Source organism: Cyanobium sp. L1E-Cus, assembly GCF_024345755.1.
GTDB classification, from domain to species: Bacteria; Cyanobacteriota; Cyanobacteriia; order PCC-6307; family Cyanobiaceae; genus Cyanobium_A; species Cyanobium_A usitatum.
This window is the reverse complement of sequence record NZ_JAGQBS010000003.1, coordinates 111018-223011: the sequence shown is the minus strand read 5'-3', so window position 1 is coordinate 223011 and position 111994 is coordinate 111018. Positions and strand designations below refer to the sequence as shown.

Below are 111994 nucleotides of genomic sequence, written 5' to 3'. Positions count from 1 at the left end.
CCGAATTTGCTGCAACTGCTGCTCAACCTGGTCAAAGCCCGTGCCCCCCTCGCTGCGCCGGGCCGCCACCACCTGCTGGGGAGTAATGGCCTCATAAATGTCGGCTTCAAAGGCAGGGTGCAGCAGCTGCCAGCGCCCCAGGGGCAGGTCGCGCAGCAGGATTCCCTCAGCCAGGCAGCCCTTCACCAGGCCGCCCACCAACTGGTAAGCCTCGCGGAAGGGCACCCCCTTAGCCACCAGGTAGTCGGCCACATCAGTGGCGTTGGAGAAATCCGCCGCCACTGCCGCCTCCAGGCGCTGGGGCCGAAACTCGAGCCCCTCTTCAAACAGAATCGCCATCGCCTCCAGGCAATCGAGGCAGGTACGCACCCCGTCAAACAGGGCCTCCTTGTCTTCTTGGAAGTCCTTGTTGTAGGCGAGGGGCAGGCCCTTGATCATGGTCAGCAAACCCATCAGGTGGCCAAACACCCGGCCGCTCTTGCCCCGCACCAGCTCGGGCACATCAGGGTTCTTTTTCTGGGGCATCAAGCTGCTGCCAGTCGCACAGCGGTCGGTGAGGCCAATAAAGCCAAACTCTTCGCTGGCCCAGAGAATCACCTCCTCACTGAGCCGGCTTAGGTGCACCAGCACCAAGCTGGCGGCAGCCATGAACTCGACCGCAAAGTCCCGATCACTGACCGCATCGAGACTATTGGCGTAGATGGTGTCAAAGCCCAACTCGGCGGCGGTCTGGCGCCGATCGATGGGCACCGGCGTGCCCGCCAGGGCCGCGGCCCCCAGGGGACAGATATTCACCCGGCCGCGCACGTCTGCCAAACGGGCCCTGTCCCGCTCGGCCATCTCGATGTAAGCCAGTAGGTGGTGGGCCAGACACACCGGCTGGGCCCGCTGCAGGTGGGTGTAGCCGGGGATTAAGACCGTGCTATGCAGCTCAGCCTGAGCCAGCAGGGCCCGCTCAAAGCGCAACAAGCCCCCGTCAATGGCATCAATTTGGCCGCGTAGCCACAGACGCAGGTCGGTGCCCACCTGGTCGTTGCGACTGCGGCCGGTGTGCAGTTTCTTGCCCAGGGGGCCTAGTAACTCAATCAGACGCCGCTCAACGGCGAAGTGCACATCTTCAGCCTCCAGGCCGGGGTTGAACTCGCCCCTGGCTGCCTCAGCTCTCACATTCTCCAGGCCCTCGATCAACTGGGCCGCCTCGCTCTCGCTGATCACAGCGCAACTACCCAACATGCGGGCATGGGCGATGGAGCCGTCCAGGTCTTGCTGCAACAGGGTGATGTCAAAACCGATCGAAGCGTTGAAGCGCTCGATCGCCGGATGCAGGCCCTGCTCGAAACGCTGGCTCCAGGTAGACGCGGTGGAATCAACAGCCATTCGGGGCTCGGCGGGCGGCGCTAGGCAGGTAATCAGCTTGGCAGGGAGGGCAGCATCAGCTCCTCCTTCACCTTGAGCACCACCATCGAAGCGTCATCGTCGAGCTGCCGGTCTGCCCCCACGAAGCGATCGAGCCGGGCAAACAGCTGGTCGAGAATCCCCTGAGCGCCGATGCCGGAGCGGCAGGCCGCCTGCAGCTGAAACACCAACCGCTCCTCGTCGAAGCGCTCGCCGCTGAAGCCGGTGGCCTCGGTCACCCCGTCTGTGTAATAGAGCAGCACATCGCCTGGATCCAACACGATCTGCTCAAGACCGTAATCGGCTTCGCTCTGCAAACCAATCAGCAGACCTGGGGCATCAAGGCGCTCCACCTGGTTGCGCTGGCGCCGCCAGATCAAGGGCGGATTGTGGGCCGCATTGGCGTAGCGCAGCAAGTGGGTGCGGGGGTCGTAATCGGAATAAAAGAGGGTCACAAACCGGTGCGACTGGGCCAGGTCTTCCTGGGCCAGCTGGTTGAGGTCGTGAAGGATGCGCTCGGGGGAGTGGCCGCTCAGCACCTCGGCCCGCAACATGCCGCGCAGCATGGTCATCAGCAGACTTGCCGGCACGCCTTTGCCCATCACATCGCCCATCACCAGCGCCCAGCGGGCCTGTTCGCGGCGGCGGCCCAGCAGCTGGGGCCGGGTGGGGATGAAGTCGTAATAGTCACCGCCCACCTGGAAGGCGGGGCGGCAGCGGGCGGCCAGCTCAACGCCATCGATCACCGGACAGCGGTCCGGCAGCAGCTGGGCCTGGATTTCAGCACCGATGCTGAGCTGGCGATCGAGCCGCTCATGGCGCCGCATGGTCTGGAGCAGGGCCTCGTTTTCCAGCGCCACGGCGGCAAGGTCGGCCACCAGCTGCAGGTGGCGGCGATGCACCTCGCTCCAGGCAAAGCCCTGCCGATTGCTGAAGATATATAGGCGGCCTCGCTGGAGGCTGCGGGAAACCACCGATGTAGCAACCACCTGAGCTCCGCCCAGCAACCGGCCCACCCGCTGATCAAGCAAGGCCGCCACAGCCGCATCACCGCTGAGAGCTGCCAAATCCCCATCCGCCAACGCCGCCAGCTGGCGCACCAGCTCGGCGCAGGGCTCAGCAGGCGTGGCCTGCAGATACTCGCGCCAAAGGCGGCCATCCTCGTGGAACACCACCAGCACTGCCCCCTCGGCTTCCACCAGCCGGGCCGCCACCAGCGGCACCAGCTCCAGAAAGCGACCCAGATTAGTGAAACTGCGCAGGGCAAAAGCCAAGGAAGCCAGCAGCTCCTGGTTGCGCCGCTGCTCCCGGCTGAGGCTGTCGAGCAGTTGCCGCAGCGAGGCTGCAGCCGACAACAGGGCCGGACCCTGGGGAGAAACCGGATGGGGGGGCGGCTTATTGCTCACCGATTGGGCACGGTGCGGCCGCGGCGGTTTCGCAAGATAGCGGCGACACGGGCAAGTGCCCTACCGGCCAAGGCAAGCAGGACCTCAGCGAGCCAGCAAGGCCTCAACAAACTCAAAGCTGTTGAAGGGCCGCAGGTCGCGAATACCCTCACCAGCACCAATGAAACGGATTGGCAGCCCGGCTTCAGAGGCGACGGCTAGGGCCACACCACCACGGGCGCTGCCATCGAGCTTGGTGAGCACCACGCCAGTTAGTCCGGCGGCCTTGGCAAAAGCCATGGCCTGACGCAGGCCATTCTGACCCTGGCTGGCATCCAGCACCAAAAGCGACTCCACCACCGCCTCCGGCGCCAGCTTGTCGACAATCCTGCGCACCTTGCTGAGCTCTTCCATCAAGTTGTGCTTGGTCTGCAGCCGGCCAGCCGTGTCCACCAACACCAGCTCAGTGCCCTTGGCCTGGGCAGCACCGATGGCGTCATAGACGACGGCCGCTGGATCGGCATTGGCGCTGGGATTGGAAATCACCGGCACCTTGCTGCGCTCTCCCCACACCTGCACCTGCTGCACCGCCGCGGCCCGGAAAGTATCAGCAGCAGCAATCAGGCAGCTGTAGCCGCTGCGCACCGCCAAGTTGGCCAGCTTGCCGAGCGTGGTCGTCTTGCCCACGCCGTTTACCCCCACCAACAGCCATACGTTGAGCTGCTCGCGGCGGGGGGCTAGCAGGGGCTGGCCACTGGCCTCGATCGGTTGGTCGAGGATGGCGCGCAGCTGCTCCTTAAGGAAGCGCAGGCCCTCGGCGGGATCCACCACCTCCTGATTTAGCCGCTGGCGCAGGGCACCAAGGGCCCGGTCGGTGGCCTCCACCCCAACATCGGCCCGCAGCAGGGTGGTTTCCAGACCATCAACCACCTCTGGCGTGAGCGGATCATCACCGAGGTTGTCGAGCAGCTGGGTGACCAATCCCTGGCGGGTTTTCTCGAGGCCCTGGCGCAAACGAGTGAGCCAGTCGATCTCCTCAAGCGAAACCTGATCAACCCGCTTGCCCTGGGCCGCGAGTACCTCAGCCGACCAGGTGAAGGTGGCGTCGAAATCGCCCAAGCTGGGCTCAGCTAGTTCGGGCGCTGCAGGGGATTCAAGGGCGGGAGCCCCTGGAGCCGTGATCGCCTGTTGGCGTTCGGCCCGCTGGGCCGCTGCCTGCTCCAGCAGGGAAAGGGTTGCGGCCACTGGAGTGGCCGCCGGTTGGGCAACCTGCTGAAGATCCTGCTCAAGACCCTGTTCGCTCTGCTGGGTATTGATCTGTACAGGCTGTACAGAATCTGGGAAAGGGGGCTCAGCGGCAGATTCGGTCTCAAGCTGCCGCCGCTTTTGCTCCTCCTGCTGGGCCTTGAGGCGGGCGTAGGCCTGGCGGGCCCATTCCAGCGCCTCAGCGTTGGGATCGGAGGAACCCTCAACAGGCTGTTCTTGAGCCTGTTCTGGACCCTGACCCGAAACCTGTTCAGAAGCTGGCGGCGGGGTTGCTGATGGGTCAGCTGGGGATGGGCCGGTGCGATTAAACCAGTCGTAAACCATGACTTGCTCAGGCCTCCGCCGCGGAACGAGCTGCCGTAAAGCGCCGCAGCACCCCGTTGATCATGCGGCGGCCCTGCTCATCGCTATAGCGATTGGCTAACTCCACAGCTTCGTTACAGGCCACAGCAGGGGGGGTGCGGAAGCTTTCGAGGTCTACGGCTGCCAGCCGCAGGATGTCCCGATCGATGCGGGGCAGGCGAGTAAGACGCCAACCCTCCATTACCCGATCCAGTCGCTCATCGATCGCCTGACGGTCTCGCAGCACGGCCTCGACCCGGGCGATGGCACCGAGGCGCACCTCTTCTTGGTCGGCCAGCATAAGCAGCCGGGGCAACTCCAGGCTTGCAGAAAGGCGGTTAAGAGCCTGTTCAGCCGCGACCAGGCCGGCGTTGAGGTGCTGGCGCACCCGGGGCAACTGCTGCTCACCCTGCTCCTGCAACTCGCTATCAAGCAGTTGCTGCTGGGCGGCCTGCAAGTCTTCGGCGGAGCGATCCAGGGACTCACGCACGTCCTGGCTGAGGGTGGCGAGCACCTGCTGCAACAGGCCCTCCATGCCAGTTGGCAAGGCCGGGGCAGACGAGCCGCGATCACTGGTCTGACCAAGCATCAGCAGGGCCAGTTCACGGGAGAGGGTGCGGCTCTGCATCAGGTGGGTTCTGCCTCAGGAAAGTTGGGGGGTGCGCAGCTGGGCCAGCAGGCTGGAGAAGCTGCGATTGGGGGTGGAGCGCTCGTCGGGGTTAACGATGCCGGCGGAAATGATTGTGCGGAAAGCATCCTCCACCGAGATCTCGAGATCCTTAACAGAACCCTCTGGCACAACGGTGTACCAGCCGGTGGTTGGATTCGGGGCAGTGGGAATGAACACACTCAGCATGGGCTCAGTGAAGCCTGCCTGCAGGGCAGAGCCGATCGCGCCAGTCACAAAACCCAGGGCGTAGAGACCCTCGCGGGGATACTCCACCAGCACGACCCGACGAAACTTGCTGGAGTTGCCCTGGAGGAATGTTTCCAGCAGCTGCTTGAGGGTTTTGTAAACCGAGCCAGCTAGGGGGATGCGCAGCAGGGTCCCTTCGCCAAACTCAAGCAGCCAGCGACCAACAATGTTACGGGCCATCAGGCCGATCAACAGGATGCCGAGCAGGGGCACCAGTAGACCAACGCCCAGGTTGATCAGCTCCTGCAACACCGGATTGAGGGTATTGAAGGGATTGAACTGCTTAGGGATAGAAGTGAGAAACGCCAGCACGAAACGGCTCACCGTGGTGCCCAACCAGATCGTGGTTGCCAGTGGAATCACCACAAGCAAACCAGCGATCAAATCGTTCTTGAGATCGGATTGAAGCCGATCCCCTAGGGGCTGATCCGATCTGGGGCTGGATTGAACCAAGTGACAATCCGGAGATCCGGCCTGCAGCAATCTGCTTTCAACTTAGCCAGCCGTCCTCACAGCAGGGCCACTAAGGCCAAAAGCACGAAGCTGATGGCCAGCACCACTGCCGTGCCGGTACCCACGAAGCGACGCTGCTGAATGGCCAGATCACGACCCAAACGGGCCTGGCCAAGTTGCTGCTCAGCACGCTGAAGCTGGGGTTTGATCTGAGTGTCGATGACCCTGCGAGCCTTCTGCTTTTTAATCTCGGAACTATCGGTGGCAGGGAGCTGGCCGCTCTGCTCGCCCTGGGCAACCAACTGATCGATGAAGGCGGGGTCTTGAAGCTGCTGCTTCTGGCGCTCTAGCTCGCTGGTCTGCTGGGCGAGGGCGGCATCGGCCTGCATGGCCTGCTGCTCAAGGTTCTGGGTGGATGTGATCGACAGAGGAACAGCCACCAACATCGCCAACGCCAGCAAGCCGGAGAGCACCACCACGCTCCAGCGGAGCGGGGTACGCCCGGCGGCGGGATGATCGAGGCGACTACCGAACAACATCAGGAGCAGGCCCACCAGGGCGATCGGCGCCTCGCCAACTAGGCGATCGGCGAACATGGCTCGGAACGGCTCCAGAGCCCAGTTCCAGCTGGCCAACATGGCTAAAAGGTGCAACCCGAAGATCACGACCAGGGTGAGACCGAGCCAGCGCAACAGGTGGCCCAGGCGGCCGAAGGAAGCAGTGCTCACAGAAGGGTCTCGCGACAGATTTAGACAACGGCGCAACTGTACGGGCGATGACGCTGCACGCCCACCACGACCTTGTACTCCGTCTAAAACAGCAAGCCCAGCAGCTTGGGTTTGACCCGGTCGGCCTCGCCGCCGTGCCATCCGGAGAGCGCCTAGGCCTGCGGACGGCGGCCCTGGAGCGCTGGCTTGCAGCGGGCTATCAAGCCGACATGGCCTGGATGGCCGACCCGCGCCGGCGCGCGGTGGAACAGCTACTGCCCGGGGTGCGCAGCCTGCTGGCGGTGGGCCTCAACTACTACGTGGAGGCCGATCGGGCACCGGGGGCACTCAAGGTGGCCCGCTATGGCTGGGGGCGGGACTACCACCGGGTGATCGATGGCCGCCTGCGCCAGCTGGGTCGCTGGTTGGAGCAGCAGGTGCCTGGGGTGGGTTGGCGGGCCTGCGTCGACAGTGCACCGCTGATGGATAAGGCCTGGGCCGAGCAGGCCGGCCTGGGCTGGATTGGCAAAAACGGCAACCTGATCAATCGCGAGCGTGGCTCCTGGCTACTGCTGGGCCACCTGCTCACCACCTTGGAGCTGCCTGCCGATGCTGCCGCCACAACCCTTTGCGGCAGCTGCAGCCGCTGCCTGCCGGCCTGTCCCACCGGCGCCATCACCGAGCCCTTCGTGGTGGACAGCCGCCGCTGCCTGGCCTTTCACACCATCGAAAACCGCGATCCCGAACTGCCGCAAGCGATCACCAGCAAATTGGAGGGCTGGGTCGCCGGCTGCGACATCTGCCAGGACGTGTGTCCCTGGAATCAACAGCCGCTGCAAAGCAGTGAAGATGCGGATCTACAACCCCGGCCCTGGCTGCTGAACCTGCAGGCCGAGGAAGCCCTGGGGTGGAGCGACGCCGACTGGGATACCAAGCTGCGAGCCTCGGCCCTGCGCCGACTCAAACCCTGGATGTGGCGGCGCAACCTGCGGGCCAGCCGGAGCGGCACTGCCTAGGCTGGCCAAACCCGTCTCCCCGTAATGGCTCCGCGCTGGTCGCGCCCTGATTTCAGAACTGCCCTGCTGCCCGCTGCCCTCGGGCTGCTGCTGACAGCGGGGCTGCCCGCCCGGGCGTTGGTGCCCTACGTGTACGTGCCCCAACGTCAGGAACTCGAAGCTGCCGGTCTGGGCATCGCCCAGGCGGCGGCCCGGCTGCTGCGACTTGGTCAAGCCAGGGACGCCGCCAGGCTGGCTGCCCTGACGGTGCAGCTGCTACCAGAAGATCCCCGCGGCTGGGTGTTGCTGGCTGAGGCCCAGCTGCGCAGCAACCAGCTGGAACAGGCCGGTATATCACTGGCCAAGGCCAAGAAACTCGATCCAAGCAACCCTGGGATCTGGTTTGCCGAGGGTTCCCTAGCCCTACGGGCCGGCAAACCCAATGAGGCCATCGGCCTGTTGGAACAGGGCCTGAAACTGGACAAGCGCAACGCCGGCGCCTATTTCGACCTGGGCAACGCCCACATCCTGCTAGGCCAGAGCGGCCAAGCCTTGGCTGCCTTTGAGCGGGCCTCTTCCCTGCGCAAAGGCTTCTGGGAAGCCCTCAACAACCAGGGGCTGGTGTTGTTCGAGCAGGGCAATAAAAAGGCGGCCATCAGCCGCTGGCGCGAGGTGTTGAAGATCAAGCCAGATGCGGCTGAACCAACCCTGGCCCTGGCCGCCAGTCTGTTTGCCAATGGTCCGGAAAATCGCAGCGAAGCTGTCGAATTGGTTGGCAAGGCCCTCGACACCGAACCCAACTACGTGCTCGACAGCCACCAGAAGGACCAGCTCTGGGGACCGAAGCTGCGCAGCACCACCGCCGAACTCTTCAAGCTGGCCGAACTCAAACCCGTGGTGGATCGGGCCCTTGCCAATGCCAGCCCGGAGGGCGAAAGCAGCGACGAGGAGTAGTTGGGGAGCCCTGGACATCATCTGTAGGCTGAGCCCCAGCTTGCTGCCCCAGACCCCAACACCGGATGGCCGAGGAGCGATCAGGCGAATCCATCGGACCGGGCAACGACGCCCGCATCGAACCGATTGCGCTGCACCTGGAGATGCAGCGGTCCTACCTCGAATACGCCATGAGCGTGATCGTTGGCAGGGCCCTGCCGGATGCACGCGACGGGCTCAAGCCAGTGCAGCGCCGAATCCTGTTTGCGATGCACGAGCTGGGGCTCACCCCGGATCGCCCATACCGGAAATGCGCCCGGGTCGTCGGCGACGTACTCGGCAAGTACCACCCCCATGGTGATCAGGCCGTCTACGACGCCCTGGTGCGCCAGGTGCAAACCTTCGCCAGCCGCCATCCCCTGCTGGATGGCCACGGCAACTTCGGCTCCGTGGACGACGACCCCCCGGCGGCGATGCGCTACACCGAAACCCGCCTGGCTCCGATCGCCAACGAAGCGCTGCTGGATGAAATCGGCGCCGACACCGTTGACTTCGCGGCCAACTTCGATGGCTCGCAGCAGGAGCCGACGGTGCTGCCAGCCCAGCTGCCCTTCCTGCTGCTAAATGGCTGCACCGGTATCGCCGTGGGCATGGCCACCAACATCCCGCCCCACAACCTGGGCGAGGTGGTGGATGCCCTAATCGCCTTGGTGCACAAACCGGAGCTAAGCGACGAAAAGCTGCTGGAGCTAGTGCCCGGCCCAGACTTTCCCACCGGCGGCGAGGTGCTGGTGGGGCAAGGGGTCCGCGATACCTACCTCGTGGGCCGCGGCAGCATCCCGATGCGGGGCGTCGCCCACATCGAGGAGGTACAGCCCGGAAAGGGACGCCATCGCCGCGGCGCCGTGGTGATCACCGAGCTGCCCTACCAGCTCAGCAAAGCCGGCTGGATCGAGAAACTGGCTGAGCAGGTAAACGACGGCAAGATTGGCGGCATCGCCGATATCCGCGACGAAAGCGACCGTGAAGGCATGCGGGTGGTAGTTGAACTCCGCCGCGACGCCAACGCCGAAACCGTGCTGGCCGACCTGCAGCGCCGTACCGCCCTGCAAAGCAACTTTGGCGCCATCATGCTGGCCCTGGTAAACGGCCAGCCGGTGCAGTTGAACCTGCGGCGCCTGCTGCAGGAATTCCTGGACTACCGGGAACTGACCCTGATCCGCCGCACACGCCACGCCCTCAAGCGCTGCGAAGACCGCCTGGAGGTGGTGGAGGGCCTAATAAAGGCGCTCCATGCCCTGCAGCAGGTGATCGCCCTGATCACCGCGGCCCCCGATGCCGCCAGTGCCCGGGCGGCCCTGCAGGTGCAACTCGACCTGAGCGAGCGTCAGGCCGATGCGGTGTTGTCGATGCCGCTGCGGCGCCTCACGGGCCTTGAACAGGAAAGCCTGCTCAAGGAAGCTGCCGAATTGGCCGTGGAACGCGAGCGGCTGCGCCACCTGCTGGACGACCGCACCGTGCTGCTCGACACCCTGGTGGCCGAACTCAAAGCCCTGCGCAAGCGCTTTGCCACGCCCCGGCGCACCCGGCTGGTGGAGGGCGGCGATGCCCTGGTGGCCCAGCGAGCTGCAGCCATCCGCCCCAACGCCGAACTGCAGCGCCAGCAAGCCTTTGGCGCCCTGGCCCCGGAAAGCCGGCTACTGATCCAGGCCGATGGAGCTGTGAAAATCCTCAGCGCCCAGATGCTGGGGCGCCTGCACCTGGATGAACCCATCCAACTAGGAGAGCATCCGGCACCAGCCCGGCTGATCCTGCCGATCAGCGAGCAACCGCTGCTGCTGGCCTTCACGGGTAGTGGCCGGGTGGCCTTGCTGCGCTGGGAATTCGCTGGCCAGCAGCCGGGGAAGCTGGAGCGCTTCCTACCCGACAGCATCGAAGGCGAAGCGGTAGTGCAGGTGCTTCCCCTACCCCGCCAAGGCAGCCTGGGACTCCTAAGCAGCGACGGGCGTTTCAAACGTCTGCCAATTGAGGAGTTTCAGGAACTGTCTGGCCGGGCCACCACCGTGCTCAAGCTCAAGGAGGGCGTTACCCTGCAGCGGGTGGTGGCCGGCCAGGAAGGAGACACCTTGATAGTGGCTACCAGCACTGGCCGCGTGCTGCGGCTAAGCCTGGACGAAACCCAGCTGCCCCTGATGGGGCGCGCTGCCCAAGGCCCCCTACTAATGCGCCTGTTGCCAGGTGAGCAGCTGGTGGGTGCCGCCTGCCTGACTGCAGCGGAAACGGAAACCACCGGCGCAAACCAAAGCACAGTGGTGGTGGCCACCGCCAGTGGGCAACTGAAGCGGCTGCTGGTGTCGAGCCTGCGGCCTTGTCAGCGAGGCGACATGGGGCAGATCGGCCTGCGGCTGCAGGAGCGGGGCGATTACCTGGTCGACCTGCAAAGCCCAACCAGTGCTGCGGTTGGAAGCGCCGTGCTGGGACTACTGACTGATAAGGGCTGGAGCTGCCGCATCGACTTAAACGAGCTGGAGAGCGAAGACACCAGCGGCACTGGCATCAACCTGAAGCTGCCCCAAGGACAGCAAATTCAAGAACTGATTCCTCTTATCAACTAACTGCCAATCAATTAACTGACTATCAACTAACTGCCTATCAATTAACTGCCAGGGCAACCAAGCAGCCCTTAGAGCTTTTGCAGCACCTTGGCAGCGATGCCAGCCGGCTCGAGCATCAGCTTGCTGGAGCTCACCTGCTCATCCATTTCGATGGGATAGGCACCGTCAAAGCAGGCGGTGCAGAAGTGGGCGGAATTGGCATGGGCCGCATCCACCATGCCCTGCTTGCTCAGGTAAGCGAGTGAATCGACGCCAAGGTGGGCGGCGATTTCTTCCAGGGTGAGGCGAGCAGCAATCAACTGGTCCTGGGTGTCGGTATCGATGCCGTAGAAGCAGGGATGGGTTACTGGCGGCGAACTAATTCGCATGTGCACCTCGGTGGCGCCGGCATCCCGCAGGGCTTGCACCAACTTGCGACTGGTGGTGCCCCGCACGATTGAATCGTCGATCACCACGACGCGCTTGCCGGCGAGCACATCTGGCAGGGGGTTGAGCTTCACCCTGATGCCGGCCTCCCGCATCGCCTGGGTGGGCTGGATGAAGGTGCGGCCCACATAGCGGTTCTTGATCAGGCCGTCAGCAAACGGGATACCGCTGAGCTGGGAGTAGCCAATCGCCGCCGGAATACCAGAATCGGGAACGCCGATGACTATGTCGGCTTCTACCGGTGTTTCACGGGCCAGGGCCTCGCCAATTCGCACCCTGTAGCTGTAGAGGGATTCGCCGAAAAAGCGGCTATCTGGCCGGGCGAAATAGATCATCTCGAAGACGCACAGCTTGGTGGGCTGCTCGCACCAACGGCTGCGGCTGGGTTCGGCTTGGCCTGGACGGAAATGGATGATTTCGCCGGGCTCCACATCGCCATCAAAGGCGGCTCCAATGATGTCTAGCCCGCACGACTCACTGCTCACCACCCACTGGGCTTGCTGCGTTTCACCGATATGACCAAACACCAAAGGCCTAATACCATGGCCATCCCGGAGAGCGAAAAGGCCATCAGTGGTGCCGATCACCAGGCTGAAGGCACCGCGACAGCACTCGGCAGCGGCCCTAATCGCCCCATCCCAATCCAGGCCCCGGTTCACGGCCTGCTGAATCGCAAAAGCGATCAGTTCGGAGTCGGTGGTGGAGGTGAGCTCACTGGCAATGGACGCCAGGTCGTGGCGGAGCTCGGCTGCGTTGACCAAATTGCCGTTATGGGCAAGGGCGAAAGGACCAATGCGGGTGTTGAGCACCACCGGCTGGGCGTTGCAAACCTTGCTGCTGCCGGTGGTGGAATAGCGGTTGTGGCCGATAGCTAGATCGCCAGTGAGGCGCTCCAGCACGGCCTGATCAAACACCTGGCTCACCAGGCCCATGTCCTTGTGCAGGCGCACCTTGCGCTCTGCATCAAACACGGCGATACCGGCTGATTCCTGGCCCCGATGCTGCAGGGCGTATAGACCGAAGTAGGTGAGGTTGGCCACCGGTTGCCCCGGCGCCAGCACGGCATAGACGCCGCAGGCTTCCTCGGGCTTGTCCGGACGCATCACCAGCACAGGCCCATCAACAGTCACGGTGAAATTTCATTCTGCACGAGCGCCCTCGCCCATTCGCCGCGGGATGGCCTGCTCGTAGCAGGCCTCCAATGCCGCCAGGCTCTGCTCAAGCAAAGGTTGGCCTGCTTGGCGAATTACCAGGCTGGTAGCAGCTGTAACCGCGCCAAGCCGCTCTGCCGGCACTGCAGCCAACGCCAGAGCCTGCTGCCAGGCGGCATCCTGATCGGCGGGCACGCTCACCAGAATGCGGGCACCACCCTCGGCAAACAGCAGCCGATCCAGTCGGGCGCTGCTGGCCGTGATCTCCAGCTCAGCCCCCAGAGGTATTAATGCCATGGTGGCGATGCAGCACTCGGCCGCAGCCACCGCCAGGCCGCCATCGCTGAGGTCGTGGGCGGAGGCCACCAAGCCCTGGCCAATCGCTTGGCGCAGGAAGACCTGAACCGAACGCTCCAGAACCAAATCAATCTCGGGCGGCCGCCCCGTGACGGCTCCATGCAGCAGCTCCAGATAGCTGCTGCCGGCCAGGCTCAAGCGGGGATCGGCGGGAGCCTCACCTGTTTCCAAAGGCACCCCCAGCAGCCAGATGGCGTCGCCGGCCTGGCGCCAGGCCTGGCCGCGCACGTGCTCAAGGTTGTGCACCAGGCCCACCATGCCCACCACGGGGGTGGGGTGGATCGGCTGCATGCGGCCATCGGGCAGGCGGGTCTCGTTGTAGAGGGAGACGTTGCCGCCGGTGACAGGGGTATCCAGGGCGCTGCAGGCGGCCGAAAGGCCGCGGCAGGCCATCGCCAGCTGCCAGTAGCCGGTGGGGGTTTCCGGCGAGGGGAAATTGAGGTTGTCCGTCACGGCCAAGGGCTCGGCGCCGACGCAGCTGAGGTTGCGGGCCGCCTCGGCCACCGCCGCCATGGCGCCGCGCTCGGGATCGAGGGATACCCAGCGGTTGGGGCAGTCCACCACCGCCGCCACGCCACGGCTGGCTGCCGCCATGGCGCCCTCGCCCTGCTGGGGCCGCAGCCGCACCACGGCCGCATCGGCGCCGCCGGGGGGCACCACGGTGTTGGCCTGCACCTGGTGGTCGTACTGGCGGTATACCCAGCGCTTGGAGGCGATGGTGGGGTCATCAAGCAGGGCCAGCAGGGCCCCATCCCAGCTGAAAGGCAACTCAGCTGGTAACTGGGTCTCGCTCCAGCGCCAGTGGGCCTGGATCTCAGCAGGCGGCTCGCTCAGCAATGTGTGGTGGTTGATCGGCGTGTCGTCCGCCAGGGCGCTGGCGGGCACCTCGGCCGCCACCTGGCCGTGCTGCAGCACCCGCACGATGTTGTCTTCCAGCACCCGGCCCACCACTGCTGCCTGCAGCCCCCAGCGCGTAAAGCGCGCCATCAGCGCCTGCTCCGTGCCGGGCTTGACCACAAACAACATCCGCTCCTGGGATTCGCTCAGCAAAAACTCGTAGGCGGTCATGCCGGCCTCGCGGGCGGGCACGCGGTCGAGATCCAGCTCAATGCCCAGCCCCCCCTTGGCAGCCATCTCCGAGCAGCTGCAGGTGAGGCCGGCGGCGCCCATATCTTGAGCCGCCACCACATCACCGCTCTGGAAGGCCTCCAGGCAGGCCTCGATCAGTCCCTTCTCAAGGAAGGGATCGCCAACCTGCACGGCGGGGCGATCATCCAGGGAGGCCTCGGTGAGCTCAGCGGAGGCAAAGCTGGCGCCGCCCATGCCGTCGCGGCCGGTGGTGCTGCCCACATAGACCACGGGGTAACCCACTCCTTCAGCACCGGAGCAGACGATCTCCTCGGTTTCCATCAGCCCCAGGGCCATGGCGTTCACCAAGGGGTTGCCGGAATAGCTGGGGTCAAACGCCACCTCCCCACCCACGGTGGGCACGCCCACGCAGTTGCCGTAGTGGGCGATGCCTGCCACCACGCCCTCCATCAGACCCACGTTGCGCTCGTCCTCCAAGGGACCGAAGCGCAGGGCATTGAGCAGGGCGATCGGCCGGGCGCCCATGGTGAAGATGTCGCGCAGAATGCCGCCCACGCCGGTGGCCGCGCCCTGGAACGGCTCCACGGCCGAGGGGTGGTTGTGGCTCTCGATCTTGAAGGCCAGGCGCTGGCCTTCACCCAGATCAACCACGCCTGCATTCTCGCCAGGGCCCACCAGGATGCGCGGGCCGGTGGTCGGGAAGCCCTGCAGCAGCGGCCGCGAGTTGCGGTAGCAGCAGTGCTCCGACCACATCACCCCAAACATGCCCAACTCAGCGCGGTTGGGAGCGCGGCCGAGCCGACGACAGATCTCGTCGTAGTCGGCCTGGCTGAGGTTCTCCTTCTTGAGGGCATCGGGAACCGAATAGGCCGGTGCTTCGAAAGAGGCGGCAACCACGTGCAGCTGGGCAAGATCACTGCAGTCTCGCCGAGCGGGCCTCACAGCAACTGGAACTGGTCTACGCGAGGTTCAAATCCAGGGATCTTCATCATCAGCAGGCGGTCCAGAACGGCGGCGGCGAGGGGGTGCATCGGTTTCGTAGGGCTGATCTAACCCCTCCGGCTCCTGCCAGGGCGGCTCCTCAAGCCAGCCCTCCAGCCTCTCCTCAAATCGGTTGCCCGCCTCCTGCACCTGATCGCGCCACCGCCTTGAACGACGCAAAAACTCTTGCCGCACACTTGCCCGGGCTAGGGGCAGGTCGTCGATGCTCTCCAGCGCGGTGAGCACCTGGCCGGGCTGTTGATCCAGCAGGCGATCCAAGCTCAATCGCCAACGGCTACTGCCCGGCAGGCGTGGATCACTGCGACTCACCAAATAGTGGCGAATACGGCCACTACGCAACTCGATGGCGGCATCAGCCAAGGTGCCGATCGGTTGCTGGCGGCGATCCAGCACAGCCGCATCGATCAAGGTCGGCAGCTTCTCCAACACACCAAGGTCGGTTTCAGCTGGTTCACCTTGCACAAGTGCTTCCAGCTCAGAAATGCCTCGCAACTGGTTGAGACGCCACACCTGGCGGCGATTGCCAAAAGCCGACGGTTTTGAAACCCAACCCAACACCCGATGCACAGGGGGATGCATCCACACCTGCACGCCCGCACCGTGATCGAGCCCCTGATCGCAGCGGACATGCCGGCGCAGCAAATCACTCAGCAGCACCTGCTCCGGAAGGGGAGCCACCGTCAGCTGCGGATCTGAACGGGCATCACCAAGTAGGTGAATTGATCCCCTTCCGCAGGAGTCAAAATCGCCGGCGTGGTGGGGGCGTTGCACTGCAACAGCACCCGATCACAGGCCATGGCCTTGAGACCATCGAGCAAGTAGCGCACGTTGAAGGCAATCTGAATCGCTTCACCCTCAATGGTGGCAGCGAGTCCTTCAGAACCACTGCCCACGTCCTGGGCATCAGCCTGAATCAATATTTGACCGGTGGCGGGCTCGGCACTGAGCTTGACGACATTGTTGTGCTGGTCAGCAAGCACAGCCACTCGCTCAAGGGCCGAAACCAGAGCGCGGCGCTCGAGGTTGATCGTGCGCGTGAAGCTCTCTGGAATCAGCTGGCGGTAGTTGGGGTAGGTGCCATCAAGGCTGCGGCTGGTGAGCACCTGGTCAGACCAAAGGAACACCACCTGGCCGCGATCACAAAACAGGCTCAAGGGCTCTTCAGATTGACGTCCTGAGAGCAGACGCTCCAACTCCCGCAACGAGCGAGCTGGCACGGTGACGGCAAAAGGCTCCTCGGCTTCGTTTTGCCCAGAGGCGGTCGCATGGGCAAGCCGGAGCACGGCCAGGCGATGGCCATCGGTTGCCGCACATTCCAGCCCGGCCGGATCAAGGCCCAGGTGCACGCCAGTGAGCAGTTGCTTGGCTTCATCGCCACTGCTGGCAAAAAGGGTGGCGCGCAGACCCTTAACCAGGGCTTCCGCTTCCAGGCGAATCGGTGTACCGCTCTGCACTAGGGGCAGGTCAGGAAAATCATCTGCAGGCATGCCCCGCATCTGGTAGCTGCCCGAAAGGCTGGTGAGCTCCACCTGCTCGGAACCCTCAGCGCAATTCAGCGTGATCGGGCTATCACTCGAGAGGCGCGAAACAATTTCGCCAAACAACCGGGCGGGCAGGGTGATGGCGCCGCTGGTTTCAACGCTGGCGCTGATGCTCGTCTGGATACCCAGGCTGAGGTCAAAACCGGTGAGGCTGAGTCGACCCGTGCCCGCATCAGCGGTGAGCAGCACGTTTGCTAGCACCGGATGGGTGGGGCGACTGGCCACGGCCCGGCTGACCAGCTGCAGGCTGGAGCTGAGTTCAGACTGGGAGCAGACCAGCTTCATGGCGTTTGTGCTGGGAAGCCTGACGGCTTGATCAAGGGTGACACCACGCTTCCACAGGGCGGCTGATTGCGCAACGCCGGTGATCCGTCTTGCTCCGCTCTTCTAAGGGTTTGATTGATCAAGCTCAAGAAAGAAATTAAAACCGTTTTAGTAGGGGTTGAGGAAACCGGGGAAAACCGAAAAACTCTCCGCTGCAGCTGGGTTTGATCTGGATCAGCCCTGGGGTTTGGCCTGGGCCAGCTGGGGTAAAAATCAGCTTTTCCGCCGTTTCCAGCAGGTGTGGAAAACATTGGTATTGGGGAGCTTGGCCAAGCCGAGAGCTTCTCCGCGGTTTCTAGTGCCTTTTCCCCAGCTGTTCAGCAGACGCTTTGCTGATTGGTTGAAGGTTTTGGCTAGGCCCGGGCTTGGGTGAGGTCTGGGCTTGCTTAAAAACCCATCACTTCGGCCACCTTGGCGGTGTCCGCCTCCAGACCGGTATGGAAACGGGCGTCATTGTTTTCGATGGCGGTAGTTGGATCCTTGAGGCCGTTGCCGGTGAGCACACAAACCACCGTGGCTCCCTGGGGCACCTCCTGGTGGTGCTTGAGCAGGCCTGCGACCGAGGCGGCACTAGCTGGCTCGCAGAACACGCCCTCGCCGCTTCCCAGCAGCTTGTAGGCATCGATGATTTCAGCGTCGGTGACGGCCATGAAGTTGCCACCGCTTTCGCTGCGCACGTTTAGGGCTTTTTCGCGATTCACCGGGTTGCCGATGCGGATCGCCGTGGCGATGGTGTCTGGCTGCTCAACCGTGTGGCCCAGCACCAAAGGAGCAGAACCCGCCGCTTGAAAGCCCATCATTCGGGGCAGCTTGCGGCAATGGCCCTCTTTTAGGTACTCGTTGAATCCCATCCAGTAGGCGCTGATGTTGCCGGCGTTGCCAACCGGGATGCATAGCCAGTCCGGCGCTTCACCAAGGGCATCAACCACCTCGAAGGCGGCGGTTTTTTGCCCCTGCAATCGGTAGGGGTTCACCGAATTAACCAGGGTGACCGGGTATTTGTTGGCAACTTCCTGCACGATCGCCAGGGCTTTGTCGAAGTTGCCCTGGATGGCGATCACCTCGGCGCCGTAGAGGAGGGCTTGGGCCAGTTTTCCCTGGGCCACATAGCCATCTGGGATCAGCACGAAGGCCCGCATACCGCCGCGGCGGGCGTAGGCGGCCGCGGCGGCCGAGGTGTTGCCCGTGCTGGCGCAAATCACTGCTTCAGAACCGGCCTCCTTGGCTTTGGAAATCGCCATGGTCATGCCCCGGTCTTTAAAAGAGCCGGTGGGGTTGAGGCCGTCGTATTTCAGATAGACCTTGACGCCGCGGCCGATTCGTTCGGCGATCACCGGGGCTGGGATTAGGGGTGTGGAGCCCTCCCGCAGGGTGATTACGGGTGTGCGCTCTGAAACTGGCAGCCAGCGCCGATAGGCCTCGATCAGTCCAGGCCAGTCCTGCATGGTGGGACGGGCAGCAAAGGGGCCCTTGCTCAAACGCTGCAGAGAACGGAGCAAGGACACGATTTGGACAGTGACTTCAGTGAATCTACGGCGCAGCAGCTGGCGCGTCGCCCCGCAACCCATCCAGGGGTGATTCGGAGAAGAAGCGCACCAGCTCGGTGATCGAGCTGGTTTTGCTGATCAGGTTCATCAAGGCGGGGATGCTCACTTCCATCTGCTGGGCGGGATAAGCGCGCAAGAAAGAAATTGCGGATATCGAACCGTTGCCTTCAACGACCCCCAGCACCATGGCCGAGCGCATGGCTGGAATCCCGGCCTGGGATGCCTTGAGCGGAAACACGATTACAGACAGGCGCTGCAGGATTGCCTCGCCGATTCGGGTGTTGAGCAGCCTGCTCACCAGGCTTACCGGCAGGCTCACCGACTGATTCAGCAGCTTGGCGATTTCCTGGGGATTTTGGCGGCTGAAGCTCAAAACATCTGCTAGCAGGCCTCGGGCTTGGCCGGTCTTAGCCAGATGCTCCAGGTCTGCAACGGCGATGGAGCGGCGAAAGGCACCGCTCACAAACACCAGGTTTTCAGCAGCACTAGCTGGCGGCAGGCTGACCGCAGGCCAGGGAACGACCAGGCTCAGGCCCAGGGCGATGGCAACAAGGGCCTGACGTTTACGGCCTAACGACGCTATTTGCATGGCGATAAGCCTACGGCGATTGCTTTCAAATTCAGGCGGCGACGAGCACATCTCGCACTAGGCGAACCATGCTGCGCTCGGCCAGACCCTTGGCTAGTTGAACTCCCATCTGGCGTAGTTCCGGTTCTCCCACAAGGCGTGGCAGGCGGCGCAGCAGCATCTGGGGTTCGAAGCCAGGCAGGGCTTTGAGTATGCCCATTAACTGGCGCACCGGCTCGAGGTCGAGCAGCGGTTCAGCCGCCTCGCTTAGCCGGTGACGGCGCAAACCTGGAGGTTGGAACCGTTCTGGCAGGCGCTTGCCGATGCGCAGGGTGGTTTGCCAGGCCATGGCGTCCATGCGGCCCACCATGGCGTCTACCAGCTGTTGGCGTAGCAGCCCGCCGTTGGCTGAGAAAAGAAAGCTCAGCACCTGATCGAGCAGCCCCTCGAGATCGAGCTGGGCTCCTTGGGAGGCGCTAGCGATCAGGTTGTCGAGCCGTTGCCAGCGGAAGATTTCGCCGTCGAAGAGCATCTCCTTGAGGCTCTGGCGCAGGGTGGGATCGGGGTCTTCCATCAGCCGCCGGGCGAAGTAGGGGTAGGCGGCGCCAAGGATCTTGAACTCGGGATCAACGCTGAGGGCGATTCCCTCCAGGGTCACCAGCGAGCGGATGATTAGGGCGTAGTAGGGCGGTACCTGGAAGGGGAAGCGATACATCACGCCGGAAAGGTCATCCGTGACCGCCTTGAAATCCATGCGGCTTACTCCCTGCTCGATCGCTTGACCGAACACCTTTTCAAAAGCCGGCACTATCGGCTCGAGATTTACGTCTTCGGCCAGGAAGCCCAGGCTGACGAAATCCTTACTCAGCTTGCCGAAACTGCGATTTACCAGGTGCACAACCGCCTGAATCAGGCCGGTGCGCGATTCGCGGCTCACCTCGCTCATCATGCCGAAGTCGAGGTAGGCGAGCCGGCCATCCGCCATCGCCAACAGGTTGCCGGGGTGGGGGTCGGCGTGGAAAAAGCCGTGCTCCAGTAATTGCTGCAGGCTGCAGTTAACACCGACGTTCACCATGTCGTCGGGGTCTACGCCGATGCCGCGCACCGCTTCGAGATTGGTGAGCTTCACCCCCTCCATCCATTCCATCGTGAGCACCCGGCGGCTAGTGGCCTGGTGGTAGATGCGGGGAACGGTGATACGGGGATTGTGGGCGTGTAATTCGGCGAAGCGCTCGGCGTTGGCGGCTTCGTTGAAGTAGTCCATCTCCTCAAACACCCGCTTGCCCAGTTCATCGATCAGGGCCACCAGGTCGGAGCGGATCAGGCCGACGTTTTGGTTAAGCCAGGAAGCGATGTTGCGCACGATGTAGAGGTCGAGCGTGATTTGCTCCCGCAGGCCCGGGCGCTGCACCTTTACGGCCACCGCCTGACCCCCCTTGAGCACGCCCTTATGCACCTGGCCCAGCGAAGCGGCCGAGATCGGCTCGGCGTCAAGTTGCTCGTAGATGTCGAGTACTGCAGCGCCCAGGTCCTCTTCGATGCAGGCCATCGCCAGGGCGGAGTCGAAGCCCGGCAGCTGGTCTTGCAGCTGGGCAAGTTCCTCCAGCAGCAGCGGTGGCACGATGTCGGGCCGGGTGGAGAGGGCCTGGCCGGCTTTGATGAAAGCGGGGCCTAGCGAAGCCACTAGATCCGCTGCCTCCTTGGCGCGGGACCTGGCTACCTCCGTCGCCTTGAGCCGCCCGGTGAGCCAGTCAAAGCCCACCCCAAGTAGATAGAGCCCGATTGGCACCAGGGTTTGCCACAGGCGCCGGAATAGCCGTTGCGGGTGGCCGGTGTAAATCCGGGTGATGGCGGCCGGGTCGTAGCTCAGCAGGCCAGCGGCCTCCAGAAAATCACCCAACTCGGCTTGGTTGTTGTCGGGATCCATGGGAGTTGGGCGGGCAAAGCACCGCTAAGGCGCACCAAACCCCTTCTAAACGAATCCCACTGCCGCTACGGTCTGGCCGGTACACCAGTCCGGTTAGCGGAGGCCGACGTGCTCACGGGACTGCGCCTCAGCAATATCGCCCTGATCGAGCGGCTGGAGCTCAGCTTCAGCGAGGGCTTCACGGTGCTGACCGGTGAGACGGGAGCAGGTAAATCGATCCTGCTTGATGCCCTCGATGCCCTTTTGGGTGGGGCCCAGGGCAGCGCCGGCGCCCGGCTGCTGCGCCGCGGCGCTGAGCGCGGCACGATCGAGGCCAGCTTCAGCCTTTCGCCCCCTTTGCAGGCCTGGTTGCAGCAGCAGGAGCTGGAGGTTGAGGAGGGCGAACTGCTGCTATCGCGCGAGTGGCGCCTCACAGAAGAGCGCCTCAGCAGCCGCAATCGGCTTAATGGCGTGGTGGTGAGCCGGGCCCAGATCCAGGAGTTGCGGCCCTTGCTGCTCGATCTCACCGTTCAGGGCCAAACCCAGCAGCTGGCGCGGCCCGGTCAGCAGCGCCGCTGGCTGGATCGCTTTGGTGGTGAAGGCCTTTCGCTTTTGCTGACGCCGGTGGCGGCGGCCTGGCGCCAGTGGAAACAGGCGGCGGCGGCGTTGGAGCAGGCCCGCAGCGACTGGGACCAGCTACAGCAGCAGCGTGCGGCCCAGGAGCAACTGCTGGCCGACCTGGAGGCGGCCCAGCTGCAAGATCCCCAGGAGCGTCAGCAGCTCCAAAACGAGGAAAACCGCCTCGCCCATGGGGTGCGGCTGCAGGAGGGGGTGATGGTTTTGCTGGGCCGCTTGCAGGAGGGGGCAGAGCAGGCGCCATCGGTGCTGGATCACCTGGCCGCCTGCGAACAGGAGCTGCTGCAGATGGAGGCCTTAGATGGCGGCGTCAGTGAGCTGCGCAGTTGCTGTAGCGATGGTTTGGCGGCTTTGCAGGATCTGGCCCGCGAACTGGATCGCTACGGATCTGGTCTTGATAGTGACCCAGAAAGCTTGGCGGAGCTGCAGGAGCGCATGGCCCAGCTCAAGGCCCTGGAGCGGCGCCATGGTCAGGAGTTGGCTGGCTTGATCGCCCTGCGCGATCGCCTGCGCCAGCAACTGGCCCCCGGCGGTGGTGAAGCTTCCCTGGAGGCCCTGGAGCTGGCGGAGCAGCGAGCCCGCCAGCTTCGCGATCAGGCCAATGCCTCGCTCAGCGCTGCCCGCCGCCAGGCCGCCGCTGCCCTGGAGCAGCAACTGATGCAGGCGCTGCGGCCGATGGGATTGGCCAATGTGCGCTTCGCGGTGGCGATTGCACCAGCGCCAGCCGGGGAGGAGGGAGCCGATGCGGTGCAGTTTCAGTTTTCCGCCAACCCGGGTGTGCCCCTGGCGCCCCTGGCTGAGGTGGCTTCAGGCGGTGAGATGTCGCGCTTTCTGCTGGCTCTGAAAACCTGTCTGGCTGCGACAGACCAGCACGTCACCCTGCTTTTCGATGAGATCGATACGGGCGTGAGTGGCCGGGTGAGCGGAGCCATGGCCGAGCTGCTGGCCCGCCTGGCTAAGCAGCGCCAGGTGTTTTGCGTCACCCACCAACCCCTGGTGGCCGCGGCGGCAGACCACCACTTCCGCGTCTCCAAGCAGGTGTTGGAGGGTGTCACCCATACGCGGGTGTCCCAGCTGCGGGACACCCAGGACCGTCAGGCGGAGCTGGCCGAACTGGCGGGTGGCGATTCGGGTGAGGCCAGCAGCTATGCGGCCAGCCTGCTGGATCAATACGGTCGCTAGAACCCCTCCAGCACTGGTCTGTGCCCAGGGCAAGGGGGAGCATCCGTAGACTTGCTAGTCCATGAGCCGTCTGGATGCCCCGCGCCAAGAGCTCTGCTGTCCCTAGCTCTGCCACCAACGGTGCAGCCGCTAGCAGAACCCTCGCCCAGACCGTTCACGAAAAGGCCCTTGACCCGAGCCGTGTGCTCAGCGGCGGCTCCTTTGAGGATGTGATCCGGGTGCGGGGCGCCCGTCAGCACAATCTCAAAAACGTAGACCTCACCATCCCGCGCAATCGCCTGGTGGTGTTCACCGGTGTGAGCGGCAGCGGTAAGAGCTCGCTGGCTTTTGACACGATCTTTGCCGAGGGCCAGCGCCGCTACGTCGAGAGCCTGTCGGCCTATGCGCGCCAGTTTCTGGGCCAGGTGGATAAGCCCGATGTGGATGCGATCGAGGGGCTCTCACCGGCCATTTCGATCGATCAGAAATCCACCAGCCACAATCCCCGCTCCACCGTTGGCACGGTGACGGAGATCCAGGACTACCTGCGCCTGCTATTCGGCCGGGCTGGAGAACCCCATTGTCCTCAGTGCGATCGCTCGATTCGGCCCCAGACCATCGACGAGATGGTGGATCAGATCCTGGCCTTGCCCGAGGGCACCCGCTACCAGTTGCTGGCGCCGGTGGTGCGCGGCAAGAAAGGTAGCCACGTCAAGCTGCTGGGCGGTCTGGTGGCCGAGGGCTTTGCGCGGGTGCGCATCAATGGCGAAGTGCGCGAGCTCGCCGACAACATCGAGCTAGATAAAAACCACGCCCACAACATTGAGGTGGTGGTGGACCGGCTTGTGGCCCGCGAGGGGGTGCAGGAGCGACTCACCGATTCGCTGCGCACAGCCCTTAAAAGGGGCGATGGTCTGGCGCTGGTGGAGGTGGTGCCCAAGGCCGATGAGGAGCTGCCCGATGGGGTTGAGCGGGAGCGGCTCTATTCGGAAAATTTCGCCTGCCCGGTGCACGGCGCTGTGATGGAAGAGCTGTCGCCTCGGCTGTTCTCTTTCAACAGCCCCTACGGCGCCTGCCCCGACTGCCACGGCATCGGCCACCTGCGCAAGTTCACCGCCGAGCGGGTGTTGCCCGATCCCTCCCTGCCCGTTTATGCGGCGATTGCGCCTTGGGCGGATAAGGACAATTCCTATTACTTCTCCCTGCTTTATTCGGTTGGGGAGGCCTACAAGTTTGAGATCAAGACGCCTTGGAATCAGCTCAGCGCTGAGCAGCAGGAGGTGCTGCTGCATGGCAGCCAGGAGCCGATCAGCATTCAGGCCGACAGCCGCTATCGCAAGAGCGCCGGCTACGAGCGTCCGTTTGAGGGCATCTTGCCGATCCTGGAGCGTCAATTGCGCGACGCCAGCGGCGAATCTGTGCGCCAAAAGCTGGAGAAGTTTCTCGAGCTGGTGCCCTGCGCCACCTGCCACGGCCTGCGATTACGGCCGGAAGCGCTGGCGGTGCGGGTGGGCCCCTATGCCATCCACGAACTCACGGCGGTGAGCGTGGGCGAAACCCTGCGCCGGATCGAGTCGCTGATGGGGGTGGGTGACAGCGAGGGTGCTGATCCTTTGCTCAGTCCACGCCAGATCCAGATCGGTGATCTGGTGTTGCGGGAGATCAGGCTGCGCCTGAAGTTTCTTCTGGATGTGGGGCTCGATTATCTGAGCCTGGATCGGCCCGCCATGACCCTCAGCGGTGGCGAAGCCCAGCGGATTCGGTTGGCGACCCAGATCGGCGCGGGCCTCACCGGAGTGCTCTACGTGCTGGATGAGCCCAGCATTGGTTTGCACCAGCGTGATAACGACCGGCTGCTTAATACCCTGCTGAAGTTGCGGGATCTAGGCAACACCTTGATCGTGGTGGAGCACGACGAAGACACGATTCGTGCGGCCGACTACGTGGTGGATATTGGCCCGGGGGCGGGGGTGCATGGCGGCCACATTGTGGCTGAGGGCAGCTTTGAGGATCTACTTGCCGCAGAGGATTCCCTTACCGGGGCCTACCTCAGTGGCCGCCGCTCGATTCCAACTCCAGCTGAGCGGCGCAGTACCGGTAGCCGCCGGCTCACGATGGTGGACTGCGAGCGCAACAACCTGGCCGGCTTCGATGTGGAGATTCCACTGGGGCGGCTGGTGTGCGTCACCGGGGTGAGTGGCAGTGGCAAGAGCACCCTGGTGAATGAGCTGCTGCATCCGGCCCTGGAGCACCAGCTGGGCCTGAAGGTGCCATTTCCACCTGGCTTAGGTGAGCTGCGCGGTATCAAGGCGATCGACAAGGTGATCGTGATCGACCAATCACCGATTGGTCGTACGCCCCGCTCCAACCCCGCCACCTATACGGGCGCTTTTGACCCGATCCGTCAGGTGTTTGCGGCCACGGTGGAGGCCAAGGCTCGCGGCTATCAGGTGGGTCAGTTCAGTTTCAATGTGAAGGGTGGCCGCTGTGAGGCCTGCAGTGGCCAGGGCGTCAATGTGATCGAGATGAACTTCCTGCCGGATGTATATGTGCAGTGTGATGTATGTAAGGGAGCCCGCTACAACCGCGAAACGTTGCAGGTGACCTACAAGGGTCACACGATTGCTGATGTGCTGGAGATGACGGTGGAGCAGGCCGCCGATGTGTTTTCAGCTATCCCGCAGGCTGCCGATCGGTTGCGCACCTTGGTGGATGTGGGCTTGGGCTACGTGAAGCTCGGCCAGCCGGCGCCCACCCTCTCAGGCGGTGAGGCCCAGCGGGTGAAGCTGGCCACCGAGCTCTCTAAACGGGCCACCGGTAAAACCCTTTATCTGATCGACGAACCCACCACCGGACTCAGCTTCTTTGATGTGCATAAGTTGATGGATGTGATGCAACGCCTGGTGGACAAGGCCAACTCAATCCTGGTGATTGAGCACAACTTGGATGTGATCCGCTGTGCCGACTGGATCATTGATCTGGGACCCGATGGGGGAGATAAGGGTGGTGAGATTGTGGTGGTGGGAACCCCTGAAACGGTGGCAGAGCATCCCACCAGTCATACGGGCAGATACCTCAAGCAAGTGCTGGAGCAGCATCCGCCAGAGGTCTTGGCAGGTTGAGTGGTGGCTTAGTGGTGGTTTTGGAGGGTTAGTGGAAGGGCTGGGAGTGGCTTGGGTGGTGGCTTGATTCGGAAGGGAAATGCCTATAGTTGGGTAAAGAAGGTAGTGCGGTGTGGGCAAACCCAAGCGGAGTGGCAGTGGGTTCTCAGCTGCTAAGCAAACAGCAGCCCCCAAGCAGCAGGTGACCAGGAGTTCTGCTGATCACACCGCTATGGAGCAACAAGCTATTGAACTGATCAATCAAGGGAAACTTGAAGAAGCAGAGACGATTTATAGAAAACTAATTGAAGAAGGGACGAAAAATCACATTGTCTATGGAAATCTAGCGGCTATCTGCGGAACGCAGGATAGATTTGACGAACTCATAGAACTTCTCAGGAAAACGCTTCACCTCAAGCCCAACTACCCAGGCGCTCACTACAACCTTGGCAATGCTCTCAAGGCGCAGGGGGACCTAACTGCTGCCATTGGCTCTTACAACACTGCTCTGCAACTCAATCCCAACCACCAGGATGCTCACATCAACCTTGGCAATGCTCTCAAGGCGCAGGGGGACCTAACTGCTGCCATTGGCTCTTACAACACTGCTCTGCAACTCAATCCCAACCACCCCAATGTTCACAACAACCTTGGCAATGCTCTCAAGGCGCAGGGGGACCTAACTGCTGCCATTGCCTCTTACAACACTGCTCTGCAACTCAAACCAAACTACCCCGATGCTCACTACAACCTAGGCATTGCTCTCAATGAGCAGGGCGACCTAACTGCTGCCATTGTCTCCTACAACAACGCTCTGCAACTCAAACCAAACTACCCTAGTGCTCACAACAACCTGGGTAATGCTCTCAAGGAGCAGGGCGACCTAGACGCTGCTATTGCCTCCTACAACACCGCTCTGCAACTCAAACCAAACTACCCTAGTGCTCACAACAACCTGGGTAATGCTTTCAAGGAGCAGGGCGACCTAGACGCTGCTATTGCCTCCTACAACACCGCTCTGCATCTCAAACCCAACTACCCAGATGCTCACGGGAACTTGTCGCTGACAATGCTACTTGGCGGCGATTACAAGAACGGCTGGGAGAAATACGAATGGCGAACAAAGATAGAGAAAAACACCTTAAAGCCCCACGCCCTACCTAAATGCATCCGCTGGAGCGGCGAGACTGCTCTCAACCAAATAAACCATCTGCTGTTGGTTACAGAACAAGGTCTTGGCGATACGCTTCAGTTTATGCGATACGCAACTGCCCTGCGAAATCAAGGTATATCCGTTTCATTTTGTGCTCAGCCAAAGCTTCACAGACTCATCAAGATCTCGGGCATTGACCCATCACCACTCACTCCACAGGAAGCAAATGAAATTAGCGAGGGGCAGTGGATACCCCTTCTATCAGTGCCTAGACATTTAGGGGTCAGCCCAGACAATCCAGTCGTAACCGAGCCCTACATCAAGACAACTGATGAACTCAATGCAAAGTGGGCTGGGATCCTTTCAGCTGAGCAGCTCCCCATTGTCGGCATCAACTGGCAAGGCAATCCAGAAACAGAGAAAACAGGGCTTGGGGGTCGTTCATTAGCGCTAGAAACTTTTGCTCCAATCACAGGTTGTAGTCAAATATCATTTCTCTCCCTTCAAAAGGGATTTGGCAGCGAACAGGTGGAAACCTGTTCCTTCAAGGATCGGTTTATCAGCTGTCAAGATCAGGTCAATGACACCTGGGATTTCCTGGAGACCGCAGCCATCATTGCCAACTGCGATCTGGTCATCACCAGCGACACCTCTGTGGCTCACCTGGCAGGAGGAATGGGCAGGACAACTTGGCTGCTGCTCCATAAAGTTCCTGATTGGCGATGGGGGATAGAAGGAGATACCACCTTCTGGTATCCCTCTATGCGGCTGTTCCGCCAGAGAGAGCGTGGCAACTGGAATGAGGTAATGATTCGAGTTGCCTCAGAGCTTGATAAATTTTTGTCTGAAAAATATCGTTTAGTCATTCAAGATGGTTAACAATGACACTTGTTTCAATACCTGTCTCCACAGGAGAGCTTTATGACAAGATATCAATACTTGAGATCAAGAAGCAAAAACTTGAAGGGAAAAGTCTGCTCAATGTTGAAAAAGAACTTGAGCTGCTCTTTGGGATCCTTCAGAACTTAGATATCCGAATAGATAATGAACTCTTTGATCAACTGCGATTAGCCAATAGTATACTCTGGGACATTGAAGATCAGATAAGGGAGCGCGAACATAACAATGACCTTGGAGACGAATTTATAGAGTTGGCGAGATCTGTTTATAAGCAGAATGATCTCAGAGCCTCGATCAAGCGCACAATAAATCAGCTTACATCTTCAGATATAGTCGAGGAGAAAATCTATAAAACTTATCGTGATTACCCATGGGCCTCCGCAAGCCCGAGATCGCGCTCCGTGCAAGGCGTGCAGCAGCAGACTGCATTGGCGATCCGTTCCGTCATCGCAATCATTGAGAAACGCCGGTTGAAGCGGAAGCAGAAGCCGCCCAGGTAGCGCCGGGCGTATTTGTCATCGACGCAGGCCCGAGCAGCGGTAGTTGAAGGCATGAAAGGTGCCGCAGAAGCTGGACTTGAGGTTGCCCAGCAACGTGTTGATCCAGCGGAACTGCGGCAGGTCGTTGGGGTGCTTGCCACCGGTGACAACAGACTCGTGGTGGCAGTTGGCTGTCGTCACGGCTCGGAAGCAGGCCAAGCCATCGGAGAGCACCTGGCTGCCGGGCATCAGATGGCGTTTGGCCCATTCAGCGATCGCCTATGAGCAGAAGCCACTCTCGGCTGTGATCCTGGTGTGAATTGGATGGCCAGCCTCGTTCAAGGAGACGGCCGCAACGATTGGGATCTTGTTCTCTGAACCCCGAACTGGCTTGCCACCCGGGAGTTCTCCGCCGAGGTAGGAATCATCCATCTGAATCTTTCCCCGCAGCAGGTAGGCCTCCTCTCTGCACGACGACAATTAGGTAGGCGCGCCCGCCTATGTAGTTGACACCGAGCAGGCCGCATCTCCACCCGCAAAGTCGACGCCCTGGTGGAGGCGCTGGGCGGGGCCAGCGGCATTTCCAAATCGGAGGTGAGCCGCATCTGCCAAGGCCTCGATGATGCCGACTTGGGTTCGTGAGGATACAAAATTTTCAAAACCATTGAGAACTGACTTGTCCTCTGGCTTTCTGGACAAATCTGGGCATCAAACCCAGGCTGAACCTTATAATTTGAAGGGCTTTACCGACTGATGGATGTGATGCAACGCCTGGTGGACAAGGCCAACTCAATCCTGGTGATTGAGCACAACCTCGATGTGATCCGCTGTGCTGACTGGATTATTGATCTCGGACCTGATGGTGGTGATAAGGGCGGTGAGATCGTGGTGGTGTGAACCCCCGAAACGGTGGCAGAGCATTCCATCAGCCATACGGGCAGATACCTCAAGCAAGTGCTGGCGCAGCATCCGCCAGAGGCAGTGGTGGTTTGAGGGTGGTGTTGGAGGGGCAGGGAAGGACTGGGAGTGGCTTGGGTGGTGGCTTGCCTATGGGGTTCAAATGTGACATGGCTAGATTTTGTGCTAATTTATATTCACATATACGAGCAGTAAAATGAGGGTTTTGCTCCCCAAGCGCCTTGCCTCCTCGGCTTTGTTTGTTGGTATGTTGATTGAGGGTTCTCTTTTCCCCATTTCGCATGCTGGGGAGTCAACAGTAAAAGAACAGTTTTTTATCCAGGAGGCTATGCCTCTTAAAAAAGCACAAGCCTGTGAAAAGGTCACTTATGAATTTAATAACCAACAGCTTGATAGATTCACCTCTAATGGTTCTCGATTCATCGGTGTTGACCTTCATGGAAAGATCTGGGAGGTCAAGCAGAAGCGTGCCGGTATCTGTGTTATTGAAAATATTGCCAGAATTGGAATTGCTGCCCATCAAAAAAATGCAACTGGAGAAACCGAGAAAGCAGCATTTTATTATGAGCCTCCCTCCATCTGTGCATATATTCAAAGTGCTAACGATTTGCGACGTGTCAGGCGCCTGTGTTATCAGCCCATTGGGATCGTCAATAAATATGCTCCTTATAAAAGTCCTTAGGCAGCAATTATGCTTCGACAAAAATCCTTTCGATATTCTCGGATTTTTTTCACTTCTTGCTGTCAACAGTGATAATGGCGGCGAGATCGTGGTGGTGGGCACCCCCGAAACGGTGGCAGAGCATCCCACTAGCCATAAGGCAGATACCTCAAGCAGGTGCTGGAGCAGCATCCGCCAGAGGTGGTTGGGGGTTGAGGGGTACTTTTGGAGGGTTAGGGGTAGGTCTTGGAGTGGCTTTGGTGGTGGCTTGATTTGGAAGGGGTGGGGAATTGGAAGTGGTTGGAGGTCTTGCCTTCTTGAGGCAGCAGTCTGATGTGCAGATTGCGCAGCGGGTTGTCCAGATGGCCAACTACGACTGAGCAAGCCTTCGGGTTTGGGGATGTAGACGTGGGGTTAACGAATCTGGTAGGGGATCAATAACACCAAGCCAGGTCAGCGCAAGGCAGTGGATGTTTAATCAGAAAATGCATAAAGCAAGGTGACTACTCAATCAGTGTGCGCATAAGCAACCGATCCAAGTCCGAAGACCCACTCCCGGGCCGCAGGCAAGGGTTGCGATAATTTGGAAAAAATATGAAGAGATTCGGGATTATTCCTTGGTCTCTTGCCCAATCCACTGAAGGAGCAGGACCGAATGGCACCCGCTGATTCAGAAGCGATCTGCTAGTGGTCGCCTAACTGGGGTCTCCTGAAAAAGCCAGATCGACTGCAGCGCAGCTTGTTTCAGCGCACAAAACCCGATAAACTGGCTTTGATCAGGCCAATCAACGATTGCTACAACTGCCGAGCGCTGCAGCTTTACTGGAAACTCCATAACGGCCAGCTCTCAATCAAGGATTTTCATGTGCCTTTTGGCGGTACGTTGGACACAGACAAGCGCTGGGTGATTTTCTCCTCCTTGATGCCATGGGAAGAGTTGGAAGATACATATGCCCCTCATTCAATCCAACCACCGGCGCCCCAGCAAAGCCTGTAAGGCTGGTGTTTGGTGCATTGTTTATCACGCAGAGGCTTGGCTTGAGCGACGAGGAGACCGTCTAGCAGATCAGAGAAAATGCCTATATGCAGTTTTTACTTGGCTTTGATAGCTATTCCAGCAAAACCCCATTTGACCCATCAAAGATGGTTCATTTTCGCAAACGATTCTCGGAGGAGGAGCTCAATCGGATTAATGAACTCATTGCCGCACGGGGAAAAGCCATGGTGATCGAGGCTGTGGCGTCACTCCTAGATGAAGACGACTCTGGCGATCCAGATTCCGATGCTGGCAACCAGCTCGCAATAGACGACCTCGTGAAACCTGCAGATTGGCCAGAGGATAAGAACTGGGGAACGCTCAGTATCAATGCCTCTTGCACGCCAGCCGACATCACCTATCCGACTGATCTCAAGTTGCTTAATGAGGCGAGGGCCTCAACCGAGCAGATCATTGATGATCTGTACAGCCAACACTCAAAACTTCACATACACAAGCCCAGATATGATCGTGGTAGGGCACGTGCTGCTTTTCTGAATGTAGCCAAATCGAAAAAGCCACGGCGACGCAAAATAAAAGCCGCCATTCGCCGTCAGCTTGACTATCTGCAGCGGAATCTTGATGCCATCGACGCCCTGATCACATCTGGTGCAATGCTTTCGGGCTTGAAGACCCATTGGTGGTACAAGCTTCTTGTGATCAGCGAGCTGCACCGCCAGCAAAGCATCCTGTTGCACTCCAAGACGCGCAGCATGCCCGATCGCATTGTGAACTTGGTTCGGAGACACGTACGGCCCATTGTTCGAGGCAAGGCGAGAGCTGCTGTTGAGTTTGGCACCAAGATTAGTGTGTCTGTGCGAAACGGCTTTGCTTTCCTGCACAGGATTAGCTGGGATCCATACAATGAGGCTGAAGACTTAATCCCACAAGCCAAGAAATATAAGCAAGAGTATGGATGCTACCCCGAGCGAATCTGCTCAGATCGCATCTACATCAATACCAAGAGCCGAACTTCTGCACGCGGAACGATATGCGGCTATCTGGTAAGCGATTGGGGAGGCCGCCGAAGAATGCAGAGATCAGTGCTGCACAAAAGCAGCAGCTAAGCGCAGACCAGCGAAGGCGAAACGAAGTGGAAGGATGCTTTGGATCAGGAATGAGAAAGTATTCACTAGATTTGATTATGGCTCGGCTGAGCAAAGGTGCAGAAAACTCGATTTCCATGGCCTTTGTGGTGATGTGCGCAGAGAAGATCCGGAGGCTCCTCCGCCTCTTTTTATCACTATTTTTGCCTGGTTATGCAACTGGAAATGGCCAGGTTGTCTCTGGATGGGACTCAGGAACATTTGGCAGTTTGAAACACACAAATCACTGGCCACTGGATAACCGTGAGTTTGGGCTGCCTACACCCTGCTATTTGGCTGCAATCGAATCCAGCGTGCGGTTCGCCTTTTCAGGAGTCCCCAATTAGCAGGAGCCCAGTACCGACGCAAAGCAAGCGATTTAGCGTGATTGCGATGGCCATGCCCAGACCAGGTCCAACACCAACCTATGGGCTGATTTGGTCGCTGCCAACCCCGGCGTAGTGGCTATTGCCGTTGGGCATCCAGTAACTGAGGTCGTTGTGCCAGAACAGGCGGCCAGGAAGCTGCTGGGTGCTCAGTTTGGTGCTGGCCATCGCAGAGATCAGCTGGCCCATCTCCACTGGCGAAAGATCGGTTTTGATGTCTTCGCCGGCGACTTTCAGCAGTTCCGGTAGCTGGGCTAGGGTGGAGGGATGGGCTAGTTTGGAAAAAACCTTTGCCAGCACTAGTTTCTGGCGCTCCATCCGGCCTAGATCGCCCATTTCGTCATGGCGGAAGCGCAGGAAGCCCTCCAATTGCTCCCCTTTCAGCACCTGCACTCCTGGATAGAGGTCGATGTATAGGTTCTGGGCATTATCTACGTAATACATCCGCTTAGGCACATCAACTTCCACGCCGCCAATGGCATCGGCTAGGTGCTCCACAGCGCGCATATTCACCCGCACATAGCGATCCACTGGAGCATTCAGCAGGCTGGTGAGCTCCTGTTTAAGGGCACCCATGCCGCCAAATGCATAGAGGGCATTGGCTTTAATTACGCCGAACTCGGCCGATTCCACGAAGGTGTCGCGCGGCACCTGGGTGAGCTTGGTGACACCGTCTTTGAGCTGCACCGTGAACATCACATCGGTGTTTTCGCCCACCTTGTCTGTGCCAATCACAAGAACGCGCCGGTTGCTGCCCCCGAATGGGTTGATCAGGCTGCTGAGCTGGCTGGGTCCGTGCAACATGGCTGCCCAAACCCCTGAGGCCATTTGCGGCAGGGGCCCGGCAAGTCCATAGCCCAGGCCGATACCTAGTAAGAAGGCCAGAACTGGCGGTTTGCGTCGTCGAGGATTTGGAGCTGTTTGGGGTTTGATGTTGGTGGTTGGCGCTGCTTGACGCAGCTCGCGACGGTTGCGCAGGTCGGTGACCACAGCCCCGCGGCTGCTTTCGCGTCGGCTGCGACGCGGGCGGGGCTGGGCCTGGCTCATATCGGCTCCTATTCAGCGCACCTTAAGGGCCGGATCCCTGCTGCACCAGGGGGTGAGCGCCGCTTGTTCAGCTGGAGGCCCGCACCTGGATGTGGGCTGCGGCCGTGTCTGCTTTGCGGCGGGCCTCCTCCTCACTGCTGCCGCGGGCCAGGGCTACGCCCATGCGCCGCTGGGGCCGGGCGTGTTGCTTGCCGAAAAGCAGCACCTCCGTATCGGTTTCGCTGAGGGCCTGCGCTACGCCGCTATAGGAGACCTCGGCTCCGTCGCTGTTGGCCAGAATTACCCGGCTGGCAGCTGCTCCCAGGCTTTGGATCGACGGGATCGGCAGGCCCAGCACCGCCCGCAGGTGTAGTTCGAATTCGCTCAGGTTCTGGCCAACCATCGTCACCAGGCCGGTGTCATGGGGGCGCGGTGAGAGCTCGGAGAAAACCACCTCAAGTTCATCTGGCTGACCGGCGCTGCTGCTGGACTTTTTGCATAGGAAAAATTCAACGCCAAACAGGCCGGCGCCGCCCAGGTTGTCGGTGAGGCCGCGGGCCATGACCTGGGCTGCCTCTAGAGCGGCGGCTGGCATCTGGGCTGGCTGCCAGCTGCACTGGTAGTCGCCCCGCTCCTGGATGTGGCCGATCGGCGGGCAGAAGAGCGTTGGCCCTTGCCATTGCTTCACGGTGAGCAGGGTTATTTCGAGCTCGAAGTGCAGGAACTCCTCCACGATCACCAGCTCCCCGGCACCTCGGGCACCCGCCATCGCGTTCTCCCAGGCGGCGGCAATTTCTTCTGGACCCCGCACCACGCTTTGGCCCTTACCCGAGGAGCTCATCACCGGTTTGACCACCACGGGCCAGCCCAGGCCGGCAGCGGCGCTTGCCAGATCACTGGCGTTGCCGGCGTAGGCAAAGCGGGCTGTGCGCAGCCCCAGCTCAGTGGTTGCCAGGTCGCGGATGCGGTCGCGATTCATGGTCACGGCCGTGGCCCGGGCTGTGGGAATCACGCAGATGCCTTCCGCCTCCAGCTGCGCGAGGGCATCAACCGCAAGAGCTTCTATCTCTGGAATCACCAGATCGGGCCGGTGCTGGCGCACCACCGCCTTGAGGGCTTCTGGGTCGGTCATGGCGACCACCTCAGCGACATCAGCCACCTGCATGGCCGGGGCGTTGGCGTAGCGATCCACTGCGATCACCCGGCAGCCAAGCCGCTGGGCTGCGATGGCCACCTCCTTACCAAGCTCACCGCTGCCGAGCAGCATCAAGGTGGCCGGAAGAGTGGCAGGGGTGGGAAAGGTCATGGTGGTCGCCCGGATCGCGGGCAGGACAGCAAGATGGAACTGATCTTTTTGCACACCGGGGCGCGTTGATGGCTTGGCTGTTGGGATTGCCCTTGGGTTTCAGTACGGCTGGGGACGCTGCCAACGGCCTGTTATTTGGCTGGGACATCGCCACCTTGCAGAAATGGGCCCTGATCTACCTAGGTCTTTCATCCCTGGCTTTTGTGGTGGTGTGGCTGGTGGGCTATTTGCGTCGAAACTGATTAGTTCAGCAACGTCAGCTGTCGCACCGGCGATTCCTCGTTGATGAAGCCATAGGCCTCAAATACGTTTGGATCGGGGTGGGTGATGTGCTGGCCATCGCTGTGGCGCTCCAGCTGAAAGCCCTCGCTGGCCATGCGGCGCATCAGGGCAGCGGCCTCCTCGAAGCGGGCAGCCATGGCGGCCAGGCTGGCGCAGTCGGAGCTGAGGCCGGTTTCCTTCCAGGTGAAGTAAGCCATGGGTGATAAGCGAGGGCAGGGCTTAGGGCAACAGCACTAAACCCAATCCCACCAGTAGCAGGCTGGCGAGCCAAAAGCGGATTACGACCACTTGTTCGTTGAGCCCACCAAGCTCGAAGTGGTGGTGCAGCGGCGCCATCTTGAACAGGCGCCGGCCCTGGCCCGTGGCTGGGTCTTTGGTGGCCTTGAACACCCACACCTGCAGGATCACCGACAGCGATTCCGCTAGGAAGACGCCGCCCATCAGCAGCAGGGGCCAGAGGCTATTGGAGAGCAAGGCGACGGCGCTGAGGGCTGCGCCCATGGCCAGCGAGCCGGTGTCGCCCATGAACACTCGAGCCGGGTGGCGGTTGTGGACGAGAAAGCCCAGCCAGCAGCCAGCCAGCGCGGCGCAGAAACCGGCCATAGCCGCATCGCCTTCATGGCCGCGCAGCATCAGCTGCAGCCCCATGCCTGTGAACACCACGGCGCCGCAGCCTGCGGCCAGGCCGTCGAGGCCATCGGTGAGGTTGGTGGCGTTGCTTTCGGCCATAAACACAAACAACCCCAGCGGCCAGATCAGCAAACCGATCGGCAGCACCCAGCCCAGGGGCAGGGCGATGTCGCCGGGAGAGGCCCCACCCAGCCACTGGCCCGCTGCGGCCCAGATCAGAAACAACAGGGCCGCGCCGGCCTGGAGCAGCAATTTTCCCCGGGGCGTGAGGCCCGTGTTGGTGCGGCGGGTGAGGCTGCGCCAGTCATCGATGGCCCCGATCGCCATGTAGGCCAGGGTTACGGCGGCAACAGCAAGCAGGCGGGGATCGCTTGGGCTCAGCAGGCCGCCCACCAGCACCCCCACGGGCACCGCCAGCAGTCCGCCCATGGTGGGTGTGCCTGCCTTGCTGAGGTGGCCCTGGGGCCCCTCTGCGCGAATCACCTGACCGAGCTTGAGCTGCCGCAGTCGCGGCACCCCCCAACCGGTGACTCCAGCGCTGATCAGGCCGGCAACTAGCAGCGGCAAGGTGAGCTGGGGCGCGCCGCTAAGCCAGTCGCACAGCAGACAGGCCAGCAACAACAAACTGCTGAGTAGGGCAGCCGGGGTCGAAACAACCAAGGGAAAGGGACGGCGACCGCCCCAGTTTCCCCTGCGGAACTCAGTCTTCCCAGTCTTCGTCCTGTTGTTCGTCGTCCTTGTTGTAGTCCTCCTTCTCGCCCATCAGGGCGGAAAGCTCCTCCTCTTCCACCGTGCTCACTTCGGTGCTGGCGGTTTCTTCATCCGCCACCAGGCGGCCACTGCTCTCAAGCCAGCTCAGCAGATCGGGCTCATCGCGCAGGGGCAGCACCGGAGCTGGATCGCTGCGCCGGTAGCGGGTCAGCGAGGGATTGATTGTGTCGAGTCGACTGCTGTCACTGGTCGCGAGTGTGCTCATGCGTGCGCCTACCGGTAGCTAGGTCTGGGGCTAGGCCCATACAGACCAATCAGTCACCATAGCTGCAAAGCAAATGCAGCCCTCGAGCCCATGCCCACCAGCAGCCAAAAGGCCAGCCCCCTTGCCGGGGTGCTGAGGGTCTGGGCCCTGGCCCTGGCCATCAGTGCCGCGCTGGCCGCAGCGGGCGAGCGTTGGCCCCAGCCGTTGCCCCTGCAGCAGGGGGTGGTGTGGTTGCTGGTGGGCCTGCCGCCCCTGCTAGTGGGGTTGTGGTTGCTGACCCACTGGTCCCTGCCACACCCCGACAGGGGAGAATCGAGCAACTAAACGCATGGAGAGGCGTTGATGGGTCGGGCGAAGAAGGCGGTGCTGGCCTATTCCGGCGGCGTAGACACCAGTGTCTGCATTCCCTACCTGAAGCAGGAGTGGGGCGTGGAGGAGGTGATCACCTTCGCCGCCGACCTGGGCCAGGGCGACGAGCTGGAGCCGATTCGCCAGAAGGCGCTCGATTCAGGGGCCAGCCAGTCGATCGTGGGTGACCTGATCGAGCCCTTCATCACCGAATTCGCCTTCCCGGCTATTCGGGCTAACGCCCTTTATGAAGGCCGCTATCCCCTCTCCACAGCCCTGGCCCGGCCCCTGATCGCCCGGCGACTGGTGGAGATTGCCCGCGAGGTGGGCGCCGATGCGGTGGCCCACGGCTGCACGGGCAAGGGCAACGATCAGGTGCGCTTCGATGTGGCCATCGGCGCCCTCGCCCCCGACCTCAAGGTGCTCACCCCGGCGCGGGAGTGGGGCATGAGCCGCGAGCAAACCATCGCCTACGGCGAGCGCTGTGGCATTCCCTCGCCGGTGAGCAAGAAATCGCCCTATTCGATCGACCTCAACCTGCTGGGCCGCTCGATCGAAGCCGGCCCCCTCGAGGATCCCAACGTGGAGCCGCCCGAGGAGATCTACGCCATGACCGTGTCAGTGGCTGCGGCGCCGGATCAGGCCCAGACCATTGAGATCGGCTTTGAGCAGGGCAACCCGGTGAGCATCGACGGCCTGCGCCTCGATCCGGTGAGCATGATCCGCCAGGCAAATGCCCTGGCCGGCAGCCACGGCTTCGGCCGCCTCGACATGGTCGAAAACCGGGTGGTAGGTATCAAAAGCAGGGAGATCTATGAAACCCCTGGCCTGCTGCTGTTGATTAAGGCCCACCAGGAGCTGGAGAGCCTCACCCTGGCGGCCGATGTGCTGCGCACTAAGCGCCAGCTTGAGCAGCAGTGGGCGGATCTGGTGTATCAGGGCCTTTGGTATGGCCCGCTCAAGGATGCGCTTGATGGCTTCATGGAGCGCACCCAGCAAACCGTGAACGGCACGGTGCGGCTGAAGTTGCACAAGGGCAATGCCACCGTGGTTGGCCGTAGCAGTGCCAGCCACAGCCTCTATGATCCCGATATGGCCACCTACGGCGCCGAAGATCAATTCGACCACAAGGCTGCCGAGGGCTTTATCTACGTGTGGGGTCTGCCCACCCGCCTCTGGGCGGCCAATCAGCGCCGGCGCTAGGGCTCCTGGTTCGGGCTGAAGCCGAAGGCATGGAGTAGGGCTTGGCGCAGTCGTGGTCTGGCAGGCTTCTGCTGGGGCAGCAGCAGACGCTGGGTACTCGTATCGCTGCCAGGCTGTAACTGCAGCAGGTGCTGGCTCAGGTTGGCGTTGTCGCTGAGCAGCCGCTGTTGCTGGTCGAGCATCGGCTGCAATCGCTGCTGAAATTTGTCTTCAAAGAGGCCGGGTAGGTCTTCGAGCAGGGCCTGCATGGCCAGAAGCTCTTCCCGAGTTTTGGCAAGTTCCTGTTCCAGCTCGTTTTGGCGCTCTTGCTGCTGCTGCCACGAAAAAACCGAAGTGACAGACGGCTGCCACTTCGGTGCTGGTGGTATGGCGTCAGGCTCCATCGGCGGAGATTACGAGCGGGCCCAATTTTTTACAAGCCAGGCCTGTATTAGCTCCGCACCTATCTGGATTCCCAAAGTTAAACTGAATACTCAGGTCAAACTGGGTCCCGGTCAGACGGTGGCTGGTTCCATGGGAGCGGCTTCAGTGCTGGCGCCGGGCAGGGTGCGTGGTGCCGGCATCGGGCCGTCTTGCTTGACGGTGAGATAGCGAATCACATCTTCCGAAAGACGCATGGCCCGCTCCAGCGGACCTACCTGCTGGCCGTCGCCGTTGTGGTTGAGCTGCACATAGATGCCCTCGCGGTGCTTGGCGATGGAATAGGCCAGGCGGCGCTTGCCGCGCATCTGGCAATCCAGCACTTCACCACCGGATTCGGTGACCAGATCGCGGTACTTGGCGACATGGGTTTCCACCTCTTCCTCCGGAATATCCGGACGAAGGATGTACATGGTCTCGTAGTAGGGCTGCGTCATGGTCGCTTCGGGGTTGTCGCCTCAGGAATTGGGGCAGCGGCCGGCGGGCTGATGCCCACCAGCGACGGATCAAACACCTTACAGCTGCATCCGAACGGCTTCCGAGAGGCTGGGAATATCGGCTTCCTTACCCCGCAGGTTTTGCACTACAGCAAACAGCACCAGCACCAAAATGCCGATAAACACTGTGTTGCTAAGGGTTTTGCCGACGAAGCCCAGGGCGCCGAGCTGCAGCACCTGGAAGGCCAGGCTCACCAGCACCACCACGATGTCGATCAGGATCGCCTGCAGCACGTTGAAGCGGATCACGTAGGGCACCTTGTTGTTGCGCACCACCGCCAGGAACAGCACTAGGAAAAGCACCAGCCCGCCAAAGGGCACCGCCTGCTCCAGCAGGGCGATCGGCAGGATCGGCACCCCAAGCCACTGCAGCGCCGGGAACAGGCCGAACAGCCCCCGACCGAAGGAGAAGGCGTCGCTCCAGGGCAACAGGTAGGCCAGGGCCGCCAGCACTCGCTGCCAGATCGGGGGATCCTGCATGGATGGAGAAACTTCCAGGGCCTTCAGGCTAGGGGCCCAGCTGGGCCAGGGCTGCCGCGCGCATCGCTGCCACCGGCACTTGCTCAAGTCCGCTCCAGCGCCGCAGGGAGGCGGCCCCCTGCTGCACCAGCATCTCCAGGCCATCTAGGCCCCGGCAGCCCCGCTGGCTCGCCGCCAGCAGCAGGGCCGTGGGTCTGGGTGTGTAGATCAGGTCGTACACGGTGGAGCCCGGTTGCAGGGCTTCCAGTTCGCCGGGGCTGAGGGGGCAGTGCCGGGCCGCATCTGGATTGCCGGCAGCAGCCATGCCCACGGGTGTGGTGTTGACCACTAGGTCTGCCAGGGCCAGGGCCTCGGCTAGGGCCGCGCTGCCCTCAGCCCATTCCAGCCCCCGCAGTTGGGGCGCCCAGCTGTGGCAGGTGGCCAGCAGGGCCGCGAGGCGATCGCTGCTGCGGCCTGCCATGGCGATCGAGCTGCAGCCCAGTTCCACCAGGGCTGCCACCACAGCCCGGGCACTGCCGCCACAGCCCAGCACCACCGCTCGCCGCCCCTGCCAGTTCTGCTCAGTGCTGCGTAGGGGAGCCAAGAAGCCCTCCACATCTGTGTTTTCCCCCAGCCAGCCCCCCTGCTGGTGCCGCACCAAGGTGTTCACCGCACCCACCCGTTGCGCCAGGGGCGAGAGGCTGCGGCAGAGGCCAGCCACGGCCTGCTTGTGGGGCAGGGTCACGTTGAGACCGCGGCAGTCAATGGCCTCCAGCCCTTGCACCACCACCGCCAGCTGGTCTGCCCTGGTGGGCATGGCCAAGTACACCCAGTTGAGCCCCAGCTCCGCCAGGGCGGCGTTGTGCATTGCCGGCGATAGGGAGTGGCGCACCGGATCCCCGAGAACCCCAGCAAGGGCAGTGCTTCCGGAGATCGGCTGGGGCATGAAGGTGGGCTGGCTGGCTGGACCTGTTCGGGAACCACCCCTCGCCTGGGATGGCCCCAGCTGCTGAAGATGCTCCCAGTCAGATCCACTCACCGTAAGGAGTTAGTAACCCATGGGCAAGGTTGTTGGCATTGATTTAGGCACCACAAACAGCTGTGTCGCCGTTATGGAGGGCGGCAAGCCCACCGTGATTGCCAACGCTGAAGGGTTTCGCACCACACCCTCCGTGGTGGCATACACCAAAAACCAGGATCAGCTGGTGGGCCAAATCGCTAAGCGTCAGGCGGTGATGAACCCGGAGAATACCTTCTATTCGGTGAAGCGCTTCATCGGACGTCGCGTTGATGAAGTCAACGAAGAATCGAAGGAAGTGAGCTATGGCGTTGAAAAGGCCGGCGCCAATGTGAAGGTGAAGTGCCCCGTTCTCAATAAGCAGTTCGCCCCCGAGGAGGTGAGCGCCCAGGTGTTGCGCAAGCTCGCCGAAGACGCTGGCAAGTATCTCGGAGAGACGGTGACCCAAGCGGTGATCACCGTTCCCGCCTATTTCAATGACTCCCAGCGCCAAGCCACCAAGGACGCCGGCAAAATCGCTGGCCTTGAGGTGCTGCGCATCATCAACGAGCCGACTGCGGCTGCCTTGGCCTACGGCCTCGATCGCAAGAGCAATGAGCGCATCTTGGTGTTTGACCTGGGCGGCGGCACCTTCGACGTCTCCGTGCTCGAGGTGGGCGACGGTGTGTTCGAGGTGCTCTCCACTTCCGGTGACACCCACCTGGGCGGCGATGACTTTGACAAGGTGATCGTTGATTACCTGGCCGCCAGCTTTAAAGCCAATGAGGGCATTGATCTGCGCCAGGACAAGCAGGCGCTGCAGCGTCTCACCGAAGCGGCAGAGAAGGCCAAAATCGAGCTTTCAAGCGCTACCCAGAGCGAAATCAACCTGCCGTTCATTACGGCCACCCCAGAGGGTCCTAAGCACCTCGACCTCACCCTCACCCGGGCCAAGTTTGAGGAGTTGGCTTCCAAACTGATCGACCGTTGCCGCGTGCCGGTGGAGCAGGCCCTTAAGGACGCCAAGCTCTCTTCTGCTGAACTCGATGAAATCGTGATGGTGGGTGGCTCCACCCGCATCCCGGCGGTGCTTGAGCTGGTCAAGCGGGTTACCGGCAAGGACCCCAACCAAACCGTCAACCCAGATGAAGTGGTGGCCGTTGGTGCCGCGATTCAGGGCGGTGTGTTGGCCGGTGAGGTCAAGGACATCCTGCTGTTGGACGTCACCCCCCTGTCCCTTGGCGTTGAGACTCTTGGCGGCGTGATGACCAAGATGATCACCCGCAACACCACCATCCCCACCAAGAAAACCGAGGTGTATTCCACGGCGGTGGATGGTCAGACCAACGTGGAGATCCACGTGCTCCAAGGTGAGCGCGAGATGGCCAGCGACAACAAGTCGCTCGGCACCTTCCGCCTCGACGGCATTCCTCCTTCACCCCGCGGCGTGCCCCAGATCGAGGTCACCTTCGATATCGATGCCAATGGCATCCTCAGCGTCACCGCTAAGGACAAGGGCAGCGGCAAGGAGCAGAGCATCTCGATCACCGGAGCCTCCACCCTCAGCGACAACGAGGTGGAGAAGATGGTCAAGGATGCCGAGACCAACGCTGCTACCGATAAGGAGAAGCGCGAGAAGATCGACCTGAAGAACCAGGCCGAAACCCTCGTTTATCAGTCGGAGAAGCAGCTCGGCGAGCTCGGCGACAAGGTGGGCGCTGAGGACAAGGCCAAGGTGGATTCCTCCTCCGTCAAGCTCAAGGAGGCGATCGCTAAGGAAGACTTCGACACCATGAAGTCTGAGCTCGAGATCCTGCAGCAGGCCCTTTATGCCGCTGGTGCCGCCGTGTACCAGCAGGCTGCAGGAGCTGAGGCAGGCGGCGCGGCCCCTGGGGGCAATGGTGCTGGTGCCGATGCGGCTAGCTCTGCCTCCAGCGACGACGTGATCGACGCTGAATTCACCGAGAGCAAGTGATCAGAATCACTGAGCGCATTTAGGTGATCTTTATTTAGCCCTCCGTAAGGGGGGCTTTTTGCTGGACTCAGGGGCCTGGCTGGTTTGTCAGCCTTGCTCCAGCTGGTCGGCCACCCATTCCGCTGTTGCCGGTGCCAGCAGCACGCCATTGCGGTAGTGGCCGCTGGCCAGCACCAGGCCTGGCTCCAGTTGCTCGAGCAGGGGCGCAGGGCGGCCGATCGGATGGGGCCTGTGGCCCTGCCACTGGCGCACCACTTTGGCCTGTTGCAGCCACTCTGGCGCGGCACCACCTAGCTGTTGCAGGTTGGCGAGGGCGGCCGGATCGGCTTGATCGCCAGGCTCCAGGGTGGCCCCAAGCCAAAGCCTGCCGCTGGCACGGGGCACCAGGTTGAGCCCCTGCCACACCACTGCCCCAGGCCAGGAGAGTGCCCCAGGCCAGGAGAGCTCTCCTGGCCTGGGGCTGGCGCTGCTCCAGTTTGTGGGGAGTGGCAACTCCAGTTCCAGGGCCTGGCCTAACACCGGCTCCATGGGCACCTGGTGGCCTATGTCCGCCAGCAAAGCGGCACTGGCCACCCCGGCGCTCAGCGCCAAAGCATCCACCTTCAGAAGCTCGCCGCTGCGAGTGTGCACGCTCCAGCCACCGGGGCGTTGCTCGAGGCGCTCAACCCGATCGCAGCAGGTCTGCAGACCCAGCCGCAGGCCATCGGCTAGCAGGGCTGCGAGGGCGGGCCCGGGATCCAGCTGCCCGTCGGCCGGGGAGCAGAGCCCGCCCAGGGCTCCGATCGGCAGGGCTGGAGCCAGGGCGTCAAGCCGGGGCTGGTCCCAGAGCTCCAAGGCAAATCCCTGCTGCCGCCGGCTTGTCACCAACTGCCGCTGGCGCTCCAGTTCCTCAGGCGTGCTGGCCAGCAGTAGCAAGCCCGGCTGCCAGGGCAGCGCCCAGCCCTGGGCCTGCAACTGCTGACGCCATTGGCCCCAGAGCTCCAGGCTGCGTTGACGCAACCGCCAGGCCCGGCCGCTGTTGCGGTGAAACACCTGGGCCATCAGCACCCCCAGGGCCGCCTCGCTGCCTGAGCTGGGGTCGTGCTGTCCGTCCAGGCCTGGATCGATCAGCAAAACTCGGTGGCCACGCTGCAGCAGTAGCCAGGCGCAGGCGCGGCCAACCAAGCCGGCGCCGATTACAGCGATCGAAAGGCGCCTAACGGCTGATCCGGCGGGATGGGTCTGCTTAATCAGATTTGCTTGAGGTCTTCCTGCACTTGGGTTGGCAACACCTGGGCATAGAGACCAAAACCGCTCGCCACCTTGATGTAACCCTTACGCAGCTTGTCGCCGTCTTGAAGGCGGGACGCTTCATCGAGCTGGGCTAGGGCCGTTTTCAGGGCGGTGGCACGCTTCTCGGCCTCGGGGCGGTCGGCGGGCAGCAGCCTTTGGTTGATGTAGCTCATTTCCCGGCCCACTTCCTGCATGGGGCCGTGGATCAAGTTGGCAGTGAATACCCAGTTGCGCTCATTTACGAGGGCGGCCAACTCGGGCAGGCGGTTGCGGGCGGCTAGGAAGCCCTCGGCTTGGCGCTCGATCAGGGCCATGTCCTCTGGGCTGATGGTCGGCGGCTTCTTGCCCTGGCTGCCGTCACAGGCGCTCAGGCCGAGGCAGAGCACGGTGGCAAGGCAGAGCACCAGTAAACGGCGCAGCTGCTGGCCGAAAGCGGTTTGGGTGAAAGCAGTTTTACTGAAAGCAGTTTGGCTGAAAGCGGCTTGGCCGAAATCAGTGAAAACCGCAGGAATCCGCGCAGAAGCCATCAGCAGGTACCAACACCTTTTCGTGGGGGTGAGTTTATCGGGGCGGGCTGGCTCTTCCGGCCTGTCTGTTGCCCCTCGCAACCTGGCCCTAAATGCCGCCGAGGTGCTACGTCTGAACTGACGTTGACCATGGCCATGACTACCGCCACTGCCATCCTGCAGATGATCTGCCCGGATCAACCCGGACTAGTGCGGGAATTGTCTGGCTGGGTGGCAGCTAACGGCGGCAACATCGTGCACGCCGACCACCACAGCGATCAGGGCGCCGGCTTGTTTTTGAGCCGGATCGAGTGGCAGCTTGAGGGTTTCGGACTGCCGCGGGAGGCGATCTGTCCTACGGCCAGCGCCCTGGCGGAGCGCCTGGGTGGCCAATACACGGTGAACTTCTCAGATGTGCGCCCGCCGGTGGCGATCTTCGTGAGCAAGCAGGACCACTGCCTGCTGGATTTGCTGTGGCGCACGCGCACGGGGGAGTTGCCGATGCAGGTGCCGCTGGTGATCTCCAACCATCCCGACCTTGGCGCCCTGGCTGAGGAATTTGGGGCCCGCTTTGCCCATGTGCCCATCTCAGCCGCCAACCGGGAGGAGGCTGAAGCACGGCACTTGGAGCTGCTTGCCGAGCACGGCATCGAGCTGGTGATCCTGGCCAAGTACATGCAGGTGCTGACGCCGGCATTTTTGGAGAGCTTTGATCCACCGGATGCTTTCCATCGAGTGATCAACATCCACCACTCTTTCCTGCCTGCCTTCCAGGGCGCCCAGCCCTATCACCGGGCCTGGGAGCGGGGCGTGAAGCTGATCGGTGCCACCGGTCACTACGTGACCGAGCAGCTGGATGGGGGGCCGATCATTGCCCAATCCACCGTGCCCGTGGGCCACCGCGATGAGGTCCCTGACCTGATCCGCCTCGGCCGCGACTGCGAACGCCTGGCCCTAGCCCGGGCCGTGCGCTTGCACCTCAAGCGCCAGGTGATGGTTTATCGGGGGCGGACGGCGGTGTTTGCTTGAGGTTCAGGCAGCTTCGCCTAGCGCATCAAGCCTGTGTTTGGCGAGAGTTGCCGCAGGCAGCGGTCCCTCCAGGTGCGCCCAGGGCAGCACCCGCTCGCTGTTCCAGGTGGCGTGGATTACTTCCTCCCAGGCTGGTGGGCTCTCGGGGCCTGAGGTTTGCTCCCGCACCGCCCGATATGCCTGCTTCCAGCCCCCCAGGCTCTCGTGTTTGCCGCGGGCGGCGGCGATCACCGGTGCTAGGCGCCGGTCGCTGCGCGACAGCAGGGCCTGGATCACGCTCCAGCCATAGCTTTCGGGGCGCAGCTCGATGCCCTTGGGCTTGAGCCGCTTGGCCAGCAGCTTGAGTCGCTTGTCGGCTTCGGGCCGCACCCCCTGCCACTGGAACGGGGTGTGGGCCTTGGGCACGAAGCTGCTCACTCCCAGGGTGAGCCTCAGGCCGGGAGTGGCTTTTTTCAGAGCTAGCAGCAGCTCGGCGGTGGCTTCCACATCGGTGTCTTCTTCCGTAGGCAGGCCCACCATTCCGTAGAGCTTCAGGCCCGTGAGCCCGCCCTCCTTGGCGTAGCGGGCGGCGGCGTAAATCTCTTCGGTGGCGAGTTTCTTGTTCACCACCTGGCGCATGCGCTCGCTGCCGCTCTCGATGGCGATCGTGAGCGATTTGCTGCCCCGTTTGGCCAGAATTCGGCCCAGCTCGGCGGTCACGGTGGCGGCCCGCACCGAGCTGACGCTCACCCGCGTGCCTTCAAAGCGGTCCTGGTCGAGCCAGGTCAGCAGGTCGGCGAATTGGGGGTGCTGGGTTACTGAGGCCCCCAGCAATCCCAGGCGTTGGGTGGCGACCAAACCCTTCTCTACCGCTGGGATCAGGCCGTCTTCCAGGCTGGGGGTGCGAAACGGCAGGGTGAGGTAGCTGGCCAGACAGAAGCGGCACAGCTCCGGACAGCTGCGCACCACTTCCACCATGTGGATCGAGGGCCAGGCCGCCTCCGGGGTGATCACAGCCGAATGGCTCAAGGTGTTGCCGCGCCAGGTCTGCTTGGCCACCGTGGCCGGGATACCCGCTTCTATTGGCTCCACCGCGAGCAGATCGCCTTCGGGGCTGTACCGGGGGGTATAGAGGCTGGGCACATAGACGCCGGGTACGGCCGCCAGCTGCCTGAGCCGTTCGGCCCGGGGAGCGTCCCGGCCGGCCTGCAGGGCATCGATGAAGGCTGGCAGCAACAGTTCGCCATCGCCCAGCAACACCACATCAAAAAATGGTGCCAGCGGCTCGGGGTTGGCGGTGAGCACCGGCCCGCCGCCGAACACGATCGGATCGTCGTCGCCGCGCTCGGCCGCCCAGATCGGGATGCGCTGCTGCTCCAGCAGATCCAGCAGAACCGGCCCATCCAGCTCCCAGCTCAGCGACAGGCCAAACAGGTCGCAGTGGCGGTGCGCTGAATCTCCCTGGTCGGTGAATAGGCGGCGTACATCCACATCGGCCCGTTGGGCCAGGGTGGCCCACACCACCTGGTACCCCAGGCTGGTGATGCCCACCGTGTAAGTGCTGGGAAAGGCCAGCACGGCACGCAGGGCACCAGCCTCAGCTGGGGCGGGTTCGAACAGCAGGATTTCCTGGTTCAGATGAGACGACGGCTGTAGGCATCCAGCGTCTCACCACGGCAGGCACGACTTACTTACCGGCCAGGGCGGAAAGGGGGCCAAGCAGGCCACTGATTGCGGTGTTGGCATCGGCAGCTGATGGAGTGCCCTTGCTGAAGGTGCCGCTTAAGCCTTGGGCAGCGCTTTCGATGGAGGTCCACTTATCCCCTGCCAGGGGCTTGACCACTGGTGCGGCCTTCTCCCAGATGGCCTGGAAGCCGCCCATGGAGGCTGCGGCACCGGCTAGATCGCCGGAGGCCACCTTGCTTTGGCCCTGCTTGAGCAGGTCGAGCACCGGGGTCACGGCCGGCCCTAGGGCCGTCTGGGCGGCGCCCGTGGCAGCGGAGGTGGCGGCGTCCTTGGCGCTCTGGGTGACCTGGTTACAGCCGGTGAGGCTTAGGCCACCCGCGAGGGCTAGGGCGATGCCGCCGGCGAGCAGAGAAATGCGACGCATGGAGATGCTGTTCAGCAAGCCCCTGGACCTTAGGGACTTCAGTTAGGCCAGCTGATTTCTTCGGTTTGTTGTAAGGATTGATACCAAACTGCGCCAGGTTGTGCAGTGGACGCAGCCCTATTCCCTCACGCCCCCGCCAGCACCTTCGCCTCGTCCTCGGCGCTAAGCACGCGGCCGCTGTCTTCGAAGCCTTCGATCTGGTCGAAGTTGAGGTAGCGGTAGAGCTCAGCGCCGAAGGGATCGATGCGCTCAGCAGCGATCTGCAGGTATTCGTTTTTGGAGGGAATGCGGCCCAGCTGGGCGCACACCGCCGCTAGTTCGGCGCTGCCCAGGTACACCTGGGCTCCGTTGCCGAGGCGGTTGTTGAAGTTGCGGGTGCTGGTGGAAAACACCGTGGTGTTGTCGTCGACGCGGGCCTGGTTGCCCATGCACAACGAGCAGCCCGGCATCTCCATGCGGGAGCCGGCCGCTTCGAAGGTGGCGTAGTAGCCCTCCTGCTTCAGCGTCTCCTCGTCCATGCGGGTGGGGGGGCACACCCAGAGGCGGGCGGAGTTCTGCCCCTGGCCTTCGAGCACGTTGGCCGCGGCGCGGTAGTGGCCGATGTTGGTCATGCAGCTGCCGATAAACACCTCATCGATAGGTGCGCCGGCTACTTCGGAGAGGGTTTTGATGTTGTCGGGGTCGTTGGGGCAGGCCAGGATCGGCTCTGTGATCTGATCGAGATCGATCTCGATCACGGCGGCGTAATCCGCATCGGCATCGGCCTCCAGCAGCTCCGGGTTGGCCAGCCAGGCCTCCATCGCCTTGATGCGGCGGGCCAGGGTGCGGGCATCGCCGTAGCCGCGGGCGATCATGTTTTTCAGCAGTGCCACGTTGCTGCTTAGGTATTCGCTCACCGTTTCGGCGCTGAGCTTGATTGTGCTGCCGGCACAAGAGCGTTCGGCAGTGGCGTCCGTGAGTTCAAAGGCCTGCTCAAGCTTGAGATCGGGCAGCCCTTCAATCTCCATGATTCGGCCGTTGAATACGTTTTTTTTGCCTTCTTTAGCCACCGTGAGCAGGCCCTGCTGGATCGCTACGTAGGGAATCGCATTCACTACATCTCGGAGGGTCACGCCTGGCTGCAGGGAGCCTGAAAATTTCACCAGCACCGATTCGGGCATGTCGAGCGGCATGGCGCCGATGGCGGCAGCGAAGGCCACCAGGCCCGAGCCGGCCGGGAAGGAGATGCCTAGCGGGAAGCGGGTGTGGCTGTCGCCACCGGTGCCCACGGTGTCGGGCAGGAGCATGCGGTTGAGCCAGCTGTGGATGATGCCGTCGCCGGGGCGCAGGGCCACGCCGCCGCGCGACGCCATGAAATCCGGCAGCTCGGCGTGGGTTTTGAGATCCACCGGCTTCGGATAGGCGGCGGTGTGGCAGAAGCTCTGCATCACCAGATCGGCGCTGAAGCCCAGGCAGGCCAGCTCCTTCATCTCATCGCGGGTCATGGGCCCGGTGGTGTCCTGGGAGCCCACGGTGGTCATCAGCGGCTCGCAGCTGCTGCCGGGGCGCACGCCCGCCAGGCCGCAGGCCTTGCCCACCATCTTCTGGGCCAGGGTGTAGCCCTTGCCGGTATCGGCCGGGGCCACCGGGCGGATGAACAGCTCGCTGGCGGCCAGCCCCAGCTGGGCGCGCAACTTATCGGTGAGTGAGCGGCCAATCAACAGGGGGATGCGGCCGCCGGCGCGCACCTCATCGGTGATCGTGCTGGGCTTGAGCTCGAAGCGAGCCACGATCTCGCCGGCATTCGCTTCGCCGCTGGCCCGCTCGATCGTGCCGGCGTAGGGGCGGATCGTGATCACATCGCCGGAGTTGAGCGCGGACACGTCGCATTCGATCGGCAGGGCGCCGGAATCCTCGGCGGTGTTGAAGAAGATTGGCGCGATCTTGCCGCCCAGGATTACACCGCCGCCGCGCTTGTTGGGCACGTGGGGGATGTCGCTGCCGGTGTGCCAGAGCACGGAGTTGATCGCGGATTTGCGCGAGCTGCCGGTGCCCACCACATCACCTACGTAGGCCACCGGGTGACCTTTGGTTTTGAGCTGGGTGATCAGCTCCAGGCCACCAGGCATGCGGGTTTCCAGCATCGCCATGGCGTGCAGGGGGATGTCGGGACGGGTGGTGGCGTGGGTGGCGGGGGAGAGATCGTCGGTGTTGGTTTCACCCTCCACCTTGAACACGGTCACGGTGATCTCGGCGGGCAGCTCGGCTTTGGCGGTGAACCACTCGGCGGCGGTCCAGCTGTCGATCACCTGCTGGGCATAGGGGTTGCTGGAGGCCAGCTCCAGCACCTCGTTGTATGAGTCGTAGACGAGCAGGGTGGTGCTCAGCCCTTCGGCGGCGGCACTGGCGATGGCCGGATCGGAGTTGCTGAGCAGCTCGATCAAGGCGCTGACGTTGTAGCCGCCGATCATCGTGGCCAGCAGCTTCACTGCCGCCACTGGGTTCACCAGGGGGCTAGTAGCCGTGCCCTGGGCCACAGCCGCGAGCCAGTCGGCCTTCACGTAGGCCGCCTCGTCCACTCCCGGCGGGATGCGCTCACTAAGCAGGTGCAGCAGGAAGTCTTCCTCGCCGGCGGGCGGTGCGCTCAGCAGCTCCGTGAGTGCACTGGCTTGTGTGGCGCTCAGGGGCAGGGCCGGGACCCCCAGGGCTTCGCGCTCGGCCGCAGCGGCGCGGTAGCTGGGGAGGAAGGTGGCTGCAGACATGCCCGGTCGCGTCGATCTACACCCCATTGTTCTTGGCAGCCGGCCCCTTGGTGGTCGCAATCGCTGCTGACTAGGGTGGAAGGCGACTCCACGGCGCCGTTCTGACGGCCTCAGGCCCATGACCACCACCACCTCCGATTTGCATGTGGTGGAAACCCGGCCGCTGGTGCCTCCGGCGCTGTTGCACCGCGAACTGCCGATCAGCGATCGTTCAACGGCAACGGTCCAGCAAGCCAGAGAACGTATTAAGGCGATCCTGCATGGCAGTGATTCCCGCCTGCTGGTGATCGTGGGGCCCTGCTCGGTGCACGATGTGGCCGCGGCCCACGAATACGCCGCGGCAATCGCCCAGGCCCATGAGCGCTATAAAGACTCGCTCGAGATCGTGATGCGGGTTTATTTCGAGAAGCCCCGCACCACCGTGGGCTGGAAGGGCCTGATCAATGACCCCCACCTCGATGGCAGCTACGACATCAATACGGGACTGCGGGTGGCTCGCGGCCTGCTGCTGCACCTAGCCGAGATGGGCCTGCCGGCGGCTACCGAGCTGCTCGATCCGGTGGTGCCCCAATACATCGCCGATCTGATCAGCTGGACGGCCATCGGCGCCCGCACCACCGAAAGCCAGACCCACCGGGAGATGGCCTCGGGTTTGTCGATGCCGATCGGCTTCAAAAATGGCACCGACGGCAGTGCCATCACCGCCATCAATGCCATGGAGGCGGCGGCGAAGACCCACCATTTCCTGGGCATCAACCACGACGGTCAAGCCGCCATTGTGACCACCACGGGCAACCCCGATGGCCATCTGGTCTTGCGGGGTGGCAAGCGTGGCACCAACTACCACCCGGAGGCGGTGCAGGAAGCCGCTGCTGAGCTAGCCAAAGCCGGCTTGCCGCCTCGGGTGATGGTGGATTGCAGCCATGGCAACTCCAACAAGGACTATCGCCGCCAGGGCGAGGTGGCAGCCCAGGTGGCCGCCCAGCTGCGCGCCGGCTCTGGTCACGTGATGGGCGTGATGCTGGAGAGCCATCTAGTGGCTGGTAGCCAGAAGATTCCGTCAGACCTAAGCCAGCTCACCTACGGCCAGAGCATCACCGATGCCTGCATCGATCTGGCCACCACCGCGGAGGTGCTCGAAACTCTGGCTGAGGCGGTGCGCTAGCTGAGCCGTTGCCAGAGCCAGCCGGCCGCCAGCGGCACGGTGAAGTTGTCGAGGCCCCCCACCGCCACCTGCTCCAGCACCACTGCAGTGGCGCTAATGGCCAGCAGGGCGGGCAGCTCCGGGTGGGGCAGGCCAGCCGCGATCGCCAGCTGGCGAACCAGCAGCAGCATGGACAGGCTGCCAGCGGCCATGGCGCCGGTGCCAACTACGGATTTGCGCTGGCCCCACACCAGCCAGCAAGGGGAGCTCACCAGGGGACCCAGCAGTCCGGCGAGGCCATCACCCACGGCCATCACCAGCACGCCAGCGGCTACGGCAGCGGGTTGTTGCGGCCAAAACTGCAGCAGCAGCAGGGTGATTGAGGCCCCATAGGCGATGGTGCCGTAGCTGGCCCTACCCACATCTTCTATGGCTGGCAGCAGGCGGAAGCGATGGTTCATTGCCGCCAGCAGCGTGATCAGGCCGGCGGCGGGGATGGCGATCAGGCGATCGATGCCGGTGGCCCAGGCGATCGGCACCACGGCGCCGGTGCCGATGTGCACCAACTTGCGACTCCATTCCCGTTGACCATTCCAGCGTCCCCGCACCTGCAGCGCCGCTAGCGCCAACAGGGCTAGCCAGCCAGCAACGGCCGCCACTCCCAGCAGCTGCTGCGACCATCCAGCGGCCATGGGCTCAAGCGGCCTGCTGGTAGTTGCTCATCAGGCGCAGCTTCATGATCGCTTTTGCCTCCAGCTGCCGGACTCGCTCCCGAGACACATTGATCAGCCGGCCAATCTCCGCGAGGGTGAGAGGCTCGGCCCCTTCCAGGCCGAAGCGCAGCTTGAGGATTTGCTGTTCCCGGTCGTTTAGCTGGGAGAGCCAGGTGCCCAGGTGCTCCTTTTGGATGTGCCGGTCCATCGAGTCCAGGTGCTCGTTGCTGGCCGGATCGGCGATCAGTTCGCCCAGGGTGCTGCGATCTTCTTCGCCGCGGGCGTGGGCATCGAGGGAGGCGCAGGGAGCGCTTTGGGCCATCAGCTCTTCGAGGTCCCGCGGGGCTATGTCCATGGCATGGGCAAGCTCGAGGCGATTCGGCTGGCGGCCGAGGCGATGGGAAAGCTCCCGGCTGATCCGCCGCATCTTCGACAGCTTTTCGCTGATGTGAATCGGCAGACGAATCGTGCGGGCGCTGTTGTCGATGGCCCGGGTCATCCCCTGACGGATCCACCAATAGGCGTAGGTCGAAAATTTGTAGCCCATTGCTGGGTCGAACTTGTCAACGGCTCGCTCTAGTCCGATCGCCCCTTCTTGCACCAGATCCAGCAGCTCAAGCCCCTGGTTTTGATACTTTTTGGCCACGCTCACCACCAGCCGCAGGTTGGCGGCCATCATGCGATCACGGGCCCGCTGGGCCATGCGCAGCTGGCGCTTGTGCTTGGGGGTGTGCTCCCCTGCAGGCAGCTCCAGCAAGCGTTTACCAGCCTGCACGTGGTGGGCCAGCTCAATTTCTTCGGCGGCCGTGAGCAGGGGCACCCGGCCAATGGTGCCTAGATACCAGCCGATTGAGTCGGCACTAAGCCGGCCCCCGGCTTTTGGGCCTGTGGCGGCGCGTACCTTTGCCGAGGCAGATTTGCTAGCTGCAGCGTTTGGCGCCATCAATGATGGCGACTGCTTCGAGACGCTGCTGTCAACAGCGTCTGAAGCGGATTGCAAAGGCGTCCCCACACCCAAGCCTCCGTATTGAATTTGGCCGAAATGTAGCACTGTTGCGTTGGTTGTGTCTCCTTGATTTGGAAGATTTCCTGTATGGAATGCTGCAGATCAAGCCATCAAACCGCCGCGCCAGCGACGAATCATCTCCCGCTGAACCAGATGTTGTTCGCCTTCGAGCTGTCGTTGACTGAACTTTCCTTGATTGTCCATGTGCCAGGCACTGGTGTCATTCAGGTAGAGATCGATGGCCTGCTCAAGCTGATGGCGCAGTTTTGGATCTTCGATCGGGGCTACCGCTTCAACTCTTCTGTCCAGGTTGCGAGGCATCCAGTCGGCGCTGCCGAAGAAAAGTTCGGGTTCGCCGCCATTACCAAACCAAAACAGCCGCGAGTGTTCCAGGAAGCGACCGATCACACTCACAACTTGGATGTTGTCGCTGATGCCCTCTAGTTGGGGCCGCAGGCTGCACATGCCACGCACCACCAGCTCGATCATGACGCCTGCCTGAGAGGCCTCGTAGAGCAGGGCGATGATCGACGGATCCACTAGGGAATTCATCTTTGCCCGGATATGGCCGCCCCTGCCGGCCTGGGCATGCTCGATTTCGCGGCGGATCAAGCCTTCCATGCGGCTGCGCAGCGTCACTGGAGCCACCAGTAAGCGGCGGAAGCTTTGCTGTTTTGAGAAACCGGTGAGGTAGTTGAACAACTCCACTAAGTCTGCACCGAATTCCGGCCTGGCCGTGAGTAGGCCGATATCGGTGTAGAGGCTGGATGTTTTGGAGTTGTAGTTGCCCGTACCTATATGTACGTAGCTGTTGAGGCGCTCCTTCTCCTTGCGAACTACCAGCAAGATTTTCGTGTGGGTCTTCAGGCCCAGCACGCCGTAGACGACGTGCACCCCAGATGCCTCCAACTGCTTGGCCCACTGGATGTTGTTGTCTTCATCGAAGCGGGCTTTTAATTCAACAAGGGCCATCACCTGCTTGCCGTTTTCGGCGGCCCGGATCAGCGCTGCCACCACCGCTGAATCCTTAGAGGTGCGGTAGAGGGTCATTTTGATGGCCAATACCGAGGGGTCATCGGCGGCCTGGTTGAGGAATTCCTCTACCGATGTGGAAAACAGGTCGTAGGGGTGATGTAGCAGCACATCTCCCCGGCGGATCACCGAGAAGATGCTTTCAAACTCCTCCGCCTTGATCGAGCCGTCTTCCAGCTGGCTCTTCTGGGTGCGGGCTAGGGCTGGTGTGGTGCGGCCCTTGTGGGGCTTCTCCTTTAACTGGGGCAAGGGAATGGCCAGCAGGCTCATCAGATCGTCGAGACCCAGTGGTCCGTTGACCCGGTAGACGTCTTCCGCCTCGACGGCGGTGCCTTCCATCAGCAGCTGCACCACCGCTTCCGGCATCTCATCGGCCACCTCCAGCCGCACCACCTCACCGCCGCGGCGGCGTTTGCGTAGGCCCTCCTCAAGAGCCTCCATAAGATCATCGGCCTCTAGGTCGCGCAATTCCAGGTCGGCGTCACGGGTGACGCGGAAGAAGTAGTGACCCTCCACGTGCATGCCTGGGAACAGCAGGCCGAGGTTGAAGGCCACCACCTGCTCCAGAGGCACGGCCGTGTACACGGCTTCGGGTTGCTTGCCGCTCAGATGGGGCGGGATCTGGACGAAGCGGGGCAGGTTTTTCTGCGGCACCTTCACCCGGGCGAATTCCTGTTGACCCGTATCGGGGTCGCGCACCAGGGCGGCCACGTTGAGGCTCAGGTTGCTGATGAAGGGAAAGGGGTGGGAGGGATCCACCGCCAGGGGAGTGAGAACCGGGAAAATGGCGCTCTGGAAGTAGGCGTTGAGCCAATCCCGTTGGGCTGCGTTGAGGTTGGAGTAGTCGGTGAGGTGAACGCCGTAGTCGCAGAGATGGCTCTTAAGGGAGTGGCGGTAGTGCTGCTGCTGCATCTCCAGCAGGGGGCGCAGCTTGGTGCGGATCGCCTGAAGCTGTTGCTGAGCTGTGAGTCCGTCATCGCTGAGACTGCTCACCCCGGCATCGATCTGGGACTTCAGTGAGGCCACCCTCACCATGAAGAACTCATCGAGGTTGTTGCTGAAGATGGCGCTGAACTTCGCCTGCTCAAGTAGCGGTGTGTGCTCGTCTAGGGCTTGTGCCAGCACCCGGTAGTTGAATTCCAGCCAGCTAAGTTCACGATTTAAATAAAGCTCGGGAGCTAGCTGGGTTTCAGCCGTTGATTCCGCCATGCCGCATCCTGACTGTGATTAACGGCAAGGTAGCAATCTCAACTGTCCGATCTGTGTAGTCCTGCTGTCATCGCTGAATTTCGGCCAGGTAGGCCACCGGCCACCAGCAGGGCCACGCCCACAAGCAAGGCGATGCCAAGCCAGAAGGGGCTCTGGCGCCCGGTGGTTTCGTAGGCCAGGCCCGCCAGCGGTGGCCCTAGAAAACTGCCCAGGCTCTGCAGCCCCTGGAGGCTGCCCAGGGCGGCGCCCTGGCCTTCGCTGTCGAGTCGGCGGGACACCAGGCTGCGCAGGCAGGGGGTGACCAGGCCTGTGCCGAGGGCCAGGATCGCCACGGCGGTGAATACCACCGGCTGGGCGTTGGCCCGGGTGGCCAGGGGAATCAGCAGGCAGCCGGCGATCACAAAGCCCAGGCCGGCCAGGGTGAGGCGCCATTCGCCGAAGCGCTTCACCAGCGGGCCGATCAGGCCGCCCTGCACCACCGTGGCCACCACGCCCACCACCAGAAAAGCTGAGGCCGCCAGGCCGGGCCCCCAGTTGAAGGCCTGCTTGAAATAGAGCACCAGCACGGCCGTGAAGCCGTTGAAGGCCAGGAAGAAAAGGAAGAAGGCCACGCAAAGCCGCCGCACCTGGGGGTTGGTGAACACCCGTTGCAAGGCGGCCAATGGGTTGAGATCCCGTTTGCGCGGCATGGCCCGGCGTGCTTCTGGCGGGTGGGTTTCTGGCAGCACGGTGAGCACCAGCACCAGGTTGAGCATGGCTATGGCTACGGCAACGAGCAGCGGCAGGGTGACGTTGATCTGGCCGAGCAGCCCGCCCAGGGCGGGGCCAAGAATGAAGCCAAGGCCAAAGGCCACCCCGATCAGGCCGAAGGCCTTAGCCCGTTTTTCCGGCGGCGAGATGTCGGCCAGCACGGCGCTGGCTGTGGCGGCTGTGCCGCCGCTCACCCCATCGATCAACCGAGCCCCGAACAGCAGGGCCAGGGGCAACCCGGCGGCCTGGGCGGCGGGCCAGAGACTGGCCCAGGGCAAGCTGATCGTGAGAGCAAACAGGGCCAGGCCCAGCACCGAGCCCGCCACGCAGACGCTGATTACCGGTTTGCGGCCGTAGTGGTCGCTGAGGGCGCCGATCAGGGGCGTGAAGGCGAACTGAGCCACCGCGTAACTACCCGCCAGTAGCCCCAGCACCCGGCCATCGCTGGTGAAGCCCGCCAGCAAAAAGGGCAGCAGCGGAAACACAATGCTTTCCCCCAGCCGGTCGTTTAGCAGGGTGAGGAAGGCGCAGAAGAAGGTGGAGGGGCGGGGTAATGGCAAGGGGGGCGCTCAGGGCTTGGGCAAGTTGGGGCAGGGGTTGGGGCCGAACATGCCGCTCAGTTTCTGGCTGCCCATCGCATAGATCTGCTGGGCCTGGGCCGGGTTGCCCTGGGCGCCCTGCAGCTTGCTCGCAAACTCCTGGCAGGCCTGAGCCTGCTGGGGATTGGCGGGCTTCGCGGTGACTGGTGCGGTGACTGTTGAGGTGACTGGTGCAGGTGCCGGGGCAGCTGGAGCAGCTGCGGTGGGTGCAGGGATGTCGCCACAGGGGTTTTCGCCGAAGGTTTCAACCAGCTTCAGCACTCCCTGCTGGTACACCAGTTGGGCCTGCTGGGGATTGGCGGATGCGGCCTGGAGCTTGACGGCGAATTCCTGGCAGGCCTTGCGTTCCTGGGCGCGGCGCAGCAGCGGGCCGGCCTGGGCGTTGGGTGGCGCCAGGGGTGCGAGGCCGGCGGCCAGGAGCAGCAGGACCGGAATGGTGCGGCGAGCGGTCATCGCGAGGGGGAAGCGACCCTCACGTTATGGGGGAAGGTGAGGGCGTTTGGCGCCGGGCAATCCATGCTTGGGCCTGGCGCTCGCTATCAGGACGAGGAGATGTAGGCACCCCAGTTGAGCCACCTCTGCCCGTGAGGCCGAGGGCTTTATCAGCATGGAACCGGCCACCCTGGCCCCAACCACTCAGCTGGCAGGCAGCACGGAGTAGTGATCCACCACCAGCCCCTTGCGTTGTTCCGGGCGACCTTCCATGCCCCCTGGAAGATCGATCTGGGGCAACAGCGTGGCCTCAGCCCAGCTGTCGTATTGGGCTTGCCCTTCCCAAAGGGACACGATCATCAGACCCCCTTCCACCTCCGCCACCGTGCGCAGCAGCTGGGCTTGAGGTTGCTCCTTGCCCTCCAGCTGCGCCAGTTCCACCTGGAATTGCTCCAGCGTCGCCCCGGGCCAAAAATTCGCAACCATATGCACGGCCGATTCTCCAAGTTTTTATGCCCATGAATGTGGCAAAGACAGCTGGGGTCTGCTGAGTTGCGGACTTCTGCCTGGGCCCGAGCTTCATAGAGGCGTATTGCTCGTGATCCATCTACCCACCCCCTGGCTCAATGCCTTTATGTGTCAGACAAGACGGGTGCTTTTACTCATCTCTGGACTGAATAAGGCTTCTTAGCCTGGGTACAGATAGTTGAGGTAAGAGAGATGACTACCTGCCAAACGCAATCCACCGCTGCTCTGCACGATCTCAAAGAGCTGGCCCGGCGCGATCCTGCATTCACTACCGCTCTACTGGCTACCCGGTCGACCCAGGAGGCCGTTGAGCTGGCAGCCACCAACCACATCTCCGTCACTCCCGAAGCGCTATGGCGCCATCGGGGCACCTTGATGGCTGGAGGTATGCCCACTTGGCGAGGTTGATCTTTGGGTTCGATATTTCATGAGAGCCCCCTAGGTAGGCCATCTCGGCGTGTGCGCTCTTCGCTAGAGCGGTCGCTTCGTTGATTCCAGGGGGCACAAGGTCGACGGGGGTAGCGTTTCAGCATGGTCGCCACCGCTGCCGAGCGTTTTACGCCGCCCACCATCCCCTGGCGCCATGCCCTGCTGCTGGTGGTGCATGGCCGCGCGGGCGGCCAGCTGCCTGCCGAGTTGGTGGCGCTGGCCGCCGAGCTGGAGTGCCGCCGGGGTACGCCCGTGCGGCTACAGGCCCTATCGGCTGCGGCGCCGCCGGCGGCGAGCGAGCTATTGCAGCCGGGCCAGGTCCTCGGCTTGGTGCCGCTGCTGCTGCTGCCCGGCGGCCATGTGCGCCACGATTTGCCGGCGATTGTGCGCCATTGGTCGGCTTTCGCCCGCGTGCAGCGCTGGCCCTTCCTGGGGGCCTGGCCCTGCTGGCAGGCTGCCCTCGCTAAGGAGCTAGCCGGACTGGCTACGCAGGATTCCCAGCCAGCGGCCCGGCCCCTACTGCTGCATCACCCCCTGGAGGGCCCCCTGGCCGCCCGCTACCTCACCACTTTGGAGCGGCGCACCGGCGCCCACTGCGTCGCCACTCCATACAGTGCAGAGCACCTCGCGGAGCTGAAGCTGACCCTTGCTGCTCCAGCCCTGGCCGCTCCAGCCTTGGCCCTTGCTCTGGCCGCCAACCGGCTCACCGACCAGCTAGCCGAGCAGGTGGGTCCGCCGTTGCTGCAGCGGCCTGGCCTGCGCCAGCTGCTGCTGGCTGAACTCGAGGCCCTGCCATGAATGCCCCAGCCCAGCTCGGCACGGTTTACCTGGTGGGGGCGGGTCCCGGTGATCCGGAGCTGCTCACCCTCAAGGCCCACCGGCTGCTGCGGCACTGCGACGCCCTCGTCTACGACTCCCTGGTGCCGCAGGCCCTGCTGAATCTGGTGCCCCAGGGCTGCGAGCTCCACTTTGTCGGTAAGCGCCGCGGTCACCATTCCGTGCCGCAGCCAAGCACCAATGCGGTGCTTGTGGAACTGGCCAGCCGCCATCGCCTGATCGTGCGGCTTAAGGGCGGTGATCCCTTTTTGTTTGGCCGCGGCGGTGAGGAGGCCGCCCACTTAGCTGCCAAGGGCGTGCCGGTGCAGGTGGTGCCAGGCGTAACCGCTGGCATCGCGGCTCCTGCCTATGCGGGCATTCCCGTTACCCACCGCCGCGCCGGCTCCAGCGTCACTTTTGTGACGGGCCACGAGGAAATCGATAAGGGCCGCCCAGGGGTGAACTGGCGCGGCCTGGCCCAGACCAGTGATGGCTTGGTGATCTACATGGGCCTGCATAACCTGCGCCGCATCGCCGAGGAGCTGATGGCAGGTGGCCTGGCGGCTGACACCCCTGCGGCCGTGATTCAGCAGGGCACGGTGCGCGGTCAGCGCCAGTTGTTCAGCGTGCTGGGTGAGCTGGCTGATCGGGCTGAGGAGCAGGATTTTGCTTCGCCCTCAATCGTGGTGCTGGGCGAAGTGGTGGCCCAGCGGGTGCCGGTATGTGCCCCCGAGCCCGCTGATGTGGAGATGCCAATCCCCTTCTGATCCAAGCAAGTTTCCTTGATAGGTAGTGGTTGCGACGGCTGGCTCCCCGGTGGTGAGTTTCATTAGGATTTGATCTGGCAGCACCCGCTGCTCTTACCCGAATGTCTTCCCTTCCCAGGTCTGGCATTTCCCAGTCTGCGCCGATGTTTGAGCTGATTCCCTACGAGAAGTTCCGCGATACCCCCGCTGTTCGTTTCTTTGATATCACCGTTGCCAGCTCCAATGCCCGCGATCTGGTTATCCATGCCGGTCCGGCCGTGAGCCCTCCGGACGAGGAGAAGACTGGTGCCTGGCAGTTTTATCTGCACCCCCACCAGGAAGATAATTTGTTGGCCCTGCACGGCGGCCGAACTTTTTACTTGGTCAATTTGGGCTGGAATTATCCATATCACATTGTTCGCCTAGAGACGGGGGGCGACATCCTGCGGATTCCTCCAGGAACTTTTCACCGTTCCGTTTCTGATCACGATGGTTCGGTGGTGCTTAATCAGGCTGTGCGCGAGGAGGGCGCCAGTGTGGCGCGGGAGTTTCGGGTATACAACAGCCGCCTCATTCCCCGTTTATTTGCTACAACATTTAAAACAGCCCCCCTGCCTAAGTTGCATGGGGTTAGCTGGTAGTTTCCTAGTGAATTTCAGCTAAGTAGTGGCCTGTAGCAGCCACCGACATCGGCCCGCTGAATAGATAGCCCTGGCCGTACTTATATCCGTTTTGCAGCAACCAGGCGCGTTGAGATTCGGTTTCAATCCCTTCAGCGGTACTTTCTAGGTCTAAATCCGCGCAGAGGTTCTGGATGGTTTTTAGCAACTTGTTACTGGGATTGCTATTGCCGTCGATGCGCTCAACAAAGCTGCAATCGACCTTCACCGCGCGTACCGGATAGTTGTGCAGGCGGCTGAGCGAGGAATAGCCCGTGCCGAAGTCGTCGATGGCGATGGCCACACCTTGGCGGCGCAGGGCATTGAGAAAGATCGCCAGTTCCGAGCCGTTGTCCTGTAAGTAATCCTCTACCAGTTCTACTTGCAGCTGCCAATCTTTTGGCAAGGGGGTGGAGCGGATTAATTGCAGCAACCGCTGGCGCTGGCCCTCACTTTCCAGCAGTAGGGCGGAGAGATTCACGGAGAGTTGCAGCGGCCGCCCTGGTGCAGCGCTGGCCAGTTCATGGCTGGCTTGCATTGCTTTTTGGATGATCTGAAGATCAAGTTCACCACTGAGCCCGGCCAGATGTGATATGCGCAAAAAATTATTGGGTAGCATCATTTCGCCGCTGTCGGTGCGCCAGCGCATCAGGCATTCCAGGCCTACAGGCTTGCCCGTGGCGAGATCAACAATCGGTTGCATATAGGGGGTGATTTCGTTGCGTCGGATAGCGCGGCGCAGATCAGTTTCCACTTGGTAGTGCTGCTGTGCTGCCTGTCGTGCGCTTAAGTCGATGAAGTTGAAATTGCTATTTTTGCTGCGATCGGTGATGGCTATGCGTTGGGCGATACTGGCGTCAGAGAGTAGAGAGCCTGCGTCGCTGTAGTTGTTTTTGAAGATCGCAATGCCCATGCTTACGCCTAGCTCAATATCGCGGTCATTTAGTTTTAATGGTGCCTCGAGGCTGTCTATACATCTTTCTGCGATCGCTGTGATAGCCCCTTCTTCTGAGAGGTGGGGGAGCACAATTACTAATTCGTCATCTGAGAAGCAGGTGGTTGATGCTTGAACGGGTAAACAGCTGCGTAGCCGCTCTAAGCCCGTTTGTACCAGGCTGTTGGCGGCGGCAGTTCCAAGGGTGGCGTTAACGCGGGAATACTCCTTAAACTTGCAGCGTGCCAGTGTAAAGCAGGGTGGTTGATCTAGTTCAAGCAGTAGGCTCAGCATCTGTAGCAACTGCTCTCGATCCATTACCGGATTGATTTCACTAAGTAGCTGGATGCCTTGCTTGACCTGCCCATTTCCCCCTTGGGCCTGCAGTGCTAATTCGGCGGATTGCAGTAGGTGGGCTTCTCGCCGCAGTTCCATTTGGCTAACCACTTGGCGAGCCAGTCGCTCTAGGGATTTGACCTGCTTAGGTGTGAGGGCCTTCGGTACGATATCAATGGCGCAAAGGCTGCCCAATGCCATGCCGTTGGCGGCGATTAGTGGGAAGCCGGCGTAAAAACGGATGCGAGGCTCGCCTAATACAAGTGGATTATCGGCAAAGCGATCATCTTCAAGGGCATCGTTTATAATTAAGGGCCGGCGCTGAACGATTGTGTGGCCGCAAAATGAAATATTTCTGGGCGTTTCCTTGGGTGCGTCTTCGAGGCCAACGCAAGACTTAAACCACTGACGATTTTCGTCGATAAGGCTTATAACTCCTATTTTTGCGCCAGTAATATCTTGAACTAGGTGGGTGATATCGTCAAAGATTGCTTCCGATTGCGTATCAAGTACGCCGTAGCTTTGCAGTTCCTTGAGGCGAGCCGAATCATCTTCGGGTATGGGCGCTTCCTGCACGCGGGCTAGATGTCCAAAACCTCTCCACAACATTAGGTCAGCAGTTCCTATTTTGTCTGGCCCGGCGCATGTTTGTATCCGAGCGGGCCAGCAGGGTGTCAGGTTTGAGCTCATCGCCTTCCATGGTGCTTATCCCGGTGGTGATGCTGGTGGGCACTGGTTCCTGCTTGCTGCCTAGCCCCAGCTGGCTCACCAGGACTTGTAGATCCGCAGCCATTTCCTGGGCGGCGGCCCCATTGCAATCGGTGGCCACCACCACGAATTCATCCCCGCCGCTGCGGAAGAAGTGGTCGGTGATGCGCAGCCGTTGGCGTACCGCGCTGGCCACTCGTTTCAGAACTAGGTCGCCGATTTTATGGCCAAAGCGGTCATTGATTTTGGTGAGACCATCCACGTCGATAGTGATGCAGCTGAGGGGCTCGCCGGTGCGGCGGCAGCGCAGGCATTCCTCTTTGAGCCTTAAGAACAGGGCATTGCGATTGCCGCCGCCGACGCCGCGCTTTACGTGGCTAAGGATCGCGGCCGCCATCAGGTGGTTTGTCTGGAAATGGAGGACACCCAATTGCAGGCACCTTTTGTTTAGGCGGACTGCATGGTTGCGGCCGGCTCTTGGATGTCTGCCTCAATGCTCCATTCCAGCAGGCTTTCGACGCCATTCGGACCTGAAAAGCTGCCGGTGACAGCGGCGGTCAGCTCCGGCCTGGAGGAGGTGGCCAAGGTGATGTAGCGATCATCGATCACGCCTATGCCGCTCGGATCAAAGCCCCGCCAGCCTGCACCTGGCAGATAAACCTCGGCCCAGGCGTGCAGGTCGTAGCTCTCAGGCTTTGGTTCCACCAGGTGGTAGCCGCTCACGAAGCGGGCCGGTAAACCCACGCAGCGACAGGCTTCCACCATCAGCATGGCTAGATCGCGGCAGGATCCCACCCTTTCCTTGAGGGTGCGGCCGGCGGGCCAGGCCGGACCCACGTGTCGCTGGGTGTACTTGACCCGGTCTTGGATGATTTCCACCAGCTGTTGCAAAAACATCAGCGCCCTTTGATCGCTGCCCATCAGCGCTTCCTGGGCCATGTCCACCGCGGCTGGGTCGTGCTGGCCGTTGGGTAGCCAGCCCTCCAGGCTGCCGGCCAGGTCACCGTTCAGGTGGCCCACTGGGTAGGGCAGCATCGGTTCGTTGCCCTCCAGGCAAACCTGCAGCAGCGGTGCCGGTTCCGTTTCCACCAGGCTGCTGGCCCGCACTATGAACGCATCTGTTGGCCCATTGAATCGGGCCCGCAGAATTTCATCGCCGCTGGCTGCCACCAAGGGGTAGAGCCGCCCTGGCTCAGGCGTCACTACCAGCTGGAAGTCCAGTAGCCGCTGAAAGCCGTGGCCCCGGGGCTTGAGGCAGAACCGGTGTGGACCCAGCAGCACCGGGGCGCTGTAGCGGTAGGTGAAGGTGTGGGTTACGCGGGCACGCATGCGTGGTCGGCGATGAAGTAGCGCTGTTCGATCAGATCATGGAGCCGGTTGAGGTCGCTTTGCAGGTCGTCGATCGACTCGTGCAACCCTCCCGCAATCAGGTCATCGATGCGGCTGTAGCTCCAGCGGGCCAGGGTGAGGCCGCTGAGGCATTCGAGCTCGTCTGGAGCTCCTGGCACCGCCTGGCCTCGCACGATTCTCAAGGTTTCGTGGATGCGCTCCAGGCAGTAGCGCACCGAGCGCGGAAAGATCGGGTCGAGCAGCAGGAAGCTGGCCACCGCCTTGGGCTCGATCGCCTGCTGGCGCGACTGACGGAACATTTGATAGGCCCCAGCGCTACGCAGCAGGGAGATCCACTGCAGTTCATCGAGCACGCCGCCCACCTCATCAGGTGAAGGCAGCAGCAGGAAGTACTTCACATCGAGAATGCGGGTGGTTTTTTCAGCCCGCTCCAGCACCCGCCCCAGGCGGCTGAATTGCCAGGAGAGGTCGCGGCTGAGGGTGGCATCCGTGATGCCATAAAAAAGTTGGCAGGCCCGGCGGATGTCCCGAAGTTGCTCCTGGGGAGGCTGACCCCAGAACCCCTTGTTGTCGAACAGCGTCCAATAGATGTCGTTGAGCTGCTCCCACATTTCGGTGGTGATTACATCGCGGATCTGGCGAGCGTTTTCGCGGGCGATGGCGATGCAGTTCACCACGCTGTTGGGATTGGCCTCGGCCCGCACCAGAAACTCCACCACCTGCTCCGGGCGTCCTTCTGGATAAAGACGGTCGAACAGTTCCCGATCACCACTGGCATCAACCAGGGGCAGCCAGGGTTCGGCGCTGCCGGGCGGGCAGTCGAGGGCCATCGCTTCGCTCACCTCCACAAAGCGGGAGATGTTTTCGGCCCGCTCCACATAGCGGTTGATCCAATAAAGGGAGTCGGCGACGCGGCTCAGCATGGTTGTTCACTCACGATCCAGGTGTCCTTGCAGCCGCCACCTTGGGAAGAGTTGACCACCAGGGAACCGCGGCGCAGGGCCACCCTGGTGAGACCGCCCGGGCTTACCCAGGCTCCCTTGCCGCGCAGCACATAGGGCCGTAGATCCACGTGACAGGGGAACAATTCACCTTCGCTCAGCGAGGGCACGGTGGAGAGTTCGAGGGTGGGCTGGGCTACGTAGTTGCGTGGATCGGCCTGGATCTTGACGGCAAACTCGGCGATCTCCTCCTGGCTGGCGTGCGGGCCGATGAGCATGCCGTAGCCACCGGCTTCGGCCACCGCCTTCACCACCAGCTCACTGAGGTGGGCCAGCACGTAGGCCCGGTCATCCTCCCTGGAGCAGAGGTAGGTGGGCACGTTTTCAATGATTGGATCTTCGCCGAGGTAGTAGCGGACCATCTCCGGCAGGTAGGCGTATATCAGCTTGTCGTCGGCTACGCCGGTGCCTGGTGCGTTGGCGATTGCCACCCGACCGGCCCGGTAAGCGGCCATCAGGCCCCGCACCCCCAGCATCGAATCGCTGCGGAATACGGCCGGGTCGAGGAAGTCGTCGTCGATGCGCCGGTAGATCACATCCACCGGTTCGGGCCCGGCCGTGCTGCGCATCCACACCCGGTCGTCCTGGCAGATCAGGTCGCGGCCCTCCACCAGCTGGATGCCCATCTGCTGGGCCAGGTAGCTGTGCTCGAAGTAGGCGCTGTTGAACACCCCGGGGGTGAGCAGCACCACCTTCAGGGTATCGGTCCAGGGGGCCAGCTCCCGCAGGGTTTGCAGCAGGTGGGAGGGGTAATCGTCGATCGGTTGCACGGTGCGGCCGGCAAACAGGCTCGGGAACATCCGCTTCATCACCCGGCGGTTTTCCAGGAAGTAGGCCACGCCGGAGGGACAGCGCAGGTTGTCTTCCAGCACTCGCCAGGTGCCCTGGCCATCGCGCACCAAATCCAAACCGGAGATGTGGCACCAGCGGCCCAGGGGTGGCTTGAAGCCCTGCAGTTGGGGTCGCCAGCCCTGGGAGCTCTCCACGTCCTGCCGCGGAATTACGCCGTCGTTGAGGATTTTTTGGGGTCCATAGACATCGGCCAGAAATAGGTCGATCGCCTCCAGCCGCTGGAACAGGCCTGCCTCTAGGCGTTGCCAGTCCGCGCTACCGATCAGCCGCGGCAGGGGGTCGAAGGGCAGGATGCGTTCACCTCCCTGGCTGCCCGTGCCATTGAGGCGAAAGGTGGCCCCCAGCCGTCGCAGCAACACGCCAGCGGCCGCGTGATTGCGGTTCAGTTCATCGAGGCCCAGCTGACCCAGGGAGGAGAGCAGGGGCCGCAGGGTGCTGCGGGGCTGGTCAGGGGCACTGAAGTATTCGTCGTAGCCCCGATTTGGTCTGTATTCCGTAAACATGCCGCGCCATCTGCCATGGCGGGATCATGTCCACCCGCTGGGGTTGACGCCGGTGTGGGTTGATACGGAAGGCCAGCTCCGTCCCTGGCCTCTTTCTTCTTTCGCCATTAGGGTGAAGCAACGGCAGCTCCCTGGGGCTTTTGTGATGCCCAGCCATCTCCCCAATCCTGCTGGCGATGTCTCCAGAGGGCCTGGTGTCTCCTGGGTAGAACCCTTCGGTAAAGATCTAGGGGGCAATGAGGCCGAAACAAGACTTACTGGGGATGAACACCTAGAAATCCTGGGTCCCGTCGATTGTCAGCGCCGCTATGAAAGGTTGGTGGCGCCTCCCTGTCCTCCGGTGCTGATTCAGCTGCCCAGCCCAGGCGGTGAAGCTCGCACCGAGTGGTTTTATGCCGACATCCTCGACATCAGTCTCGGTGGCTTGTGCCTGCTGATCTCCGGAAACCATGACTTACAGGTAGGTCAAACACTGCAGGTTGATTTCAATGTGCATCGGACCACCGACTTGCATCGGGTGGCGGGTTTTGTGCGTTGGTTTGTTCGCTCCGGCACCTTTACCACCATGGGGGTGGGCTTCTGCGAACCCCTGCCCCAGCTTCCCCAGCTGCTGCCGGAGCGGCGCAATAGCCCTCGCGAACCCAAAGTGGTGGCTGATTAGAGCAAGAAGTAGCGCTGGGCCATTGGCAGCACATCGGCTGGTTCGCAGCTGAGCAGCACCCCATCTGCGAACACCTCATAGGTCTGGGGGTCAACCTCAACATTTGGCAGGGCCGTGTTGTTTTTCATTGAGGCCTTGCCGATGTCGCCGCGGGTGTTGGTCACGGGCACGCAGGGGCGTTTGAGGCCCAGCTGGCGGGGTAGGTCGGCATCGAGGGCTGCCTGGCTCATGAAGGTGAGGCAGCTGGGGGCCAGGGCGGCCCCAAAAGCGGCAAACATCGGCCGGCCGTGCACCGGTCCGGGGGTGGGGATCGAGGCGTTGGCATCGCCCATCTGGGCCCACACGATTGAGCCACCCTTGATTACCAATTCCGGTTTCACCCCGAAAAAGCCTGGCTTCCACAACACCAGATCGGCAAGTTTGCCCACCTCCACCGAACCGATCTGGGAATCGAGCCCGTGGGCGATCGCCGGGTTGATCGTGGTTTTGGCGATGTAGCGCTTTAAGCGGGTGTTGTCGTTGCGCCCTCCACTTGAAGCGGCATCTTCGGGCAGGGCGCCGCGCTGCACCTTCATCTTGTGGGCGGTCTGGAAGGTGCGGGTGATCACCTCCCCCACCCGGCCCATGGCCTGGGAGTCGCTGGCGATGATTGAGAAGGCGCCCAGGTCGTGGAGGATGTCTTCGGCGGCGATAGTTTCGCGGCGGATGCGCGATTCGGCGAAGGCCACATCCTCCGGGATGCGTGGATCCAGGTGGTGGCACACCATCAACATGTCGAGGTGCTCCTCGAGCGTGTTGCGGGTGTAAGGGCGGGTGGGGTTGGTGCTGCTGGGAAGCACGTTGGCTTCGCCGCAGATTTTGATGATGTCGGGGGCGTGGCCGCCGCCGGCCCCTTCGGTGTGAAAGGTGTGGATGGTGCGGCCGCCGATGGCGCGGATCGTGTCTTCCACAAAGCCCGCCTCGTTGAGGGTGTCGGAGTGGATGCACACCTGCACGTCGAAGCGATCGGCCACCGTCAGGCAGCAGTCGATCGCAGCTGGGGTGGTGCCCCAGTCTTCGTGCAGCTTGAGGCCGCAGGCGCCGGCGCGCACCTGCTCCTCGATCGCTTCGGGGGTGGAGGCGTTGCCCTTGCCGTAGAAGCCCAGATTCACCGGCAGGCCCTCGGCGGCCTGCAACATGCGGGCTAGGTGAAAGGCGCCCGGGGTGCAGGTGGTGGCGTTGGTGCCGGTGGCCGGGCCGGTGCCGCCCCCCAGCAGGGTGGTTACACCGCTGGCCAGGGCCGTTTCAATCTGCTGCGGGCAGATGAAGTGGATGTGGGTGTCGATCGAGCCGGCGGTAAGGATGTGCCCCTCGCCGGCGATCGCTTCGGTGCCCGGGCCCACCACGATCGTCACGCCCGCCTGGGTGTCGGGGTTGCCCGCTTTGCCGATGGCGCAGATGCGGCCGTCGCGCAGGCCGATGTCGGCCTTGACGATCCCCCACCAATCCAGGATCAGGGCGTTGGTTATGACTGTGTCCACGGCGCCCTGGCTGCGGGGCGTCTGGCCCTGGCCCATGCCGTCGCGGATCACCTTGCCGCCGCCAAACTTCACCTCATCGCCATAGACGGTGAAATCCTTTTCCACTTCCAGAAACAGTTCGGTGTCGGCCAGGCGCAGCCGATCGCCGGTGGTGGGGCCGTAGGTCTCGGCGTAGGCGCGGCGGGAGATGCGGTATGGCATGTGGAAAAGGGTTAATCGAGCGGTCCGTTGACCAGGCCGTTGAAGCCGAAGACGCGGCGCTCGCCGGCGAAGGGCACCAGCTGCACTTCGCGGCTGTCGCCGGGCTCGAAGCGGATAGCCGTGCCGGCGGGAATGTCGAGCCGCAGGCCGCGGGCGGCGTCGCGGTCAAATTTGAGCGCGCTGTTGGCTTCGTGGAAATGGAAGTGGGAGCCCACTTGCACGGGACGATCGCCGCTGTTGGCCACCAGCAGCCTTGTCACGGGCCGGCCGGCGTTCAGCACGATCTCACCGGGTTCGGGCAGTAGTTCACCAGGGATCAGGGGGGGCATGGTTCGGGAGATCAGCGGATCGGGTCGTGCAGGGTCACGAGCTTGGTGCCGTCGGGAAACATCGCTTCGATCTGCACTTCGCTTACCAGCTCCGGAATGCCCTCCATCACCTGTTCTCGGCTCAGCCAGGTGCTGCCCTCGGCCATCAGGGCGGCAACGGTCTTGCCGTCCCGGGCGCCCTCGATCACCTGGAAGCTGAGCCAGGCAACGGCCTCGGGGTGATTCAGCTTGAGGCCGCGGTTGAGCCGCCGCTCCGCCAGCAGGGCGGCGGTGACGATCAGCAGCTTGTCCTTTTCTTGGGGAGTTAGATGCATGGCCCAACTTTGGCAGCTTTAGGGCGCCTTGACCCGTTCAGCCTGAACCCAAGGGCTGTTCCTGGAAGGGCCATACCCGCGGCAGTTCTGGGGCGCTGAGGCCGCGTGCGGCCCGGATCCGGGCCCATACCCTGATGAACCAAAACCGGGCCGCCTGACTGGAAGGGCCGCGGTAGCGGGCGATCAGGCCCTGGTCTAGGGCTCCGCAGGCCAGGTCGCCCTCCAGACCATGGCGGTCGCTGCGGCAGTCGGCCAGCAGCTGGGCCAGGGCAGCGGCCCCCAGGGGCTGCGGCGCTGCCCACACCAGCGATCCCAGCACCGGTTGGCCCGCCATGCCGTGTTCTGCAGCGAGGCTGGCGCCGCTGATTTCCAGGGGATCCACCAGCTCCCAGCGGCGACCTTCGGGGCCGCGGCGACAAACCTGCAGTCGTGAACGCCAGCAGCCCTGGCCCAGGGTTTCGCCGGCGGCGCTGCGGCCCAGCCGTACGACGTCCATGCCCAGCCAGCTGGCCCCAGCCGCCAGCTCCACCGTGAGGTTCTGCTCCAGCAGCCCGCCGGCAAACAGCACCAGCTCCTGGGGCAGCCATTCCAGGTCGCTGCCGGCTTCGAGGCTGAAGTGCAAACTTTGGCGGGCCCACTGGCCCTGCGGCACCAAACGGGAGCGCCCCACCGTGCCATACACCTTCTGGGCCGCCACGCTGGTGAGCAGGGCTTGGCTACCTGGGTCGAGGTGGGCCCGCACGGTGAGTTGGTCGCCCCCCACCAGGCCGCCGGCGGTGTGCAGGAGGGGCAATTCGCAGCGGCCGTCTACCTGGGGGTAGGCCCGTTGCAATTTCAGAGGGGATGTCGCCCAGCCCTGATGCACCGTGACCGGCGGCTCCCCCGGACTGCCCTGCCGGGCTGTGAACTCCAGCTCAGCGGCGCCGTGCCAGCGGCCTGCCGCAATGGTGTTGGGATGATTCACCAGGCATGCTGTTTAGAGACCATGGTGCACCCGGCGATGGCCAGCTCCGAGCCTGCTGACCGGCCTTTGGTGCTGCGTGAGCGCGGGCTGGCAGCCAGCCCGGGGGCCGTTCCTGCCTTGGTGCTTGCCCTTTCGGCGGCGGAGCGCACCCAGCTGCGGGGGTTGCGTTGCACAGCCTGCGGCAGGCAGGTGCTGCTGCAGCTGCCCCGGGGGGCAGCCCTGGAACCCGGTGAGTGGCTGGCCGCCACGGCTGCCGAACCGCTGGTGCAGGTGTGGGCGGCGGCGGAGGAGCTGATGCAGGTGCGCAGCGCCGATCCCCTGGCCCTGCTCCAGGCCGCGTATCACCTTGGCAATCGCCACGTGGCCATGGAGATCAGGGCTGGTGAATTGCGCCTGATCGCCGATTCCGTGCTGGCCCACCTATTGGAGCATCGCGGTCTGCAGGTGGATCTGCTGCAGGCTCCCTTTCAGCCCGAGTCCGGTGCCTACGGCTCCGCCCATAGCCACAGCCATGACCACTAGCCGCTTGCGCTTGTTTCAACTGATCAGCCCAGCGCTGCCGGTGGGGTCCTTCAGTTATTCGGAGGGCTTGGAGGTGCTGGTGCAGCGCGGGCTTTTGCTGGACGGGGCTGGGGTGAGGGCCTGGCTGGAGGCTGAGCTGCAGCGCGGCACCTTGGTGCTGGAGGCGGCCAGTTTGCCCGGTTTGCTGCTGGCTGAAGCAGCCGAATTGCGCGAGCGCGATAGCTGGTTGCTGGCCCTGCGGGAGGCGGCCGAGGTGCGCGCCCAGCAGCGGCAGATGGGCGCTTCGCTGCTGGGACTGCTGGCCGATCTGGGCTTCAATCCGCCTGCCTTGAACCTGGCTTGGCCGGCAGCCTTTGCCCTGGCGGGCCGCGCTCTGGAGGTTGCCGCCACCGAGCTGGTGGAGGCCTACTTGTATGGCTGGGTGGCAAACCAGCTCAGTGCGGCGTTGCGGCTGGTGCCTCTAGGACCCACCGAGGCCCAGCGCCTGCAGCTGGGTCTGGCGCCTTTGATTGCTGAGCGGGCCCTCGAACTGGCGGCTGCCGATCCCGACCAGCTCTGGAGCGGTGGTGTGGGTGCGGGTCTGGCCCAGTTGCGCCACGCCGAGCTGTACTCCAGGCTGTTTCGCAGCTGAGCGGATCGGATGAGCAAGCTGCGGGTGGGCGTAGCCGGGCCGGTGGGCTCGGGCAAAACCGCCCTGGTGGAGGCCCTCTGCCGGCGGCTGCGCGATCGCCTGCAGCTGGCGGTTGTCACCAACGACATCTACACCCAGGAGGATGCCCAGTTCCTCACCCGAGCTGGGGCCCTAGAGCCCGAGCGCATCCGCGGCGTCGAAACCGGTGGCTGCCCACACACCGCCATCCGCGAGGATTGTTCGATTAACCGGGCGGCGGTGGCCGAGCTGGAGGCGGCCTTCCCCGATCTGGATTTGGTGCTGGTGGAGAGCGGCGGCGACAACCTGGCCGCCAGCTTCAGCCCCGAGCTCGTGGACCTCTGCATTTATGTAATCGATGTGGCCGCCGGCGACAAAATCCCTCGCAAGGGCGGCCCGGGGATCACCCGCTCCGATCTGCTGGTGATCAACAAGACCGACCTGGCTCCCATGGTGGGAGCCAGCCTCGAGGTGATGGCAGCCGACACCGAACGCATGCGCCCTGGGCGCCCTTGGTGCTTCACCAACATCCGCAGCGGCGAAGGACTAGAGGCGGTGGAAAAGTTTTTGTGGGCCCAGCTGCCCTAATTAGCTTTCTTTTGCGAGAACCGTAGCAACCACTACAGGGCCAATGTGTGACAACTGGATACCTTCCACTGACCGCTAAACAGCAGCGGGACATTCAGCGGTTTCCCGTAGGAGTTTTTATGAAGTCTTCCCTGATGCGCAAAACCACCATGCGTTACGTCGCTGGTGCTACGGCGATGGCAGCCAGCCTTTCGCTGGTGGCCTGCGGCGGCGGCGGCGAAAAAGCCTCTGGCGATTTCGACGATGAAGTGAAGGTGGGGATTCTGCATTCCCGCTCCGGCACCATGGCCATCTCCGAAAACACGGTGGCTGAAGCCGAGTTGATGGCGATCGAGGAGATCAACGCCAAGGGCGGGATCACCATCGATGGCAAGAAGCTGAAGATTGTTCCCGTCGAAGAGGATGGCGCCTCTGATTGGCCCACCTTCGCCGAGAAAGCCAAAAAACTGATCGATCAGGATCAAGTGGCTGTGGTGTTTGGTGGCTGGACCTCAGCTAGCCGCAAGGCGATGCTGCCTGTGTTTGAGGCCAAGGATCACTTCCTCTTCTATCCGATCCAGTACGAAGGTCAGGAGTGTTCCAAGAACATCTTCTACAGCGGTGCTACACCCAATCAGCAGGCTGAGCCGGCTGTCTCCTGGCTGCTCAAGAACAAGGGCAAGGACTTCTTCCTAGTGGGCTCCGATTACGTGTATCCGCGCACCGCGAACACGATCATGAAGGAGCAGCTCAAGGTTGAGGGCGGCAATCTGGTGGGAGAGGACTACCTGCCGCTTGGCAACACCGAGGTGGCTCCGATCATTGCCAAGATCAAGCAGGCTCTGCCCAAGGGTGGCGTGATTGTCAACACCCTGAACGGTGACAGCAACGTCGCCTTCTTCAAGCAGATGAAGGCTGCTGGCATCACCCCTGCCAATGGCTACTCGATCATGAGCTTCTCGATTGCGGAGGAGGAGGTTGCGGCAATTGGCCCCGAATATCTGGAAGGCACCTATGCGGCCTGGAACTTCTTCCAGAGTCTCGACACCCCGGCTTCCAAGAAGTTCACTACTGATTTCAAGGCCAAGTACGGCGAGAATCGGGTCACCAACGACCCGGCTGAATCCGCCTACAACATGGTCTACCTCTGGGCCGCTGGAGCGGAGAAGGCCAATAGCGTTGACGACAACGCAGTACGCAAGGCGCTAATCGGTGTGACTTTCGATGCCCCCCAGGGCAAGATCGAGGTTCAGCCCAATCACCACACCACCGAGCTGGTGATGATTGGTGAGGTCCAAAAGGACGGCATGTTCAAGATCATCGAGAACAAGGGTGTGCTCAAGCCGATTGCCTGGAACCAGTTTGTTCCCGAAACCAAGGGTTACACCTGCGATTGGACTCAGGATCGTCCTGACGCCGGTAAGTTCAAGATGTGAGCCCTGGGCTTGCCCATTGACTTCAGATCGGGGGAGCTTGTCTCCCCCTTTTCACTACGTTTTTATTTTTCTTTCCCTTGCCGAGCCCTGTTGGGCGCCATGGATCTTCTTTACGACACACTCTTCAATGGCTTAGCCATCGGTTCGGTGCTGGTGCTGGCCGCCCTTGGCTTGGCCGTTGTCTTTGGCTTGATGGGGGTCATCAACATGGCCCACGGCGAGTTGATGATGCTCGGGGCTTACACCACCTTCGTGGTGCAGAACCTATTTAAAAATGGCCCTCTGGAGGGTCTTTTCCCCATCTACATTTTGGTGGCGATACCGCTTGCTTTTTTAGTAAGTGGTTTGGCTGGCTTGCTCCTGGAAAAAACCGTGATTCGGCGCCTATACGGCAGGCCGTTGGAAACTCTCTTGGCAACCTGGGGGGTAAGCCTGATTTTGCAGCAATTTGTGCGCTCGGTGAGCAGTGCTTTTGTTGTGGGGCTTGTGGTGGCCGTGGCTCTGGGGCTGGTAGCACCACGGCTGTGGCCCAGCTCCTGGGCTCAACGGCGCTGGACCCCATTGCTTGCAGTGGCTAGCTGGGTAATTTCTGGCCTAATTGGCATCATCTTGGCTACCGGGCTAGGTGGTGTTCGGGTGTTGGATCAGCCCTGGTTTAGCGCTCGCAACCTAGACGTCACTGCTCCGCTTTGGTTGCGGGGTTCGGTTGAACTTGGCGGGGTCAATATGCCAACGGCACGCTTGTTCATTGTCGCTCTTACGGCGATTGCCTTGGTGGCGGTTCATTGGTTTCTGCAGAAGAGCGTCTGGGGGATTCGCATCCGGGCCGTTACCCAAAACCGTTCGATGAGCGATTGTCTAGGGATTCCCACAGAAACCGTCGATGCGCTCACCTTTTTGGTGGGATCGGGCTTGGCAGGAGTGGCTGGAGTGGCTGTGACTTTGCTCGGCTCGGTGGGCCCAAACCTCGGCGGCAACTACATCGTTGACTGCTTCATGGTGGTGGTGTTGGGTGGGGTTGGCAAACTTCTCGGTACGGTTGTAGCGGCCCTGGGTATTGGAGTTCTCAGCTATGTGATTGGCTCTGGCTCCCTACTGCTGCTCTGGCCGGCCATGCCAGCAGGTCTCAATGAGCTGATCACATTTTTTGCCACCACTTCGATGGCAAAGGTGCTCGTGTTTGCTCTGATCGTCCTGTTCCTGCAGTTCAGGCCCGCTGGCCTGTTCCCGCAGAAGGGACGGCTGGTGGAGGCCTGAGCCATGGCGAAATTGCGCACCTGGTTGCCGTGGCTGCTGCTTGTGGCAGCAGCGTTGATCTTGCCGGCGATCTTGCCGCCGTTCCGGCTCAACCTCCTGGGTCGGTTTTTGTCCCTGGGAATCGCAGCCCTGGGTATAGACCTGATCTGGGGTTTTACTGGCATGCTGAGCCTGGGTCAGGGCATCTTCTTTGCCCTAGGTGGCTATGCCATTGGCATGCATTTGCAGCTTTTATCTCTGGCGCCTGGGGAGTTGCCTGAGTTTTTCGGGCTTTATGGAGTTAAGCAGCTCCCTGTTTTTTGGCAGCCATTTCAGTCTTTTGTGTTTACGGGCTTGTGTATTTGGGTGTTGCCTGCCTTGGTGGCAGGTGTGCTTGGTTATTTAGTTTTTCGCAACCGCATCAAGGGGGTCTACTTTTCGATTCTTACCCAGGCGGCTCTGCTGGTCTTTTTCAACTTTTTTAATGGCCAGCAAAAGCTGATTAATGGCACCAATGGCCTCAAAACTGATACCGCCCGGATCTTTGGGGAGCTGGTGGGCAGTGATGCCATGCAGCGCAACCTTTTCTGGCTCACTGTGGTGTTGGTGATGGCTGCGTGGTTGCTCTGCCGCTGGCTCACCCGTGGTCGCTTTGGCGATGCCTTGATCGCCATCCGCGATGACGAGCCGCGCTTGCGCTTCACCGGCTACAACCCCACGGCTTACAAAACCTTGGTGTTTGCAATTGCCGGTGCCATGGCTGGCGTGAGCGGTGCCCTCTACACCGTGCAGTCAGGCATTGTGTCGCCCCAATACATGGCCGTGCCTTTCTCTATTGAGATGGTGATCTGGGTGGCGGTGGGTGGCCGCGGCACCTTGATCGGAGCCGTGCTTGGAGCCGTTTTGATCAACTACGCCAAGAGCCTGGTGAGTGAACAACTGCCGGAAACCTGGCTGTTTATCCAGGGTGGTTTGTTCCTATTGGTGGTCACGGCGCTGCCTGATGGCTTGGTGGGTTGGTGGCGTCAGGGTGGCCCGCGCCATATCCAGGCCATGGTTGGCTGGCCAGCATTGGCGCCCACTTATCCCGGCTTGGATCTCGACCCTGCGGCGCAGGCGGAGCGCCAGGCCTTTAGGTCCGATCTGCCTCCCGGAGGTGCCCCATGAGTTCGTCTACTGCCGCCCCTTTGGTCGCCCCGTTGCTGGAGCTACGCGGTGTCAGCGTCAGCTTCGATGGTTTTTGGGCCCTCAACGATCTCAATCTCTCCCTGGCACCTGGCGAGCTGCGGGCTGTGATCGGCCCGAATGGAGCGGGTAAAACCACCTTCCTCGATGTGATCACCGGCAAGGTGCGCCCCACCAAAGGCGACGTGGTGTTTCGGGGGCGCTCGTTGCTAGGCATTGCCGAACATGGCATCGCTCGGCTGGGGATTGGTCGCAAATTTCAGACCCCGCGCGTTTATCAAAACCTCAGCCCTCGCCGCAATCTGGAGCTGGCTGTTAAGGGCAGTCACTCACCCTTCAACCTGCTGTTTGGCAGCCTCGATAGCCGTCAACGCCAGCGGGTTCAAGAGTTGCTGGCGGTGGTTGGTCTCGAGGCCCATGCCTCCCGGCGGGCCGGCAGCCTTTCCCACGGCCAGAAGCAGTGGCTTGAGATCGCCATGTTGCTGGCCCAGGACCCTTATGTGCTGCTGGTGGATGAGCCGGTGGCCGGCCTTTCCGAGGAGGAGACCGAGCGCACCGGTGCTTTGCTGCGCAGCCTTGCTGGCGACCACACCGTGCTGGTGATCGAACACGACATGGATTTCATCCGTGAGCTTGATTGCCCTGTGACCGTGCTGCATGAGGGTCACGTGCTCTGTGAGGGCACGATGGAGACGGTGCAGAGCGATCCCCGCGTGATCGAGGTTTATCTCGGTGTTGAGGACGACGTATGACTGCTTCTGCCACCATGACAAACCCACCCCAGGGCGAGGCCAGCCGCTTGCTGAGCGTGCGCGGGCTCAACGTCTATTACGGGGAGAGCCATATCCTGCGCAACGTCGATCTATCGATTGCGCCTGGTCAGATGGCTTGCCTGATCGGGCTCAATGGAGTTGGCAAAACCACCCTGCTCAAGTCGATCATCGGCCTGGTGCCCCAGCGCAGCGGTTGCATTGAGCTGGCAGGCAGTGACTGCGGCGGCCTTGCCCCCCACCGCCGCGCCCGGGCGGGCATTGGCTATGTGCCCCAAGGGCGGGAGATCATTCCCCAGCTCAGCGTGCGCGAAAACCTGCTGCTGGGTCTGGAAGCCCTGCCGGGGGGTATGGGTCGCCATCGCCATATCGATCCGCTGGTGTTTGAGTTATTCCCGGTGCTGGAGAAGTTTCTGGCTCGCCGTGGCGGCGACCTCTCCGGTGGTCAACAGCAGCAGCTGGCCATCGCCCGGGCCCTGCTTGGCAAGCCCCGTCTGCTGCTGCTCGATGAACCCACGGAGGGCATTCAGCCCTCGGTGGTGCTCGACATCCAGCGGGCCGTGAGCCGCATCATTCGAGAGACTGGCATCTCGGTGTTGCTGGTGGAGCATCACGCCAGTTTTGTGCGCCAATCCGACTGTTACTACGCCATGCAGAAGGGCGGCATCGTGGCCAGTGGTGCTACGGCCGATCTCAGCTCGGAGATGATCCAGCGCTTCTTGAGCGTTTGAGGTTAGAAATAGGCTGATTAAAGCCACCTACAAATTTGATGCGCACCTCCCTTGTGGCGGCCTTCGCGGCCGGTCTTTGCAGCACCACCCTGGTTGCCGGTTTGGCGCCGGCCCAGGCCCAAACCTGCCAGTTCCTGGCGCCAGTGGGTGGCGATGGCGTCACCAACATCGTCACCAAAACGATTGGTGCAGGCAATCCCTTTGGCCGCCCCAACTGGAACACCGATTTCTTCGTCACTCAGCCCTACGGCAGCTACAAGTTCTTCTTCACCGCCAACTCCTCGGTGAGTGCCACCTATCCGATCCAGGGCTATCTCAAGTTCACTGACGGCTCCAGCTTGCAGGTGATCAATGAGTCGTTTGCGCCCCAGATGGGCACCGGCCGCATGTGGGGCCCCTTCCCCGCCATTCCCGGCAAAACCGTGAGCCAGCTCAACTTCAAGATTGGTGCCAGCGCAGACCAGGCGGCCACTGGTTTCACCTATCGCATTTCCACCATGGGTTGCAACTGAGGTAGGCGGGAGCTGGTGGCGATCGGAAATACCACCAGGGCCCAGATAGCTAGCGCAGCCAGCTGGGCTACTAGGCCCAGCGGCACGCAGGTGATGGCCACGATGCCGCCGAGGTACAGAAACCACCAAAGTCCATGACGTAGGTGCTGGCGATCGGCCAGGGCAAACAGCCCGGCAGGCACCAGCACGATCAGGCTTGCTCCTCGCAGGGAGCTGGTGCCGCACCAGCTGATCGCCCAGGTGGCCAGCACGAAGGTGGAGCTGCACCAGACACCGGCCCAGGGCAATCGGTAGGCCCGCTGGGTATCGGGCAACTGCCGGCGCAGGGCTATCAGGCTTACCGGGCCCATGGCCAGGGCGATCACCAAGGTGGCGGTGAGGAAGCTCACCACGGTTTGCCAACTGGGGCCGCTGAGCAGCATCAACACCCCCATCGCCAGGCTCACTAATAGGGCGACTGAGGGCACCGCCTGGCGGTTGAGCCGCCCAAAGCTGCTGGGCAGCAGCCCGCAGCGCCCCATCATCCAGCTCACCCGCGCCGAGGCGCCCATGTAGGCCATGGCCGTGGCGCTCGGGGAGATCACCGCATCTAGCAGCAGCAACCGCGCCACCCAGCCCAGGCCCAGGCCCATGGCCAGGGCCACCAGGGGTCCGCCGTGGGCGGTGAGCTCAAGCCGGGCCCAGCCGCCAGCCAGCTGGTCGGGGGGGATCGATACCAGGAAGGCCAGCTGCAGGATTAGGTAGATGCCAAGGGAGATGGCCAGACCAAGGGCCATGGCCAGGGGCACGGTGCGCTGGGGACGGCGGGTTTCGCCGGCCAGATCCATGGCGGTGCGAAAGCCCAGCAGCGAAAACAAAATCCCGCCGCTGCTGATCGCCGTCACCATGCCCTGCAGGGTTTCGCCCGGGGGTAGGCGACTGGCGGCGAGATTGCCCCAGTGGCCTGAAGCCAGCATCAGCGTGACCGAGATCACCAGGGGTACGGCCAGTTTCCAGGCGGTGAGCCCGTCGATCCAGCGGGCTAGCCAGCCCACCCCTGCCAGGTTGATCCAGGCCAGCAATGCGAGTAGGGCGGTGGCCAGGGCTAGGCCTGGACCGCTGAGCACCTGGCCGCTGCCTCCATCGGCCGTCAGCCAGGAGAAGCTGCTGGCCAGGTATTGCATCACCGCCAGCACCTCGATGGTGGGCAGGGCCAGGTAGGCGATCCAGGCGCTCCAGCCGCCGATGAAGCCGGCGGTGCGGCCGTGACTGAGCAGGGGGATCTGGGCCAGGGCGCCGGAACTGCTCACCAGGGAGCCCAGTTCGGCAAATACCAGGGCCAGGCTGAAGGCCAACATTCCGCCCAGTAGCCAGGCGCAGAGGGCTGCTGGGCCGGCACTGCGGGCGGCGTAAAAGGGGGCAAACAGCCAGCCTGAGCCGATAGTGCTCGTCACCACGGCCAGGGTGAGGCTGCGCAGCCCCAGCTGGCGCGAGAGTTCGGAGTTGGTCATCGCCGGGTCATGGGCTGGCCTGCAGGAGTTGTCGCCAGAACGTCTCCGCCTCCTGGCTGCCGCCGCCAGATGGAGCGGGGTTGGCTATCGGTCGGGCGTCCAGGTGGCTGATCGGCCGGCAGCCCAGGCTGTTGATCAACCAGGCCGCCTCGCAGCTGGCCAGATCTTGCTCGTTGACCGGGGCTTCAGTGATCAGGCCTCGATCCAGACCCCGCTGCCGCATCACCCCCGGCAGGCAGCCGCTGCTCAGGGGCGGGGTGATCCAGGAGCCCCTGCGGCACAGCAGCAGGTTGGCGCTGGTGCCGCAGCAGAGGCCGCCGGCGGAGCTGGCCAGCAGGGCGTCGTCGGCGCCCGCCTCTAGGGCCTGGCGCCGGGCCTGGATCGAGGCTCCGTAGGCGAAGCTCTTGCAGCGGCTCAGCAGGCTGGTGGCGCTGCGGGTTTCGGTGGCACTAACGATCACTCGCACCGGCTCGAAACACGGTTTGATGGCACTGAGCTGCAGCCAGAAGCTGGCGCTGCAGTTGCTGGGCGGGTCGATGCCCCGTGCACCGCTGCCGCGGCTCCAGTTGAGCCGCAGGGCGCCGCTGCTGCCCAGAGCCGTGCCGATGCCGCTGCGCTCGCTCGCTGCGGCGATCAGGGGCTGCACGGTCGCGGCTCCTGGCGGTGGCGGCAGCCCCAGCAGCGTCGCCGAGCTCTGCCAGCGGCCCAGGTGTTCCTCCAGCAGCCAGGCGTGACCTGCCTCCACCAGCAGGGTTTCAAACAGGCCATCGGCCAGCAGCAGGCCCCGATCGCTGATCGGCAGGGTCAGGGTCTGGGGCGTCCCCCAGCGCCCCTGCCCCGAGCCGTCGCCCAGCCAGGCGATCGGGGCGCTCATGCCAGGGCCTCCAGCAGCGGCTGCAGTTTCCAGCCCAACTCCTCGGCTTCGGCGGCGGGGTCGGAGTCGGCCACGATGCCGCAGCCGGCGTGGGCCCGTAGGCGCTGGCCGCGCAGCAGCAGCGAGCGGATCAGGATGTTGCTGTCGAACTGGCCGTCGCTGCCAATCCTGAATAGGGAGCCGCAGTAGGGCCCCCGCGGCACCGGCTCGAGGCCATGCAGGCGCTGGCAGGCGCGGATCTTGGGGGCGCCGGTGATCGAACCGCCTGGCCAGCAGGCCCGCAGCAGGTCAATCGTGTCGAACCCCGGCTCCAGTTGGCCCCGCACCACGGAGGTGAGGTGGTGCACCTGGCGGTAGCTCTCCAGCCCTACCAGCTGGGACACCTGGATCGAGCCTGGCTTGCACACCCGGCCCAGGTCGTTGCGCAGTATGTCGACGATCATCACGTTCTCGGCCCGGTCCTTGGGGCTGGTCACCAGGTCGGCGGCGGCGTCGGAATCGGCGTCGGCATCGCCATGGCGCGGCCGGGTGCCCTTGATCGGCCTGGTTTCCACCTGGCCGCCTTCCCCCACCCGCAGGAATCGCTCCGGCGAAGCCGACAGCACCGCCTCCCCCGCCGCCGCCCCGCCGGCGATCGCCAGGCCGCCAAACGGGGCGGCGCATAGCTCGCGCAGGCGGCCGTAAAGGCCCAGGGGATCTGCGGGACTTAACAAGGTGTGCTCGCAGCAGGCGGTGAGATTGGCTTGGAAAAGATCGCCGGCGGCGATCCAGGCCAACACTTCCTCCACCTGGGCGGCAAAGCGCTCCGGTGGGGTGTGCCAGTGCCAGGAGGCTGGCGCGATCGCGATCGCGGCTTGGCTCCCTGGCTCGGTGCCTAGATCAAGCCGCTCCAACAGGGCAGCGAAGCTGCTTAGCCGCGCTGGATCTTGACCCTCCAGCCACTGCTGCTGGCTGCCATGGTCAAACACCAGCACCGGGTCGTGGCGGGCGGCCCAGAGCAGGGCCATGTCGGGCGACTGCCAATGAGTTGCCGGCTCCACCCAGGCCCCGGCTTCGTAGCTGAGCCAGCCCATCCAATGGCCGCCGCCAGCGGCTAGATCGGCCAGCAGCGCAAAGGGATCACTGGCTCCGCTCTCCCCCGGTAGGCCGCGGCAGATGCGCTGCTCCAGGGGCGCCAGGCCGAGGCGGCTGCAGGGGCCCTGAGCGCTGCCATCGCTATCGAGCCACACCAGACCTTCCCCCCCCAGCTCGGCCGCCAGGGCTTGCACCAGGGGCCAGGGATCCCGCCAGGGCAGGGGGTGATGCAGGATCTCGCGGTGGCGGGGCGGGCTCATACCCCGGCTGCCAGCAGGGCGGCATCGCGGATGCGGCAGCTGTCGCACACGCCGCAGGGCTGCTCGCCGCCCTCGTAGCAGCTCCAGGTGCGCTCGATCGGCACGCCGAGCCGCCGGGCCTCTTGCACGATCCTGGTTTTGCTCCAGGTCACCAGGGGTGCCCAGAGCTGGGCGGCGTGGCCTTCGCGGCCGGCCTTGCTGGCCAGCTCCGCCAGGGTCTGGAAGGCTTCGAGGTAGTCGGGGCGGCAGTCGGGGTAGCCGGAGTAGTCGACAGCATTCACGCCCAGCACCAGCTTCTGGGCGCCGCGGGCCTCAGCCAGGCTCAGCGCCAGGGCGATGAACACGGTGTTGCGTCCCGGCACATAGGTGTTCGGGATCACGCCCGCCTCAACCCCGGCGCTGGGCACGGCGATGGTGGTGTCGGTGAGGGCGGAGCCACCCCAGGCGGCCAGGTTGACGGCGATGGTGTGGTGTTCAGCCAGCCCCAGGAGCGGTGCCAGTTCGGCCGCGGCTTGCAGTTCGCGGCGATGGCGTTGGCCGTAATCAAGCGACAGCCCGATCACCTGATAACCGGCTTCGATTGCCAGGGCCGCGGCGGTAGCTGAATCCAGGCCTCCGGAGAGCAGGGCGATGGCGAGGGGCGGGGCATGCATGGGTGCGGCAGACACGGCTACTGGGCTGGCGATGGCGTTGAGGCGCTTGTACAGAAGTACATCTTCCCCAATGCCAGCGCCGCTTGCGGCCGCCACGATGGCCATAACAGCGCATATGTGGACATGAATTGGGCCAGGGGCATCAAGAACGCGGCGCTTGTTTTGCTGCTCGCTGCAGCGCCCGTCTCGGCGGTTCCGCGGCTGGATCTTTCCAGTTACCCCAAAGTCGCTGCCGGCGACCGGCGCTGGGTGATTCAGCTGCCGGGGGTGCTGCCCCTCAACCCCGATTCCACCATGTCGTCAAACTCCGCCGACTGGCGAGTGCAGTTGTTGGTGGGACAGATGGTGCAACTGGATTGCAATCGCCAGATGTTCGGCGGCAAGCTCCGCGCCGTGAAGCCCGCCCAGAAAGGTGGCCCGGTGATCTATAGGGTCACGGATGTGGGGCAGTTGGCCTCCACCCGTATGGCATGTCCGGCGGACCAGCCGCGGCGCCTCGGCTTTGTGCCGATGGCCGGTAAGGCGTTTGTGGTGCCATACAACGCCAGCCGCCCGATCGTGGTCGATGCCCCTCGGCCGCTGGAGCTGCGCTGGCGGCTGTGGAAGGCGGAAAGCCAGGAGCGCCCGGCGCAGCTGCAGTGATCAGCGCAATCCCAGCAACTTGTGGCTCTGCAGGCTGAGCCGCCATTGGGGGTTGCGGCGCACGTAATCGATCGCCATGGCTTGGCCGGCTGGGGAGTCCCAGCCTGGTTGCAGCAGCAGCTCGGGGCCAGGACTCCCGCCGCGCGCCTCCCGGGCTTGGACGGCCATGGCTGAGGCAAAGGCCAGATCGGCGGCCTCGTGCACCACCACCTTGAGCTCCTGGCAGGCGGCAAGCAGCTCGGTGCTGGGAGGGCGGTGGCGCTTAGGCGAAAGGGTGATCCAGGCGAAGCGGCCGCTGAGCTGATCCACGCCGCTGGTTTCCAGGTGCAGGGGCAGGCCTGAGGGCTCCAGGGCCTGGCAGAGCAAGCTCAGGTTGTGGTGCAGCGGTTCACCGCCGGTGATCACAACAAAAGCGGCACCGGCTTCGGCGGCGGCCTCGGCTTCGCCAGCCAGCTCAGCTAGGGGGCGCTGGGGGTGCAGATCGGCAGGCCAGGAGTGTTTGGTGTCGCACCAGGGGCAGGCCACCGCGCAGCCCCCCAGGCGGATGAAGAAAGCGCTGCGGCCGGCTTGCAGGCCTTCACCCTGGAGGGAGTGGAAGGTTTCCACTACTGGCAGGGCAGTTGCTGGCAGCGAATCGGCGGCCAGGGGCTGGGGCACCGGGCTGAGGGGAATGGAATTGCTAGATTGGTCTAACGCTTGGCGTCCCGTTTGGTTTGGAGTGCTTGCGTGCAGGCAAGCCCGGGCTAAAGGAGTTTTATTTGCATCTGCTTGCATCCATGACTGGACAGCACGCGGCAAATCCATCAAGTTATATTGATACTATAATTGACATTTGTTTGAGGGTTTTGCGCAATTGCGCAAATTCGTGCCAATGTTTTATTCTTTGTAAATCTCCCAAAGACAGGCTTATTTATGTCGGTTGAGTCTCAAGAGAGTCTCGCGGTTTCATTCGAAGACTTGGCCCGCCTCGGCTTGCTTGAGCCCTACATGCGAGCCAATCTGCTGGCCTTGGCGGCTAGCAATGTTGCACTAAGCGATGAGCAAATAGACGCGGCCAGGCAGGCTTTTTGTCGTCAGCATCAAATCCGCGACGCCGAAGCCCTCAAGGCCTGGGCCGTAGCCCGCATGCTCAGCCCTGCCGCCCTCGAGGCGCAGATGCGACAGTCCCTGCAGCTGCAGCTCCTCTGCCAGGGCGACTTCTCCGCCAAGGCGGAAGCTCGCTTTCTGCAGCGCAAGAATCAACTAGATCGTGTCGTCTACAGCCTGCTGCGCCTCCGCGATGGTGGTCTCGCCCGCGAGCTCTATTTGCGCATTGATGATGGCGATGCCAATTTTGCCGATTTAGCCGCCCGCTATGCCGAAGGACCTGAGCAGGCAACCCGCGGCATTGTTGGACCGGTGCCCCTCACCCAAGCCCACCCTGCCTTGGTAGATCGACTGCGCACCGCTACCCCTGGCGTAGTGCTCGAGCCCTTCCAAATCGAATCCTGGTGGCTGGTGGTGCGGCTTGAAAGCCTCACTTCCGCCACCTTCGACGAGGACACCGCCGCCCTCATGGCTGAGGAGCTATTCGAGCAGTGGATCTCAGAGCAAGTTGAACGACGTCTCGTGGACCTGCGGCCCCTGTTGGAGAAACGCGTATCCGCCGATGCGAGCCAGAAGGCCGGCCTAGGCTCATCATGATTGCCATGGATGATTCCGCCCCTTCGCAGCTGCCTGCCCATCCCGCCTTTGCCGGGTTGTCGCACTCCAGCGCCGAGCGTTTGCAGCAACAGCTCAGCCGGCGTCAGTTTGCTGTTGGTGATCCCCTTTGCCTTAGGGGCTTGATTCCCTCTGAGATCCTGCTGATCCAATCAGGCACAGCGCGCTTGCTGGTGCGAGACCAGGGCCGCCTGCGCACCGCAGAAAAGTTGGAACCGGGCAGCTTTGTGGGCCTGGCCTCCCTGTTGCGAGCTGCTCCCTGTGAGGAGGTGAGTGCGGGCTCCGAAGTGGAGGCACTGGTGCTGGCTGATTCCCTTATTTTGGAGCTGCTAGCTCGCGAACCGTCCTTTGCTCAGTGGTGCGGCTCGCATCTTTTTACAGCTGAATTGGCAGCCCTACTTGCCCTGCTGCTTGAGCAGCATCCCCAAGCCGGCACTTCGATCCAGGCGTTACTCGATCAGGCCCGCCCCCAGGCCCGGCTGGTACCGCCTGATTCTGAGGCATTAGCAGCCCTGCCGATTGAATTCAGCTTGTTGGCCGCTAGCCACAACCTGATCGATCACCCCCTGGGTGCGGCGCTCAATCCCCGCCAAGGTGTGCCGACAGCCACCCCACCGTTACCCCCACGACTGATAGCCCTGCCTGCGGAGCTGCTGGCGCCGGTAGCTCCAGTGGTGGAAGCCGAGCTGATGCCAGAAGGCTCCGCCAGCGGCAGCGGCCAATCTGGCGGTTTTAACCCGCCGCTGGCCTCTGGCCTTGATCTGGGCCAGCGAGATCGCACGGCCTTGCAGCTACTGCGCGGCAACGGACCCCTCGAGGAAACCCTCGCTTGTTTCCAGATGTTGGCGGCGGAGCTCAAGCTGCCCTTTCGGCGCGATGCGATCGAGAAGATCCTGCGGGATGTGCTGCGCCGTGGTCAGACGCCGGACCTGCAGCTCTGCGGCAATCTCGCCGCGATGATGGGTCTGCACGTAAGCGGCGTGCGGGTGCCTGCCAACCAGGGCACGCGCCTGCAGACCCCGGCCCTGATCCCCTGGCAGGGCGGGTTTGCAGTTGTGCGAGGTGCCAATGCCCGCGGTTTGCTGCTGGCCTCCCCGCGGCAGGGTTGGGTGGAGATTCCCCCCGACCAGCTTCCCGAGGCCTTCCCCGATGGCATCGATGTGCTGATGCTGGAGCGCAGCTCTGCCACCCCTGAGCAGCGCTTTGGGTTTGCCTGGTTCTGGCCAGCTTTGCAGCGCTACCGCGGCATCCTCACCCAGGTGCTGATCGCCTCCTTTGTGGTGCAGCTGTTCAGCCTGGCCAACCCCCTGCTGATTCAGGTGATCATCGACAAGGTGATCAACCAGCGCAGCCTCGATACTTTGCAGGTGCTGGGCTTTGCCCTGGTGGTGGTGACCTTGATGGAGGGCTTGATCGGCGCCCTGCGCACCTTCCTATTCAGCGAAACCACTAATCGCATCGACCTGCGCCTAGGCGCCGAGGTGATCGACCACCTACTGCGGCTGCCGCTCAATTACTTCGACCGCCGTCCCGTGGGCGAACTCGGTACCCGTATCGCTGAGCTGGAGAAGATCCGTAATTTCCTCACCGGCCAAGCGCTCACCACTCTGCTCGACACTGCCTTCTCGGTGATCTATATCGCCGTCATGCTGATTTACAGCTGGCTGCTCACCTTGATCGCCCTGTGCGTGCTGCCGATTCAGATCGGCCTCACCGTGCTGGGGGCTCCCCTGTTCCGCCGTCAATACCGCGATGCGGCCCAGGAGAACGCCCGCACCCAGAGCCACCTAGTTGAGGTGCTCACCGGCATCCAGACGGTGAAGGCCCAGAACGTCGAGATGATCAGCCGCTGGAAGTGGCAAGACCTCTACGGCAAATACATCTCCCGCACCTTTGAAAAAACAATCACCGGTACGGCCCTTTCCGAAACCTCCCAGGTGCTGCAGAAGCTCTCCCAGCTGCTGGTGCTCTGGGTAGGTGCCTCTTTGGTGCTCTCCGGCGACATGACCCTGGGCCAGTTGATCGCCTTCCGGATCATCTCCGGCTACGTCACCCAGCCTTTGCTGCGGCTCTCTTCGATCTGGCAGAGCATCCAGGAGCTCAAGGTTTCCTTTGAGCGCCTTGCCGATGTGGTCGACACCCCGGAGGAATCAGACGAGGCTGACAAGCAGAAGATTCCTCTGCCGCCCATCGCGGGCGAGGTGCGCTTTGACGACCTCTGCTTCTCCTTCACCCCCGGCGGGGCCCAGGTGTTGCGTCACATCGACTTCACCATCGCCGCTGGCACCTTTGTGGGGGTGGTTGGTCAGAGCGGTAGCGGTAAGAGCACCCTCACCAAAATGCTGGCGCGCCTCTATTCACCAGGCAGCGGCCGGATCCTGATCGACAACTACGACATCGACAAAGTTGAGCTTTATTCGCTGCGGCGCCAAATCGGCATCGTGCCCCAGGAGCCCCTGCTGTTCTCAGGCACGGTGGCAGAAAATATTGCCCTCACCGATCCCGATGCCAGCAGTGATGCGATTGTGCAGGCGGCACGTCTGGCCTGCGCCCACGATTTCATCATGGAGCTTCCTGCTGGCTACAGCAGCAATGTGGGCGAACGCGGCGCCGGCCTTTCCGGCGGCCAGCGGCAGCGGTTGGCCCTCGCCCGCACCCTGCTCTCCAAGCCCCGGCTCCTGGTGCTCGATGAAGCAACTAGCGCTCTCGACTACGACACCGAGCGGCGCGTTTGTGACAACTTGCTCGACAACCTCAAGCACTGCACCGTTTTCTTTATTACCCACCGGCTTTCCACCATCCGCCGCGCCGAGCTAATCGTGATGATGCACGAAGGAGCCATCGTGGAAACGGGCACCCATGATGAATTGATGGAGCTCCGAGGTCGCTATTACGCCCTTTACCGCCAGCAGGAGATCAACTGATGTCGATTGTGCGCCGCGCCCAAAACGCTATTGAGCGCCGGGTTCAGACCAGCCATGAGGAGATGGCGCTGCAGCAGTCGCGCTTTTTAGCGCGAGCTATCACCTGGGCCTTGGTGGGCACCACAGCTGCTGGCCTGGCCTGGCTGGCTTTCGCCAAAACCGACGAGGTGGTGGTCGCCTCTGGCAAGCTCCAGCCGATCGGCGATGTCAAAACCATCCAAATGCCAGTGGGCGGTGTGCTGGAAACCATGCTGGTCAAGGACGGTCAGCGGGTCAGCCAGGGCCAAGTGTTGCTGCGCCTCGATAACGAGGCCACTCTCGACCGTCAGGCGAGTCTGCGTACCACCATCATCGCTAAGCAGGCCCAGCTGCGTCTCAAGGAGGTGGAGCTGGCTCGCTATCTCAACCTCAACGACACCGAGCAGACGGTGACACGCCAGAACCTCGTGCTTGAGACCGAAATCCTGCAGCGGCTTGAGGGCCTCAAGGCCGTTGGGGCCTCTGCGGAGTTGCAGTATTTGCAACAGCGCAACAAGGTGCGTGAGGTTGATGGCGAGATCGCCAAGCTCAAGGTAGATCGCTTGCGTCAAACTGCGATCATCGAACAGGCCCTGGAGCAGGTCAAAGGAGAGCTAGCCGATCTTGGTAGCAAGCTCACTGAGCTTCAGGTCAATATCCGCTACCAGGATGTGCGCTCCCCGGTGGATGGGGTGGTGTTTGATCTCAAGCCCACTGGCCCAGGTTTTGTGGCCCAAGGCAGTGAGCCGGTGATGAAGATTGTTCCCTATGACGCGCTCCAGGCCAAGGTGGAGATTGAGAGCAGCGATATTGGTTTTGTGCGAGTTGGTCGCCCTGCCGATATCAGCATCGATTCCTTCCCTGCTACCGATTTCGGAGTGCTGCTTGGCACCGTTAAGCGCATTGGTTCCGATGCTTTGCCCCCAGATGAGCGTAATCAGACCTACCGCTTCCCAGCTACGATTGCCCTCGATACCCAGCAGCTCAAGCTGAAATCTGGCAAGAGCCTGCCTTTGCAAGTGGGTATGTCACTTACGGCCAATATCAAACTGCGCAAGGTAACTTACCTGCAGCTTCTGCTTGGAGAATTTAAAGATAAAACAGACTCCCTTAAGCAAATCTAATCAGTCTTGCTGGGGCAGGCGCTGCTGGGCGGCCTCAATTAAGCCGCGAAATAGGGGGTGAGGCTTGCCGGGGCGGGAGAGGAATTCGGGGTGATATTGGCAGGCTGTAAAAAATGGGTGGCTCTGTAGTTCGATTAATTCAACTAAGCGGCCGTCTGGCGAGGTGCCGCTGATTGTGTAGCCCGATTCGGTGAAGAGACTGCGGTAAGCATTGTTGAATTCGTAGCGGTGGCGGTGGCGTTCGTATACAACTTCGTCGCCATAAAGGCGATGAGCCATCGTGTCTGCAGCTAGCCGGCAGGGGTAAACGCCCAGTCGCATCGTGCCGCCCAGATCAACTACGTCCTGTTGCTCAGGCAGTAGGTGGATCACCGGATGGGGCGTGTCGGCATCAAGTTCGGCGCTGGTGGCACCGGCCAGGCCCGCCTGGTTGCGGGCCCACTCGATCACGGCGCACTGCATGCCCAGGCACAGGCCTAGGAAGGGCACCTGCTGTTCCCGCGCCCACCGGATAGCAGCCACCTTGCCGTCCACACCGCGGTTGCCGAAGCCGCCGGGCACCACCACCGCATCCATGCCGGCCAGCAGAGCTTCTGCGCCCTGGCTTTCGAGCTGCTCGGCGCATACCCAGTGCAGATCAAGCGAAGCATCCCGATCCAGGCAGGCGTGGCGCAGGGCCTCCACCACCGATAGATATGCGTCGTTGAGCTGCACGTACTTGCCCACCAGCGCCACCTTCACTGCCGGGCCGGGGTGGCGCAGTTTGGTTACCAGCTCCTGCCAGCGGGCCATGTCACTTTCAGCGTTGCTGAGCTGCAGCACATCGAGCACCTCGCGGCAGAGCCCCTCCTGCTCCATCGCCAGCGGCACAGCGTAGATGCTGTCGGCGTCCAGGGCCTGGATCACGGCCCGCTGCGGTACGCCGCAGAAGCCACCGATCTTGCGGCGTAGTTCGTCGCTCACGGGCCGGTCGCTGCGGCATACCAGCACATCGGGCTGGATGCCGATCGAGCGCAACTCCTTCACCGAGTGCTGGGTGGGCTTGGTCTTGAGCTCGCCCGAAACGCCAATGAAGGGCAGCAGGGTGACGTGCACATAGGCCAGGTCTTGGCGGCCCACATCGCCCCGAAATTCGCGTATCGCCTCAAGAAACGGCAGCGATTCGATGTCGCCCACCGTGCCGCCGATCTCGCCAATCACCACGTCGGCATTGCTGTTGGCGGCTACCCGATGGATGCGCTCGCGGATTTCGCGGGTGATGTGGGGGATCACCTGCACGGTGCCGCCGTTGTAGTCGCCGCGGCGCTCCTTGTTGATCACCGACTGGTAAATCGAGCCAGTGGTCACGCTGTTGAGGCGCGACATGGCCGTGTCGGTGAAGCGTTCGTAGTGGCCCAGATCCAGATCGGTCTCGGCGCCGTCCTCGGTGACGAACACCTCACCGTGTTGGTACGGGCTCATCGTGCCCGGGTCCACGTTCAGATACGGGTCGAGCTTGAGGATCGAAACGCTGTAGCCGCGGCTCTTGAGCAGGCGCCCCAGGCTGGCGGCCACGATGCCCTTGCCGATGCTCGACACCACGCCGCCGGTGACAAAGACGAACTTGCTCATATCCCGGTGGCTGCCCCTTCAATGTACCGGGCGCTGCCTGCGGGGCCTGGCTGGGTTCGGCGGTCACGCCCGCTGCGCGGGCAACACCGCGCTCACCGCAGCCAACCCCACAGGAGCTACATGCGTTCTTGGGGCCTGGTTTGGGTGTTGAACATGCTCGGCCCGGCCTGCGGAGGCTTGCTGGTCCGCTGGGGTGCTTGGTGAGAGGCCGGTATTGCCCGCGCAGCGGGCGCCGACTGGCCGACGCCAAGCACCCCAGCGGATTACGCCTCCAGCAGGCTGCGCAGCATCCAGGCGGTCTTCTCGTGGATCTGCAGCCGCTGGGTGAGCAGGTCGGCGGTGGGTTGGTCGTTGGCCCCATCGGCGGTGACCATGACGCTGCGGATGGTGCGGGCGACCGCCTCGTGGCCGAGGACCAGCTCGCGCACCATCTCCAATGCTGCCGGGATGCCCTGGCTTTCGGCGATTGAGGAGAGCTGGCCATAGGTGGCGCCGCCAAAGGGGGCCGGGCAGCCAAGGGCACGGATGCGCTCGGCGATGGCGTCTAGGGCGTTCCAGAGCTCGGTGTACTGCCCCATAAACATGAGGTGCAGGGTGTTGAACATCGGCCCGGTGACGTTCCAGTGGAAGCCGTGGGTTTTGGCGTAGAGCACGGTGCTGTCAGCCAGCACGCGGCCCAGGCCTGCGGCGATCTCCAGCCGCTGGGCTTCCGGGATGCCGATGTCAATGTCGGTTGCCATGGCGACTTATCCGTAGTGACTTCGTTTTAGCCCGGATTGCTTGGGTTAGTCGAGGCTTCCCAGATAATCCTTCACGCGGCAGCGATTCTGGGGTTGGCGCAGTTTCAGCAGGGCCCGAGATTCGATCTGCCGCACCCGCTCCCGGGAGAGCTGCATGGCAGCGCCGATTTCAGTCAGGCTGCGGGGAGTGTCGTCTACTAGCCCGAAGCGTTGACGGATCACCTCGGCTTCCCGGCTGCTCAGGTCTTCAAGCAGGGCCTCGAGGTCGTTGTGCAGCTGCTCGCGGGCGAGTTCCTGCTCAGGTGTGCCGTGGCCGTCTTCCAGCAGATCGCCGAGCTGCATGTCGTGTTCCTTGCCCACCCGGGACTCCAGGGAGACGGGTTTGGGCAGCTGCAGCAGGGTTTCGCGGATCAGCGCTTCGCTGAGATTCAGCTCCTGGGCGATTTCAGCCACGCAGGGCAGCCGGCCTAGCCGGGCGCTGAGTTCACGCTGGGCCCGTTTAATTCGGTTGAGCTTCTCGGTGATGTGTACCGGTAGCCGGATCGTGCGGCTCTGGCTGGCAAGGGCCCGGGTGATGCCCTGGCGAATCCACCAGTAGGCGTAGGTGCTGAAGCGAAACCCCCGGGTCGGGTCAAAGCGCTCCACGGCCCGCTCCAGTCCCAAGGTGCCCTCCTGGACCAGATCCAGCAGGTCCATCCCCCGGCGCTGATACTTCTTGGCCACTGACACCACCAGTCGCAGATTGGCCTGGATCATCCGCTCCTTGGCCCTTTTGCCGCGGTGCAGGGTCAGCCGTCGCTCTTTGTCGGCCAGTTCGTCTTTGCCTAGTTCGTCTTTGTCCGGATCGCCCTCGCGCAGTAGCTGTTCTCGCCGCTGCACCAGCCGGGCCAGGGTGAGCTCCTGCTCCTGGGTAAGCAGGTCCACCCGACCGATGTCCTGCAGGTAAAGCCGCACCGGATCGGTGCTGGTGGGGGTGTGGGGCACGCCCAATGAATTAGTGGTGCTTCACCGTTGCTGCGCTGGGCAGCTGCGGCGCCAAATGCCCCGTTTTGTTTTGGCTTTCAGCTTTCGTCTTCCTCAACCCAGGTGCTGGCCACATGCAGCTCGTCTAGTTGTTTGGTGGCCACACCGCCAGGCGCGCCGGTCATCAGGCAGCGGGCCTGCTGGGTCTTGGGGAAGGCGATTGTGTCGCGGATCGATTCCTCGCCCGCCAGCAGCATCACGATCCGATCTACGCCGTAGGCCAGGCCGCCGTGGGGTGGGGCACCCATGTCGAGGGCGTCCATCAGGAAGCCGAACTGCTGGTTGGCCTCCTCCAGGGGCAGACCAATGGTTTGCAGCACCTGGCGCTGCAGGGCCGAATCGTGAATGCGCAGCGAGCCGCCGCCCAGCTCGAGGCCGTTGAGCACCAGGTCGTAGGCCTGGGCGCGGGCCGTGGGCAGGGTGTTGGCCCAGGCGGCGGGATCAGTACCCAGATCCGCGCTGTTGGGGGCGCAGAAGGGGTGGTGCAGGGCTTCGAGGCGGTTTTCGCCGGCGTTGAACTCAAACATCGGGAAATCCACCACCCAGAGGAAATCCCACTGGTCGTTGTCACGGTCGGCCGGCACCAGGCCGAGCTCGCGGGCCAGAAATTGGCGCACCCGATCGAGGGCCTTATTCACCGTGGCGGTATCGCCCGCGCCGAACAGCAGCAGGGTGCCGGGGGTGGCACCGGTGCGGGCCAGCAGTTCGGTTTTTTTGTCTTCTGTGAGGTTGTCCTTGATGGCGCCGATCGTGTCGATCTCGCCGCCTTCGCGCACCCGGATGAAGGCCAGGCCGCCTGCCCCAGCCTTTTGAGCCTCGCTGAACACATCCCCGCCGGGCTTGATGCGCACGTTGCTGATGGCGTCGTTGCCGCCGGGCACGGCGATGCACTTCACGGAGCCGCCGGCGGCCACTGCGCCGCTGAATACCTTGAAGCCCATGCCGGCCACCAGGTCGGAGACATCGGTGAGCTCCAGGCCGTAGCGGGTGTCGGGGCGATCTGTGCCGTAGCGGGCCATGGCCTCGTGCCAGGTGAGGCGCGGGAAGGGACGGGGCAACTCCACCCCTTTCACGGCCTTCCAGATCGAGGCGATCAGGGCCTCGTTGAGCTCCAGGATCTGCTCCTGGTCCATGAAGCTCATTTCGATGTCCAGCTGGGTGAATTCCGGCTGGCGATCGGCCCGCAGATCTTCGTCGCGGAAGCAGCGGGCCACCTGGTAGTAGCGCTCCAGCCCGCCCACCATCAGCAGCTGCTTAAACAGCTGGGGCGACTGGGGTAGCGCAAACCACTCACCACCGCACACCCGGCTGGGCACCAGGTAGTCGCGGGCGCCCTCGGGGGTGGAGCGGGTGAGCACCGGGGTTTCTACCTCGATAAAGCCCTGGTCTTCCAGGAAGCGGCGCATCGCCTGCACGGTGCGGTGGCGCAGGCGCAGGTTGCTGTTCATGCGCTCGCGGCGCAGGTCGAGGTAGCGGTGGCGCAGCCGCAGCTCTTCGCGGGTGTTCTCCTCGTCGTGCACCGACACTGGGAAGGGCAGGATGCCCTTAACGGCGTTGAGCACGGTGATGGCGCTGGCCAGCACTTCGATGCGGCCGGTGGCCAGTCGGTCGTTGATGGCATCGGCGGGTCGCTCCCGCACCTTGCCTGCCACCTGAATCACCGTTTCGTTGCGCAGGTGCTCCGCTATGGCGAACATCTCGGCGCCATTGTCGGGATCGACAGTGATCTGCACGCTGCCGCTGCTGTCGCGCAGGTCGACAAAAATCACGCCGCCGTGGTCACGACATCGGTCTACCCAGCCGCAGAGCTGCACGGTCTGGCCGCTGGCGTCGTGACGCAGGTCGCCGCATCCGTGGCTGCGCATGCTGAGATCCGGAGTGAATGGGCGATTGTCCCACCCGGTGGCGTCAGCGCTTGTAAAAGGGACGCTTAACCACCAGCGCTGGCTCGGCCTTGCCGCGAATCTGTACTGCCAGTTCGGTGCCCAGCTTGGCGGCGCTGGCTGGCACGTAGGCCAGGGCGATCGCTTGTTCGAGGCTGGGTGACCAGCTGCCGCTCGTGATGTGCCCCACCGGCTCACTAGCCACTGGAGCCCCGGCAGCTAGCACCGGGTAGCCATGGCGGGCGATGGCGCGGCCCTGCAGCTTCAATCCCACCAGGCGCCGCTGGAGCCCCGCGGCGCTTTGGCGCTCCAGCACCTCGCGGCCAATGAAGGCTTTGGGCATTTCCAGGTGCACCAGCCAGCCCAGGCCGGCCTCCAGGGGTGTGGTGTGCTCATCCAGCTCGTGGCCGTAGAGGTGCATCGCCGCTTCCAGGCGCAGGGTGTCGCGAGCGCCGAGTCCGCAGGGGCTGACGCCGCTGGCCAGCAATTTGTCCCACAGGATCAGGCCGTCTGGCCGGTTCAGCAGCAGTTCGAAGCCGTCTTCGCCGGTGTAACCAGTGCGGCCCACAAAGGCGCTGGCGCCAGCCAGTTTCAGCTCCCGGTGGCCGAAGCGGGGCAGGCCGCTCAGGTTGGTACCCGCCAACTCCTCCAGCCGAGCGGCCGCCTCCGGCCCCTGCAGGGCCAGCAGCACGCCATCGCTTTTGCGATCTTCAACACGGATGCCAAGGGGCTCTAGCTGGCTGCGGATCCAGGCCGTGTCGGTTGCGGCGCAGGCGGCATTGATCACCAGCAGCAGTTCGTGGCACTGGCCATCTGCCTGCCAGCCCCGGTCATAAACAATCAGGTCGTCGCGGATGCCGCCCCGCTCGTTGAGCAGCACTGTGTAGCAGGCCTCGCCGGGGCCAATCCGAAACAGGTCGGTGGGCACCAGAGCCTGCAGGGCTTCTTTGGCGCCTGCGCCCCGCAGGGTCAGCACCCCCATGTGGGAGATGTCGAAGATGCCGCAGCGGCGCCGCACGGCTTGGTGCTCTGCCACCAAGCCCTCAAATTGCACAGCCATCTCCCAGCCGGCAAAGGGCACCATCCGGCCACCCGCGGCTTGGGCGGCTTCAAACAGGGGGGTGCGTATTAAACCCATGGCCGGATCCTATGCAGGCCTGCGGAATCAATAAGGAACCTGGAAGATTCGCCGTATTCGATACCACTTTGACCAAACGTCCATACCTTGAGAGACCAGATCTCTCCCTTGGATGGGTCAGCGCCCTTGCTGCCGCAGCTGCCGCCATTGCGCCCCACCCAGTGGCGCTGAATTCGGCTGGTGTCAGCTGCGCCAGTTGCCGATCCACCCTGAATTGGCGCTGGAGCTGTGGTGCCACCACTGGACGGCCCGGCCGCCGCGGCTGCCTGCGATTAATGCGGCAGCTGGGGGGACACCAGCCCAGCCGAATCAGCAGCTCAGCCTTGAATCAGCCTTTGGCAAAAGCTGAAGAAAATCTGTAATTTTGTCTCGTTTTGGGGCTTTTTTGGCTTTTGTGCTCGCCATGGCTAGCCGCCATGGGCGGCAGAGCTGTATTAAGGATCACTGGTATCGATTAGGGGGTGTGGGGCATGGTTGCTTCGGTGGCGATCACCACTCCACTAGAGCTGATGGCGGTTCAAGTGGATTGCGAGGTTCTTACCCTGCCCACCGGCTCCAAGGTTTTTTCCAGGGGCTCCCGGGCCGACTCGATTTATGGGGTGCGCCGCGGCATCATTGAAGTGATAGCCGAGAGCGGCGAGAGGCTTTGCTATCGCCCCGGAGAGCTGTTCAGCTATCAAGACATCCTTTGGCGCGACGGCATTTATCGCAACGAAGCCGTGGCCCGTACCCCTGTTGAGATCCTGCGGCTAGATCGCCTGCGCTTCTTGAACCTGCTGCACAACCATCCGACTCTGGCGGTGTTGCTGATCAGCCAGCAGCACGAGCGCCTGCGCGAACAGCGCACCAGCGGCACCTGCTGCTACTGATCGGCTTTCGGCATTAACGGTCGAGCAGAAACAGCAGGCTGCGCACCACCTTGGCGGCCAGCACGCTGCTCACGCCGGTGGCATCCAGCATCGGCGCCAGCTCCACCACATCGGCGGCCACCAGGTTGTGGTGGCGCAGCTCCTCCACTAGGGCAGCGAAATCCCGCCAGAAGAAGCCGCCGGGCTCCGGGGTGCCGGTGCCGGCCATCACCGCTGGATCAAACCAATCCAGATCCACCGTGAGATAGAGGGGCTTGCCGCGCAGGGGTTTCAGGCTTTCGGCCATCCGCTCAATGGCCACCAGACGACCGCTGCTCCGCAACTCGCTGAATTCCTCGCGGGTGCCGCTGCGGATGGCGATCTGCAGCAGCTGCTGGCTGGGCAGCACCTCCAGGCAGCGGCGCATGGCGCAGGCGTGGCTGTGCTGCGCGCCCAGCCACTCGTGGCGTAGGTCGGCGTGGGCATCGAGCTGCACCAGCACCAGATCGGGGTGCCGGGCCGCCACGGCCGCCACCGCGCCGGAGCTGATCGAGTGCTCGCCGCCGAGCATCAGGGGTTTGAGCCCCAGGGCCAGAACGGCTTCGGTGGCCCGCTTCACGGCCGCCACTACCGGCTTGGGGGCGCCGAAGGGAATGTCCACCGCGCCGAGGTCGGCGATGGCCAGCTCCTCCAAGTCGCGATCGAGCTGGGGGCAGTAGCTCTCCAGGCCGCTGCTCACCTCGCGGATTGCCGCCGGGCCGAAGCGGGTGCCGGGGCGGTAGGAGGTGGTGCCGTCGTAGGGCACGCCGAACAGACCCACCCGGCAGCCGGCGGGGTCGCGCTGGCTGCCCATGTAGATGGCGCCGTCGGTGTCAAACATCAGCCCAGCTCCCGCTCGATGGCGGCGGGCACAGCATCAAAGGCGCCGCGCTGCCAGCGGGGGGACCAGATCTCACAGCCACAGTCGACGGCCGCGGCGCGGGCGGGATCCGGCTGCAGATAGCGACGGCCGTCTGTGGCGGCGAACGTCCAGCTCCACCAGCCGCTCGGATACATGGGCACCCAGCCATACATCGGATCGGCATGGCCGAAAACTTCACGGATCAGCTTCACCGTGTCGATATGCACCGCTCTAAAGGCCTCGGGTGATTCGCTCTGGGTGGCGAACACGCCGCCGGGCCGCAGGATGCGGCGGCAGTGCTCGAAGAAGGCTCGGTTGAACAGGCCCTCGGCCGGGCCGGCGGGGTCTGAGCCATCCACGATCACCACGTCGTAGCTGGCTTCAGGGGCATTGGCGGCCCAGGCGATGCCGTCGCCCACGGTGAGGTGGAAGCGGGGGTCACTCCAGCAGCCGCCGCCGATGCTGGGCAGGTACTGCTGGCTCCACTCCACCACCAGGCCGTCGATCTCCACTAGGTCGAGGTGCTGCACGCCAGCGTGGCGCAGGCACTCGCGGGCGGTGCCGCCATCGCCGCCGCCGATCACCAGCACCCGCTCGATGCTGGCGGCGCTGCAGAGGGCCGGATGCACGATCGCCTCGTGGTAGTGCCGCTCCTGGCGCTCGGCAGTCATCCAGCAGCCATCGAGCAGCAGGCCCTTGCCGTAGCGCTGGCTGTCGATGATCGTCACCTTCTGGAAGGCTGAATCCTGTTCGGCGACCACCGTGCCCTCCAGGCCGTAGCGCACGCCGTCGAAGACCTCGTCGATCCAGCCCATTGCCAAAATTTCGCAGTCTCCAGCCTTGCGCATCGCCGGTGTGTTGGCCGTGACAGGCTGATTTCCTGGCTCCACTGATTTCCTGGCTGCCCTGAATCCATGGCTCCCCTGCGACCCACGGCGGATCTGCGGCTGACCCCAGCGCTGGTGATCGGCGCCGCCGAGCTGGCCTGGCGTTTTTCTCGCTCCTCCGGCCCCGGCGGCCAAAACGTGAACACCACCGATTCACGGGTGGAGCTGGTGTTTGATCTGGCGGCCTCTGCGGCGCTGCCGCCCACGATCAAGGCCCGGGCCCTGGGGCGACTGGAGGGAAAGCTGGTGGAAGGTTGTGTGGTGATTGCAGCCAGTGAGCACCGCTCCCAATGGCAAAACCGGGTGGCGGCCCAGCGGCGCCTAGTGGAGCTGCTGCAGGAGGCGATCAAGCCGCCACCACCACCGCGTCGGGCGACTCGGCCCACCCGTGGTTCAGTGCAGCGGCGTCTGGCGGCCAAGAAGCAGCGTGGTGCGATCAAGGGGCAGCGGGGGGCCCGTACTCAGCTGCCGGAGGACTGAGCTGTCGGAGGATTGAGCTGCCGGAGGACTGAGGTGTTGGCTGGGTGTCCCTAAATCTGTACAGGTTGTACGGAATTCGCGAGGCTGTTGCGGTCAGGGCTCAGCAGCTTGGCGTTGGCTTGTTTTCAGCGCGGATTTCGGCCTTGGCCTGCTGCCAGAGGCCTTCGAGCTCGCCGATGCTGCGGCCCTTTAGGTCGCCATCTAGGGCTGCTTCAACCCGGGAGAGACGATCGAGGAAGCGGCGGTTGGTGCCCGCCAGGCCGGCTTCCGGTTCGATGCCGCACCAGCGGGCCACGTTCACCAGGGTGAACAGCACGTCGCCCAGCTCCTCCTGGGCATGGCGGCGATCCCCGGAGGCCACAGCTTCCTTGAGCTCGTCGAGCTCCTCGTGCACCTTCGCCCACACCCCTGCCATGTCATCCCACTCGAAGCCGGCCGCGGCGGCTTGCTTGGAGATGGTCATGGCGCCGGCTAGGGCTGGCTGGCCGCGCACCTTGCCGGCCAGCCGATCGCTGAGGGGGCTGGTGGAGGCGGGTTGGGGTTTTTCTGCGGCCTTGATCTCCTCCCAGCTGGCCGGCTCGCCACCGCCAAACACATGGGGATGGCGGCGCACCAGCTTGGCGCTGATGCCTGCAGCGATCTGGGCCAGATCAAAGCTGCCAGCCTCGCTGGCGATCTGGGCGTGGAGCACCACCTGCAGCAGCAGGTCGCCCAGTTCCTCCGCCAGGTGGTGATCGTCGCCCGAGCGGATCGCATCGGCCACCTCGTGGGCCTCCTCCAGCACGTAGGGCACCAGGGAGGCGTGGGTTTGCACCAGATCCCAGGGGCAGCCGCCCTCGGGGTCGCGCAGGCGAGCCACCACGGCGATCAGCTCAGCTAGGGCCTCAAGGTGGGCTGGGGTTTGGGGGTGGGGGTTCATCGGCGGCGGCGGCGGCGCAGCAGGCGGGGCAGGCGCGGCATCGGGTCGCCATCTTGGATCAGGTGCAGCCAGCTGCTGGCCTCCAGGCCCACCAGGGCGGCCAGCAGCAGCGGACGCTCGCCCTGCCAGAGCGCCTGGGCGGTGGCTATGAGCTGCTGGGGTGCTGGTCCACCGAGGGGTTGCAGCAGCAGGCAGCTCACCAGCAGCAGCGCCGCCAGGTAGGCCAGGCGCCCGCTGGTGCCCAGCAGGGGACTGTGGGAGACCAGGGAGCGATGGCGCAGCAGGTTGCGGTAGGGCCACCAGAGCAGCCGCAACGGTCCCCAGCGGCGGGTGGGGTTGGAGCGGGTGTCGAGGTCGGGGGAGAGCAGCAGGCCTCCCAGCAGAAAGCTCAGGCCGGCCACGCTCACCCCCGCCAACCCCAGCCAGGGCCACCACAGCAGCCCAAAGGGGAGGCTCAGGAGCCAGGTGGCTCGGTCGTGGCTGCGGCCGCTGGCCATCGATCAGCGCCCGGGTGGGCCGATGGGCCGCAGCCGCTCACCGCTGCCATCGCCCGTTCGCCAGCGCCGGTTGATCCAGTAGTACTGCTCCGGATAGGCCTGAATCAGGGGTTCGTGCCAGCGGGCTACGGCGGCAAGCTGGTCGCTCAGGGCAGCGGCACCCTGGCCGGGCCATAGCGGTGCGCCAAAGATCAGCCGAAAGCGGCCGTTGGCTTCCCGCACCTGGGCCACGGGAAACAGGGGGCAACCCGATTTCTGCGAAAGGGCCGCAGGCCCTTTGACGAAGTTGGTGCTCAGGCCGAGGAAGTCGACCTGCACTTCGCTGTTGCGGCTGTAAAGGTCGGTCATCACCACGAGGCTGCCGCCGCTGTGCAGACAGCGCAACATTGACCTGGCATCGGCCTGGGGAATCCAGTTGCAGTAGCTGTTGGCCTGGCGGGCCCGGTTGAGCAGCTCGTCGCTGTAGGGGTTGCGGGCGGGGCGGTACACGACAGATGGGGTATCCAGCCGTTCGCTCAGCCAGCGCAGCCCCAGATCCCAGCAACCCAGGTGCAGCGATCCCACGATCACCCCCTGGCCCTGGCGATGCAGCCGCAACAGTTCGTCGAGCCCCTCCCCCTCGGCGCTGATTAAGGAGGCGTCAACCGGTTGGATGATCGATTCGAGGCAGGAGAGAAAAAAGCTGTTGATCGACTGCTCGGCGATGGCCTCGCGCTGGCCCTGGCTTAGCTGCTCGCCATACACCCGCGTCAGGTTGGCGATCGCCGTGGTGTGGCGCCGCCGCAGCCAGGGCCTGGCTAGACGGTGGGCTTGGGCAATGCCGCGGCCCATGCTGCGGTGGGAGCGCCCCCGCAGCGCCAGCAGCAGCAGCCGCACCCCGAGGGCCTCCAGTTGCCAGCGCAGCTTGCGTTGAAGTGGGGCCTGAGCCATGGGGTGTATTTTGCCTACAGCGCGCGATTAGCTCAGCGGTAGAGCGCCTGCCTTACAAGCAGGATGTCGCTGGTTCGAACCCGGCATCGCGCATTTCTGGGTGGGGGCGTCAGCCTTCTGGGAACAGCAGGCTGGCGAGTTCGTCGGCATCTACGTCGTAGACACGGGCGAGGCTGGTTTCGATGGCGCTGGTCACTTCGCCGGGCAGAAAGCGCATGGCGTTGAGGGCGTCGTCAGCGATCTCGTCGGTGAGCAGGGTTTCTTCGCCGCCGAGCTTTTCGTCGTTGATCACCGCCATTACCCAGCTCTGGTAGGCGTACACGAGATCGCTGAACTCCAAATCGGGGTCGTTGAAGTCGAGGGCCATGGGTGGGGCAGTTGCATGCCCGTGCAGTCTGCCGGCAGCTGGGCAGGATGGCAGGCATGAATGCCATCAACCTGCAGGCAACCCTGTTTGATTTCGCCATTGGCGAGTTGGTGCGGCAGCACCGTGAGAGCTTTCAGCCGCTCTGGACTGCTGATAGCTGGGCCAAGCTGCTGATCTGGTTGGCGCTCAATTGCGGTTGCAGCGGAGATCGTGACTCGCTGGAGGCCTATGCCGAGGCGCTGGGGCCAGGGCTCACCGGCCGCATGCGGCGAATTTTCTTTGAGCGCGAGCTGGAGGATTTGGAGCTGCGGGTGCTTGCCGATCCCGCCGAGCCCCAGGTGTTGGTGCTGCCCCTAGGGCCTGCTGGCCCCCTGGATCATGGGCGAGTGGTGGCGGCTCTGGAGCGGCTGGGTCTGCTGGCAAGGGTCGCGGCGGAGCCGCAGCGCTGGCAGCAGTTGGAGGCGGCCCTGGCCCTTCCCTGGCAGGAGCTCTCCCGATGAACCTGCTAGCTACCTATCGCAATGCCGGCTTCGAGGCCCTCGCCGATGGGGTGATGGCCTTTTATGAGCGGCGCGTTGACCTGCGGCGGCCCGGGGTGGCCTTTGGCCCTGGCGGCAAAACTGAGCCTGCCAAAATTTCCACCGATATCAGCCTGGTAGCCATCGACCGCTCCGATCCTGAGGCCTTCGCCCTAGCGGAGGTGATCCTGCGCGGCGTAACGGCTGGGCTGGATCGCTACCTGCAGGAGCGCGGCCTCTTTCGCCAGTGCTGCCCGGAGCAGGAGCTGTTTGTGAATCCAATCTTCAACCTGCAGCGCTACGCCCCTGGTGAGGGTTTCAAGCGCTGGCATTGCGACTGGACAATCAGTGACGAAGCCACTGAACCGGTGCACAGGGTGCTGGCCTGGATCCTTTATTGCAACGACGTGCCCAACGGAGGCACCGAGTTTCATTGGCAGGATCACCACGAGCCAGCTGAGCGGGGCAAGCTCGTGATCTTTCCGGCTGGCCCCTCCCACATCCACCGAGGCAGGGTGAGCGAGGAGCACACCAAAACGATCGCTACCGGCTGGATCAATGCAGGCAGCCGGGAGGGCTACCTGAGCCGCTTGGCTCATAGCTAGTGGCGTTCGAGGTTGGGTTTGTGCTGTTCCGGCGGCCACACCATCGAATACTCCACCTGCTGGGGAAAGGGGATCTCGATGTTGTGCGCGCGGAAGGCCCTCCAGATGGCCTGGTTCACCTCGCTGCAGATGGTCACGTTGTCCATCGGGTTGGCGATCCAGAAGCGCAGGGCGTAGTTGATGGCGGAATCGCCGTAGCTGAGCAGCAAGCCCTTTGGGGCCGGGCTTGGCAGCACCCGCGGCACTAGCAGCGCCGTGGCTTCCAGCAGGGCGATCACCTCAACTGGATCGTGGTGGTAGGCCGCTCCAACGTTCACCTGGCTGCGGCGCATGCGGTCGCTGGCGGTGTAGGTGGTGGCTGCCTCCGTGAAGAAGGTCTGGTTGGGGATCAGCAGTTCGGCGTTGTCGCGGTCGCGCCACAGCAGCGTGGCCCGCAGGCCCAGCCTGCGCACCTCGCAGGGATCGCCATCGAGCATCAGCACCTCGCCGGGCCGCACGGAGCCCTCAAACAGCAGCCAGATGCCGCTGATGAAGTTGGAGAACACCTCCTTGATGCCGAAACCCAGGCCCACCGACAGGCCACCTGCCACGGCGATCAGGGCGGTGGTGTTGATGCCCAGGTGCACCCCCACGGCCACCAGGCCCAAGCCCACCACGGTGTAGCGCAGCATCAACTCCAAGGCTTTGCGGCTGCCATCGCTGGATGCCAGGGCCCGTTGCACCAGCCAGGCCACGCCCGCTGCCGGTGGCCCCGAGCCCACCAGCACCAGGTAGGTGATCAGGGCGGCATTGAATAGCTTGCCCGCATCGACGGGCACACCCAGCATGCTGCCCAGGGGGGCCACGGCCAGATCACTGATGCTGTCGACGGTGGTGATCAGCGACAGGGCCGCCAGCAGCAGATAGCCAGGTCGCAGCAGGCGGCTGTCGAGTTGCTGCGCCGTTTTCGCGCCGAGGCAACGTTGCAGCAGCGGCTGCAGCTGGTTGAGGCCGTACCAGCCCAGCCAGAGCACTCCCAGCTGGCCGCTGAGTCCGTAGGGCAGCCCCAGGAGGGCCAGCAGCAGGCAGCTGGCCGCCAGCACCACAAGCGCCAGGGGGGTGTATCGCTGAGTCCGCAGTCGCGGAAGCCAGTTTCGGCGCGCCGCAAACAGCCGCAACACCATCAGCCCGATCGCCACACCCAGTTGCAGCAGAACGGTGGGCCGCTCCAGATAGCCCAGCCAGCCCAGCACCTCCAGCAACAGCTCTCTCATGGCCGGTTCCGCAGGATCGCCACCAGGCTCTGGCCGGCCGTGGTGGGCTGCATCTCTCCAAACACCAACGTGGTGAGCAGGGTCTGGATCTCGGCCATCCGGGGATCGTTGCTTTGCATCAGCTCCGCCAGGGTGTTGGTTTGGTTGCCCTGCTGGGCCGAGGTCACCATGGCGCTGAGCACTTCCGAGCTGCTCACCGGCACCCCCACGAAGCGGTTGGCGGGCAGCACCACCTCGGAGCCCAGGGTGAGACTCCTCTGGCTCAGGGGGTTCACGCTGAAGCGGCTGAAGGCCAGGGCCCGCTCGCGGCTGCTGCGGCTGGTATTGGTGCCGAGGGCAAACACCCGCAGCTTGTTGATCGGACTGGGATCACCCCCCTCGCCGCGAGGCAAGGGCGCAACACCGAGCCCATCCCCCAGGGCCTTGCGCAGCCGCGGTATGGACGCGCTGCGGCAGGTGAACCAGTCGAGGCGGCCCGCCTGGAATTCCGCTTCCGCTGAGGACTGGCTGGCGTAGAAGGTAACGCGCTGTTGGCTGTTGGCGTTTTGCAGCCAGGTGAGCCAACGCTCGATCGCCTGCTGCTGGGCCCCGCTGGGTTGCCTGCCGGCTGCGGCTGTATCGATGGCGTCGACCGCACCAAGGCTGCCGACTGTCCAGAAGAGGTTGTAGGCCTCCATCGTGAGGCCCACGGGATACCCCTTGGCACTCGTGTCAAGCAGCTGCTCCAGGGTGGCTGGTGCGGCGGGCAGTCGCCGGCGGTTGAAGCAGGCCAGCTGGGTTTGCACCAGAAATGGCAACCCGGCCAGGTCTCCGGAGGGGGTGCGCAGCCGATTGAGCACCTGGGGATCGAATTGGTTGAGATCTACCCCGGTTTGTGGGTAGGGCGCGATCACTCCCGCCTTCAGCAGCCGCACGGCCGTGTCCCCGTTGAGGAGTAGCAGATCGGGCCCCAGCCCGGCCCGGTTGCGGTGCTGGATCACCCAGGCCAGTTGTTTCTCGGGGTAAAGGCTGACTTGAAAGCGGGTGTTGGGGTGAAGCTGCCTGTAGCCAGCCTCCAGTTGGCCCAGTCGCTGCCGGGTGTCGGTGCGCAAGTTGGCGTCGATCTTCTCGTCGGGGTTCACCTCCATCCCGAGGTACATCACGTTGGGCAGCCCATCGCTGGCGCGGCAACCGAGCAGCAGCAGCGAGGCCAGCACGGGTACGCAGCGCGATGCCACCCGTCGTGTCGCCTGTGAGGGGGCCCGGGGATGCGGCATTGCCTTGCTCTACGACCTAATTATCCCTGGCCTCAGCCCGTTTTGCGACCATGGCTCGAGTGCCTGCTGCCACCGCCGTGACCGAGCTGTCTGCCCCAGCCCCTGAAGCGGCCCTGCCCAAGACCTACGACCCGGCGGGCACGGAAAGCCGCTGGCAGCACGCCTGGGAGAGCAGCGGTGCCTTTCACCCGGATCCTGCGGCACCGGGTGAGCCCTTTTCTGTGGTGATTCCGCCGCCGAACGTGACCGGCAGCCTGCACATGGGCCACGCCTTCAACACGGCCCTGATCGACACGATCGTGCGCTTCCAGCGCCTGCGCGGCAAAAACGTGCTCTGCCTGCCGGGCACCGACCACGCCTCGATCGCCGTGCAGACGATCCTGGAGAAGCAGCTCAAGGCCGAGGGCCAGCGCAAGGAAGATCTGGGCCGCGAGGCATTCCTCGAGAAGGCCTGGGGCTGGAAGGCGGAGAGCGGCGGCACGATTGTGGGCCAGCTGCGCCGCCTGGGCTACTCGGTGGATTGGCAGCGCGAGCGCTTCACCCTCGATGCCGGCTGCAGCGCCGCCGTGATCGAGGCCTTCAACCGTCTGCACGAGCAGGGGCTGATCTACCGGGGTGAATACCTGGTGAATTGGTGCCCGGCCTCGGGTTCGGCGGTGAGCGATCTGGAGGTGGAGATGAAGGAGGTGGATGGCCATCTCTGGCATTTCCGCTATCCCTTGACCAGCGGCGCCGGCTTCCTGGAAGTGGCCACCACCCGGCCGGAAACCCTGCTGGGTGACACGGCCGTGGCGGTGAATCCCAAGGATCCGCGCTACGCCGATCTGGTGGGCCAGACCCTCACCCTGCCCCTGGTGGGGCGACAGATCCCGATCGTGGCCGACGACCACGTGGATGCGGAGTTCGGCACCGGCTGCGTCAAGGTGACCCCAGCCCATGACCCCAACGACTTCGCGATCGGCCAGCGCCACAACCTGCCGCTAATTACGGTGATGGCCAAGGACGGCTCGATGAACGAAGCGGCTGGCCGTTTCGCCGGCTTGGATCGCTTCGAGGCTCGCCAAGCGGTGGTGGCGGCCATGGAGGCGGAAGCTTTCCTTGTGAAGGTGGAGGACTACCGCCACAGCGTGCCCTTCTCCGATCGCGGCAAGGTGCCGGTGGAGCCCCTGCTCTCCACCCAGTGGTTTGTCAAAACCGAGCCCCTGGCGGCCCGCTGCCGGGAGGCCCTCGAGAACGCTGATCCGCGCTTCGTGCCGGAGCGCTGGAGCAAGGTGTACCGCGACTGGCTCACCGACATCCGCGACTGGTGTATATCCCGTCAGCTCTGGTGGGGCCATCGCATCCCCGCCTGGTTTGTGGTGAGTGAAACGGGCGGTGTGATCACCGACAACACGCCCTATGTGGTGGCTCGCGATGAGTCGGAAGCAATGGCGAAGGCGGAAGCCCAATTTGGCGGCGGCACCCACGCCCATCCCGTGGTGCTGGAGCAGGACCCCGACGCCCTCGACACCTGGTTTTCCAGCGGCCTGTGGCCCTTCTCAACCCTGGGCTGGCCGGATGACGATGCTGCCGACCTGGAGCGCTGGTATCCCACCAGCGTGCTGGTGACGGGCTTCGACATCATCTTCTTCTGGGTGGCCCGGATGACGATGATGGCCGGCGCCCTAATGAGTGGGGCGGAAGGTTCTGGAATCCCTTGGATTCCCTTCAAAGACGTGTACATCCACGGCCTGGTGCGGGATGAACAGAACCGCAAGATGAGTAAGTCCTCTGGCAACGGCATCGACCCGCTGCTGCTGATTGAGCGCTATGGCGCCGATGCCCTGCGCTTCGCCCTTGTGCGTGAGGTGGCAGGCGCCGGCCAGGACATCCGCCTCGATTACGACCGCAAATCCGACACCTCCGCCACGGTGGAGGCCTCGCGCAACTTCGCCAACAAGCTCTGGAACGTCACCCGTTTCGCCCTGATGAACCTGGGGGGCGAGATGCCCGCTTCGCTGGGCGAGCCGGATCCGGCGGCTCTGCAGCTGGCCGATCGCTGGATCCTTTCGCGGCTGGCGCGGGTGAACCGCGAAACGGCGGAGCGCTATGGCAACTACGGCCTGGGCGAGGCGGCCAAGGGGCTTTATGAGTTCGCCTGGAACGAGGTGTGCGATTGGTATGTGGAGCTGATCAAGCGGCGGCTCAATCCAGGTGAAAACCCGAGCCCAGCAGCCCTTGCCGACCAGCGCACCGCCCGCGCCGTGTTGGCCAAGGTTCTTGGCGAGTTGCTGGTGATGCTGCATCCGCTGATGCCGCACCTGAGTGAGGAGCTGTGGCACGGCCTCACTGGCCAGCCAGAGAGCAGCTTTCTGGCCCTGCAGAGTTGGCCGGCGCTTGATCAGGTCGCTCTAGACGACCAGCTTGAGGCCCAGTTTGCCGAGCTGATCGAGGCGATTCGGGTGGTGCGCAACCTGCGGGCTTTGGCGGGGCTCAAGCCCAGCCAGGGCGCGCCGGTGTCGTTTGTGACTGGCCGCGCTGAGCTGGCAGCCCTGTTGCAGGAGGCCAGCCCCGACATCACGGCCCTCACCCGAGCCGAGAGCGTGGCGGTGCTCAGCCCCGAGCAGGCCGAAGCTGCTCCGGCCGCCAAGGCCTTGGCCGGCGTGAGCGGTGAGCTGCAGGTGCTGCTGCCGATCGAGGGGCTGGTGGATCTGGACGCCCTGCGCGGCCGCCTGGAGAAGGACATCGCCAAAGCCGATAGGGAGATCAAGGGCCTGGCGGGTCGCCTCGCCAATCCCAACTTTGCAGATAAGGCCCCGCCTGAGGTGGTGCTGGAGTGCAAGGCAAACCTGGCCGAAGCCGAAGCCCAGGCGGCCCTGGCCCGCAGGCGGCTGGGGGATTTGGGCTGAGCCTCGGGCTCAGGCGCTCGCCACCAGTCGGCCGTCCTCCAGGTTCACCACTCGGTCAGCGATATCGAGGATCTTGTTGTCGTGGGTCACCATCACGATCGCGGCGCCGTGGCTGTCGGTCAGCTGGCGGAACAGGTCGACCACATCGCGACCGGAGGTCTTGTCGAGGGCTGCGGTGGGTTCATCGGCCAGCAGCAATCGGGGGCTGGGGGCCAGGGCTCGGGCGATCGCCACCCGCTGCTTCTGGCCGCCGGAGAGTTTCTCGGGGTAGTAATTCACCCGTTCCCCCAGTCCCACGTGGCCCAGCATGGCGGCGGCGCAGTCATCCATCGCCAGCCGGCCTTGCCCCAGCCAGACGGGGCTGACCTCCAGGCCGAAGCGCACGTTCTCCAGGGCCGTCAGGTAGGGCAGCAGATTGTGGGCCTGGAAGATGAAGCCGGCCTGGCGCCGCAGCCGGGTCAGGGTGGTGTTGTCGGCCTCCAGCAGCTCTTCACCCAGCACCCGCAGGCTGCCGCTCTGGGCGGCCCGCAGGCCGCCGAGCATGGTCAGCAGGGTGGTCTTGCCCGAGCCGGAGGGGCCGGTGAGGATCACGATCTCGCCGGCATGCACGGTCAGGTTGATGTCGGTGAGCACCTGCTTGGCGGTGTCCCCCTCGCCGAACCAGTGGTTCAGATGCTGCACCTCGATCCGCAGTTCGCGCCCGGTGTGATCGGGTGAGCCGGCTGCAGCGTCCAGCGACCCCATCAGAAGATGTCGGCGGGATCGAGCCGCCGCAGCTTGCCGGTGGCCAGCCAGCCCGATCCGGCCGCCATCGTCAGGGTCAGGGCGAACACCGCAACGGCTCGCTGGGCGGTCATGGCGATCAGCAGCGAGGTGGAGTTGGCCAGCACGGCATAGAGCCCGATCGCCAGCACCAGGCTGGGCACGAAGGCCAGGGCAGCCAGCAGCACCGATTCCTGCACGATGATGCCGACGACGAAGCGATCGCTGTAGCCCATCGCCTTCATCGTGGCGTATTCCGGCAGGTGATCACTGACGTCGGAATAGAGAATCTGGTAGACGATAATCGCGCCGACGATCAGGCCCACCAGCACCCCCAGGTTGAAGATCAGACCAAAGGAGGTGTTGTTGCGCCAGTGGTCCACTTCGATGGCTTCCAGTTGCTTGAGGGTGAGCACCTTCACCGAGGGATCTAGGAAGCTCTCCAGGGTGGCCTGCACCCGCTGCGGGCTCACGCCCGGTTGCAGCTGGATCACCCCGAGCTGGATGTCATCACTGCTCTGATCGGGGAACCAGGTTTTGAAGTTGCTGGCCGACGTCAGCAGGTTGATGTCGGCGGCGAAGGTGAGGCCCATCGTGAACAGGCCATTCACCACCGCCCGTTTGCCACGCAGTTCGGTGTCATAAAAGCCGTCTTTGGTCACCACCTGGGCCACTGGACCGGCCGCCTTCTTGGAGAGGGTGTCGAAGAACAGGCCATCGGGACGCAGCAACTTGTCGCGATCGGCCTCTAGTTCGGGGATGCGTAGGGCTGGATTCTCCGGCGCCAGACCAAAAATCAGGGCCTGCTTTTTCTCGCGACTGTCGCGGTTCAGCCAGTCGGTCTTGCCGATGTATAGCGGTGTCACCGCTTCCACCCCCTGCACCCCCAGGGCCTGCATCAGGCGGCTGCGCGGCAGGTTGAGCGGTTCGCCCAGGTTGGTGTAGCGGCGGCTCACCATCACCAGCTCGCCATTGAGGCGTTGCAGCGGCCGCTTCTGGCTGGCGTAGAGGCCACTCGCCAGACCCAGCTGGAAGAACACCAGCACGTTGGCGAAGCTGACACCGGCGATCGCGGCCAGTAGCCGCATGGGCCGATGGCTGGTCTGACGCCAGGCCAGGGGCGTGCGGCGCAGCGCGGCGAACGGGTTCATGGCGCGCCACTCAGGACGCGATCCCGGGCCGCCTTCTGGTCAGCCTGCTGGGCCGCGGTCAGCGGGGCGAACAGCACATTTACCTGCAGGTAGTTTAGATGGCTGGCGAGGGCCGACTCCTGCGGGGTAAGGCCGATCTTCACTTCCAGCACTCGCCGGTCCAGGTTCTCGCCGGCCTGGCCACTGAACACGGTCTGACGGCTGACCTCCCGGGCAATCTCCACCACCTGGCCCTCCACCTTGCGGCCCTTGAAACCATCCGCACTGAGGCTGGCCTTCTGACCCAGGGCGATCATCGGCCGATCGCTCTGATAAACCTCGGCGATCACGCCCATGCGGCTGCTGTCGCCCATTTCCAGCAGGCCATCCTCACCAACCTTGTCGCCGGGGCGGGCATGCACCTTGAAGACGGTGCCGGAGAACGGCGCCAGCACCGTGGCCTTGGCCCGTTCGGTCTTGTCCTTGTCCAGGGAGGCCCGGCTGGAACGCAGATCCTCCACCAGGGTTGCCTTGGTGGCGATCGCTTCGGCTAGCTGGGCCTTGGCGCTGCTTTCGTCAGCCTGCAGCTTTTCTACCCGGTTGGCGCTGGTGGCACCTGCGGCGAACAGTTGCTCGGCTCGGCGTGCCTCGGCACTGGCCTGGCCCAGGTCGGCCTTGTAGCGGGCGATGACGCTGTCCTGGGCGGCCAGCTTGCTCTCGGCCACGCGGATCTCCGCCTCGGATTTGCGCACACTGCTCTCCAGGGTGTCGATGCTTTCGAGCACCGCCAGAGGTTGGCCTTTACGCACCTCCTGGCCTTCCTTTACCAGGATCTCCCGCACCCGGTCATTGCTCAGGGAACTGGGCACCGACACCTGGCTGATGCCGCCCAGGGGCTCGATCCGGCCCAGGGCGGACACCTGGCGGGGCAGCAGCGGTACGGCCTTCCGCGCTTCGACCTGCTTCTGCTGGCGTTGCTGCCACAGGCGACTGCCGAGGCCGGCAAGCAGCACCAGGGCGAGCAGGGCCGCCACCATCGGCCAGGGTCCGCGGCCCCCCTTGCGACCCGTGGGACTGGGCATGGTCATCGTTGGATGTGTCCTGGCCTGGGCCGGTTATAGGGCGCCGGTCTGGCTCTGCCCACCGCTACGGTTCGTTCATGGATGGATCGGCACTGCTCGACCTGCTGCTGCCCGCCCTGCGCTCCCCCCTCGGTGCCCTGGCGTTCGTGCCGCTCTATGCGCTCTGGGTGACCCTGCTGCTGCCAGGGGTATGGGCTTCGATGCTGGCTGGCGCCCTGTATGGCACCTGGTGGGGCAGTTTGATCGTGTTTGTAGGGGCCTGCCTGGGGGCCGAGGCCGCTTTCCTGCTCGGTCGCACCTGGTTGCGCAATTGGGCCCGCCGGCGCCTGGCGGTTGTGCCGAAGCTGCTGGCGATCGAGCAGGCGGTGAGCCGGGAGGGGCTGAAGCTGGTGCTGCTCACCCGTCTCTCGCCGGCCTTTCCCTTCTCCCTGCTCAATTTCGCCTATGGCCTCAGCGAGGTGAGCCTGCGCGACTACTCCATTGGGTTGATCGGAATCCTGCCCGGCACGATTCTGTTCTGTGGCCTGGGCGCCCTGGCCGGCGATGTGGCCCGCTTCGGCGAAGTGCTCTCCGGCGAGGCCGATGCCGGCACCTGGGCTCTGCGCATAGGAGGCCTGCTGGCCACCGTCGCCAGCGTTTGGCTGGCTGGTAAGGCGGCGCAGCGGGCGCTGGGTAATCCGGACGCGTGATCTAGCCGAAGCCGGCTTGATTTAGGCGGCCGCCAGCCGTGCAACCTTGTAATTGTGTAGCCCAGTGTGTAGGCCAGGCGATCCGCGCGAGAATAGGGAATAAATCTAGGCCGGGTGTTTGACGACAAACTGGTTGAGCGTCCACAAACAAAAAAGCCCCGGCTCTAGGGCCGGGGCTTGAAGCCTGTTTAGCAGGAGTTTGGGTTGTATTGGTCTGGCGCTGGGAGTGATCAAGCACCAGCCAAGAATGGTCGCGAATTAATAAGTTTGCCGGTCTAATGATTTAGGCGATAGTGTCAAATTTAAAGACCAGAACGTTATCGTCAAAGTCACGATCACCGCCACCAAGCATATCTTCTAGGCCAAATATGTTTGTGCCAAGAACACGGAAGTGGCTGATCTTATCCGTATTGGCAGCGGCAAAACCAAAGAAAGTGTTGCCATTCACCTGGGCAAAGGGCGCCAAGAAGGTGGTTTCGCTGAGTGCGACGGCTTTTGAGGATGTTTGTTTGTTGCCAATGCTCAAGCCAGAGAGGCTGTCTACACGATTTTCAGTGCGTATGGCTGCAGCGGCGTAACCAATATCCTCAGGACGCAGTACAACACCACTGGCCGTACGCACAGAGCCACTCGAATCTAGGGTTCGGTAGAAGCCGGTAATGGAATCGTAACTGGCTTCACGGGCCATGTGAAGGGTGCCCCGAACCGTTTCACCCGTAGTGAATGATGAGAAATCCAGCACAGCTGCTGTGCCCTGCTCCTGGCCAATCAAGGCACTGAGACCCTGATTGCTGGTTTGAAGATCCAAGATGAAGCGAACACCGCTAGCTGAAGTGAACTGGGAAGAGTTTTGATTCCGCAAGGAGCCACTAAAGAAATTCAGTCGCGGATCGCTTTGGTCCAGCGTGCCATCAACTACTTCAAAGAAACGCACACTCTGGTTATTAAGCAAAAGAATGTCTTTAGTGAATGTGGTGCCAGATGGCAACATCACATCACTATTTTCCAGTGTGGAAAATAGGATTTGGGATTGACGGCGGATGGTGGCCAAATCCAGGGAATCGGCGCTTGCTACTTGGCTCTCTTCGAGTACTAAATAGCCGATTTGATTCGCCGTGGATGGCAGGACTTCCAGAGTAGCTCTTAAGAAAAAGCTAGCCGCCGCGCTGGTGTTGGTTGGATCCGATGCTTTTAGGATGCTGAGCGCTCCAATCTGAAGCACAGGATCTAGTTCGGCGGTGCCAACAGTTGAAGGGTCGACAATCGTGCCATTAACCGTTCCATCCTTGTCAC

At 63.1% G+C, this 111994-nt stretch carries 103 protein-coding genes, 1 tRNA gene and 7 pseudogenes (2 of these 111 only partly in view); 46 read left to right on the top strand and 65 right to left on the bottom strand.

What is annotated here, in order from left to right; all coding sequences use genetic code 11:
* From argH to KBZ22_RS03900, 6 genes are all read right to left on the bottom strand, one after another.
* Positions 1-1377: the 5' portion of an argininosuccinate lyase gene (gene argH, locus KBZ22_RS03925; RefSeq protein ID WP_255021101.1), read on the bottom strand. The gene continues 18 nt to the left of window position 1, outside the view; 1377 of the gene's 1395 nt are visible here — the first part of the coding sequence; it begins with the start codon at positions 1375-1377; its stop codon lies beyond the left edge, outside the window.
* A 32-nt stretch (positions 1378-1409) separates the two neighbouring features.
* Positions 1410-2801 (bottom strand): GAF domain-containing SpoIIE family protein phosphatase, encoded by a 1392-nt coding sequence (locus KBZ22_RS03920; RefSeq protein ID WP_255021100.1) that lies wholly within the window; start codon positions 2799-2801, stop codon positions 1410-1412.
* A gap of 84 nt (positions 2802-2885) precedes the next feature.
* Positions 2886-4370 (bottom strand): signal recognition particle-docking protein FtsY, encoded by a 1485-nt coding sequence (gene ftsY / locus KBZ22_RS03915; protein WP_255021099.1) that lies wholly within the window; start codon positions 4368-4370, stop codon positions 2886-2888.
* A gap of 7 nt (positions 4371-4377) precedes the next feature.
* Complete coding sequence (gene nusB / locus KBZ22_RS03910; RefSeq protein WP_106632520.1) at positions 4378-5016, bottom strand: transcription antitermination factor NusB; 639 nt, start codon at positions 5014-5016, stop codon at positions 4378-4380.
* Positions 5017-5031: 15 nt separating this feature from the next.
* Positions 5032-5757 carry a DUF502 domain-containing protein gene (locus KBZ22_RS03905; RefSeq protein WP_106632521.1) on the bottom strand — a complete coding sequence of 242 codons (726 nt, stop codon included), beginning with the start codon at positions 5755-5757 and terminating at the stop codon, positions 5032-5034.
* A gap of 56 nt (positions 5758-5813) precedes the next feature.
* Positions 5814-6485: an HpsJ family protein gene (locus tag KBZ22_RS03900; RefSeq protein WP_255021098.1), complete on the bottom strand. Its 672-nt coding sequence runs from the start codon at positions 6483-6485 to the stop codon at positions 5814-5816.
* Positions 6486-6532: 47 nt separating this feature from the next.
* On the opposite strand from KBZ22_RS03900, the gene queG reads away from it, so the two are divergent.
* From queG to KBZ22_RS03885, 3 genes are all read left to right on the top strand, one after another.
* Positions 6533-7480 carry a tRNA epoxyqueuosine(34) reductase QueG gene (queG, locus tag KBZ22_RS03895; protein ID WP_255021097.1) on the top strand — a complete coding sequence of 316 codons (948 nt, stop codon included), beginning with the start codon at positions 6533-6535 and terminating at the stop codon, positions 7478-7480.
* Between the two features lie 24 nt (positions 7481-7504).
* Positions 7505-8413 (top strand): tetratricopeptide repeat protein, encoded by a 909-nt coding sequence (locus KBZ22_RS03890; RefSeq protein WP_106632524.1) that lies wholly within the window; start codon positions 7505-7507, stop codon positions 8411-8413.
* 65 nt (positions 8414-8478) lie between these two features.
* Positions 8479-11007, top strand: coding sequence for a DNA topoisomerase (ATP-hydrolyzing) subunit A (locus KBZ22_RS03885; protein ID WP_106632525.1), 2529 nt, complete (start codon positions 8479-8481; stop codon positions 11005-11007).
* 68 nt (positions 11008-11075) lie between these two features.
* On the opposite strand, the gene purF is transcribed toward KBZ22_RS03885, so the two are convergent.
* From purF to KBZ22_RS03850, 7 genes are all read right to left on the bottom strand, one after another.
* Entirely contained in the window at positions 11076-12536 is a 1461-nt protein-coding gene (gene purF, locus KBZ22_RS03880) for an amidophosphoribosyltransferase (protein ID WP_106632541.1), read from the bottom strand.
* Between the two features lie 36 nt (positions 12537-12572).
* Positions 12573-14927: a phosphoribosylformylglycinamidine synthase subunit PurL gene (gene purL, locus KBZ22_RS03875; protein WP_106632542.1), complete on the bottom strand. Its 2355-nt coding sequence runs from the start codon at positions 14925-14927 to the stop codon at positions 12573-12575.
* 72 nt (positions 14928-14999) lie between these two features.
* Positions 15000-15710 (bottom strand): RNA methyltransferase, encoded by a 711-nt coding sequence (locus KBZ22_RS03870; protein WP_106632526.1) that lies wholly within the window; start codon positions 15708-15710, stop codon positions 15000-15002.
* 2 nt (positions 15711-15712) lie between these two features.
* On the bottom strand, positions 15713-16858 hold the full coding sequence (gene dnaN, locus KBZ22_RS03865; protein WP_106632527.1) for a DNA polymerase III subunit beta: 1146 nt from the start codon (positions 16856-16858) through the stop codon (positions 15713-15715).
* A 425-nt stretch (positions 16859-17283) separates the two neighbouring features.
* The gene (gene thrC / locus KBZ22_RS03860) at positions 17284-18342 is read right to left on the bottom strand and encodes a threonine synthase (RefSeq protein WP_106632543.1); all 1059 of its coding nucleotides are present in this window, start codon (positions 18340-18342) and stop codon (positions 17284-17286) included.
* Positions 18343-18427: 85 nt separating this feature from the next.
* Positions 18428-19033: an alpha/beta hydrolase gene (locus tag KBZ22_RS03855; RefSeq protein ID WP_106632529.1), complete on the bottom strand. Its 606-nt coding sequence runs from the start codon at positions 19031-19033 to the stop codon at positions 18428-18430.
* 31 nt (positions 19034-19064) lie between these two features.
* Positions 19065-20939, bottom strand: a complete 1875-nt coding sequence (locus KBZ22_RS03850; protein ID WP_106632530.1) for an AarF/ABC1/UbiB kinase family protein — start codon at positions 20937-20939, stop codon at positions 19065-19067.
* A 108-nt stretch (positions 20940-21047) separates the two neighbouring features.
* Between KBZ22_RS03850 and recN the strand changes: the two genes are divergently transcribed.
* The 4 genes and pseudogenes from recN to KBZ22_RS03830 form a co-directional block, all read left to right on the top strand.
* On the top strand, positions 21048-22736 hold the full coding sequence (recN, locus tag KBZ22_RS03845; RefSeq protein ID WP_106632531.1) for a DNA repair protein RecN: 1689 nt from the start codon (positions 21048-21050) through the stop codon (positions 22734-22736).
* 74 nt (positions 22737-22810) lie between these two features.
* Entirely contained in the window at positions 22811-25837 is a 3027-nt protein-coding gene (uvrA, locus tag KBZ22_RS03840; RefSeq protein WP_241518292.1) for an excinuclease ABC subunit UvrA, read from the top strand.
* Between the two features lie 112 nt (positions 25838-25949).
* Positions 25950-27848: a tetratricopeptide repeat protein gene (locus tag KBZ22_RS03835; RefSeq protein ID WP_255021096.1), complete on the top strand. Its 1899-nt coding sequence runs from the start codon at positions 25950-25952 to the stop codon at positions 27846-27848.
* 2 nt (positions 27849-27850) lie between these two features.
* Positions 27851-28231, top strand: a pseudogene (locus KBZ22_RS03830) (DUF6165 family protein); the annotation flags it as partial.
* A 2-nt stretch (positions 28232-28233) separates the two neighbouring features.
* Here KBZ22_RS03830 and KBZ22_RS03825 read toward each other — a convergent pair.
* Positions 28234-28816 (bottom strand): annotated as a pseudogene (locus KBZ22_RS03825) (IS1595 family transposase); the annotation flags it as partial.
* Between the two features lie 57 nt (positions 28817-28873).
* On the opposite strand from KBZ22_RS03825, the pseudogene KBZ22_RS03820 reads away from it, so the two are divergent.
* From KBZ22_RS03820 to KBZ22_RS14385, 6 genes and pseudogenes are all read left to right on the top strand, one after another.
* A pseudogene (locus KBZ22_RS03820) lies at positions 28874-28972 on the top strand (transposase); the annotation flags it as partial.
* 123 nt (positions 28973-29095) lie between these two features.
* Positions 29096-29341: pseudogene (locus tag KBZ22_RS03815) on the top strand (hypothetical protein); the annotation flags it as partial.
* A gap of 121 nt (positions 29342-29462) precedes the next feature.
* Positions 29463-29948 (top strand): hypothetical protein, encoded by a 486-nt coding sequence (locus tag KBZ22_RS03810; RefSeq protein ID WP_255021094.1) that lies wholly within the window; start codon positions 29463-29465, stop codon positions 29946-29948.
* 70 nt (positions 29949-30018) lie between these two features.
* Positions 30019-30143 (top strand): annotated as a pseudogene (locus KBZ22_RS14390) (DNA helicase UvrA); the annotation flags it as partial.
* A gap of 849 nt (positions 30144-30992) precedes the next feature.
* A complete protein-coding gene (locus tag KBZ22_RS03805) occupies positions 30993-32030 on the top strand; it encodes a transposase (protein ID WP_255021183.1) in 1038 nt (345 codons plus the stop codon).
* A complete protein-coding gene (locus KBZ22_RS14385; protein ID WP_161956130.1) occupies positions 31955-32395 on the top strand; it encodes a transposase in 441 nt (146 codons plus the stop codon). The genes KBZ22_RS03805 and KBZ22_RS14385 overlap by 76 nt, the downstream gene beginning before the upstream one ends.
* Before the next feature lie 78 nt (positions 32396-32473).
* Here the strand turns inward: KBZ22_RS14385 and KBZ22_RS03800 are convergent, their stop codons facing one another.
* Together KBZ22_RS03800 and purT are read right to left on the bottom strand one after the other, a co-directional pair.
* Complete coding sequence (locus KBZ22_RS03800; protein WP_106502583.1) at positions 32474-33481, bottom strand: LCP family protein; 1008 nt, start codon at positions 33479-33481, stop codon at positions 32474-32476.
* A gap of 67 nt (positions 33482-33548) precedes the next feature.
* Positions 33549-34766: a formate-dependent phosphoribosylglycinamide formyltransferase gene (gene purT / locus KBZ22_RS03795; RefSeq protein WP_106502584.1), complete on the bottom strand. Its 1218-nt coding sequence runs from the start codon at positions 34764-34766 to the stop codon at positions 33549-33551.
* 68 nt (positions 34767-34834) lie between these two features.
* On the opposite strand from purT, the gene KBZ22_RS03790 reads away from it, so the two are divergent.
* Positions 34835-35008 carry a cytochrome B6 gene (locus tag KBZ22_RS03790; RefSeq protein WP_193486212.1) on the top strand — a complete coding sequence of 58 codons (174 nt, stop codon included), beginning with the start codon at positions 34835-34837 and terminating at the stop codon, positions 35006-35008.
* On the opposite strand, the gene KBZ22_RS03785 is transcribed toward KBZ22_RS03790, so the two are convergent.
* The 3 genes from KBZ22_RS03785 to KBZ22_RS03775 are packed head-to-tail and all read right to left on the bottom strand — an operon-like array spanning position 35009 to position 36654.
* Entirely contained in the window at positions 35009-35245 is a 237-nt protein-coding gene (locus KBZ22_RS03785; RefSeq protein WP_106502585.1) for a hypothetical protein, read from the bottom strand. It abuts the gene before it with no gap.
* Between the two features lie 22 nt (positions 35246-35267).
* A complete protein-coding gene (mraY, locus tag KBZ22_RS03780; protein WP_106502586.1) occupies positions 35268-36338 on the bottom strand; it encodes a phospho-N-acetylmuramoyl-pentapeptide-transferase in 1071 nt (356 codons plus the stop codon).
* Between the two features lie 40 nt (positions 36339-36378).
* Positions 36379-36654, bottom strand: a complete 276-nt coding sequence (locus KBZ22_RS03775) for a DUF3134 family protein (protein WP_106502587.1) — start codon at positions 36652-36654, stop codon at positions 36379-36381.
* Positions 36655-36744: 90 nt separating this feature from the next.
* Between KBZ22_RS03775 and KBZ22_RS03770 the strand changes: the two genes are divergently transcribed.
* Positions 36745-36978 carry a hypothetical protein gene (locus KBZ22_RS03770; RefSeq protein ID WP_106502588.1) on the top strand — a complete coding sequence of 78 codons (234 nt, stop codon included), beginning with the start codon at positions 36745-36747 and terminating at the stop codon, positions 36976-36978.
* A gap of 18 nt (positions 36979-36996) precedes the next feature.
* On the top strand, positions 36997-38205 hold the full coding sequence (locus KBZ22_RS03765) for an argininosuccinate synthase (RefSeq protein WP_106502589.1): 1209 nt from the start codon (positions 36997-36999) through the stop codon (positions 38203-38205).
* Here KBZ22_RS03765 and KBZ22_RS03760 read toward each other — a convergent pair.
* The 4 genes from KBZ22_RS03760 to KBZ22_RS03745 form a co-directional block, all read right to left on the bottom strand.
* Complete coding sequence (locus tag KBZ22_RS03760) at positions 38202-38588, bottom strand: hypothetical protein (protein ID WP_106502590.1); 387 nt, start codon at positions 38586-38588, stop codon at positions 38202-38204. The genes KBZ22_RS03765 and KBZ22_RS03760 overlap by 4 nt on opposite strands.
* A 111-nt stretch (positions 38589-38699) precedes the next feature.
* On the bottom strand, positions 38700-39062 hold the full coding sequence (gene rpsF / locus KBZ22_RS03755; RefSeq protein ID WP_106502591.1) for a 30S ribosomal protein S6: 363 nt from the start codon (positions 39060-39062) through the stop codon (positions 38700-38702).
* Positions 39063-39140: 78 nt separating this feature from the next.
* Positions 39141-39746: a Tic20 family protein gene (locus tag KBZ22_RS03750; protein WP_255021093.1), complete on the bottom strand. Its 606-nt coding sequence runs from the start codon at positions 39744-39746 to the stop codon at positions 39141-39143.
* Entirely contained in the window at positions 39631-40527 is an 897-nt protein-coding gene (locus tag KBZ22_RS03745) for a shikimate dehydrogenase (protein WP_106502723.1), read from the bottom strand. The genes KBZ22_RS03750 and KBZ22_RS03745 overlap by 116 nt, the downstream gene beginning before the upstream one ends.
* Before the next feature lie 112 nt (positions 40528-40639).
* On the opposite strand from KBZ22_RS03745, the gene dnaK reads away from it, so the two are divergent.
* Positions 40640-42553, top strand: coding sequence for a molecular chaperone DnaK (gene dnaK / locus KBZ22_RS03740; protein WP_106502593.1), 1914 nt, complete (start codon positions 40640-40642; stop codon positions 42551-42553).
* 87 nt (positions 42554-42640) lie between these two features.
* On the opposite strand, the gene KBZ22_RS03735 is transcribed toward dnaK, so the two are convergent.
* Both KBZ22_RS03735 and psbQ read right to left on the bottom strand, forming a co-directional pair.
* A complete protein-coding gene (locus tag KBZ22_RS03735) occupies positions 42641-43729 on the bottom strand; it encodes an FAD-binding oxidoreductase (protein WP_255021182.1) in 1089 nt (362 codons plus the stop codon).
* A gap of 53 nt (positions 43730-43782) precedes the next feature.
* Positions 43783-44352, bottom strand: coding sequence for a photosystem II protein PsbQ (psbQ, locus tag KBZ22_RS03730; RefSeq protein ID WP_255021092.1), 570 nt, complete (start codon positions 44350-44352; stop codon positions 43783-43785).
* Positions 44353-44487: 135 nt separating this feature from the next.
* On the opposite strand from psbQ, the gene purU reads away from it, so the two are divergent.
* Complete coding sequence (purU, locus tag KBZ22_RS03725; protein WP_255021091.1) at positions 44488-45360, top strand: formyltetrahydrofolate deformylase; 873 nt, start codon at positions 44488-44490, stop codon at positions 45358-45360.
* A gap of 3 nt (positions 45361-45363) precedes the next feature.
* Here the strand turns inward: purU and KBZ22_RS03720 are convergent, their stop codons facing one another.
* From KBZ22_RS03720 to acnB, 3 genes are all read right to left on the bottom strand, one after another.
* A complete protein-coding gene (locus KBZ22_RS03720; RefSeq protein WP_255021090.1) occupies positions 45364-46917 on the bottom strand; it encodes a radical SAM protein in 1554 nt (517 codons plus the stop codon).
* 109 nt (positions 46918-47026) lie between these two features.
* Complete coding sequence (locus tag KBZ22_RS03715) at positions 47027-47449, bottom strand: hypothetical protein (RefSeq protein WP_255021089.1); 423 nt, start codon at positions 47447-47449, stop codon at positions 47027-47029.
* A 125-nt stretch (positions 47450-47574) separates the two neighbouring features.
* On the bottom strand, positions 47575-50190 hold the full coding sequence (gene acnB / locus KBZ22_RS03710; protein ID WP_255021088.1) for a bifunctional aconitate hydratase 2/2-methylisocitrate dehydratase: 2616 nt from the start codon (positions 50188-50190) through the stop codon (positions 47575-47577).
* A gap of 118 nt (positions 50191-50308) precedes the next feature.
* Here acnB and KBZ22_RS03705 point away from each other — a divergent pair, with 118 nt between their 5' ends.
* Positions 50309-51355 (top strand): 3-deoxy-7-phosphoheptulonate synthase, encoded by a 1047-nt coding sequence (locus KBZ22_RS03705; RefSeq protein WP_255021087.1) that lies wholly within the window; start codon positions 50309-50311, stop codon positions 51353-51355.
* Here the strand turns inward: KBZ22_RS03705 and KBZ22_RS03700 are convergent.
* The 6 genes from KBZ22_RS03700 to KBZ22_RS03675 all read right to left on the bottom strand — a co-directional run bounded on the left by KBZ22_RS03700 (position 51352) and on the right by KBZ22_RS03675 (position 57561).
* Entirely contained in the window at positions 51352-52026 is a 675-nt protein-coding gene (locus tag KBZ22_RS03700) for a diacylglycerol/polyprenol kinase family protein (RefSeq protein ID WP_255021086.1), read from the bottom strand. The genes KBZ22_RS03705 and KBZ22_RS03700 overlap by 4 nt on opposite strands.
* A 4-nt stretch (positions 52027-52030) precedes the next feature.
* The gene (locus KBZ22_RS03695; protein WP_255017933.1) at positions 52031-53059 is read right to left on the bottom strand and encodes a sigma-70 family RNA polymerase sigma factor; all 1029 of its coding nucleotides are present in this window, start codon (positions 53057-53059) and stop codon (positions 52031-52033) included.
* 96 nt (positions 53060-53155) lie between these two features.
* The gene (gene ppk1, locus KBZ22_RS03690; RefSeq protein WP_255021085.1) at positions 53156-55294 is read right to left on the bottom strand and encodes a polyphosphate kinase 1; all 2139 of its coding nucleotides are present in this window, start codon (positions 55292-55294) and stop codon (positions 53156-53158) included.
* Positions 55295-55332: 38 nt separating this feature from the next.
* The gene (locus KBZ22_RS03685; RefSeq protein WP_255021084.1) at positions 55333-56604 is read right to left on the bottom strand and encodes an MFS transporter; all 1272 of its coding nucleotides are present in this window, start codon (positions 56602-56604) and stop codon (positions 55333-55335) included.
* A 9-nt stretch (positions 56605-56613) separates the two neighbouring features.
* Positions 56614-57096 carry a hypothetical protein gene (locus KBZ22_RS03680; RefSeq protein ID WP_255021083.1) on the bottom strand — a complete coding sequence of 161 codons (483 nt, stop codon included), beginning with the start codon at positions 57094-57096 and terminating at the stop codon, positions 56614-56616.
* Between the two features lie 183 nt (positions 57097-57279).
* A complete protein-coding gene (locus KBZ22_RS03675; protein WP_254931208.1) occupies positions 57280-57561 on the bottom strand; it encodes a hypothetical protein in 282 nt (93 codons plus the stop codon).
* Between the two features lie 234 nt (positions 57562-57795).
* Here KBZ22_RS03675 and KBZ22_RS03670 point away from each other — a divergent pair, with 234 nt between their 5' ends.
* From KBZ22_RS03670 to KBZ22_RS03655, 4 genes are all read left to right on the top strand, one after another.
* Positions 57796-58011, top strand: a complete 216-nt coding sequence (locus KBZ22_RS03670; protein WP_255021082.1) for a hypothetical protein — start codon at positions 57796-57798, stop codon at positions 58009-58011.
* Between the two features lie 123 nt (positions 58012-58134).
* A complete protein-coding gene (locus KBZ22_RS03665) occupies positions 58135-58830 on the top strand; it encodes a CbiX/SirB N-terminal domain-containing protein (RefSeq protein ID WP_255021081.1) in 696 nt (231 codons plus the stop codon).
* On the top strand, positions 58827-59615 hold the full coding sequence (gene cobA, locus KBZ22_RS03660) for a uroporphyrinogen-III C-methyltransferase (protein WP_255021080.1): 789 nt from the start codon (positions 58827-58829) through the stop codon (positions 59613-59615). Before KBZ22_RS03665 ends, cobA begins: the two co-directional genes overlap by 4 nt.
* 143 nt (positions 59616-59758) lie before the next feature.
* The gene (locus KBZ22_RS03655; RefSeq protein ID WP_255021181.1) at positions 59759-60235 is read left to right on the top strand and encodes a redox protein; all 477 of its coding nucleotides are present in this window, start codon (positions 59759-59761) and stop codon (positions 60233-60235) included.
* Between the two features lie 4 nt (positions 60236-60239).
* On the opposite strand, the gene KBZ22_RS03650 is transcribed toward KBZ22_RS03655, so the two are convergent.
* From KBZ22_RS03650 to KBZ22_RS03630, 5 genes are read right to left on the bottom strand one after another with little or no spacing between them, the layout of a single operon-like run.
* Positions 60240-62099 carry a sensor domain-containing phosphodiesterase gene (locus KBZ22_RS03650; RefSeq protein ID WP_255021079.1) on the bottom strand — a complete coding sequence of 620 codons (1860 nt, stop codon included), beginning with the start codon at positions 62097-62099 and terminating at the stop codon, positions 60240-60242.
* A gap of 37 nt (positions 62100-62136) precedes the next feature.
* The gene (locus tag KBZ22_RS03645) at positions 62137-62661 is read right to left on the bottom strand and encodes a GGDEF domain-containing protein (RefSeq protein WP_255021078.1); all 525 of its coding nucleotides are present in this window, start codon (positions 62659-62661) and stop codon (positions 62137-62139) included.
* 17 nt (positions 62662-62678) lie between these two features.
* Positions 62679-63560 (bottom strand): transglutaminase family protein, encoded by an 882-nt coding sequence (locus KBZ22_RS03640; RefSeq protein ID WP_255021077.1) that lies wholly within the window; start codon positions 63558-63560, stop codon positions 62679-62681.
* A complete protein-coding gene (locus KBZ22_RS03635; RefSeq protein WP_255021076.1) occupies positions 63545-64504 on the bottom strand; it encodes an alpha-E domain-containing protein in 960 nt (319 codons plus the stop codon). Before KBZ22_RS03635 ends, KBZ22_RS03640 begins: the two co-directional genes overlap by 16 nt.
* The gene (locus KBZ22_RS03630) at positions 64498-65937 is read right to left on the bottom strand and encodes a circularly permuted type 2 ATP-grasp protein (RefSeq protein WP_255021075.1); all 1440 of its coding nucleotides are present in this window, start codon (positions 65935-65937) and stop codon (positions 64498-64500) included. The genes KBZ22_RS03635 and KBZ22_RS03630 overlap by 7 nt, the downstream gene beginning before the upstream one ends.
* 145 nt (positions 65938-66082) lie before the next feature.
* Between KBZ22_RS03630 and KBZ22_RS03625 the strand changes: the two genes are divergently transcribed.
* Positions 66083-66598 (top strand): PilZ domain-containing protein, encoded by a 516-nt coding sequence (locus KBZ22_RS03625; protein ID WP_255021074.1) that lies wholly within the window; start codon positions 66083-66085, stop codon positions 66596-66598.
* Here KBZ22_RS03625 and ureC read toward each other — a convergent pair.
* Genes ureC through KBZ22_RS03605 form a run of 4 tightly spaced genes read right to left on the bottom strand, consistent with a single transcriptional unit; the run spans position 66595 to position 69926 of the window.
* Positions 66595-68319, bottom strand: coding sequence for an urease subunit alpha (gene ureC / locus KBZ22_RS03620; protein ID WP_106502633.1), 1725 nt, complete (start codon positions 68317-68319; stop codon positions 66595-66597). The two genes, KBZ22_RS03625 and ureC, sit on opposite strands and share 4 nt — an antisense overlap.
* An 11-nt stretch (positions 68320-68330) precedes the next feature.
* On the bottom strand, positions 68331-68648 hold the full coding sequence (locus tag KBZ22_RS03615; RefSeq protein WP_255021073.1) for an urease subunit beta: 318 nt from the start codon (positions 68646-68648) through the stop codon (positions 68331-68333).
* 11 nt (positions 68649-68659) lie between these two features.
* Positions 68660-68962: an urease subunit gamma gene (locus tag KBZ22_RS03610; RefSeq protein WP_106502635.1), complete on the bottom strand. Its 303-nt coding sequence runs from the start codon at positions 68960-68962 to the stop codon at positions 68660-68662.
* 37 nt (positions 68963-68999) lie between these two features.
* Positions 69000-69926 (bottom strand): urease accessory protein UreD, encoded by a 927-nt coding sequence (locus KBZ22_RS03605; RefSeq protein ID WP_396111603.1) that lies wholly within the window; start codon positions 69924-69926, stop codon positions 69000-69002.
* A 36-nt stretch (positions 69927-69962) separates the two neighbouring features.
* Here KBZ22_RS03605 and ureE point away from each other — a divergent pair, with 36 nt between their 5' ends.
* The 9 genes from ureE to KBZ22_RS03560 all read left to right on the top strand — a co-directional run bounded on the left by ureE (position 69963) and on the right by KBZ22_RS03560 (position 77534).
* Positions 69963-70448 carry an urease accessory protein UreE gene (gene ureE / locus KBZ22_RS03600; protein ID WP_255021072.1) on the top strand — a complete coding sequence of 162 codons (486 nt, stop codon included), beginning with the start codon at positions 69963-69965 and terminating at the stop codon, positions 70446-70448.
* The gene (locus KBZ22_RS03595; RefSeq protein ID WP_255021071.1) at positions 70438-71079 is read left to right on the top strand and encodes an urease accessory protein UreF; all 642 of its coding nucleotides are present in this window, start codon (positions 70438-70440) and stop codon (positions 71077-71079) included. The genes ureE and KBZ22_RS03595 overlap by 11 nt, the downstream gene beginning before the upstream one ends.
* Before the next feature lie 9 nt (positions 71080-71088).
* Positions 71089-71685 carry an urease accessory protein UreG gene (ureG, locus tag KBZ22_RS03590; RefSeq protein ID WP_255021070.1) on the top strand — a complete coding sequence of 199 codons (597 nt, stop codon included), beginning with the start codon at positions 71089-71091 and terminating at the stop codon, positions 71683-71685.
* 119 nt (positions 71686-71804) lie between these two features.
* Positions 71805-73100, top strand: a complete 1296-nt coding sequence (gene urtA / locus KBZ22_RS03585) for an urea ABC transporter substrate-binding protein (RefSeq protein WP_255021069.1) — start codon at positions 71805-71807, stop codon at positions 73098-73100.
* A gap of 99 nt (positions 73101-73199) precedes the next feature.
* The gene (locus tag KBZ22_RS03580; RefSeq protein ID WP_255021068.1) at positions 73200-74357 is read left to right on the top strand and encodes an urea ABC transporter permease subunit UrtB; all 1158 of its coding nucleotides are present in this window, start codon (positions 73200-73202) and stop codon (positions 74355-74357) included.
* A gap of 3 nt (positions 74358-74360) precedes the next feature.
* Entirely contained in the window at positions 74361-75503 is a 1143-nt protein-coding gene (gene urtC, locus KBZ22_RS03575; RefSeq protein ID WP_255017987.1) for an urea ABC transporter permease subunit UrtC, read from the top strand.
* Between the two features lie 20 nt (positions 75504-75523).
* Positions 75524-76273 (top strand): urea ABC transporter ATP-binding protein UrtD, encoded by a 750-nt coding sequence (gene urtD, locus KBZ22_RS03570; protein ID WP_255021179.1) that lies wholly within the window; start codon positions 75524-75526, stop codon positions 76271-76273.
* A 14-nt stretch (positions 76274-76287) separates the two neighbouring features.
* On the top strand, positions 76288-77022 hold the full coding sequence (urtE, locus tag KBZ22_RS03565; protein ID WP_255021067.1) for an urea ABC transporter ATP-binding subunit UrtE: 735 nt from the start codon (positions 76288-76290) through the stop codon (positions 77020-77022).
* Positions 77023-77060: 38 nt separating this feature from the next.
* On the top strand, positions 77061-77534 hold the full coding sequence (locus KBZ22_RS03560) for a hypothetical protein (protein WP_255021066.1): 474 nt from the start codon (positions 77061-77063) through the stop codon (positions 77532-77534).
* Here the strand turns inward: KBZ22_RS03560 and KBZ22_RS03555 are convergent.
* The 4 genes from KBZ22_RS03555 to queC are packed head-to-tail and all read right to left on the bottom strand — an operon-like array spanning position 77504 to position 81885.
* Positions 77504-79024, bottom strand: coding sequence for an APC family permease (locus KBZ22_RS03555; protein WP_255021065.1), 1521 nt, complete (start codon positions 79022-79024; stop codon positions 77504-77506). The two genes, KBZ22_RS03560 and KBZ22_RS03555, sit on opposite strands and share 31 nt — an antisense overlap.
* A gap of 7 nt (positions 79025-79031) precedes the next feature.
* On the bottom strand, positions 79032-79898 hold the full coding sequence (locus tag KBZ22_RS03550) for an aminotransferase class IV (protein ID WP_255021064.1): 867 nt from the start codon (positions 79896-79898) through the stop codon (positions 79032-79034).
* Complete coding sequence (locus KBZ22_RS03545; RefSeq protein WP_255021063.1) at positions 79895-81232, bottom strand: anthranilate synthase component I family protein; 1338 nt, start codon at positions 81230-81232, stop codon at positions 79895-79897. Before KBZ22_RS03545 ends, KBZ22_RS03550 begins: the two co-directional genes overlap by 4 nt.
* Positions 81229-81885: a 7-cyano-7-deazaguanine synthase QueC gene (queC, locus tag KBZ22_RS03540; protein WP_255021178.1), complete on the bottom strand. Its 657-nt coding sequence runs from the start codon at positions 81883-81885 to the stop codon at positions 81229-81231. Before queC ends, KBZ22_RS03545 begins: the two co-directional genes overlap by 4 nt.
* Positions 81886-82008: 123 nt before the next feature.
* Between queC and KBZ22_RS03535 the strand changes: the two genes are divergently transcribed.
* A complete protein-coding gene (locus KBZ22_RS03535; RefSeq protein WP_254997788.1) occupies positions 82009-82527 on the top strand; it encodes an ecotin family protein in 519 nt (172 codons plus the stop codon).
* Here KBZ22_RS03535 and KBZ22_RS03530 read toward each other — a convergent pair whose 3' ends face one another.
* Positions 82528-83184: a 7-carboxy-7-deazaguanine synthase QueE gene (locus KBZ22_RS03530; RefSeq protein ID WP_255021062.1), complete on the bottom strand. Its 657-nt coding sequence runs from the start codon at positions 83182-83184 to the stop codon at positions 82528-82530.
* A 255-nt stretch (positions 83185-83439) separates the two neighbouring features.
* Between KBZ22_RS03530 and KBZ22_RS03525 the strand changes: the two genes are divergently transcribed.
* From KBZ22_RS03525 to KBZ22_RS03515, 4 genes and pseudogenes are all read left to right on the top strand, one after another.
* A complete protein-coding gene (locus KBZ22_RS03525; RefSeq protein WP_255021061.1) occupies positions 83440-84210 on the top strand; it encodes a peptidylprolyl isomerase in 771 nt (256 codons plus the stop codon).
* A pseudogene (locus tag KBZ22_RS03520) lies at positions 84207-86279 on the top strand (ABC transporter transmembrane domain-containing protein); the annotation flags it as partial. The gene KBZ22_RS03525 and the pseudogene KBZ22_RS03520, both read left to right, overlap by 4 nt.
* Positions 86280-86357: 78 nt before the next feature.
* A pseudogene (locus KBZ22_RS14380) lies at positions 86358-86940 on the top strand (ATP-binding cassette domain-containing protein); the annotation flags it as partial.
* Positions 86941-87151: 211 nt separating this feature from the next.
* The gene (locus KBZ22_RS03515) at positions 87152-88294 is read left to right on the top strand and encodes an HlyD family secretion protein (protein WP_255021059.1); all 1143 of its coding nucleotides are present in this window, start codon (positions 87152-87154) and stop codon (positions 88292-88294) included.
* On the opposite strand, the gene KBZ22_RS03510 is transcribed toward KBZ22_RS03515, so the two are convergent.
* The 5 genes from KBZ22_RS03510 to gcvT all read right to left on the bottom strand — a co-directional run bounded on the left by KBZ22_RS03510 (position 88295) and on the right by gcvT (position 94689).
* Positions 88295-89905 carry a CTP synthase gene (locus KBZ22_RS03510; protein ID WP_255021058.1) on the bottom strand — a complete coding sequence of 537 codons (1611 nt, stop codon included), beginning with the start codon at positions 89903-89905 and terminating at the stop codon, positions 88295-88297.
* Between the two features lie 263 nt (positions 89906-90168).
* Positions 90169-90645: a Dps family protein gene (locus KBZ22_RS03505; protein WP_255021057.1), complete on the bottom strand. Its 477-nt coding sequence runs from the start codon at positions 90643-90645 to the stop codon at positions 90169-90171.
* Positions 90646-90690: 45 nt separating this feature from the next.
* The gene (locus tag KBZ22_RS03500) at positions 90691-91629 is read right to left on the bottom strand and encodes an RNA polymerase sigma factor, RpoD/SigA family (RefSeq protein ID WP_255021056.1); all 939 of its coding nucleotides are present in this window, start codon (positions 91627-91629) and stop codon (positions 90691-90693) included.
* 77 nt (positions 91630-91706) lie between these two features.
* Entirely contained in the window at positions 91707-93533 is a 1827-nt protein-coding gene (aspS, locus tag KBZ22_RS03495; RefSeq protein ID WP_255021055.1) for an aspartate--tRNA ligase, read from the bottom strand.
* A 43-nt stretch (positions 93534-93576) separates the two neighbouring features.
* Positions 93577-94689 (bottom strand): glycine cleavage system aminomethyltransferase GcvT, encoded by a 1113-nt coding sequence (gcvT, locus tag KBZ22_RS03490; protein WP_255021054.1) that lies wholly within the window; start codon positions 94687-94689, stop codon positions 93577-93579.
* Positions 94690-94801: 112 nt separating this feature from the next.
* On the opposite strand from gcvT, the gene KBZ22_RS03485 reads away from it, so the two are divergent.
* Both KBZ22_RS03485 and KBZ22_RS03480 read left to right on the top strand, forming a co-directional pair.
* On the top strand, positions 94802-95038 hold the full coding sequence (locus KBZ22_RS03485) for a hypothetical protein (protein WP_255021053.1): 237 nt from the start codon (positions 94802-94804) through the stop codon (positions 95036-95038).
* A gap of 121 nt (positions 95039-95159) precedes the next feature.
* Positions 95160-95558, top strand: a complete 399-nt coding sequence (locus KBZ22_RS03480; protein ID WP_255021052.1) for a Crp/Fnr family transcriptional regulator — start codon at positions 95160-95162, stop codon at positions 95556-95558.
* Positions 95559-95571: 13 nt separating this feature from the next.
* Here the strand turns inward: KBZ22_RS03480 and speB are convergent, their stop codons facing one another.
* On the bottom strand, positions 95572-96417 hold the full coding sequence (speB, locus tag KBZ22_RS03475) for an agmatinase (RefSeq protein WP_255021051.1): 846 nt from the start codon (positions 96415-96417) through the stop codon (positions 95572-95574).
* Positions 96417-97286 (bottom strand): polyamine aminopropyltransferase, encoded by an 870-nt coding sequence (gene speE / locus KBZ22_RS03470; RefSeq protein ID WP_396111648.1) that lies wholly within the window; start codon positions 97284-97286, stop codon positions 96417-96419. The genes speB and speE overlap by 1 nt, the downstream gene beginning before the upstream one ends.
* A 66-nt stretch (positions 97287-97352) precedes the next feature.
* Here speE and arfB point away from each other — a divergent pair, with 66 nt between their 5' ends.
* The gene (arfB, locus tag KBZ22_RS03465) at positions 97353-97805 is read left to right on the top strand and encodes an alternative ribosome rescue aminoacyl-tRNA hydrolase ArfB (protein ID WP_254932484.1); all 453 of its coding nucleotides are present in this window, start codon (positions 97353-97355) and stop codon (positions 97803-97805) included.
* A 100-nt stretch (positions 97806-97905) separates the two neighbouring features.
* Here the strand turns inward: arfB and mazG are convergent, their stop codons facing one another.
* From mazG to KBZ22_RS03450, 3 genes are read right to left on the bottom strand one after another with little or no spacing between them, the layout of a single operon-like run.
* On the bottom strand, positions 97906-98724 hold the full coding sequence (gene mazG / locus KBZ22_RS03460) for a nucleoside triphosphate pyrophosphohydrolase (RefSeq protein WP_255021050.1): 819 nt from the start codon (positions 98722-98724) through the stop codon (positions 97906-97908).
* Positions 98721-99221 carry a DUF2227 family putative metal-binding protein gene (locus KBZ22_RS03455; RefSeq protein ID WP_254997766.1) on the bottom strand — a complete coding sequence of 167 codons (501 nt, stop codon included), beginning with the start codon at positions 99219-99221 and terminating at the stop codon, positions 98721-98723. Before KBZ22_RS03455 ends, mazG begins: the two co-directional genes overlap by 4 nt.
* 3 nt (positions 99222-99224) lie before the next feature.
* Positions 99225-100151 carry a lysophospholipid acyltransferase family protein gene (locus tag KBZ22_RS03450; protein ID WP_255021049.1) on the bottom strand — a complete coding sequence of 309 codons (927 nt, stop codon included), beginning with the start codon at positions 100149-100151 and terminating at the stop codon, positions 99225-99227.
* A 21-nt stretch (positions 100152-100172) separates the two neighbouring features.
* Between KBZ22_RS03450 and KBZ22_RS03445 the strand changes: the two genes are divergently transcribed.
* Positions 100173-100244: transfer RNA gene (locus KBZ22_RS03445), tRNA-Val, on the top strand.
* Positions 100245-100260: 16 nt separating this feature from the next.
* On the opposite strand, the gene KBZ22_RS03440 is transcribed toward KBZ22_RS03445, so the two are convergent.
* Entirely contained in the window at positions 100261-100518 is a 258-nt protein-coding gene (locus KBZ22_RS03440; protein ID WP_106502661.1) for a hypothetical protein, read from the bottom strand.
* A gap of 47 nt (positions 100519-100565) precedes the next feature.
* Here KBZ22_RS03440 and KBZ22_RS03435 point away from each other — a divergent pair, with 47 nt between their 5' ends.
* Both KBZ22_RS03435 and KBZ22_RS03430 read left to right on the top strand, forming a co-directional pair.
* On the top strand, positions 100566-101018 hold the full coding sequence (locus tag KBZ22_RS03435; protein ID WP_254997761.1) for a protein phosphatase: 453 nt from the start codon (positions 100566-100568) through the stop codon (positions 101016-101018).
* A complete protein-coding gene (locus KBZ22_RS03430; RefSeq protein WP_255021048.1) occupies positions 101015-101641 on the top strand; it encodes a 2OG-Fe(II) oxygenase in 627 nt (208 codons plus the stop codon). The genes KBZ22_RS03435 and KBZ22_RS03430 overlap by 4 nt, the downstream gene beginning before the upstream one ends.
* Here the strand turns inward: KBZ22_RS03430 and KBZ22_RS03425 are convergent.
* Complete coding sequence (locus KBZ22_RS03425; protein ID WP_255021047.1) at positions 101638-102894, bottom strand: mechanosensitive ion channel family protein; 1257 nt, start codon at positions 102892-102894, stop codon at positions 101638-101640. The genes KBZ22_RS03430 and KBZ22_RS03425 overlap by 4 nt on opposite strands.
* Positions 102891-104111 carry an extracellular solute-binding protein gene (locus KBZ22_RS03420; RefSeq protein WP_255021046.1) on the bottom strand — a complete coding sequence of 407 codons (1221 nt, stop codon included), beginning with the start codon at positions 104109-104111 and terminating at the stop codon, positions 102891-102893. The genes KBZ22_RS03425 and KBZ22_RS03420 overlap by 4 nt, the downstream gene beginning before the upstream one ends.
* Positions 104112-104200: 89 nt before the next feature.
* Here KBZ22_RS03420 and KBZ22_RS03415 point away from each other — a divergent pair, with 89 nt between their 5' ends.
* Positions 104201-107038 carry a valine--tRNA ligase gene (locus KBZ22_RS03415; RefSeq protein WP_255021045.1) on the top strand — a complete coding sequence of 946 codons (2838 nt, stop codon included), beginning with the start codon at positions 104201-104203 and terminating at the stop codon, positions 107036-107038.
* 9 nt (positions 107039-107047) lie between these two features.
* On the opposite strand, the gene KBZ22_RS03410 is transcribed toward KBZ22_RS03415, so the two are convergent.
* The 3 genes from KBZ22_RS03410 to KBZ22_RS03400 are packed head-to-tail and all read right to left on the bottom strand — an operon-like array spanning position 107048 to position 110012.
* Positions 107048-107782, bottom strand: a complete 735-nt coding sequence (locus KBZ22_RS03410) for an ATP-binding cassette domain-containing protein (RefSeq protein ID WP_255021044.1) — start codon at positions 107780-107782, stop codon at positions 107048-107050.
* Positions 107782-108951 carry an ABC transporter permease DevC gene (gene devC, locus KBZ22_RS03405; RefSeq protein ID WP_255021043.1) on the bottom strand — a complete coding sequence of 390 codons (1170 nt, stop codon included), beginning with the start codon at positions 108949-108951 and terminating at the stop codon, positions 107782-107784. The genes KBZ22_RS03410 and devC overlap by 1 nt, the downstream gene beginning before the upstream one ends.
* Complete coding sequence (locus KBZ22_RS03400; RefSeq protein WP_255021042.1) at positions 108948-110012, bottom strand: efflux RND transporter periplasmic adaptor subunit; 1065 nt, start codon at positions 110010-110012, stop codon at positions 108948-108950. The genes devC and KBZ22_RS03400 overlap by 4 nt, the downstream gene beginning before the upstream one ends.
* A 77-nt stretch (positions 110013-110089) precedes the next feature.
* Between KBZ22_RS03400 and KBZ22_RS03395 the strand changes: the two genes are divergently transcribed.
* Positions 110090-110701 (top strand): TVP38/TMEM64 family protein, encoded by a 612-nt coding sequence (locus KBZ22_RS03395; protein WP_255021041.1) that lies wholly within the window; start codon positions 110090-110092, stop codon positions 110699-110701.
* A gap of 283 nt (positions 110702-110984) precedes the next feature.
* On the opposite strand, the gene KBZ22_RS03390 is transcribed toward KBZ22_RS03395, so the two are convergent.
* Positions 110985-111994, bottom strand: partial view of an alkaline phosphatase D family protein gene (locus KBZ22_RS03390; protein WP_255021040.1) — the final stretch only. It continues 3124 nt past the right edge of the window; the window shows 1010 of its 4134 coding nt (coding positions 3125-4134); its start codon lies off the right edge, out of view — the gene reads right to left on this strand; the stop codon is at positions 110985-110987.

Bases quoted from the DNA above. Each gene is read 5' to 3' on its own strand.
- KBZ22_RS03655 (WP_255021181.1), top strand. From the start codon at position 59,759: ATGTTTGAGCTGATTCCCTACGAGAAGTTCCGCGATACCCCCGCTGTT.
- KBZ22_RS03560 (WP_255021066.1), top strand. From the start codon at position 77,061: ATGCGCACCTCCCTTGTGGCGGCCTTCGCGGCCGGTCTTTGCAGCACC.
- ureC (WP_106502633.1), bottom strand. From the start codon at position 68,319: ATGCCATACCGCATCTCCCGCCGCGCCTACGCCGAGACCTACGGCCCC.
- KBZ22_RS03485 (WP_255021053.1), top strand. From the start codon at position 94,802: ATGGGTCAGCGCCCTTGCTGCCGCAGCTGCCGCCATTGCGCCCCACCC.
- KBZ22_RS03760 (WP_106502590.1), bottom strand. From the start codon at position 38,588: ATGGAGCCTGACGCCATACCACCAGCACCGAAGTGGCAGCCGTCTGTC.
- psbQ (WP_255021092.1), bottom strand. From the start codon at position 44,352: ATGGCTTCTGCGCGGATTCCTGCGGTTTTCACTGATTTCGGCCAAGCC.
- KBZ22_RS03640 (WP_255021077.1), bottom strand. From the start codon at position 63,560: ATGCGTGCCCGCGTAACCCACACCTTCACCTACCGCTACAGCGCCCCG.
- KBZ22_RS03850 (WP_106632530.1), bottom strand. From the start codon at position 20,939: ATGGATCCCGACAACAACCAAGCCGAGTTGGGTGATTTTCTGGAGGCC.
- queG (WP_255021097.1), top strand. From the start codon at position 6,533: ATGACGCTGCACGCCCACCACGACCTTGTACTCCGTCTAAAACAGCAA.
- KBZ22_RS03715 (WP_255021089.1), bottom strand. From the start codon at position 47,449: ATGCGTCGCATTTCTCTGCTCGCCGGCGGCATCGCCCTAGCCCTCGCG.
- gcvT (WP_255021054.1), bottom strand. From the start codon at position 94,689: ATGGGTTTAATACGCACCCCCCTGTTTGAAGCCGCCCAAGCCGCGGGT.
- ureG (WP_255021070.1), top strand. From the start codon at position 71,089: ATGAGCAAGCTGCGGGTGGGCGTAGCCGGGCCGGTGGGCTCGGGCAAA.
- urtE (WP_255021067.1), top strand. From the start codon at position 76,288: ATGACAAACCCACCCCAGGGCGAGGCCAGCCGCTTGCTGAGCGTGCGC.
- KBZ22_RS03455 (WP_254997766.1), bottom strand. From the start codon at position 99,221: ATGGCCAGCGGCCGCAGCCACGACCGAGCCACCTGGCTCCTGAGCCTC.
- KBZ22_RS03480 (WP_255021052.1), top strand. From the start codon at position 95,160: ATGGTTGCTTCGGTGGCGATCACCACTCCACTAGAGCTGATGGCGGTT.
- KBZ22_RS03440 (WP_106502661.1), bottom strand. From the start codon at position 100,518: ATGGCCCTCGACTTCAACGACCCCGATTTGGAGTTCAGCGATCTCGTG.
- ureE (WP_255021072.1), top strand. From the start codon at position 69,963: ATGGCCAGCTCCGAGCCTGCTGACCGGCCTTTGGTGCTGCGTGAGCGC.
- devC (WP_255021043.1), bottom strand. From the start codon at position 108,951: ATGAACCCGTTCGCCGCGCTGCGCCGCACGCCCCTGGCCTGGCGTCAG.
- KBZ22_RS03535 (WP_254997788.1), top strand. From the start codon at position 82,009: ATGAATTGGGCCAGGGGCATCAAGAACGCGGCGCTTGTTTTGCTGCTC.
- KBZ22_RS03750 (WP_255021093.1), bottom strand. From the start codon at position 39,746: ATGGCCTGGAGATGCTGGTGCAGCAGGGGGCCGCCTCCCTGCGGCGCT.
- KBZ22_RS03700 (WP_255021086.1), bottom strand. From the start codon at position 52,026: ATGGCCGCTGGATGGTCGCAGCAGCTGCTGGGAGTGGCGGCCGTTGCT.
- ftsY (WP_255021099.1), bottom strand. From the start codon at position 4,370: ATGGTTTACGACTGGTTTAATCGCACCGGCCCATCCCCAGCTGACCCA.
- acnB (WP_255021088.1), bottom strand. From the start codon at position 50,190: ATGTCTGCAGCCACCTTCCTCCCCAGCTACCGCGCCGCTGCGGCCGAG.
- aspS (WP_255021055.1), bottom strand. From the start codon at position 93,533: ATGCGCAGCCACGGATGCGGCGACCTGCGTCACGACGCCAGCGGCCAG.
- KBZ22_RS03770 (WP_106502588.1), top strand. From the start codon at position 36,745: ATGCCCACCAGCAGCCAAAAGGCCAGCCCCCTTGCCGGGGTGCTGAGG.
- KBZ22_RS03625 (WP_255021074.1), top strand. From the start codon at position 66,083: ATGCCCAGCCATCTCCCCAATCCTGCTGGCGATGTCTCCAGAGGGCCT.
- KBZ22_RS03665 (WP_255021081.1), top strand. From the start codon at position 58,135: ATGGTCGCCACCGCTGCCGAGCGTTTTACGCCGCCCACCATCCCCTGG.
- KBZ22_RS03635 (WP_255021076.1), bottom strand. From the start codon at position 64,504: ATGCTGAGCCGCGTCGCCGACTCCCTTTATTGGATCAACCGCTATGTG.
- KBZ22_RS03415 (WP_255021045.1), top strand. From the start codon at position 104,201: ATGGCTCGAGTGCCTGCTGCCACCGCCGTGACCGAGCTGTCTGCCCCA.
- KBZ22_RS03745 (WP_106502723.1), bottom strand. From the start codon at position 40,527: ATGCCCCAGCCGATCTCCGGAAGCACTGCCCTTGCTGGGGTTCTCGGG.
- KBZ22_RS03595 (WP_255021071.1), top strand. From the start codon at position 70,438: ATGACCACTAGCCGCTTGCGCTTGTTTCAACTGATCAGCCCAGCGCTG.
- KBZ22_RS03410 (WP_255021044.1), bottom strand. From the start codon at position 107,782: ATGGGGTCGCTGGACGCTGCAGCCGGCTCACCCGATCACACCGGGCGC.
- KBZ22_RS03675 (WP_254931208.1), bottom strand. From the start codon at position 57,561: ATGGTTGCGAATTTTTGGCCCGGGGCGACGCTGGAGCAATTCCAGGTG.
- KBZ22_RS03680 (WP_255021083.1), bottom strand. From the start codon at position 57,096: ATGACCGCTCGCCGCACCATTCCGGTCCTGCTGCTCCTGGCCGCCGGC.
- KBZ22_RS03615 (WP_255021073.1), bottom strand. From the start codon at position 68,648: ATGCCCCCCCTGATCCCTGGTGAACTACTGCCCGAACCCGGTGAGATC.
- KBZ22_RS03890 (WP_106632524.1), top strand. From the start codon at position 7,505: ATGGCTCCGCGCTGGTCGCGCCCTGATTTCAGAACTGCCCTGCTGCCC.
- KBZ22_RS03610 (WP_106502635.1), bottom strand. From the start codon at position 68,962: ATGCATCTAACTCCCCAAGAAAAGGACAAGCTGCTGATCGTCACCGCC.
- KBZ22_RS03705 (WP_255021087.1), top strand. From the start codon at position 50,309: ATGACCACCACCACCTCCGATTTGCATGTGGTGGAAACCCGGCCGCTG.
- rpsF (WP_106502591.1), bottom strand. From the start codon at position 39,062: ATGACGCAGCCCTACTACGAGACCATGTACATCCTTCGTCCGGATATT.
- KBZ22_RS03395 (WP_255021041.1), top strand. From the start codon at position 110,090: ATGGATGGATCGGCACTGCTCGACCTGCTGCTGCCCGCCCTGCGCTCC.
- KBZ22_RS03550 (WP_255021064.1), bottom strand. From the start codon at position 79,898: ATGAGCGCCCCGATCGCCTGGCTGGGCGACGGCTCGGGGCAGGGGCGC.
- KBZ22_RS03800 (WP_106502583.1), bottom strand. From the start codon at position 33,481: ATGAGCCAGGCCCAGCCCCGCCCGCGTCGCAGCCGACGCGAAAGCAGC.
- KBZ22_RS03775 (WP_106502587.1), bottom strand. From the start codon at position 36,654: ATGAGCACACTCGCGACCAGTGACAGCAGTCGACTCGACACAATCAAT.
- KBZ22_RS03435 (WP_254997761.1), top strand. From the start codon at position 100,566: ATGGCAGGCATGAATGCCATCAACCTGCAGGCAACCCTGTTTGATTTC.
- KBZ22_RS03555 (WP_255021065.1), bottom strand. From the start codon at position 79,024: ATGACCAACTCCGAACTCTCGCGCCAGCTGGGGCTGCGCAGCCTCACC.
- KBZ22_RS03510 (WP_255021058.1), bottom strand. From the start codon at position 89,905: ATGAGCAAGTTCGTCTTTGTCACCGGCGGCGTGGTGTCGAGCATCGGC.
- KBZ22_RS03515 (WP_255021059.1), top strand. From the start codon at position 87,152: ATGTCGATTGTGCGCCGCGCCCAAAACGCTATTGAGCGCCGGGTTCAG.
- KBZ22_RS03525 (WP_255021061.1), top strand. From the start codon at position 83,440: ATGTCGGTTGAGTCTCAAGAGAGTCTCGCGGTTTCATTCGAAGACTTG.
- arfB (WP_254932484.1), top strand. From the start codon at position 97,353: ATGGCTCCCCTGCGACCCACGGCGGATCTGCGGCTGACCCCAGCGCTG.
- KBZ22_RS03425 (WP_255021047.1), bottom strand. From the start codon at position 102,894: ATGAGAGAGCTGTTGCTGGAGGTGCTGGGCTGGCTGGGCTATCTGGAG.
- KBZ22_RS03545 (WP_255021063.1), bottom strand. From the start codon at position 81,232: ATGAGCCCGCCCCGCCACCGCGAGATCCTGCATCACCCCCTGCCCTGG.
- purF (WP_106632541.1), bottom strand. From the start codon at position 12,536: ATGCGTCCGGACAAGCCCGAGGAAGCCTGCGGCGTCTATGCCGTGCTG.
- KBZ22_RS03810 (WP_255021094.1), top strand. From the start codon at position 29,463: ATGAGGGTTTTGCTCCCCAAGCGCCTTGCCTCCTCGGCTTTGTTTGTT.
- uvrA (WP_241518292.1), top strand. From the start codon at position 22,811: ATGCCCCGCGCCAAGAGCTCTGCTGTCCCTAGCTCTGCCACCAACGGT.
- speB (WP_255021051.1), bottom strand. From the start codon at position 96,417: ATGTTTGACACCGACGGCGCCATCTACATGGGCAGCCAGCGCGACCCC.
- KBZ22_RS03400 (WP_255021042.1), bottom strand. From the start codon at position 110,012: ATGCCCAGTCCCACGGGTCGCAAGGGGGGCCGCGGACCCTGGCCGATG.
- KBZ22_RS03580 (WP_255021068.1), top strand. From the start codon at position 73,200: ATGGATCTTCTTTACGACACACTCTTCAATGGCTTAGCCATCGGTTCG.
- purU (WP_255021091.1), top strand. From the start codon at position 44,488: ATGACTACCGCCACTGCCATCCTGCAGATGATCTGCCCGGATCAACCC.
- KBZ22_RS03450 (WP_255021049.1), bottom strand. From the start codon at position 100,151: ATGGCTCAGGCCCCACTTCAACGCAAGCTGCGCTGGCAACTGGAGGCC.
- KBZ22_RS03430 (WP_255021048.1), top strand. From the start codon at position 101,015: ATGAACCTGCTAGCTACCTATCGCAATGCCGGCTTCGAGGCCCTCGCC.
- urtC (WP_255017987.1), top strand. From the start codon at position 74,361: ATGGCGAAATTGCGCACCTGGTTGCCGTGGCTGCTGCTTGTGGCAGCA.
- thrC (WP_106632543.1), bottom strand. From the start codon at position 18,342: ATGCAGGACTGGCCTGGACTGATCGAGGCCTATCGGCGCTGGCTGCCA.
- KBZ22_RS03765 (WP_106502589.1), top strand. From the start codon at position 36,997: ATGGGTCGGGCGAAGAAGGCGGTGCTGGCCTATTCCGGCGGCGTAGAC.
- purT (WP_106502584.1), bottom strand. From the start codon at position 34,766: ATGACCTTTCCCACCCCTGCCACTCTTCCGGCCACCTTGATGCTGCTC.
- KBZ22_RS03790 (WP_193486212.1), top strand. From the start codon at position 34,835: ATGGCTTGGCTGTTGGGATTGCCCTTGGGTTTCAGTACGGCTGGGGAC.
- cobA (WP_255021080.1), top strand. From the start codon at position 58,827: ATGAATGCCCCAGCCCAGCTCGGCACGGTTTACCTGGTGGGGGCGGGT.
- KBZ22_RS03785 (WP_106502585.1), bottom strand. From the start codon at position 35,245: ATGGCTTACTTCACCTGGAAGGAAACCGGCCTCAGCTCCGACTGCGCC.
- KBZ22_RS03855 (WP_106632529.1), bottom strand. From the start codon at position 19,033: ATGCAAATAGCGTCGTTAGGCCGTAAACGTCAGGCCCTTGTTGCCATC.
- queC (WP_255021178.1), bottom strand. From the start codon at position 81,885: ATGCATGCCCCGCCCCTCGCCATCGCCCTGCTCTCCGGAGGCCTGGAT.
- urtA (WP_255021069.1), top strand. From the start codon at position 71,805: ATGAAGTCTTCCCTGATGCGCAAAACCACCATGCGTTACGTCGCTGGT.
- KBZ22_RS03505 (WP_255021057.1), bottom strand. From the start codon at position 90,645: ATGGCAACCGACATTGACATCGGCATCCCGGAAGCCCAGCGGCTGGAG.
- KBZ22_RS03630 (WP_255021075.1), bottom strand. From the start codon at position 65,937: ATGTTTACGGAATACAGACCAAATCGGGGCTACGACGAATACTTCAGT.
- KBZ22_RS14385 (WP_161956130.1), top strand. From the start codon at position 31,955: ATGCGGCTATCTGGTAAGCGATTGGGGAGGCCGCCGAAGAATGCAGAG.
- nusB (WP_106632520.1), bottom strand. From the start codon at position 5,016: ATGCAGAGCCGCACCCTCTCCCGTGAACTGGCCCTGCTGATGCTTGGT.
- dnaN (WP_106632527.1), bottom strand. From the start codon at position 16,858: ATGAAGCTGGTCTGCTCCCAGTCTGAACTCAGCTCCAGCCTGCAGCTG.
- ppk1 (WP_255021085.1), bottom strand. From the start codon at position 55,294: ATGGCGGAATCAACGGCTGAAACCCAGCTAGCTCCCGAGCTTTATTTA.
- KBZ22_RS03885 (WP_106632525.1), top strand. From the start codon at position 8,479: ATGGCCGAGGAGCGATCAGGCGAATCCATCGGACCGGGCAACGACGCC.
- dnaK (WP_106502593.1), top strand. From the start codon at position 40,640: ATGGGCAAGGTTGTTGGCATTGATTTAGGCACCACAAACAGCTGTGTC.
- KBZ22_RS03670 (WP_255021082.1), top strand. From the start codon at position 57,796: ATGACTACCTGCCAAACGCAATCCACCGCTGCTCTGCACGATCTCAAA.
- mazG (WP_255021050.1), bottom strand. From the start codon at position 98,724: ATGAACCCCCACCCCCAAACCCCAGCCCACCTTGAGGCCCTAGCTGAG.
- speE (WP_396111648.1), bottom strand. From the start codon at position 97,286: ATGCGCAAGGCTGGAGACTGCGAAATTTTGGCAATGGGCTGGATCGAC.